Genomic DNA, 112,836 nt, shown 5'->3' with positions numbered 1-112,836 from the left:
GGGTCTTAATGTGGCTATGTGGGGTAAGGCTGGTAGGGTAATGGGGTCATAAGTGTTCAACCGTCCCTGAAGGAAACCTGAATTTCCCCTAAGCTTTCTGGCTCAGGGGGTGTGGTTTCCTAGGGGTAGATGAGTTTCCACCTCCGTGTGTGAACGCGAAACCCTCCCTAGATTTTGCGTTCGGCAGCGGTAGGCCAGGAGGATTTTGTAGTGTCCGCCATTGTCCAGGCTTTCAAGGATGCCGACCTACGTAAGAAGATCATCTTCACCATCGTGATGATCATCGCGTACCGCGTCGGTGCACAGATCCCGTCTCCGGGTGTTGACTATGCGTCTATTGCTGGCCGTTTGCGCCAGTTGACCGAGCAGTCCGGAGACCTTTACTCCGTCATCAACCTCTTCTCGGGTGGTGCGCTGCTGCAGCTGTCGATCTTCGCTATCGGCATCATGCCGTACATTACGGCGTCCATTATTGTGCAGCTGCTGACCGTGGTCATTCCTCGCTTTGAGGAATTGAAGAAGGAAGGCCAGTCCGGTCAGGCCAAGATGACCCAGTACACCCGCTACCTGACCCTCGCGTTGGCGTTGCTGCAATCCTCCGGCATCGTCGCGCTGGCAGACCGCGAGCAGCTGCTGGGCCAGGGCGTACCGGTCTTGGCAGATGACCGAAACTTCTTCACTCTCATCGTCTTGGTCATCACCATGACCTCCGGCGCTGTACTGGTGATGTGGATGGGTGAGCTCATCACCGAAAAGGGCATCGGTAACGGCATGTCCCTGCTCATCTTCGCTGGTATCGCAACCCGCCTGCCCACCGATGGTGCAAGCATCCTGCAGAACAATGGTGGACTCGTCTTCGCCATGGTGGTAGCCGGCTTGGTCGTCCTAGTTGTTGGCATTACCTTCATCGAGCAGGGCCAGCGCCGCATTCCGGTGCAGTACGCAAAGCGCATGGTCGGCCGCCGCCAGTACGGTGGTTCCTCTACCTACCTGCCGCTGAAGGTCAACCAGGCCGGCGTTATCCCGGTCATCTTCGCTTCCTCCCTTATCTACATGCCGGTCCTCATTACCCAGATTGTGAACTCTGGCTCCCCCGGCACCCCGGATAACTGGTGGCAGCGCAATGTCATCGCGCACCTGCAGGCACCTTCCTCCTGGCAGTACATCGTGCTGTACTTCGTCCTGACCATCTTCTTCGCTTACTTCTATGTCTCGGTCCAGTACGATCCGGCTGAGCAGGCGGATAATATGAAGAAGTACGGCGGCTTTATCCCGGGTATTCGCCCGGGCCGTCCGACCGCGGAGTACCTTGGTTATGTGATGAACCGTCTGCTGTGCGTGGGTGCCCTGTACCTGGCACTTATCGCCATCCTGCCGAATATCCTCTTGGACCTCGGCGTAGGCAGCTCCTCCGCCAGCGGCACCTCCGCCTTTGGTGGTACGGCCATCCTGATTATGGTCTCCGTCGCCTTGACTACGGTCAAGCAGATCGAGTCCCAGCTACTGCAATCCAACTACGAAGGACTACTTAAGTAATGCGTCTTGTACTTCTAGGACCTCCCGGTGCCGGCAAGGGCACCCAGGCAGCTATCCTCAGCGAGAAGCTGAACGTTCCGCACATCTCCACCGGCGACCTGTTCCGCGCCAATATTGGCGAAGGCACTCCGCTGGGTGTAGAGGCAAAGTCCTACATCGATGCAGGCAAGCTGGTACCTACCGACGTCACCGCCCGTATGGTCGAGGACCGCCTTAATCAGGATGACGCCAAGAATGGCTTCCTGCTGGATGGCTTCCCACGTACCACCGAGCAAGCAGACATCTTGGAGGAGCTGCTTGCTAAGAAGGGCGAGAAGCTCGACGGAGTTCTCAACTTCGAGGTCTCTGAGGATGTTGTTGTTGAGCGCATGATGGCCCGTGGCCGCGCCGACGATAATGAGGAGACTATCCGCACCCGCCTCGGTGTCTACCGCGAGGAAACCTTCCCGCTTATCGAGCACTACGGCGATGCCATCATCTCCATCAAGGCCGAAGGCGCCGTGGAGGAAATCAACGCCCGTGCGATGGAAGCACTGGGTAAGTAAGCATGGCTTTTCGACGCCGCAGTAAGCGCATCCCCGCCCGCACCCCGGGCGAGCTAGACGCCATGCAGGCCGCCGGCGAGATTGTTGGCAAGGCACTGCAGGAAGTCCGCGCTGCTGCGGCGTCTGGCGTATCTACCCTCGAGCTGGATGCGGTGGCTGAGCAGACCATTCGCGATGCCGGCGCCTATCCCACCTTCAAGGGGTACGAAGGATTTCCGGGCTCCATCTGTGCTTCCGTTAATGACGTCATCGTGCACGGCATTCCGGATGAGGAAACCATCCTGGCAGAAGGCGACTTGGTGTCCATCGATTGCGGTGCCACGCTCGATGGTTGGGTAGGCGATAGCGCTTGGTCCTTTGCAGTGGGTGAGCTCGATGCTGATGTCGCGGCCCTCAATAGGGCCACCGAGTATGTCCTTATGGAGGGCATGCAGGCTATGGTTCCGGGCAATCTGCTTACCGACGTCTCCCATGCCCTAGAGCAAGCCACCCGCCGGGCCGAGCAGAAGTTCGGCGTGGATCTTTTCATCGTGGATGGCTATGGCGGTCACGGCATCGGACGCACCATGCACGAGGATCCTTACCTGGCCAACGAGGGCCGCCCGGGCCGCGGCCCGCTGATCCAAGAAGGTTCCGTCCTAGCTATTGAACCCATGCTAACTTTGGGCACAGAGGATTCTGCCGTGCTAGAGGATGACTGGACGGTCGTTACCCTCGATGGCTCCTTTGCCGCTCACTGGGAGCATACGGTGGCCGCGACCGCCGATGGGCCCCGTATTCTTACCCGCCGCTACTGACATTTATTCCCCGATATGCCTGTTGCACTAGGCATATGCCCCTGAAAGGTTTATACTCACAGCCATGTCTAAATTTAGCTTCCGCAAGATCCGTGCCACGGTTGCAGCGCCCGCAGTCGCTGGCGTGGTGGCCTTGAGCACCACCATTGCGGCTCCTGCCGCTACCGCCCAGGAGATGCCGAACCTGGATCAGCTCAGCTCCAAGGCAAACTCCGACCTCGCTCAGTTCTCTTCCCAGTCCGGCCTGGATCAGCTCACCGCTGAGGCAAAGAAGCAGCTGGATAACTTCTACGGCCAGAGCCGCGAGCAGGCCTGGAATACCCGCAACCAGATCCTGGACCAAGCAGAGAAGTTCTCCCCGGAACTGGCACCTAGCGTCCAGACCGCTGTGGACGGCGCCGTAGAATTCCTCTTCCCAGGCTTGATTGCACAGAAGAATGAGGAAGCGCGCAAGGCCCGCGAGGCCGCTGCTCGCGCCAACGCTGAGCGCGTCGCTGCCGAGAAGGCTCGCTCTGAGGCTGCGGCACGCAAGGCGGAAGCACAGCGCCGCGCCAACCAGTTCGACCGTGGCCCGTGCCCGGCCGATGCGAAGGTTTGTGTCGACCTGAATGGTCGACGCACCTGGCTGCAGGATGGCGGCAAGGTGTCCTACGTGTCCCCGGCAATGTCCGCCGGCATGCGCGGTCAGGAAACCCCACGTGGCACTTTCCACGTGACCCGCAAGGTAGAGCATGAGATTTCCCGCGAGTTCAATAACGCGCCGATGCCGTACTCCATCTACTTCACCAATAACGGTCACGCCTTCCACCTGGATGACCCGGCCGTAGACTCCAATGGTTGCGTTCACCTGCCACCAGACGCTGCAAAGCGCTACTGGGATAATGTGCAGGTTGGCGATAAGGTCTTTATCTACTAAGGCCCGCGCTTAAGCGAAAGCCTCATCCCCCGAACCAGCTCCCGAGAAGGAGAATCGGTTCGGGGGATTTTGCTGGCTTAAGGTGAGGGACGGGCGAGTGAGCGGGGCGTCGGAAAGCGCAGCGGTTTGGAAAACGTGTCGCTGCAGCGTATGCTGTTAAGTCGGTGTATAGCGTCAGCGAGCCTGGCGCGGATACGCCACCGCAGTAGACAACAAACATGCAGGTGACGGCACACTTGTCCGTCGCCAGAAAAGTAGAGGTTATGGCTAAGGAAGGCGCAATCGAGGTAGAAGGCCGCATTATCGAGCCTTTGCCCAACGCAATGTTCCGTGTCGAGCTCGACAATGGACACAAGGTTCTTGCACATATTTCTGGCAAGATGCGTCAGCACTACATTCGCATCCTCCCAGAGGACCGTGTGGTTGTAGAGCTGTCTCCTTATGACCTGACCCGCGGACGCATCGTCTACCGCTACAAGTAAAGACAGTAAGCCTCCTCACCCAAGGGTGAACCCGTAGGTTCACTCTGTCCACCTCAGGCTACGGTGGCCTGAGCCCGCACTGGTAAGCAACCCAAGGATTCCCGGCACGGTCCGGGCGAAGCGTTGCATGGAGCGGGACGGATGGGGAGAAAACCGCCGTAACAACCCGAAAGGACACGCCATATGGCACGTCTAGCTGGTGTTGACCTCCCCCGCAATAAGCGCATGGAGGTCGCTCTCACCTACATCTACGGCATCGGTCCAACCCGTGCCAAGGAACTGCTAGAAAAGACTGGCATTTCTCCTGACCTGCGCACTGACAACCTGGATGATGACCAGCTGTCGGCGCTCCGTGACGCAATTGAGGCTACCTGGAAGGTTGAGGGTGACCTCCGCCGTCAGGTTCAGGCTGATATCCGCCGCAAGATTGAAATCGGAAGCTACAAGGGTCTGCGCCACCGCCGTGGCCTGCCTGTACGTGGCCAGCGCACCAAGACCAATGCGCGCACTCGTAAGGGTCCGAAGAAGACGATCGCAGGAAAGAAGAAGTAATTCATGCCTCCAAAGACTCGTTCCGGCGCGCGCCGTTCCGGCCGTCGCGTCGTAAAGAAGAATGTGGCCCTCGGCCACGCATACATCAAGTCCACCTTCAATAACACCATCGTCTCGATCACCGATCAGACCGGTGCTGTTATCTCTTGGGCATCCTCCGGCCACGTTGGCTTCAAGGGTTCCCGTAAGTCCACTCCGTTCGCCGCTCAGATGGCAGCCGAGAATGCTGCACGCAAGGCAATGGATCATGGCATGAAGAAGGTTGACGTATTCGTCAAGGGTCCGGGCTCCGGCCGCGAGACCGCCATCCGTTCCCTGCAGGCTGCAGGCCTCGAGGTTTCCTCGATCACGGATGCAACCCCACAGCCGCACAACGGCTGCCGTCCGACCAAGCGTCGCAAGGTTTAAGGGAAAGGAAGAGGTAAGAAAATGGCTCGTTACACTGGCCCCGCTACCCGCGTATCCCGCCGTCTTCGCGTCGACTTGGTCGGCGGCGATATGGCATTCGAGCGCCGCCCGTACCCACCGGGACAGGCTGGCCGCAACCGCATCAAGGAATCTGAGTACCTGCTGCAGCTGCAGGAGAAGCAGAAGGCAAAGTACACCTACGGTGTGCTGGAGCGTCAGTTCCGTCGCTACTACGCAGAGGCCAACCGCCTCCCGGGCAAGACCGGCGATAACCTGGTTATCCTGCTCGAGTCCCGCCTGGACAACGTAGTTTACCGTGCAGGTCTGGCACGCACCCGCCGCCAGGCTCGCCAGCTTGTCTCCCACGGTCACTTCACCGTGAACGGCAAGAACATCAACGTTCCTTCCTACAAGGTCACCCAGTACGACATCATCGATGTCCGTGACCGCTCCAAGAAGATGGAATGGTTCGAAGATGCTCAGGACGCCCTCATCGATGCCAACGTACCGGCATGGCTGCAGGTTGTTCCTGATACCCTGCGCATCCTCGTGCACCAGCTGCCCGAGCGCGCTCAGATCGACATTCCGCTGCAGGAGCAGCTCATCGTCGAGCTTTACTCGAAGTAAACTGTTATACCGCACGGCCTGTAATGGCCTGGCGGATAACCAGGAATCTTCAATCCCGAAGATTTTTACCCCTCTACCGGCGTCAAATAGCGGTCGCCGAAAAGGAGAATTTCAATGCTCATTTCCCAGCGTCCTCAGCTCACCGAGGAATTCATCGACTCGTCTCGTTCCAAGTTCGTTATCGAACCGCTCGAGCCGGGCTTTGGTTACACCCTCGGTAACTCGCTGCGTCGCACCCTGCTGTCCTCCATTCCGGGTGCAGCGGTAACCTCCATCAAGATCGATGGTGTTCTCCACGAGTTCACCACCATCAACGGTGTGAAGGAAGACGTTTCCGAGATCATCTTGAACATCAAGAGCATGGTGCTTTCTTCCGACTCCGATGAGCCGGTTGTTATGTACCTGAGCAAGGAAGGCCCAGGCGATGTCACCGCGGGCGATATCCAGCCGCCGGCTGGCGTGGAGATCCACAACCCGGATCTGCACATCGCTTCCCTGAATGACACCGCCAAGCTGGACATTGAGCTCGTCGTCGAGCGCGGCCGTGGCTATGTCCCAGCCGCTCCTACCTCCGGTGAGATCGGCCGCATCCCGGTCGACCAGATTTACTCCCCGGTCCTCAAGGTCTCCTACAAGGTCGAGGCAACTCGTGTTGAGCAGCGCACCGACTTTGACAAGCTGACCATCGACGTCGAAACCAAGAACTCGATTTCTGCACGCGATGCCCTGGCTTCCGCCGGCGGCACCCTGGTCGAGCTCTTCGGCCTGGCCCGCGAGCTGAACAACGCTGCCGAAGGCATCGAGATCGGACCCTCCCCGCAGGAGACCGAGTACATCGCTGCTTATGGCATGCCGATCGAGGACCTGAACTTCTCCGTCCGCTCTTATAACTGCCTGAAGCGTCAGGAGATCCACACCGTGGGCGAGCTCGCTGAATGCACCGAGTCCGACCTGCTGGATATCCGCAACTTCGGCCAGAAGTCGATCAATGAGGTAAAGATCAAGCTGGCTAACCTGGGCCTGGCTCTCAAGGACACCCCTGAGGACTTCGACCCGACCCAGCTCGAGGGCTACGACGCAGAAACCGGTGATTTCAAGGATCCGGCTGCTGAGGATTCCGAGTAAAGAACCCCGCTGACTTGCGGCAATGACCTAATTGCCGCGCGCTCAACTTTTACCGCATACGAGGAGTACACAATGCCAACCCCTAAGAAGGGTGCCCGTCTCGGCGGCTCCGCCAAGCAGCAGGCTCACATGCTGAGCAACTTGGCAGCCAGCCTGATCGAGCACGGCGCTATCAAGACCACCGATGCCAAGGCGAAGGTCCTTCGCCCGTACATCGAAAAGATCATCACCAAGGCTAAGTCCGGCACCGTTGCTGACCGCCGCGCAGTTCTGAAGCTCATCCCGCGCAAGGATGTTGTTTCTTACCTGTTCGACGAGGTTGCCCCGAAGTTTGAGAACCGTGAGGGTGGCTACACCCGCACCATCAAGCTGGATAACCGCACCGGCGACAACGCCCCGATGTCCCAGATCTCCCTCGTTCTCGAGGAGACCGTGACTTCTGAGGCTAATCGCGCTACCCGCGCTGCCGCATCCAAGGCCGCTGAGGCTGAGGAAGCTAAGGCAGACGAGGCTGCTGAGACCGAGGCACCTGCCGAGGAGACCGCAGCTGAGGAGTCCGAGGAGAAGTAATTTCCCTTCGGCCCTAGCGCGTGGCCGCCGCCTTTCCCACCCGTGGGAGGGCGGCGGCTTTTTCATGTCCGCACCCAACCAGGGCTCAGCGCACGAACGACCCAGACCCAGCGCCGGCGGGCAGTCAACACTCCGGTAGCATGAAGCCCACTATGACAGATGCAGCATCGACCTCCCCCGAAGGGCCGGCGGACGGGTTCGTTCGCCTGCGCCTGGACTTGGCTTATGACGGCACGGACTTTCATGGCTGGGCCAAGCAGAAGGGTGGCCTGCGCACGGTGCAAGGCGTGCTCGAAGAGAAGCTCGCGATGATTGCGCGCACGGAGGTGCCGCTTACCGTAGCTGGGCGCACGGATGCCGGCGTCCACGCTCGTGGCCAGGTGGCGCACGTGGACGTCCCCACGGAGCTGCTGGATCAGCGCTCAGTGGCGGGGGAGCCGGCGAAGCTGGTGCGTCGGCTAGCAAAGCTTCTGCCAGAAGATGTTCGAGTACACGGGTGCGAGTTCGCACCCGCGGGTTTTGACGCGCGGTTTTCGGCGCTGCGTCGGCACTATATTTATCGGATTACTACCAATCCGCGCGGCGCGCTGCCGACGCGGGCGCGGGATACGGCCGAATGGATTAAGCCGGTGGATATCGATGCCATGCAGGACGCCGCTACCGCCCTGGTAGGCCTGCACGATTTTGCGGCCTTTTGTAAGGCCAAGCCGAATGCCACAACAATCCGTGAATTGCAGGAATTTTCCTGGCGCGACGTTTCTACGCCCGAAGAACCGGAGCTTTTTGAGGCCCGCGTGAGTGCCGATGCGTTCTGCTGGTCGATGGTGCGCTCGCTGGTGGGCTGTTGCCTGCGCGTGGGGGAGGGGCGCCGCGATGCCGACTTCGCCGCGGCACTGCTGCAGGAGACGAAGCGCTCGTCGAGCATCCCCGTGGCCCCGGCAAAGGGGCTATCGCTGGTCGCCGTTGATTATCCGGCGGCTGACCAGCTGGCCGCTCGCGCTGAGGTCACCCGCGAAAGGCGCAGCGCTGACTAGCGCCCAAGTGGCAGCCAGTGCTTACCTGGGATAGCCTGTGTGCTGGGTGTACACAGACTTTTCGGGGGAAATCATGGCACGTCCGCTGCCTACTACCAAGGCCCAGGTATCGGGCCATAAATTCTTGCGCCGCCGCGTCGAGCATGGGCTTGTCTTAGGCGATATCCGCATGATTCACGATCCATTGGCTAGGCGCCGCAAAGCGCTCCTTTTCGGCGGGGTCGGCGTCGCCTTCCTTGCGGTGGGGTCCGGTATGTTGGCATGGCTGCAGCCGAGCCCGCAGCCGGGTGATGCGCCGATTGTGCGCTCGGAGCAGGGCCAGCTCTTTGTGGATGTCAACGACACCTACCACCCAGTCTTCAACTTGGCGTCGGCGCGCATAATCGCCGGGCAGGCGGTCGAGGCGCAGACCATTGGGGATGAGCACCTGCAAGAAGCGCTACTGGGCTCACCGGTGGGTATCTCGGATGCTCCTGGGTACCTCGCGGCGGCAGGCGAGAATCCCCAGCAGCGATGGGTAGCGTGTTTGGCCGGCAAGGATGAGGCGCCGTCTACAGAAAACCCGACCAGCATCGGCGGCCACCAAGTAGCGTCGCAGGAGGTTATTGTCCTTGCTGAGCCCGAGCAGAAAAGCCTCGGTGAGGAGCGCGCCGCACTGGTGGAATCCGAGGGCACGCAGTGGCTTATCACAGAGGAAGGCCGCGTGGCGTTGCCAGATTCCTCCAGCACCGAAGGGCGCGTCGTGCGCCGGGCGATGGGCGTGGACGATGACACCCACACCTGGCCCGTGCCGCCTGAGCTGCTCAATGCCTTTGCGGAGCTGCCACCGCTGAACTTTCCGTCCGATCCGCCCGAGGTTGTCGATACTGGGCAGAGCCTGTGGGCGCGTACGGCCGAGGGCGTAGCGGAGCTCACGCCTCCGCAGGCGGAGATGCTCGCAGGCGTAGGCGCCAAGGAGACGACAGCCACGCCGCAGGAGATGGCCGCGCTTGCCGACGCCCCCTTAAACCTCAACCTTCCTTCCACGTCCTTCCGCTTCTTAAGCCCGGACGATGGCTGGATGTGCGCTGCTAACGAGGGCGGCGGGGTAGTGGTACCTGCCCAAGCAGGCACCGTCGCCTTGGCAGGTGAGTCGGTGGCCCATCGCTTTGGTGGGCTCAACGCCGGTGGCGTAGGCGTAGACAGCGGCCATGGCTATCACGTGGTCTCACCCACGGGGCAGCGGCACGAGGTCAAGGACAAAGAGACCTTGGAAGCCCTTGGTACCGGCGTGGGCGCGCAGGTGCCGTGGGAGATCCTGCGCTTGCTGCCGGAAGGCTCCGCGCTCAACCGTGAGCAGGCTCTGCAGGTTAGTTCTTAGGCCGCAGCCCGCGCCACACCGCCCACGCGGCAAGCGCCAGCGTCAACCCACCCAGCACCCAGGCACTGCGTGTGGGGGCGCGCGAGTCGCCTTCGTTAGCGGGGCGGATGGTCATAGCTCGGGTATCGACGTCCGCGCCCGCTTCCACGTGAGTGAGCACGGTGAGTGGGTCGATGAAGCCGTGGCCTGGCTCCGCGGCGTCCTCCAAGCGTTTACGGAGGGCGGCCGGGCTATCATCGGGAAATCGCTGCGCCAAGAGGGCAGCGGTGCCGCTGACCACCGGCGCGGCAAAGGAGGTGCCATGGAACTGCGCCGTTCCGTCCGTGCCTTCCTTACCATCGGCCCATCCACCCGCGGGGTTGAGCGCTAGCGGAATGAACCCTTGCGCAGCGAGCTGGGGGCCATCGGCCGAGTTCAGAGAGTAGTCAGCGAGTTCGTGTGAATCCGCGAGGGCGCTTACTGAGAGCACCGTGGGCGAATCCGCCGGAAAGACGCGGTCACCCATCTCACAGCTGCCAGAGGACGCATTGCCGGAGGCCGCGATCACCACAGCGCCGGAGTCTTCCGCATGTGCCAAAGCACGGTCCAATCGGGAAGTATCGACCTGCGCGGCCACATCCGGCGGGACACAGGAGACAACGGAGATGTTGATGACGCGGGCACCGGCAGCGGCGGCGTCATCAATGGCGCGGGCCAAGGTGTCCAGCGAGCCGGTGGTACTGTCTTCCGCTTCCTGGCGGTAGTGCGCGCTGGTCTGGCGCACAGCGTAAATCTCTGCTCGCGGGGCGATACCGATATCGTGTCCGGCAATGACACCGGCCACGACGGTACCGTGCAGGTCGCAATCGCGATGCGGCTCTGGGGCCTCTGGCGCGACAAGGTCCGCGCCACTGCTGAGATGTCGCAGTTGATCGTGACGGGCCACGCCAGTATCGATAACGGCTACTTTGATGCCTTCCCCGGTAGCAAAGGAATGTAGACGGGCCCGGTAGTCTAGCTGCTCCTCGCTTGGTTGGGGCGAAAGCGGTGAGGAATGCGCGGCGGCGCATTCGCGGTCCGGTTCGCGCGCGGCCGCGTAGGGAGCAGCAGTCAGTCCCGCAGCGAATGCAACTACTAAAGCGGTAGGTAGCACGCGCATTATCCAAGCCCCCTAATGAGCACGAAGACACCGGCTAGGTGCGCGGCCAGTGGCAAACTAGCGGCAATGGCCAGGGATTCTATGCGCTCAAACCACGCGATGGTGGTGGGCTCGAGCCCAGCCACCTTGGGTGCCCACACCGGGGCGCTCAGCATGGCGAGGAGAACCAGGCAGGCAACAAGGATGGGTGCCCAGGCATCGGCAAGGCCGGAATTCGCCACCGCGTGGGTAGCGCATAAGCACGTAGCGAGACAGGCGGTCATCGCCAGCAGCATCAGGGCCCAGCTAGCCAACGCACGACCGTGCCGGGCAGCATGCATGACGACGGCACCCGCGGTGGTCACGCAGAGTGCTTGGACGAAACCCACGCCGGTGTGCTCAGCGCCAAAGAGCACCGCAACGTACTCGGCGAGAGCATCAGGCGCGCCGCTCGTCGGTGCCAAGGCCGGACCACTGCCCGTCAGCGAGAGGGCGATCAGGGCCGGAATGAGACAGAGCGACAGTCCGCAGCACATTCCCTCATAGGCGCTGCCGGCGCGCCGGGCACGGATATCGACATCCGGCTGGACGGCATCCGAAACCGCGAGGTCTTGTCCGGCCGTGGGCAGCTGCGGGACTTTGAGCCCAGCGGTGGCAACGGTCAGCGCAGGAGCTGCGGCCAGCAGGATAATGCCGGCGATTACCACGCAGGCGGCTGCCGCCGTACCGTGGCTGCCTTGGAGACCCGTCCCTGGTCCGGGCAGCAGGTAGCCCAAAGCCGCGACCAACAACAGTACCGAGACGGTGAGTGCCACGGCGGTAGTGCGAACCGTGCTCAACCCGGTGACGTGGCAGGCAAGCAGTACGATGAGGAGGGCGACGCAGGCGGTGAGTGCGGCAAAGGGGGCTTCGCCAAGCGAGGGCGAAATCACCTCCCAGCCACACGCCATGCCGGCTACCAGGCTAAGGTGCACCAGTGATAGGGCACGGGTCCACAAGGCGAGCAACAGGGCTCCAGCGCTCAACGCCGCCCACGCCGCTAGGGGAAGGGTGCTAACCCACACTAGGGCGAAGGCGGCAAGCAGCCCTGCCCATGCCCAGATGGTGGGAAGGGCGGCGGTAGTATCCTCCTCAGCCGCGGCGGCGAGCGATTCCGCCGCATCCCGAATCACCGGTGCAGGCCGGCGCTCGCGCGGACTAATAACAAGAATTGAGCCTTCCGTGAGCGCAGTGGCAGCCAGAGGGGCGGTGAGATCGATGGCGCGGCCGGAGGCTGTACTGGCGCGCCAGGGTTCAGAAATGGTGGGCGCATCCACCAAGTCAGTGATCTCCGCCAAAAGCTCTCCCACGCTGGAGCTTAGCGGTAGCGCCACGTCCGCCTCCTTGTGGAAGGCGCCGGCATGAATGCGAACGGTAAGGCGCAGATGATGCGCCGTTGCAGTAGTCATGATGTCCCCCGAAAAATGTATGGATTGTGGGCGTCCCCCTTGCCCAATGTCACATATTGTGGCTTACTAGTGGCGACGTGTCCACCGCAGCGCGGGGAATCTTGGCAGGGGGCCAAGGGCGCTTGGCGCGTGGCTCGGGGGAGGTTATTTAGGCATGCTTGGGATCGGGGATACCCGCGTCATTGAGCCGTTGACCATGCCATTGCGGGATGCTGCGCCGCCACTGCCCACCGGCAGCATCGAGGCGGAGGAAGTCCCGGAGGCGGTGCGCCCGCAACCGGTGCCGCTGGTGCGGCTGTTGCTTCCGGTGGTGATGATTGCGGCGATGCTCGGAATGGTCGCCCTCATGGTGTTAGGCGCTGGGGAATCCCGGCAGATTAGCCCGATGGCCTTGATGTTTCCATTGATGATGCTGGCGAGCATGGCCATGATGTTCGGGCCCAATAACAGCGGGCAGGATCCGGATGAAACCCGGCGCACCTACCTGCGCCACATCAAAGCCTTGCGGGAAAAGGCGCTGCGCAATGCCTCGGCGCAGCGTGCACATGAAAGCTATCGCCACCCGGCACCGGTGGAACTTAGCACTCTAGTCGGCTCGCGCCGCATGTGGGAGCGTGGCCCGGATGACTCGGACGCCCTCGAGGTACGCGTGGGAACTGGACCAACGACGTTGTGCACCCCCATCAACGTGCCGGATTCCGGCGCCACTGAAGACCTGGACCCGGTGTGTGCGGTAAGCATGCGCCAGACAATTAAGGCGGTGGGCACTGTGCCCGATATGCCGGTGGTTATCCAACTGCAGGCCTTTCGCTTCTTGTCCGTGTCCGGTATGGCGTCGACTCGGGGCGAAGAGCCCGCAGATCCCTCCCGCGATTTGGTGCGCGCAATGGTGATGCAGATAGCGTTGGCGCATGGCCCGGAAACCTGCGGTATCGAGGCCATCGGCGGCCAGTGGGAGTGGCTGAAGTGGCTGCCCCATGCGCGCACACCGGAAAAGGCGCGCTTTCGTATCCTCATAGTCGATGGCGTGCTGACCACGGGCACCGAAGACTTTTTCCACGATGATTCCTATACCACCATCATTGAGGTTGGTGGGGCGCCGTCTTCGGCGCTGGGGGTACGCGCTGAGCACGAAGGCCTAAGCCTCGTGGCAGGGGAGCAGCTGCAGGTGGTCACCGCGGCAGGGGTGGAAGACCTTGGTTCTCCCGACGGAATGAGTGCGGCCGGCGCGACATTGCTTGCGCGCAGTATGGCCTCCTACCGCCGCCCCGATAGCACTTCTGGCCGGCGCGGCAGTGACCTTATGGGCCTTCTGGGCTATCGCGATGTGGAAGAGTTAGCGGCCAGTGGCATGTGGCATGGCCGGGAGGGGTCGGCGCGTCTCATGGTGCCTATCGGCATCGATACGGTGGGCCAGCCCGTCACGGTAGATCTCAAGGAATCGGCCCACGGCGGTATGGGCCCGCACGGACTGTGCATTGGTGCGACCGGCAGCGGCAAATCCGAGCTGCTGCGCACCCTTGTCACCGCGCTGGCGGCTACCCATAGTCCGGACGAACTTAACCTCGTGCTCGTGGATTTCAAGGGCGGCGCGACATTCTTAGGCTGCGACCGCCTGCCGCATACTTCCGCGGTGATCACCAACCTGGAGGAGGAATCTACTCTGGTAGAGCGCATGTACGATGCCATCTCTGGCGAGATGAACCGGCGCCAAGAGCTGCTGCGCACCGCCGGAAACTTTGCCAATGTCAGTGAGTACAACGCTTCTGCCACCGCCGTGCGTGAGCACGGGCCGCTGCCGGCCTTGGTTATCGTCGTCGATGAGTTCTCGGAGCTTTTGGGCCAGCACCCGGATTTCGCGGAACTCTTCGTCGCCGTCGGCCGCTTGGGGCGCAGTCTCCACGTACACCTGCTTTTGGCCTCCCAAAGGCTCGAAGAAGGCCGCTTGCGGGGGCTAGATTCCCACTTGTCCTACCGAATCGGCCTGAAAACCTTCTCCTCAGCGGAATCCCGCCAGGTGTTGGGCGTGACCGATGCCTACCACCTGCCCGGCCAGCCCGGCGCGGGCTACCTAAAATCCGATGCCGAGGCCTTGACCCGCTTCCAAGCTTCTTACGTGTCAGGGCCCCTGCCGCGCCGGGCGCTTGCCGACGCCTCCATGGACCACCCAGCCCCAACCCGAGGCCGGGTGCAGCTCTTTCAAGGCTGGTCCCAGGAAGAGGACAATACTAGCGCTGCGGTGGTTCTTGATGACTCCACCACTGTGCTTACTGAGGTCGTGCGCGCCGCAGCAGAAGAGGCCCACATGCGCGATCAATCGGCGCACCGCATCTGGCTGCCGCCGCTACCGCCGGTCATTGAGCTATCAGCGTTGCCGGGGCTTTCCGGTGCAGATGACGCGGGTGCAGTCTCGCCCACAGCGGACCAAGGGCCGCTGCGTGCGCCCATCGGCATTATCGATAGGCCGTATTACCAACGCCAGGATGAGTTGATTATTGATTTCACCCAGCACGGTGGACACATGGCCCTGTGTGGTGGCCCGCAGTCCGGTAAATCGAGTGCGCTGCGCACCATCGTCTCTGCGCTAGCTCTACGGCATGACCCCCAGGCGGCACGCTTTTACGTCATCGATCTTGGCGGTGGTCAGCTAGCATCCCTGGAGCGCCTGCCCCACGTCGCCGGAGTTGCCGGGCGCGAGGAGGGCGAAAAGGTACGGCGCATCGTCGACGAAGTAGCTGGCTTTATCCGCCGCCCCGAAGAGTGCGCAACCTTCCTTGTCATTGATGGCTGGCACCACATTGGTACCTCGAATGCGGAGTTTGAAGACATAGCGGAGAAGGTCACCGAGATCGTCGCCGATGGCGCCTCCGCACACGTGCATGTCGTCATTGCCACTTCGCGGTGGACCACGATGCGCCCCGCTATCCGCGATCTCATTGCCAACCGCCTCGAGCTGCGCCTGGGTGAGGCCTTGGATTCGCTCATCGACCGCAAACTACAGCAAAAGCTCCCCAGCGCGCCGGGCCGCGGGCTCACCTTGGCGGGTGAGAATATGCTCTTAGCTCGCACCTCCAACCAGGACATCGCCCACATCTGCCGCGTGCATGCTGCGGCTGATCCAGTTCCACCGCTCAAGATGCTGCCTGCCGTGCTTACCCCGTCCGCACTCGCAGCTCAAGGGGGCGTGCCCACCGGCGAGATCGCCTGGGGCATCGGCGGGCGCGACCTCGATACGCTGACCTGGAATCCGTCTCGTGAGCCGCACCTTGTGGCAATCGGGGCGCAGGGGTGTGGCAAGTCCACCTTCCTGGCGCAGATAATGCGTGGGATCAGCAATTTTGCGCGGGAAGACGCCCGCCTTGTGGTCATCGACCAGCGGCGAGCCCACCTGGGAACCTTGGACCAGAACATGGTTGCTGCCTACGCCGCGACGCAGTCGAGTGCGCAAGAGGCCATTGTCGATACAGTCCGGACCCTGGAATCTCGCCTGCCTGGCCCGGATATTACCCCGGCGCAGCTCGCCGCACGAGATTGGTGGCAGGGCCCAGACATTTACCTAGTTATCGATGATGCGGACCTGCTGAGCGATATTGCCCTCTCGCCACTGCTGGACTTGCTTCCCCATGCCCGCGACATTGGCCTGCACCTTGTTATCGCTCGCAAATCCGGCGGCATCGGCCGTGCACTCTTTGGTCAATTCTTTTCCGCGGTGCGCGATCTGCAGCCGGCGCTGCTGCTTTTCGACGCCGACCGCGACGAAGGAACCATCTTCGGACTCAAGCCCTGCCACCAACCACCCGGCCGCGGTCAGTGGAGCATCCGCGGTGAAAACCTCGGCGTCGCCCAAGCGGTGTACCTAGAAGGAGAGAAGTAAATGAGCACCAATCTCAGTCCGCATACGCCAACCGAGACCCCTATCCCTACTGGTGGGGAGACCACCGCCGGCCCCATTACCGTCACCATCCTGGATGCGGCCACCATCTTTGAAGGGCCCGAAACGGTCTACCGCTATGACCTGCCGGGAACCGGCATTGTGGAAGGCTGGGCTTTAGGCCAAGTCATGGATCAAATATCCAAGATGGCGGGACCGTCCTGGCCCGACGTGGAAGCCTGCGTGGTGGCAGACTCTTCCGGCACGGACATTACGCAAGAAGCCACCGCCATCATTTGCCGGCAATTGGAAGTCACCGGTGTGCGCCTCATCGACCCAGAACCAACCGTCTCCCCGCTAGCGGCTCCGGACCCACTCGGTTCGCCTCCTCACCCGGTTCCTGAAGCCACGGATTCAGCGCCTCCCACTACGGTGATGGAGGCACCTGCCTACGACGAGCCAGTAACGCCACGCTGGACCGACCGCCTGCACGGTTGGCTCGGAGTCATCGATATCTTTCATGTGGCAATTGCCGTGGTCATCATCGCCGTGGCCGGAGCTTCTTGGTGGGCCATTGGTGCCCAAGCTTCAGGCGATGACGACGCCGCTTCGGAGGCATCGCACCCGCAACCCCGCGCCGCCGAGCCAAGCCGCGAGCGCGCAACGGAGTCCGCGCCAGCTTCGCCACAAACAGGAATGCCAGGCGCGTCAGATTCCGGCAGTGACGAATTGAACCCAGGTGAAAAGCGCTTAGACGTGGAGGGAATGTCAGTAGTCGTCCCCAGTGGGTTCCACACCAAGGTGGAAGATGGTCTGGTCACCGCCACCGGCGAAGACCCGAACCTACGCATCCTGCTGGCGGCGGATGAGATGTTTAACGTGCCGGCAGATGCCCTGTTTAAAGAAATTCACGCGCAGGTCGACGAAGATCCGGCGCTTCGCGATGCCACCGATGAGGCCGGGCGACTGACCTATACCGAAGACCCTGGGGACGGCTCCTTGGTGGAATGGACTACCTGGGAAGACCGTGGGCACCAGATGTCCGTGGGGTGCCATACCCGGCATAACTCCAACGCCGTTCAAAAAGCGGCTTGCCGTATGGCCACGGAAAGCCTAGTCAAAAAATAGTCTTAAAAACTTTGCCTAGCCGGGAACCGTTTGGCGGAAAGTTCAGTCCAATAAAGGTGAGAAAGCACAGATGCGAAGCACAGCTGCTTTTTCGGGGGAAATACACACAATCTCATCCGCCCTAAGGAGGGGCGCACTCTTATGTCTCAGACTTTCAAGACACAAGCCGATGTCATGATTGCCACCGCCGGCAAAGTCGATAACACCAACGATGAAGTCCAGGGTGAGCTCACCCGCCTGCAGGGCGTCGTCGACTCCGTCCGCGGCAGCTGGGCCGGCCAGGCGCAGGTCTCCTTCGATGACCTGATGCAGCGCTACAACACCTCTGCGCAGCAGCTGCGCGAGGCCTTGGCTTCTATCTCTGACAATATCCGCAGCAATGCCCACAATTTCGACAACGTGGAAGCAGAAAACACCCAGGCCTTCTCCAACGTGGGCGGCGGGCTCGCCCTCTAAACCGCACCGCACACTTCACTACTCCGCAGCCCAAAAGCTATAGATTCACAGAAGGGAATCCATCACCACATGTCCGAGATCAAGTACGAATTCGGTGCCATTTCTTCCGCCGCAGCCGATATCAACGCCACCTCTGGTCGCATCAACAGCACCCTGGCAGACCTGAAGGCGCGCCTTCAGCCCATGGTGAGCACCTGGGAAGGCGAGTCCGCCGTGGCTTATAACCAAGCGCAGGCCAAGTGGGACAACGCGTCCCAGGAACTCAACACCGTGCTCGCCACCATCTCCAAGACCGTCTCGCAGGGCAATGATGCAATGAGCGACGTCAACCGTCGCGCCGCCGCAAGCTGGGGTTAAATCCACACTCTATTTGCACGGTTCCACGCTGTCCCCGTGGGGGCTGCGGTGCCACTGACCACACCCGCGTGGCAGGAGGCGGACGCAGCCGCAGCCCTGGCCAAGAAACCAGCGTGAGTACTCCTTTTCTAGTTCATTTCTCTTGCTATCTCTTCCACTCTTTGAAGTCGTACCTTTCTAATCCGTACCCACGAGCCGGCACCTCCCGTTTGAGCCGCGGAAGGTGCCGGTTTCGGTGTTTTGGTCTTTGGGCAGGTGAGCAAGTAGGGTAGGAGACCTATGTGTTCGCTCGTCGGCAAGCAGCTGGCGAAGCGCTCCCTGCAGGTCTCCACCGGCCGCTGTACGGGAGTGAATGGATGCTTAGCGCTGGCCGGCAGTTCCGAGACAGACTTTCAAGGAGTCAAATTGTCTACTTTCCACCCAAAGAGCGGTGACATCACCCGCAAGTGGTACGTCATCGACGCTACTGATGTGGTGCTGGGCAAGCTCGCTTCCACCGTTGCAGACCTGCTGCGCGGCAAGCACAAGCCACAGTTCGCACCGAACGTTGACGCTGGTGACCACGTCATCATCATCAACGCTGACAAGATCCACGTTTCTTCCACCAAGCGCGGCCGCGAGATGCGCTACCGCCACTCCGGTTACCCGGGCGGCCTGAAGTCCATGACCCTGGGTCAGTCTTTGGACGCCAACCCGGTTCGCGTTATCGAAGAATCCGTTGCCGGCATGATGCCGCACAACAAGCTCTCCCGCGCTTCCATCAAGAAGCTGCACGTCTTCGCAGGCGAAGAGCACCCGTACGCCGGCCAGAAGCCGGAAACCTTCGAGTTTAAGCAGGTGGCACAGTAATGTCTGAGCAGAACATCGACAACAACGTAGCCGACGCTGCTGACATCGCTGCAGCAAGCGCCGCTACCGAAGAGTTCACCAACACCATCGGTGATTCCATCGCACCGGCCGAGACCGAAGAGGTCGAGGCTGCCGCTCCGGTACACGAGGGCCCGATCCAGACCGTCGGTCGCCGTAAGCGCGCCGTCGCCCGTGTTCGCCTCGTTGCTGGCTCCGGCCAGATTGTGGTTAACGGCCGCGAGTTCGGCGAGTACTTCCCGAACAAGCTGCACCAGCAGGATATCCTCACTCCGCTGACCCTGCTGGAGCGCGAGAACCAGTTCGACCTCAAGGTCACCGTTAACGGCGGCGGCCCAACCGGTCAGGCTGGCGCCCTGCGTCTGGCTATCGCTCGTGCACTGAACATCTACAACCCGGCTGACCGCACCGCCCTCAAGAAGGCTGGTCTGCTCACCCGAGATGCTCGTGCAGTTGAGCGTAAGAAGGCTGGTCTGCACAAGGCACGTCGCGCACCGCAGTACTCCAAGCGTTAATCTCGCTTCTACTGCGCGCGCAAGCGCTACGCAAAGCCGCTGCTTCCTTTGGGAGGCGGCGGCTTTCGTCGTTTTGAGCTTCGGCAGAGGAGAATGACACCTCTGCACGGTAGTACTATATGTGGTACTGATTAATTGTGGGTAGCAGCGTAGAAGAAATCTTGGCCAAAATGAAAAGAAGCCCAGTGAACATAGCTTTTTCGGATCTAGTAAGTGTGTGTGACTATTTTTTTGAGCGAAGAAGCAGCAAAGGCACGTCGCACAGAACGTATAAGACGCCATGGCGTGGAGATCCCCGAGTGAATATTCAGAGCGCGAAAGGAAAAGCGAAAGCTTACCAAGTTCGCCAAGTTCTTAAAGCGGTACAAAAACTACAAACCGAGCAAGAAAGAAGATGAAAATGGACGTCAGCAAATACACCTATCAAGTCTTCTGGTCTGAAGAGGATAATGAGTTTGTGGCGACGGTTGCCGAGTTTCCTTCACTATCGTGGCTGGATTCTGACCGTAGCTGTGCAGAGCAGGAACTTCTGAAGTTGGTTGCGGAAGTAGTAGAAGATATGCAGGTGTCAGGAGAAACCATCCCTCAGCCGTTGGGGGCTCGGTCATATTCGGGAAAATTCAACGTTCGAACCTCTCCGTCGCTGCATCGCAAGCTGGTCATGGAAGCAAGGACGGAAGGAATTTCACTCAACGCATTGATAAACCAGAAGCTTGCCTCCGCCTAAACCGCCCCAACATGTAATCGATGGGCACAGGAGTGCATAATTGACTGCATGACTCGACTTTTTGGAACCGATGGCGTTCGCGGCCTCGCGAACAAGAAGCTGACCCCAATTCTGGCCTTGCAACTAGGCCAGGCCGCTGCGGAGGTATTTACCGCCAAGCGTGAATCCTACGAGCGCCAGCCGCTGGCCATTATTGGCCGCGACCCGCGTGTATCTGGCGAGATGCTGGATGCAGCGATTGCGTCCGGTCTGGCTTCCCGCGGCGTGGACGTGGTGCGCGTGGGCGTGCTGCCGACGCCGGCGATTGCCTACCTGACGGATGACTATGGTGCGGATCTCGGCGTGATGATTTCCGCCTCCCACAACCCGATGCCAGACAACGGCATCAAGTTCTTCTCCGCAGGCGGTAAGAAGCTGCCGGACGAGGTAGAAGATCAGATTCAAGCCACCATGGAAAACCTCACCGAGGATGGCCCGACCGGCACCAAGCTGGGCCGTATCATCTCGGAGGCCCCGGACGGACGCGAGCGCTACCTCAACCACTTGAAGGAAGTGGTCTCCACCGACCTCAGCGGCATCAAGGTGGTCGTAGACACCGCCAATGGTGCGGCCTCCAAGGTTGCTCCGATCGCCTACGAGGCGGCTGGCGCAGAGGTAATTGCTATCCACAACAAGCCGAATGCCTTCAATATCAATGAGGACTGCGGTTCGACGCACATTGAAAAGGCACAGGCGGCCGTCGTCGAGCATGGCGCCGATCTGGGCCTGGCCCACGATGGCGACGCCGACCGTTGCCTGGCTGTGGATGCCGAGGGCAATGTTGTGGACGGTGACCAGATTATGGCGCTGCTGGCCGTAGGCATGAAGGAGGACAATGACCTGCGCTACAACACTCTGGTAGCAACCGTCATGTCTAACCTGGGCCTGAAGCTAGCCATGCAGGAACAAGGCATCGAGGTGCGCCACACCGCAGTAGGCGACCGCTACGTGCTGGAAGAGCTCAACCGCGGCGATTTCTCCTTGGGCGGCGAGCAGTCTGGCCACGTCGTGTTGCCAGATGATTGCACGACTGGCGACGGCACGCTTACTGGTCTGTCCATCATGGCGCGCATGGCCAAGTCCGGGAAGTCCCTAAAGGAATTGGCATCGGTGATGACCGTGCTGCCGCAGGTGCTCATTAACGTGCCGGTTTCTGATAAGGGTGTCATCATGGACGCCCCCGAAGTACAAGAAGCCATTGCCCAGGCTGAGGAAGAACTCGGCGAAACCGGCCGCGTCCTGTTGCGCCCCTCCGGCACTGAGGAGGTTTTCCGCGTCATGGTGGAGGCCGCCGATAAGGAGCAGGCACGCAAAGTTGCCGGGAGGCTTTCCGCCATCGTTTCCTCGGTCTAGCGCAACCGCCGGGTGCGGAAGAATTTTGGCATCCTAGGGAACCATTTGGCGCAATCCCCAGTCCAATGAAGGTGAGAACTTTTACCGCATATGGATTTGGGGGAATACACCAGTGTCTGAGGTTTTTCTTCGCCCCTCGGAGGCGATGTCCGCACTACGGCAGGTCGTAGCCGATAACGACGAACAACGCGATGCCCACCGGGCCGAGGTACCGGATTTTCCGGTGGCCGCGGCTGGACGCAACTTTGGCGGCCACGGTGAGCGCATTCGCAATGTCTTGGCGCGCATCCATGAGCGCGGCGGGCAGAGGTTGGATAATTTATCTGCCACCGCCCATGCCGCCCATGAACAGGTGCGCGCCTTTGCCGATTTTGATGAGTCCTTCGGCAGCTCCTTTGCGCGCGGCGGGGAGGCGGACAGCAAGTGAGTACGCTGACAAAATCCCTGCTGGGGGACTATTCCAACGCGATTTCCCAATTCCAATTCGCATGCTTGGGAAACTACCAGGGCCCCAGCATGCCGATGAACCTACTGGGGGAGCTAGTCGGTGCGGTGGACGGCATCGCGCCCGAAAACCTGGTGAAAAACACCGTTGCGGCCGTGGGCGGAAACCGCCCGAAGGGAGGCGGTGCTGGACTAGCGGGCTATTTGCAGCAAGATGATTCCGAGGTTGCTCAGGGCGCCATGCGCGAGCACCTGTGCGGCGTGCAGGAAGACTTTGACATTGACCGCCAGGATGCTGCCCATCTCACCAGTTCGGCGCAGCAGTGCTCGGGCGCTATTGCCGACGTCGTCGATGTCTCCGACACCGCCCTAACCGAGCTCATCTCTGCGGTCATCCCACTGTTGAATATCTTGTCCATGGTGGCTACCAAGCACCCGCTGGCCAGGTTTATCATCCCGATTCTTTCCACCATTGGCGGGCGCGTTATCGAAGAGACGAATCACAATATCGCTAGCACCTGCCGTGACCGCGATGATGCGATTGAGTCCTGCTATAACGAGTTTGAATCGCGTTGCGAATGCGTCTGCGAGCGCCCAATGCCGGAAGAATGCCCGACGCCGGCTAAACCTACAGATGATGCCTGCCCTGCACCGGTAGAGCAATGCCCGGAGACTCCTACTCCCACTAAGCCGATGCCGAAGGAAGAATGCCCGCCTCCGCCGTCGCAGCCCACCGAGCCGGCCCAGGTGGAGTGCCCACCAGAGCCCACGCCCATGCCGGAGCCTGACTCAAAGCAAGAATCGAGCCAGACGACTTCCACGCCGCCACAGCCGACGCCTCCTTCGCCACCACCCGTCCCGCCAAGGGAATGCCCCGAGCCCGAGCCTGCAGCCAAGACGGAAGTGCACACGGAGACCACTGCCGAACACGGTCTCGGCTGCCGTTGCCAAGAGTGCACCGAACAATCATTAACTGAGCGTCCATCGCAGTCCCAGCGCGAAGTAGAGATCACCAGGCCGGCACAGGCGGAGATCATTCCGCCGCAGGAGCCGCCAGAACAGCCACAGCAAGTAGAAGAACCGTGCCCGGAACCTGAACCTCAGCCTGAGCCGAAACCTAAACCAGACATGGATACAGAACCCGCTTCTGACTCGGGCGCAGGGGAGGAAACACTCTGCCCTGAAAATACCGCGGGAAATACCGAAGAATGTGTGGAAACGACCCAAACCAGCTCAGAAGGCTGTGGAATTGAATCCTCCTGCAGTGGCAGTCTCGGCCTGGTAGGGGCCGGAATCGCTTTAGTAGGCGTGGGCCTCATTGTGGAAGGCGCCGCGCAGTGCCTGGAGAACATGTCCGACGCGGATTGCCCGGTGCAAGAGCCTGAACCGGACCCCGTCCCTGAGCCTCAGCCAGAGCCAGAACCAGATCCCTGCCCGGAACCTGAGCCCGAACCCGAACCCGAACCCGAGCCGGAGCCGGAGCCATGCCCCGAACCCGAGCCAGCTAGTGATGATGGCGTTATGGCGCCGCCTCCTGAGCTGTCTCAGGTAGAGGAGCCAACGCCGCCACCAGAAAAGGTGGCACACCTCCAGGCGGCCGGTCCAGCAGAGGCACCGTCACCAGCCCCAGCTCCGGCTCCTGAACCAGCACCGGCACCGGAACCGCAGCCGGCTCCAGAAGAAGCACCGGCACCGGCACCAGCGCCGCAGCAGGAGGCGGCACCCGCGCCAGAAGAACCAACCATTAAGGCACGAAAGGCAGGTCAGTGGTAATGAATAACGACTTCGCAGAATTTGCGCAGGGCTTTCGGGAAAGGACGGCTAAACGCCTGCTGGAATTTGAAAAAACGCTGGCGAAAGCGCAAGACGAGCTAGAAAAGTCCGCGGATAAGGCCATGCAGGAGGCGCGAAGGGAGAAGGGGCAGGTGGGGCGTCGGCAAGCGGCGGCGATGTCAAGGCCCAGATATGGCGCTGCCCCGGCGCGCTCAAGGAACGCGTCGGGGCAGGTGCAATCTGTGCTGCGGCGGGGTTAATACCTTAGGCGTCGCGGGTGACGCCGGCGCGCTCGGCCAAGTCTTCGCCTACGAGGCTTTGGACCTTCTTGGCGCTTGCCTCTGGATCCGCAAAGGCGTCATAGGTGGAATCGCCGTTTAGGGTGGCCAGCAGGAAGCCGGTGACCAAGCCGCGGGCGATTTCGGTGGGGCCGGATTGGAATGCGGCGGTGCCGATGGCCAGCTTGCGCAGGCGATCTTCGGTAAAGCCGGCGTGGCTGCCCTTGTCGATGGCGCGGAAGCAGACTGGGCCATTCCAGTTATGCGCCAGCTTGGCGGGGTTGCCGGCGTTGAAAATGTCTTCCTGGCCGGCGCCAATGACCAAGCCTGGGGTAGTAATGCGGCGGGCTGCCTGCACCGCAGACGGCGCGGTGACGGAAGGGTAAATGGCGGCGACGGCGGCGACCTTCTGGTTATCCAAGGCGCCAAGCACGGCCGTGCCACCGCCCATGCCGTGGCCAATCATGCCGAGCTTGCCCGGGGAGACCGTAATATTGCCAGCGCCAAGCTTCACCCCAGCGGCAATCTGCAGCGCAGATTCCATATCCGCGGCCAAGTTGCGGTGGTTGGGGAAGGGGCCGGTCTCGGAATCGGGGGCTACCACGACGATGCCCCAGCTAGCCAAGTGGCGCAGGGTGGCGTGGTAATCCTTAATCTTGTGCATCCAGTCATGGCCAAAGGCCACGGCGGGCAGGCTTTGGCCCTCCGCGGGGGTATAAACCTTGCCGGTGATTCCGGCATAGTCAAGGTCGCCAACCAAAACTCGGTTGCGACCGCGCTTCGACAACGTTGCTAGATGTTTATTCAAATTCGCAGACACGCATTCCAGGATAGATGAAGATCACCCGCCAGGCGGGAAAGGGTGCGGGTTTATCTGAGAAATGTCTGCGCAGTATTCAGCCGAGCCACGGGTGTGGTGGAAAGGCTTTGCTAAGCCCCTCCTAACTTGCGCGCCTGTGCGCAGGGGAGTGCAATGTGTGGGCAACTACATACTCTTTTTATTTCTGGGAAGGCGGGCTGCGGTACATGACTACCGGCGTCGTTGATGTGGAAGAACTTTCTACTCGTTATGGGATGGAGGTAAAGACCGAGGTCATTGACCGCGTGGCACATGCCTCCGACGCCTCGCACTACCTGTACACCCCCAAGGCAGTCATTGAGGCCCGCTCGGCTGAACACGTGGCCGCCATCTTCCGCGCGGGCCGGCAGCAGAATGTTCCGGTCACCCTGCGCTCCGGCGGTACCTCCCTTGCCGGCCAGGCTTCCGGCGATGGCTACCTGGTGGACGTACGCAAGCACTTCCGCGGCATCGAGGTATTGGATGAGGGCAAGCGCGTGCGCGTCCAGCCCGGCGCGACGGTGCGCCAAGTCAACGCCCGCCTGGGTCTGCGCAATCGCAAGCTTGGCCCGGATCCGGCCAGTGAATCTGCCTGCACCATCGGTGGCGTGGTGGCCAATAACTCTTCCGGTATGGCCTGCGGTACCGAGCTCAATACGTATAACACTCTGGAATCGCTAACGTTTGTGCTGCCTACCGGCACGGTGATTAATACCGCCGATGCGGATGCTGACCGGCAGTTCCAACAGCAGGAACCAGAGCTGGTGGACACGCTGATCCGCCTGCAGCGCCGCGTGCGCGATAACCAGGAGTCCGTGGACATTATCCGCCGCCATTTCCAGCTGAAAAACACGATGGGCTATGGCCTCAATTCCTTCCTGGATTTTGATAGCCCGGTCAAGCTCTTTGAGCACCTGCTCATCGGCTCGGAGGGAACCCTGGCCTTCATCGCTGAGGCGGTATTCCGCACCGTGCCCATTTCCAAGCTGACCACCACCACGGTGGCTGTCTTTGATGATCTCACCGCCGCCACCAAGTCTCTGCCGGCCCTGCTAGATACCGGGGCGGCCACCCTGGAGCTAATGGACTCTGCCTCCATTCGCGTGGGCCAAGGCTTTGACAAGGTCCCGCAGGCCATCACCGGTTTTGATGTGGACAAGCAGGCCGCACTGCTCATTGAGTACCACGCCGACGCGGAAGAAGAACTGCGAGAGAAGGAAGGAAAGGGCTCGCAGCTTCTGCGCGAGCTGCCGCTGCAATCGCCAGCCGCCTTCTCGGCCGATACCGCTTCGCGCAATACGGCATGGAGCTTCCGCAAGGGCCTGTATGCCCAGGTCGCTGAGGCACGCCCGTCCGGTACAACCGCGCTCTTGGAAGATATCGTCGTGCCCGTGGGGGACCTGGCTGATACCTGTTCTTCCCTGCAGGAACTCTTTGCTCAGTATGGCTATGACGATGCCGTCATTTTCGGCCACGCCAAGGACGGCAATATCCACTTCCTGCTTACGGACCGCTTTGAAGGCGATGACGCCATTGGTCGGTATAACGATTTCAACGAGGGCATGGTGGACTTGGTTCTCTCGGCCGAGGGCAACCTCAAGGCCGAGCACGGCACCGGCCGCGCCATGGCGCCGTATGTGCGCCGCCAGTACGGCGACGAACTCTACGCGGTCATGCAAGAACTCAAGCGGGCCTGCGATCCCACCAACACGATGAACCCAGGCGTCATCTTGGATGATGACCCAGACGCGCACATCAAAAACATCAAGCTCAACCCCACCGTGGAAGAGGAAGTGGACCGCTGCGTGGAGTGCGGCTACTGCGAGCCGGTTTGCCCGTCGCGCGATCTCACGCTGACTCCACGCCAACGCATTGTGGTGCGCCGCGCCCGCAAGCGCGCGGAAGAAGCCGGCGATAGCCAGCTCGTAGCCGAGCTGGATGAGGCCTATGAATACATGGGCATCGAGACCTGCGCGGTGGATTCCATGTGCCGCACCGCCTGCCCAGTGGGCATCGATACCGGTAAGTTCATCAAGCGCCTGCGCCGCGAGGAGGCCCAGCCGGCGCAGCAAAAGCTGTGGGGCGCTGCCGCCAAGAACTGGCAGGTGGTTAGCCAAGGCGCTGGGCTGGCGCTGACCGGCGCGCACCTGCTGCCTACCGAGCTGGTCAAGAAGGTCACCGACGTGGGCCGCAGCCTCATCGGCACCGATAACCTGCCGCAGTACCAGCCGGAGCTGGGCAAGGGTGGCAAGTCCCGTGGCCGCTTGGCCGGGCGCGTGGGTGATCGCTACGCGCAGACCACCGGTATTTATCTTCCTGCCTGCGTGAACACCATGTTTGGCCCGCAGGGCGGCGGCAAGGGCACGACCGATTCCTTCGTGGCTCTCTTGGAGCGCGCCGGGGTAGCGCTGGAGGTTCCGGAGGGCATCGACAAGCTCTGCTGTGGCACCCCATGGGCTTCTAAGGGCATGCAGGCCGGCCACGATGCAATGGAACAGCGCGTGCGCGATATCGTCATGGAGGCTACCGATGGTGCGCGCCTGCCGGTCATCGTGGACGCCAGCAGCTGCACTGCCGGTTTTAAGGACATGCTGGAGTCGGTGGGCATTACCGTCATCGACGCCATTAGCTTTACAGCCGATACCCTCCTGCCGCAGCTGGCGGTCAAGAATCCGGCGGCCTCCGTGACCGTGCACCCCACCTGCTCTGCCTTCCAGCTGGGCATGATGGAAGACGTGGAGAAGGTAGCCCGCGCCGCCGCGGCCGAGGTACACATTCCTACTGACTGGAATTGCTGTGGCTATGCCGGCGACCGCGGCATGTTGCATCCGGAGCTAACCGACGCCGCAACGCGCGCCGAAGCAGCGCAAGTCAAGGAGATCGGGGCGCAGTATCATGCCTCGACCAACCGCACCTGCGAGCTCGGACTGACCCGCGCTACCGGCGAGGATTATCACCACATTCTGGAGCTTTTGGAGCAAGCGACGCGCTAGTTTTCCCAGCGCACTAGCGGGTGGGGCACTATGCCCCGCTTGCCGACGCCCCGCCCGCCTAGAGGTTTCTTCCACGTGCTGTAAAATCAGCAACCATGTGTGGAATTGTTGGATATATTGGTCACGCTGGTGGTGACCGTGATTACTTCGCCCTCGACGTAGTTCTGGAAGGGCTGCGCCGTTTGGAATACCGCGGCTATGACTCCGCTGGCGTAGCAATGTACGCCGATGGGGACATCAGCTGGCGCAAGAAGGCCGGTAAGGTCGCTGCGCTGGATGCTGAGATTGAGGCCCGCCCATTGCCAGACTCCGTGCTGGGCATTGGCCATACCCGTTGGGCTACCCATGGTGGCCCCACCGACCTGAATGCGCACCCGCACGTGGTCGATGGCGGCAAGCTGGCCGTGGTGCACAACGGCATCATTGAGAACTTTGCCGAGCTCAAGTCCGAGCTTTTGGACAAGGGCTACAACTTCGTTTCCGAGACCGACACTGAAGTTGCCGCTACGTTGCTGGGCGATGTCTTCCACAACGAGGCCGCTGGTGACCTCACCAAGGCAATGCAGCTGACCTGCTCCCGCCTGGAGGGCGCATTCACCCTGCTGGCCATCCACGCCGAGCAGGCCGATCGCATCGTTGCTGCTCGCCGTGACTCGCCGCTTGTTATCGGCCTGGGCGAGGGCGAGAACTTCCTCGGCTCCGACGTATCCGGCTTCATCGATTACACCAAGTCCGCCGTGGAGATGGACAACGACCAGGTCGTGACCATCACCGCTGACGAGGTAGAAATCACCGATTATGCGGGCAACCCTGCACAGGGCAAGCCTTTTGAAATCAAGTGGGATGCTGCCGCTGCCGAAAAGGGTGGCTTCGATTCCTTCATGGAAAAGGAAATCCACGACCAGCCCGCCGCTGTGCGCGATACCCTGCTCGGCCGCTTCGACGAACAGGGCCAGCTGACCCTCGATGATCTGCGCATCGATGAGACCGTTTTGAAGTCCATCGACAAGATCATCGTCATCGCTTGCGGTACCGCCGCCTATGCCGGCCACGTGGCACGCTATGCCATCGAGCACTGGTGCCGCATTCCTACCGAGGTCGAGCTCGCCCACGAGTTCCGCTACCGCGATCCAATCGTGAACGAAAAGACCTTGGTTGTCGCACTGTCCCAGTCCGGCGAGACCATGGATACCCTGATGGCCGTGCGCCACGCCCGCCAGCAGGGCGCCAAGGTTATCGCCATCTGCAATACCCAGGGCTCGTCCATTCCGCGCGAATCCGATGCCGCGCTCTACACCCACGCCGGTCCGGAAATCGCCGTGGCCTCCACCAAGGCTTTCCTGGCGCAGATTACCGCCACCTACCTGCTCGGCCTCTACCTGGCCCAGCTGCGCGGCAACATGTTCGCCGATGAAATCCAGAGCGTTCTTGCTGAGCTGCGCCACATGCCGGACAAGGTTCAAAACGTCATCGACGAAGAGGACCAGGTGGCCAACCTGGCCAACTCCATGAAGGATGCGGAATCCGTGCTCTTCTTGGGCCGCCACGTCGGCTTCCCTGTAGCTCTTGAGGGCGCGCTGAAGCTCAAGGAGATCGCCTACCTGCACGCCGAGGGCTTTGCCGCCGGCGAGCTCAAGCACGGCCCGATTGCACTGATTGAGGAAGGCCAGCCGGTCTTCGTCATCGTGCCGTCTCCGCGCGGCCGCGACTCCCTGCATTCCAAGGTTGTCTCCAATATCCAGGAGATCCGCGCCCGCGGTGCCATCACCATCGTGATTGCGGAAGAAGGCGATACCGCCGTGGAGGATTACGCTAACCACGTTATCCGCATCCCGAAGGCGCCGACCCTCATGCAGCCGCTGCTGGCCACCGTGCCGCTGCAGATCTTTGCCGCCCATGTAGCAAAGTCCAAGGGCTACGACGTGGACCAGCCGCGTAACCTAGCCAAGTCCGTGACTGTGGAGTAATCCACGCCGAACGGTACCTACTAAGCCCCCTTACTTGCCGCGTTTCTTGCGTGGGAGGTAAGGGGGCTTTGGCATTTCTTTGAAGCTTGAATCTGTTATGCTACTGGGAGCAATTGTTGTCGGTGAAAGGAGTAGGCAGTGCTCATCCGTCGTGTTTTTGCGTAAAACACTAAAGGAAGAACGGATTTAAGCATGCCTATTTTATTGAACGACCTTTCCCTAGTATGGCCCGATGGCACCACCTGCTTCAGTGGCCTAAACGGTGCCTTTTCTGGCCCTTTAACTGCGCTCATTGGGGATAATGGTGCAGGAAAGACAACTCTGTTAAACGTCATCCTTGGCAAAATCTTGCCTACTGCTGGAACGGTGGAAAAGCCGGAATCGATAGCGTACCTGCCACAAGACCTTGCTTGGAATGAAAATGATGTAGTAGCAGACATCTTCGGTGTCACCCAAGTGCTCACGGCGATTTCCGCAGTCGAAGCCGGTGAGTATGAACCAGAATTTTATGAGTTAATTGGGGAGCAATGGGACGTCGGTGAGCGCATTGCCGCTGCCCTTTCCGCCGCCGGATTGGATATCCCGTTGGACCGCCCTATCAAAAGCCTCTCTGGAGGCGAAGCGGTCCGCGTCGCTTTGGTGGCGGTGTTCTTGTCTGAGCCAGATTTCATTATCCTCGATGAACCGACCAATAACCTCGACGGAACTGCAAAGAAGCATCTGAAAGATATGTTGGTAAATGCCACGGCGCCGGTGTTAGTGGTAAGCCATGACAAAGACCTGTTGGATGTAGTTGCCGAGGTAGCGGAATTAAGGGATGGAAACCTACGCTTCTTTCAAGGCAACTATTCCGACTACCTAGCCACGATTAATGCAGAGCAGGAAGTAGCTCAAAAAGCAGTATCTACCGCCAAGGCGACTTATAAGCAGCAACTCCGCGAACGACAAGCAATGCAAACACGGATTGCGCGTGATGCGCGCCGTGGAAAGAAGTTCGCGGAGTCGAAGCGCAAACCAGGCATGACGATGAAGCTTGATAAGCAGCGATCCGAAAAGACGGCATCGCGCAGAGCGCAGATCCATTCAGGCGCAGTTGAAGAGGCCCAACGCTCTTTAGCTCGAGCTGAGCGAAACATACGAGATGATGATTCGGTCTATATCGAGCTGCCACAAACTGAGCTGCCGGAAGGAAAGCGGGTTATTTCGATTCCTGGGCTGACGATTGTCGGCCCAGAACGGGTGCGCTTGTCAGGACCAAATGGAAGTGGCAAGACCACGCTCTTAAACCGAATTAACTCCGGTGAGGCGGGCTACGTGATCGGCAATTCGGGGTATTTGCGTCAACGAATTGGATTAGATCCTTCTCTAAGCGTATGGGACGTGGTTACTAACGCGAATCCACGAGAGGATCCGCAGTTCATCCGTGATCAGCTTGCTCAGTTGTTGTTTCAATCTGACTCGGTTCATGCATTGACTGGGACCCTCTCGGGAGGCGAAAGATTTAGGGCGGAATTCGCCAGAGTGCTCTTAGCGGATCCGGCGCCGCAATTGCTAATGCTCGATGAGCCGACTAACAACATTGATATTTCAACTGTTGATTGGTTGGTCTCGGTCTTGAAAAACTATCGGGGCGCATTGCTAGTGGTGAGCCATGATGAAGATTTCTGTTCGCGGATAGAACTTACGAGGCAAGTTTCGATAGAAGACATTGGATGAGCCGACTCCAAGGTGGAGGTATCGCGAGTCAGTGCACCACACCCTGCCCGAATTCTGCACAAGGGTGAGCAGTGGCACAATGGTGGGCATGCTGAAAACCACGATTGATCTCTCCGCTATTGCGCACAACGTCCGCCTCATCAAGGAAAAGGTGGGGCCTGAGGTCAAGCTCATGTGCGTGGTCAAGGCCGATGCCTACGGGCACGGCGCGGCCAAGGTTGTGCCGGTGATGGCGCGCGCCGGTGCGGATTGCTTTGGCGTGGCCACCCTGCGGGAGGCGGTGGACCTGCGCCGCGCGGGCGTGGATGCGCCCATCGTGGCGTGGATTTGGCAAACAGATGAAATTCTCGAAGAAGCCTTGGCCAATGGAATCGAGGTAGCGGTCAACTCCCTTGAGCAGGCGCATAAGCTGGTCAAGGCCGATTTTCCTGCTGAGGTATACGTTAAGGTGGAAACCGGCATGCACCGCTCCGGTGTGGATGAAGAGGATTGGGCAGAGACCTTTAAGGTGTTGCGCGATGCCCCGCACATCAAGGTGCTTGGGCTCATGTCCCACTTTGCGTGTGCCGATGAGCCGGATAATCCGCACAATGACGCCCAAGAGGAGGCGTTCCGCACGGCCTTGCAGCTCGCGCGTGAGATTGGTTTGGAATGCCCAGTCAATCACCTGGCCAATTCACCTGCCGTACTGACGCGTCCTTCCTCTTATTTCGAGCAGGTGCGCGTAGGCGCCGCTTGCTATGGCTTGGAGCCCATCGAAGGACGCGAACACGGCTTGCGCCCGGCCATGACCTGGTCCGGGCAGATTTTTAACGTCAAGCCTATTAAACCGGGGGAGGGCACGTGCTACGGATTGACCTGGAAAGCGGATAAGCCGGGATTTTTGGCCACAGTGGACTGTGGTTATGCCGATGGTCTGCCGCGCGGCTATCAGGGCGACCTGCACGTGGGCATTGGTGGGCACCTCTACCCGCAGGTAGGAAGAATCTGCATGGATCAGATTGTGGTGGACTTAGGTGAGAACCCGCATGGCGTGGACACAGGGCAAGACGCCGTGATCTTTGGCAACGGGGGAGTATCGGCCACGGATCTCGCCGCGGCAGCAGGCACCATCAACTATGAGGTGGTGTGCCTGCCCGATGGCCGCACCGAACGCGAATATATAGGAGAAGAAGATGCGCAGTAGCTTTCCGGAATCCGGCAGCCGCGACCTATCCACGGTGGAAGAAACCTATGCCTTTGGTGAAGAGCTGGGTGCGGCGCTTGAAGCCGGCGATGTAGTGATCTTGGATGGGCCATTGGGGGCTGGAAAGACGACGTTGACGCAGGGCGTCGCCAAGGGCATGCAAGTTAAAGGTCGCGTTACCTCGCCGACCTTTGTTATCGCCCGCGTGCACCGCTCAACGGTGGGCGGGCCGGACCTTGTGCACGTGGATGCCTACCGCCTGCTCGATGAAGGCGGTGCTAATTCCGGGGATCCGCTAGGAGAGCTCGACGCGCTGGATCTGGACACGGAGCTAGAGGACGCCGTGGTTATTGCCGAATGGGGCGGGGGACTAGTAGAGCAGATTGCGGAGCGCTACCTATTTATCAGCATTGACCGCGAGCCGGCGGACTATGCCGGCGCAGAAGAGGATGTTCGCCGCTTCACATGGTCCTGGCAAGGTGTTGCATAGCACACCCCTTTACCTTAAGGGGCTTTAAGTGATGATTATCACCGGGTAGCTAACTTGATCCGGGTATAACCACTACGTAATTCTATTAAGGTGTTGAATTTTCTCGCCTCAAGTCCTTTGCTTTCTCTCTTCGTCATCATGGCGGTGGGTCTAGCGATTGGCAAGATCAAGATCTTCGGCATCTCTCTCGGTGCCGCGGCTGCGATGTTTGTGGCACTGGGTCTATCTACTGCCAATCCGGATATCCAAATTCCACCGCTGGTCTATCAATTTGGTCTGGCGATCTTCGTTTATGCCATTGGCCTCAGCTTCGGGCCTTCCTTTGTCCGCGAGTTTAAAACCCGCGGCTGGAAGCTCACCGTCTTCATGCTGGGTATGTTGGTTGTCTTGGTTGCGGTGGGCTATGGCCTCATCCGTGGCTTTGGCCTGAGCGTGCCAGAGGCCGTCGGCATGTTCGCCGGTTCGCTTTCCTCCACGCCGGGCATGGCCGCTGTGGTGGAAATGGTGGGCGATTCCACTCCGGTCGTCGGTTACTCCTTGGCCTACCCAGGCGCGGTGATTGGCGCGATCCTTGTCGCCGCCATCGGCGCCAAGGTTGTCAAGGTGAACCATGAGGAAGATGCCCGCGCAGAGGGCATGATTCCCGCCGAGCTTGTGGCCAAGGGCGTGCGTTTGACCAAGAACTTTAATGACACCGCTGGCCATATCTACCGCGTTACCGGCCAGACCGTTGTGGCTACTCGTATCATCTCCAATGATGAGCGCCACCGCCTCGCCGTCCCGGAAATGCCGCTGTGTGAGGGTGAAGCATACCTGCTCAACGGCTCCGAAGAGGCCGTCGATAAGGCCATTGAGATCCTGGGTGAAGAACATCCGGTGGAGCTGACCGAGGAAGCCGGTCTCAAGTACAGCCGCGTTACCGTGTCCAACCCAGAGATTGCCGGTAAGTCCGTCCGCGAGATCAAGGCCCTCGACCACGGCTTTATCATCGCTCGTATCCGTAAGGGCGATAAGGACCTCGTCCCGCACCCGGACACCGTGCTCAACTACTCGGATCGCGTTCGCGTGGTCACCAGCCCGAGCCGCCTGCCGTACGTGCGCAAATACCTCGGCGACTCTGAGGCCGCGTTGGGTAATGCGGACCTGTTGTCCATGGCCATCGGCCTGTCCTTGGGTATGCTGCTCGGCCTCATTCCGATTCCGATGCCGGGCGGTTCTACCCTGCAGCTGGGCTTTGGTGGCGGCCCCGTCGTCGTCGGCCTGCTCTTGGGCTACCTCAACCGTACCGGGCCGTTGAACTGGCAGATGCCATTCCACACTCGTGAGACCTTGTCCAATATGGGACTTACCTTGTTCCTCGCCGGCGTGGGCACTTCGGCCGGCGCCTCCTTCCGCGATGCCCTGACGGATCCATCCTCCCTGACCATCATGGGCGTGGGCCTTATCATCACGTTGGTCTCCGCCATCCTGATCGGCGTCATCGGCATGCTGGTGCTGAAGCTCAAGTGGGACGAAGCCATGGGCTGTGCGGCCGGCATGACCACCAACCCCGCAGTCTTTGCCTATATTCGTGATCAAACCGGCACCGAGCTGGCCGGCCGCGGATGGGCCACGGTCTATCCCACCACAATTATCGGCAAGATTATTGCCTCGCAGGTATTGCTCTTGCTGTTGCTATAGCGGCAATATCGCGCGTTAATTACTCACCCACAGGGTCGCCCGCCTACACTGGCAGGCACTACCCTGTGGGTTTTGTGTTGCGGTTAACCAGGTAGCATCGGTTGCCAGAACTACCGCCGCCCGCCTGATACTTAAACATTTTTCAAGGAGCCATACTCACCCCATGACTAATTTCGCTCGCAACCTCACCGCCGCCATCATCGCCATCTTTATCGTTGTCATGATGGTTCTTCTTGCTTCCTCCACACTGCGCGAGGAAAACCACTTAGAGGGAAACCTCTCCTCCACGCTGGCCAAGGCGCCAAATAACTTGGAGGTCATGACCGTCATGCCCACCGACGTCTATGGCGAGGAATACCCTGCCATTGGTTTCATCTGCCCGGGCATGCGCGAAGACAAGGTTAAAGAGGCACAGATCGATACCGAGAACATCACCTTTGAAGACGGTGCGGTGCCGGAAGGCAAGAGCTACGCGGTAGCCATTTCCCAGAGCACTAAGCCCTTCATCGAAGAGCTGGATCCGGAAAAGGTCGAGGTGTGCGAGATGATTGACATGCAGGTCAAGGCCATGGAGCAGCAGGGCCAGAGCCTTGATGGCGGCGTACCCATGATCCAGGGCACCCAGCCGCTGGGCTTCCAGCGCGAGGATGGCACCTGGAAGATGGTTGCCTAATGCGCGTCCTCGCGATCGATACGGCTACCACCGCCCTCGTTACCGGGGTAGTGGATACCGCCACCGGGCAGACCACCGAGCGTGTGTTGGAGGATACCCGCGCGCATAATGAGCTGCTCATTCCTACCATCACCGAGGTCCTCGCAGAAGCGGGTATGGAGTATTCCGATCTCGATGCGGTGGTCACCGGCGTGGGCCCGGGTCCATTTACCGGGTTGCGCGTGGGTATGGCGACGGCCTCCGCGCTTGCCGACGCCCTCTCTATCCCCCTCCACGGCATCTGCACCCACGATGCCATCGCGGCCGCCGCCGAGCTTCACGTAGATCCTGCCGCCGCGGCCGACGAAGCCACCGCCTTGGTAGCTACCGATGCTCGCCGCAAGGAGATCTACTGGGCCACTTATCGCGCTACCGACTCCGGTGTGCAGCGCATTTCTGGCCCCGCGGTCACGAAACCGGCCGAACTCGAGGTGGAACTTACCTCCACCGCCGAGGTCATCATCCCGGATCGCCTTGCTGAGCAACTCCCCGAGCTGCTCGCCGCCCTGCCGCACCGCGCGGCCCAGCCAACCGCGGCAGCCCTTGTTGCCGTGGCCGACCTAGAGGCAGAACCCGCTCCTGTCGTGCCGCTGTACCTACGCCGCCCGGACGCGGTCCCGCCGAAGCAGCAGCAGCTTTCTGCCGCCATTCCGAAGGTCGAGCTGTGAAGCTGCGCGAGCTGACCCCGGCCGATGCGCCCCGGTGCGCCGAGCTGGAAGAGGTCCTATTTCCCGGAGAAACCCCGTGGTCCAGCCGGATTTTCCGGGAAGAAATGGCCCAGCCCTTCAACTTCTATCTCGGGGTGGAAGGCGCGATCGAAGAACCGGCGCCGGTAAAGCTTTTGGGCTATGCGGGCATCGGCATGATGGGCCCAGCCGCGGACCCGGAGTTTGAAATCCACACCATCGGCGTCGACCCCGCCGCGCAGCGCCGCGGCATCGCGCGGATGATGATGGACAATATCTGCCATATCGCGGATCTCAAGGACGCCCCGGTCTTCCTCGAAGTTCGCGTGGGCAATGATCCCGCTATTGGCCTGTATGAGCGCTACGGCTTTGCCAAGCAGGGGATCCGCAAGAACTATTACCAACCTTCCGGGGCGGATGCGCACGTGATGGTGCGCCCGCGCCAGTCCGAGCGCCCAGAAGATTAAGGAGCAGTCATGAAGATCATGGGCATCGAGTCCTCCTGCGATGAAACCGGAGTGGGTATCGTCGAGCTTCGCGAGGACGGCCGCATGGACATCATCGCTAACGCCGTTGCTTCCTCCATGGAGCAGCATGCGCGTTTCGGTGGCGTCGTCCCGGAAATCGCCTCCCGCGCACACCTTGAGGCCATGCCGCAGGTCATGCAGGCGGCGTTGAATGAGGCGGGCATCGAAAAGCCGGATGCCATCGCCGCTACCGTGGGGCCGGGCCTGGCCGGTGCCTTGCTGGTGGGAGCCTCGGCCGCCAAGGCCTATGCCGCGGCTTGGGGCGTGCCCTTCTACGGCGTTAACCACCTGGGCGGCCATGTTGCCGTGGCCAACCTGGAAGGCGAAGAGCTGCCGCACTCGGTGGCCCTTCTGGTCTCGGGCGGGCATACGCAGCTGTTGGAAGTAGAGGCCGTCGGCAAGCCCATGCGCGAGTTGGGCTCTACGCTTGATGACGCCGCCGGTGAAGCCTACGACAAAGTTTCCCGTCTCCTTGGTTTGGGCTACCCCGGTGGCCCAGTGATTGATAAGCTCGCCGCCCGCGGCGAAGCCACCATCGATTTCCCGCGCGGCATGTCCCGCGCCGAGGACCTGCGCGGCCCGCACCGCCACGACTTCTCCTTCTCCGGACTCAAGACTTCCGTGGCCCGCTATGTGGAGCGCGCTGAAAAGGCAGGGGAGACCATCAGCGTGGAAAATGTCTGCGCCAGCTTTCAAGAAGCCGTGGCAGATGTCCTGACTGCCAAGGCCGTGCGTGCCTGCGAGGACACCGGCGCCCGGGTGTTACTACTGGGAGGCGGCGTGGCCGCTAATTCCCGCCTGCGCGAGCTGGCCGCCGAGCGCTGCGCCGCCGCCGGGGTGGAACTGCGCGTGCCGCGCTTTTCGCTGTGCACCGATAACGGCGTGATGATCGCGGCCATCGGCGCGCAACTCATCCACGAAGGCGCCCAGCCCTCTGGCCTCGGCGTAGGCACCGATACCCAGCTGGATGTGGAAGAGCCGCAGTTAACCTAAAGTTCTTCTCGCTCGCGCTGCAGGCGGGGCAGGGGGCCGGTACGCTAAGGAGCGTTCATGCCCTCTTGGCTTTCTGAAGGAGCTTTCTCTCATGACCGTCGGTTTCCTTGTCAACCCTGATCTCACCCGCCGCAAGCTTGAATTTGAGCTGGAGCACGCCAACCAGTTCCTGGGCGGCACCACCGAGGACCGCGTATCCGTTGTATTCCAAGAAGATGGCACCACCTACGCCGCGCTCTACAATCCCGAAGCCAAGGCCGAAGGTGCCGAGCCGAATCCGGTAGCCTCCCTGGCGCGCAACGCGGCTGCCACCGGCAACGCCGCCTTCCTGCAGGACCCCATCCGCTCCATCTGCGGTCCCGTCATTTTCGTTGACGCCGAGGGCGAAGACACCACCATCGATGCCGTTATCGAGTCCGTGGAGCAGGGCATTCGTGCAGTGAAGAACTACCGCGAAGATAACCCGGAGGAATACACCCTCTGGCGCGCGGCCGTTATCAACTCCGATAAGAGCCTTTAAGTCCCAGCCCCTCACAGGTAGGGTTCAAGCGCTTTTCGCGCGCTCGTAATACAGTGTTCACATTCTTATGGTGTTCTAGGGAGCCGAACCGCTTCTTCTAAGACTCCAAAGGTGAAAACTGTATGCTCCGTTCATCGCGCTTCGTCGCCTCCTTCGCCACCGCCCTCGCCGTGGGTGGTGCCCTCGCCCTCGTGCCTGCCAGCCCGGCGCTGGCAGCTGATGCGCCCATATACCGCACCATCTTGCAGCCGGGCGAGGATGAATCCCAGGTCATGGTCACCTGGCGCACCAAGTCCAAGGCAGACGAGGTCCTCGAGGTTACCGGCCCAGAAGGCACCACCACCTTCCACGCCGACGAGCGCGACTTTGGCGCCTTGCTGTACAAGTCCCAGTTCGCCACCGCCACCGACCTGCAGCCGGATACCGAGTACTCCTACCGCGTTGGCTCCGAGGAAGGCGGCTGGTCCGAGCCAGAGACTTTTAACACCGGCTCCAACGGCGATGACTGGTCCTTCCTTACCGTCGCCGACCCGCAGATCGGCGTGGACCTCAAGGTAGATGACCAAGCCGAACAGTGGCGCAAGACCATCGGCCACGCGGCCTCCCACGTGCCGAATGCCAGCATGATCTGGTCCCTGGGTGACCAGGTGGAGGGCTGGGGTGCGCAGGTACCGCAGTATGATGCGTACTTCTCCGCCCCGGAGATCCGCCATATCCCCACCAACACGGTCCCGGGCAACCACGAGACCTATAACCTCACCATGAAGCATCATGATGAGCACTTCTCCAACCCGCACCAAGCAGACGATATCCGTGACCACTACTTCGAACGCAATAACGTGCTCTTCATCGGCCTAGACTCCAATGCTTCTTCCGACGCCGATATCGCCCGCCACGAGCACTTCCTGCGCGAGGCCATCGAATCCCGCGGCGCGGATAATGACTGGATCGTCGTTGGTATGCACCACGGCCCATACTCCCAGGGCTCGCATCACTTTGATAAGGACGTCACCAACCTGCGCGAGAAGCTCACCCCGGTGCTTTCTGAACTCAATGTCGATGCCGTGCTCTCCGGCCATGATCACATCTACACCCGCAGCCACCTGATGAAGAACAATAAGCCGGTCCTGCCGGAAGAAAAGCCGCAGCGCGGCGATGTTCTCGAGCCCAAGGAGGGCGAGGCGCTGTACCTGACCACCACCACCGCGGGCGGCGGCAAGTACTACGACTTCACCGACGTCAACAATAAGAAGCACAAGGGCGCGCGCATGGAGACCATCGATCCAAAGCTTGCCCACGAGTCCACCGCCATGTGGCGCCAGGACTACACCGAGGACTACATGCGAGTGGACGTCTCCGATGACATGCTCACCTTCACCACCTTCAACGAAGGCGATAACACGGTGGTGGACAAGGTTTCCCTCAAGAAGAAGGATCGCGGCGCTGCGCCTGCCGACGACGCTACCGACCCCACAGACTCCACCGACCCAAACACCCCAGCGGTGCCTAAGGATCCGGAGGGCGGCAGCTCCCTGAGCTCCAGCGATATTTTCGGTGGGCTCAGCTCGAAGAAGTAACTAGCGTCGCCCACTGGCTAGCGCTCTGTATGGCGCAGCCACGCTAATACGGCCTTGACCCGCCGGTTGGAATCCTCGGGCCGAAACCCGAGCTTCATAAACACATTGGATACATGCTTGCTTACTGCTCCTGCGGTAAGAACGAGCGTGTCTTCAATTTCTTTATTGCTCAATCCTTGGGCCATAAGCCCCAGCACCTCCCGCTCGCGGGCGGTGAGCTGGGCTAAACCAGTACGCCGCGCCGACAGCAGCGCAGTTACGACCTCTGGGTCCACCACGGTGCCGCCGCGCGCGACCTCGTCTAGCGTGCGCACGAATTCTTCCACATCAGAAACCCGTTCCTTAAGCAGGTACCCGAATCCGCCGTGCTCTAAGAGACGGTCGAGGTAGCTTGCCGCTACGTATTGGCTCAACACCACCACCGGCTGGGTGGGATTTGCGGCACGCAGGTCATGCACGGCGCGCAGGCCATCGTCGGTCAAGGTCGGTGGCATGCGCACATCGCTGATAATCAGGTCAAAATCTTCCTGCCCGGCAATAGCTCGCAGTTCTTCGGCATCCGTGGTCACCGTAACGCTATGCCCCAGAGCGCTCAGTAGCTGCTCGAGCCCCGCGCGCAGCAGCGCGGAATCTTCCGCCAGTAGTAGTTTCATTCGGCCTCCTTCAGTGGCAATTCGACCTGCAGCCGGCCACCGCGCTCACCCGCAGCAGCGTCATGAGCCGCGGTAAAGCTCACCGTGCCGCCCAGTGCGGCGGCGCGCTCGCGCAGCCCGGCGAGACCGGTGCCCGTCTCAGCTGGCTCCTTGGCCGTGTGGCCGAGGTCAGCTCCGAGTCCGGGCCCGGTGCCACTATCAACGATGTCTAGGCGCAGCATCTGCCCGAAAGCAACCGTTACCGTCGCCTGGGTGGCCGCGCCATGCTTGGAAGCATTGGTAAGCGCCTCGGCCACCGCGTGGTAAGCCAGCAGGGCAGTGGTTTCATCCACGGAGCGCTCGGCGCCTTCGACGTGTAGTTCGGTCTCCAACCCGGAGTGGGCGAGGAGTTCGTCGAGGGCGGGGATTAATCCGGCGTCGAAAAGCACCTGCGGGGCAATGCCACGCACCGTCGCCCGCAGGGAGGCGAGGGCCAAAGAGGCATTATGTTCCGCATCGGCCAAGGCCGGTTGCGCCTCGGGAGGGGCCTGCAATTTCGCCGCGGCCAAATTGAGCTTGAGTGCAGTGAGGTACTGTTGCGGACCATCGTGCAGCTCGCGCTCGATGCGGCGGCGCTCGCCGGAAAAGGCATCGATAAGCGTGGCACGCGAGGCCGCCAACTCCTCGGCCGAAGGACTCAATGCCAGCCGAGTCAGCGAGGTCGATGCCAAGACCAAGAGGCGGTTAAGTCCCACCAATAAAGCCACCAGCAGCGCCGCGGTGAGCCAGCAGGTGAAGAAAATGAGCGGCCGGTTGGTGGTGGACCACTCGCCAAAGGAGAATTCGGCATTTGGCACGAACGGCGCAATTGCCAGCACGCCCGCCGTAAAACCCACGGCAGTCCACGCGGCAAAGCAGGCAGCCGAAAGCAATAGCTGCACAATAAGGTGATAAAACTGCTGCCAATCAAACCAACGGCCCGCACGCCGGGGTGGGATCTGTACACCCATCCACTGCGCACCCAACCGGCCGACAAATTCCGCGGCGCGTCCCACCAGCGGAATCCACGGCAGCATCAGTACCGAAACCACCAACGCCGGGATAAATAGCGCGCCGAGGACGAGGCTCCACGCGCAGGCTTTGAGGGTTCGCATAACCCATGAGCCTAGCCGCCCTGCCGCGGTGGGGGCAGTAGAGCTAGCTCTACCATTTTCTGGGCGGCCCACTCCATGTCTTTCTTCTGCGCGGCCGAGTGGAATCAAAGGCATGTTAAAAGCAGATAACCTCAGCAAGCGCTACGGCCGCCACACCGTGCTCAATCGCGTCAATGTGTCCATCGCCCCAGGCGAATTCGTCGCCATCATGGGACCTTCAGGAAGCGGCAAAACCACGCTGCTGAACCTGTTATCCGGGCTAGATAAGCCCACTTCCGGCCGAGTCAATGCGCCGGGGCGCAAGCAGCGAGCCTTTGTGTTCCAGGACTATAACCTGCTGGAATCCCTCAACGCGCAGCGCAATGCCACCTTGACCGCGCGCTTTTCCGGCCGGCGCCCTACACGCGGCACGGTGGCGGAGGTCTTTGACTCGCTTGGCCTTAGCGGGTTGGAGCGCCGCCTGCCCGCGCAGCTTTCCGGCGGGCAGCAGCAACGCGTAGCCGTCGCCCGGGCACTGCTGGCCCAGGCGCCCTATATCTTCGCCGACGAGCCCACGGGCGCGCTTGACGACGCCACCGCATCCACCGTCCTTTCCCACCTGCGCGCCGCCGCCCGCGATGGCGCCAGCGTGGTCATGGTGACCCACTCGCACCTCGCCGCTGAGGCGGCCGACCGGATCATCTCCTTAGAGGAGGTGGCCCATGTTGGTGTGGCTTAAGGACCTACAGTCCAATTGGCTATCGTGGCTGGCCGTGGCGCTGACCTTGGTAGTGTCTTCCACCTCGTGCACTCTGGCGCTGGCCATGCTGGTGGCTTCCTCCGGGGCCAAAGAGAACCCCGCCGGCCCGCTGGGTGGCACGGTGCTCGGCATGGCCCTGTGCGTGGTGGTGTTGGTGACGCTATCGCAGATGCGCCTTATCATCTCCGAGCGCGAGCCGGTCTACCGCTCCTGGCGCATGGTGGGCATGCCCGGCTGGATGATTCTCTCTTTCATCCTGGGCCACGTCGCAGCGGTCAGCGCGGCTGCCGGATTTCTCGGCGTACTGCCGGCCCGACCTCTGCTTGACCCGTGCGTGCGTGCCCTGCGCAGCGACGGCATCCCCATGCCGGATATCGCCATTACCGGCCAGGTCACCGCCATTGCGGTAGCCGTCTGCACGTCCGCGGCCCTGGTTGGTGCGCTGCCTCCACTGCGCCGCGTTTTCCGGCCGCGTACTCCCGCACACCCGATGTGGCTTCTGGTGAAATTCCTGCTTGCGGCCGCGGCTATCGGCGGCACGGTCTACGGGTGCCTGCACATCGATGACCCGGGTGACCTCTTGTCGGCCGAGATGGGGCTTGTCATCCTCGTCGCCCTCTTCTTACCTTGGCTCATGCCCGGTATCGACCAATGGACCCGCGCGGCCGGCATCGCTGGGGCCAACGTGCGCGTACGCCGGCACTTTTCCACCCCACACATCGTGCCGTGGGTGCTCCTCGGCGGCTTTATCGTCGCCGTCGGCTCGGGCCTGCGCTTTGGGAACGACGCAGGCGCCGGCGGCACCTTGTCCTCGTGGCAGGTCTTTGTCGCCCTTTTAGGGCCGGTCTTTGCACCTAGCATCGTGGGCGCCGTGCTTACCTCACTGCTGATGCGCGGGCGCATCGCCTCCGATATCCGCGGCCTCACGCTAGCCGGCGCCACCCCCTCGGCCTGGGCGCGCGTGCAAGTGGGGGAGGCGGCCTGCCTTACCCTTACTGCGGCCAGCGTGGTGTGGGCGCTGTGCTTGGCGACGCTCCTGCCTCTCCACCACCTGCTCACCCCGCAGGCTTCCTTCGTCCGAACGCTGGTAGAGGAGCTGTGGTGGTCGGCCTTTGCCGTGATTTTTGGTGCCATGTTTATTGCCCTGGGCGTCGTCAAGCTGGCACTGGCCGGCTTCGTGCGCGCCGGGCAACGAGAGCGCTGTAGGGATCGCTGAGGGCGTAGGAATGTGGGCCGGGTCATTGTTGAGGGTTAGCAGTCACGAGGGTAGAGTGCTAATCAGGTTGTTTGACCCACAGTTGTTCACCCGCGACGACGGCTGTGCTGGACATCCACAACCGGCACGCGCGCGCCATACCGGCGCGCATACGAACACTACGGAGGAAACATCATGGCAAACATTAAGCCTCTCGAGGACCGCGTCCTCGTACAGATCGTAGAAGCTGAAACCACCACCGCTTCCGGCCTGGTTATCCCAGATTCCGCCAAGGAAAAGCCGCAGGAAGCTACCGTCGTTGCCGTAGGCCCAGGCCGCACCAACGACAAGGGTGAGGTCACCCCGGTAGGCGTCAACGAGGGCGATACCGTTGTCTTTTCCAAGTACGGCGGCACCGAGCTGAAGTACAACGGCGAGGAGTACCTGCTGCTGTCCTCCCGTGACCTGCTCGCCGTCATCGAGAAGTAGGCCCAAAAATGGCAAAGCTCATTGCATTCGACCAAGAAGCCCGCGAGGGAATCCAGCGCGGCGTCGATACGCTGGCTGATGCCGTCAAGGTCACCCTCGGCCCGCGCGGCCGCAACGTCGTGCTGTCCAAGGCCTTCGGTGGCCCCACCGTCACCAATGACGGCGTGACCATCGCCCGCGATATTGACATCGAGGAGCCCTTCGAGAACCTCGGCGCGCAGCTGGTCAAGTCCGTTGCGGTCAAGACCAATGACACCGCGGGTGACGGCACCACCACCGCTACCTTGCTGGCCCAGGCGCTGATCTTCGAGGGCCTGCGCAACGTAGCGGCCGGCGCCAACCCCATCGAGCTCAACCGCGGCATCGCGGCGGCGGCCGAAAAGGCCGTCGAGGAGCTCAAGGCCCGCGCCACCGCGGTCAACTCCTCCTCTGAAATCGCCCAGGTAGCCACCGTCTCCTCCCGTGACCCGGAGGTCGGCGAGATGGTTGCCGGCGCCATGGACAAGGTGGGCAAGGACGGCGTTGTCACCGTCGAGGAATCCCAGACCATCGACTCCGCCGTCGATGTCACTGAGGGCATTTCCTTTGATAAGGGCTACCTTTCCCCGTACTTCGCTACGGAGGAAGAGACCTACCACGCCGTGCTGGATGACGCCGCAGTATTGCTCGTCCGCAACAAGATCTCCTCCCTGCCGGACTTCCTGCCGTTGCTGGAAAAGATTGCCGAGACCAACCGCCCGACCCTCATCATTGCGGAGGACGTCGAGGGCGAGCCGCTGCAGGCGCTCGTCGTCAACTCCATCCGCAAGGTGCTCAAGGTAGCGGCCGTGAAGGCTCCGTACTTCGGCGAGCGCCGCAAGGGATTCATGGATGACCTGGCCGTCGTTACCGGCGCCACCGTCATCGACCCAGAGGTGGGCGTCAACCTCAACGAGGCTGGCCTCGACGTGCTCGGTTCTGCCCGCCGCGTGACCATCACCAAGGATGACACCGTCATCGTCGATGGCGGCGGCACCGCTGAAGCAGTAGAGGAGCGCCGCGAGCACATTCGCCGCGACATCGAGCGCACCGATTCCACCTGGGATAAGGAAAAGCTCGAGGAGCGTCTAGCTAAGCTCTCCGGCGGCGTGGCCGTCATCCGCGTTGGTGCGGCTACCGAGACCGAGGTCAACGAGCGCAAGCTGCGCGTCGAAGACGCCATCAACGCGGCCCGCGCGGCCGTCGAAGAGGGCGTTATCGCTGGCGGCGGCTCCGTGCTGGTCCAGATTTCCAAGGAACTCGAGTCCTTCGCCGAGGGCTTCGAGGGCGAGGCTAAGGTCGGCGTTCTCGCCGTCGCCCGCGCCCTGACCCGCCCGGCTTACTGGATCGCCGAAAACGCTGGCCTCGACGGCGCCGTCGTCGTCTCCCGCGTTGCCGAGATGTCTAACGGTGAGGGCTTCAACGCCAATACCCTGGAGTACGGCAACCTCATCGATAACGGCATTATCGACCCAGTCAAGGTCACCCACTCGGCCGTGGTCAATGCCACCTCCGTGGCCCGTATGGTTCTAACCACCGAGGCCTCCGTGGTGGAAAAGCCACAGGAAGAGCAACCTGCTGACGCCGGTCACGGCCACCAGCACTAAACCTTCCCAACAACGCCCGCCCGCTTCCCGCGCGGCGGGTTTTGTTGTGCCTAGACTAGGGCCGTGGAATACATCAAGGTCACCGGCGCGCGCGAAAACAACCTGCGCGATATCGCCCTGTCCATCCCCTAGCGCCAGCTCACCGTCTTTACCGGTGTATCCGGCTCCGGCAAGTCCTCCCTGTTCTTCGACACCATCGCAGCCGAGTCCCAACGGCTTATCAACGAGACCTACCCCGGATTCGTGCAGGGGTTTATGCCGTCGTTGGCCCGGCCGGACGTCGATAAGCTAGTGCATCTCACGGCCGCCATCGTGGTGGGCTAAGAGCCCATGGCCGCCTCCTCTCGCTCCACCTTTGGCACCGCCACCGGTATCACTGCCATGCTGCGCGTGCTGTACTCGCGCATGGCCACCCCGCGCGCCGGCGGCCCGGCGGCCTACTCCTTTAATGTGCCCTCCGCCTCCGGCCAGGGCGCCATCGAGGTCAACGGCACCAAGGAGGTGCGCCGTTTCGAGCGCACCGGCGGCATGTGTCCCGAATGCGAAGGCACCGGCCGCGGCGAAAATCTGCGATACTCTGTGCACCGTCGGCCTGGGGTATGTCACCCTAGGCCAGCCGCTATCTACTTTGTCCGGCGGCGAGCGTCAGCGCCTCAAACTTGCGGCGCACCTGAGCGATAAGAAATCTACCGCTGATGTGCTGGTCCTCGATGAGCCCACCACCGGCCTGCACCCAGCGGATACCGCGCGGATTCTGGCGCTGCTGGATGAGCTGGTGGACTCCGGACATACCGTCGTCTGCATCGACCACAATCTGGCCGTTCTCGCGCATGCGGATCACGCCATCGACTTGGGGCCCGGCGCCGGTTCGGCCGGCGGCCAGCTTGTCTTTAGCGGCACCCCGGCCGATTTAGCCGAGCAGCAAGACTCAGTGACGGGGCGCTTTCTTGCCGACGCCCTCGTCTCCTCCTAACCTTCTGCCTTAAGCGTTGACCGGCGCGGCGGCGCGGCGGCGTTGGCGCAGTGCAACGACGCGCTCGGATTCGCTCATTCCGCCCCAGACGCCGTAAGGCTCGGCGGATTGCAGGGCATGCTCGCGGCACAGATCAATGACCGGGCAGGAATTGCAGATGGCCTTGGCACGGTTCTCGCGCTGGGCGCGGGCGCGGCCGCGCTCGCCATCTGGGTGATAAAACACGTCCGAGTTTTCTCCGCGGCAGGCGCCTTGTAGCTGCCAATCCCACAGGTCAGCGGTGGGACCGGGAAGCAAATGAGGCTGAGACACGTTACTTAGCTCCTTTGTAAGGGCGAGAATTCTAGTGTGGCTTCCGCAGCGTTACGGGAAGCAACCTCACGTAGTGTTTCGTGCGTGGGTAAACGGTGGGTTACCGATTTTTGACTTTTAGGTATTCTTCCCATGCTCACCCCGCCTGCACCACGGTCTACCAGCGGAAACGGCAAAGGTTAACGGTTTATGAATTTTCTGCCGCTCGGGTTGTGCAGGCGCTGGGGTCGCGCGTCGCCTTTGCATAAACTTCCCGTGTGCCAATATGGTTAGTTACCGGTTTAAAACATGTCAGAGGGTGCATACGTGAGTGATAAGGAACAGGAGCTAGCGGATCTCGTCCCGCATGCCGTCGACGGCAGCCGTCGAGCGCTGCAAAAAGTCCTGCGGATCATTCACCCGCAGGTGCTGCGCTACTGCCGCGCCCGCATCGGCGGCGGCCGCCAACCCACCGCGGAGGATGTAGCCCAAGAGATCTGTCTGGCAGTGGCCACCTCTATTGGCTCCTACGAGGACAAGGGCCGCCCGTTTATGGCCTATGTCTACGGCATTGCGTTCAACAAGGTCACCGATGCCCACCGCGCCATGGGGCGCGATAAGTCCACCCCTACCGAAGAAATTCCGGAAGACTCCGCGCGTGACGCAACCCCTGAAGAGTGGGCATTGGAGGCCGACGGTAGTAACAGAATGCGCGCCTTGCTCGATACGTTAAGTGACAAGGCGAAAAACATCGTTATTCTGCGCGTGTTCAACGGTTTGTCGGCAGAAGAGACCGCGGAAATTGTGGGTTCCACCCCAGGTGCGGTTCGTGTCGCGCAACACCGAGCACTCGCTCAATTGCGAAAGGCCCTCCAAGCCGCCCAGGAAACTGCGCGCTAAGGGCTTAGAGGCCGACTCTTACAGCAGATATCTCTTAATAGAAAGGAAGGGGGAGAGACACCATCATGGCACCGAAGCACCACGGCGATAATGCCGGCCTAGCAGACCAGCTCCAGCCCTTGGTAGATGATGATGCATTCCTCACCGAGCTTTCGAAGGGAACTAACCCTTCCGACGGCCAGGATGACCTGGCGGAGCTGCTGCTGGAGTTAAAGGGGGACGTCGACAAGCAGATGCCTCCAGCCCCGCTGGTAGAAGGCGCCGATGCTGAGCCTGAGGTCATCGACCTAGGCCAGGCCCGCAAGCGCCGCCGTGGCGGCCCGTTCGTACATGGGCTTATCGGTGCGGCGGCCGCAACTCTAGTCATCGCTGGCGCCGGTGGAGCCATGCTGCACGCCGGAACCTTTGATAAGGGCGATAAGACCCGCAATGTAGAGCTGGCCGGCACGCTGGAAGAGATGGAATCTCGCGCGGCCGAAGGCGATATTGAAGGCGCTCGCGAATTGATGAAGGACGCCCGCGCCAAGCTGGATGAGGCCGAAGGCAAAGAAGAAAAGGCCATCGCCGCCAACCGCGAGGCGGATCGAAAGCGCTCTGCGCACCCGAAGCCCACCCCGCACACCGTGACGGAGACTGCCACCGAAACCGTGGCGGAAGAAGCTTCGCAACCGGAACAGCAGCCGGAGCAGGCCACCGTGACCGAAACTCAGTACGCCACCGAAACCGTGGTGGTCACGGAACAGGGGCAGCCAAACCCGCAGCCCAATCCCAACGTTGAGGATGAGCCGACGACCACCATCGAGTTGGGCCAGCAGCAGTAGAAGCTAGCGGCCCTCTAGGCCATCCAAATAACCCAAGGCGTAGTCCCAAGGCACGTAGCGGGAGGGATCGGGCTCGGCGCCGGGCTCATGCACCGGCGCTAGCTCGCCTTCGAGGGTGGCGCGCATATTAGCGGCCATAATATCCCACTCATAGAAGTGGTTCTCCTGGCAATCCTCGCACAAGAAGAAGATGCCATCGATGCCACGCGGGCCGAGGATGGACGCGAATTTCTGCACCAGCGCGAGGTCGTGGATGATGGCGATCCGGTCGTCGTCGGTAAGCGGCATGACCTGCTCGTCCTCCTCCAGGAAGGAGGCGGGGTCATTCGGATCATCGGCGAAAGGATCGCGGGGCATATTGGCGAAGAAGTTCACGCCTGCGAGCCTATTGAACTTACCCTCCCGAGGCAATTTACCCCCTGCCCAAATGGTGTCGTCGGCCGGCAACGCACTACAGTTAGGTTAGCCGCTAAACCTGTTAAGGAGAGACCTCGATGAGCGAGAACCGTATTCATACTGGTGGAGATGACCCGAACAAGGTAGCCCTGCGCGGCCTGACCTTTGATGATGTGCTCCTTTTGCCCGCCGAATCCAATATCGTGCCCTCCGAGGTCGATACCGGCGCGCAATTTACCCGCAATATCCGCCTCGGCGTTCCGCTTGCCTCGGCCGCCATGGATACCGTGACCGAGGCCCGCATGGCCATTGCCATGGCCCGCCAGGGTGGCATCGGCGTGCTGCACCGCAACCTTTCTACCGAGGACCAGGCCGAGCAGGTAGAGATTGTGAAGCGCTCTGAGTCCGGCATGGTCACCGACCCCATCACTGCGCGCCCGGATATGACCATCGGGGAAGTAGACGCGCTGTGCGCCCGCTTCCGTATCTCCGGCCTGCCGGTGGTAGACGAGGACGGCATCCTGTTGGGCATTTGCACCAATCGCGATATGCGCTTCGAGCCTGACTTTGACCGCAAGGTCAGCGAGGTCATGACGGCCATGCCGCTCGTCGTTGCGCGCGAGGGTGTATCTAAGAAGGAAGCCCTCGAACTGCTTTCGGCCAATAAGGTGGAAAAGCTGCCCATCGTCGATGCGGATAATAAGCTCACCGGCCTGATTACCGTCAAGGACTTTGTCAAGACCGAGCAGTACCCCAACGCGTCCAAGGACTCGGCCGGCCGCCTGTTGGTTGCGGCCGGCATCGGTACCGGGGAAGAGTCCTACCAGCGCGCCGCCGCGCTTGTCGACGCCGGCGTGGACGCCCTCGTCGTCGACTCCGCCCACGCCCACAACAACCGCGTGCTGGAAATGGTCTCCCGCGTGCAAAAGGATTTCGGTTCCAAGGTCGATGTCATCGGCGGTAACCTCGCCACCCGCGAGGCCGCACAGGCAATGATCGATGCCGGTGCCGACGCCATCAAGGTCGGCATCGGCCCGGGCTCCATTTGCACCACCCGCGTCGTCGCCGGCGTGGGCGCGCCGCAGATTACGGCTCTGATGGAGGCCGCCGCAGTAGCTGGACCGGCCGGTGTGCCGGTTATCGGCGATGGTGGCATGCAGTACTCCGGCGACGTCGCCAAGGCCCTGGCGGCCGGCGCCGATACCGTCATGCTGGGCTCCATGTTTGCCGGTACCACCGAAGCCCCCGGCGACATCGTGGTCTACCAGGGCAAGCAGTACAAGCGCTACCGTGGCATGGGCTCCATGGGCGCCATGCAGGGCCGCGGACTCTCCGGCGAGAAGCGCTCCTACTCCAAGGACCGCTACTTCCAGGCCGATGTGCGCAGCGAGGACAAGCTGGTTCCGGAAGGCGTCGAGGGCCGCGTGCCCTTCCGCGGCGATATCGATGCCATCGTGCACCAGATTATCGGCGGCCTGCGCGCTTCCATGGGCTATACCGGCTCCGCCACCCTGGCCGAGCTGAAGACCAAGCGCTTCGTCCAAATCACCGCCGCGGGCCTAAAGGAATCCCACCCGCACCACCTGCAGCAAATCGCAGAAGCACCAAACTACCGCTAGGAATATCATGCGTGAATACGCCGAAATCGGCATCGGCCGCGAGGCCCGCCGCACCTTCGATCTAGAGCAACTATCCATCGTGCCGCAGCGCCGCACCCGTTCCTCCAAGGACGTGGACACCACCTGGCACATCGACGCCTATACCTTCGACATCCCCTTCGTGTCCCACCCCACCGATGCGCTCGCCACCCCCGAGTTCATCATCGAGATGGGCAAGCAAGGCGGCCTGGGCGTCATCAATGCCGAGGGCCTGTGGGGTCGCCACAAGGACCTCGAGGGCGCCCTGGCCCGCATTTACTCGCAGCCGGGCGATAACTCCATCATCCAGGAGCTGCACGCCGCCCCGCTTGACGACGCCCTCCTTACCGAGCGCATCTCCCAAGTCCGCGACTCCGGAGTTACCGTTGCTGTGCGCGTTTCTCCGCAAAATGCTCGCGAGATGGCCCCGAAGGTCATCGCGGCCGGTGCCGAGTTGCTGTTTATCCAGGGCACCCTGGTCTCGGCCGAGCACGTGGCTACCGGTGGTGAGCCGCTGAACCTCAAGGAGTTCATTGGCTCCCTTGACGTTCCCGTCATTGCCGGCGGAGTCACCGACTACACCACCGCGCTACACCTGATGCGCACCGGCGCGGCCGGCGTCATTGTAGGCGCGGGCGTGACCACCAACGCCGAGACCGTCGGCATTGACTCGGCCATGGGCACCGCGATTGCCGACGCCGCCGCAGCCCGCCGCGACTACCTCGACGAGACCGGCGGCCGCTACGTGCACATCATCGCCGATACCGAGTTTGAAAACTCCGGCAATATTGCCAAGGCTTTCGCCTGCGGCGCTGACGGCGTTGCTCTCGGCCCACTGCTTGCCCAGGCCCGCGAGGCCGGCGGCAAGGGCTGGTACTGGCCCGCCACGGCCGGCCACCCGCGTTTCCCACGCGGTTTCGTCCAGTTCTCCGGGGCCGATACCGACTTGGACGTCGATTTCCTCACCACCGGTACCCCGGCCGAGGCTGCAGAAGAGTCTGCCGCCCCGTCGCTGGAAACCGTGCTGCATGGCCCCTCCAGTGAGCCTTTCGGCCGCACCAATATCGTCGGCGCGCTGCGCCGCTCCATGGCCAAGTGCGGCTATACCGACCTGAAGTCCTTCCAGAAGGTCGAACTCGCCGTTCGCTACTAATCCGCGCGAGAGTCCCCGACGCGGCTGTGCCTTCTTGGCGCAGCCGCGTTTCTTTTGCCCTATTGCTTCCTTCGCCGCTGAACAGATGCTAGGTGGCGAGGTAGGAGAGTGGTTAGGAAACCAATTGCCAGCCGCCTTCGCGCTTCCACGTAGTCTTGCCCGTCATTGGCCGCCATTGCCCTGAGTTGTGGACTGGGCACACGCGTACTCCCGAGGGATTGAGCTCTACAACCTTTTCTTCGCCGCTCGCGCGTAGAACCACCGAATTTTGCGCTACTTCTGGATGCCCCACGCGCTCTGCCTGCTGCGTGCCGCACAATGGAACCCACTCATCCCACTCGCTTCCAAAGACTTCCGCGGCCGGAAGCGTCACCTGTTGCGGGCCTTGTTCATCCAGCGCAGACGCCACCTCGGCCGTAGTTGGGGTGGCGTCACAACCGCACAACAACAGCCCCGCGGCGAGCACAATAGTCAAGCGCTTCATAAGCTATCAGTTTAGTGGGTTAGACTATGGGGCGTGACTAAGCCAAATACTACCCCGCGCCCCGTCCTCGTTGTGGACTTTGGCGCTCAGTACGCGCAGCTTATTGCCCGTCGCGTGCGCGAGGCCAAGATTTACTCCGAGGTTGTCCCCAACTCCGCTTCTGTAGAGGAAATTAAAGCAAAGGATCCAGCCGCTCTCATTTTGTCGGGTGGACCTTCTTCCGTATATGCCGATGGCGCCCCGGCCCTCAAGCCGGAGCTACTTGAGCTCGGCATTCCGGTTTTCGGCATTTGCTACGGCTTCCAGGCCATGAACCATGCGCTTGGTGGCACTGTCTCTTCCACCGGCGAGCGTGAGTACGGCCGTACCGATATGAATGTTAAGGGCGGTGTACTTCACGAAGGCCTGGAGGCTACCCACAAAGTGTGGATGTCCCACGGCGATGCCGTATCTGCCGCTCCCGAAGGCTTTGAGGTTACTGCTACTTCGGCCGGTGCTCCCGTTGCCGCTATGGAGTGCCCAGCCAAGCAGATGGCCGGCGTGCAGTACCACCCTGAGGTGCTCCACTCGCCGCACGGCCAAGAGGTGCTTACCCGTTTCCTTACCGAGATCGCTGGCCTAGAGCAGAATTGGACGGCCGATAATATCGCCGAGCAGCTCATCGCGGATGTCCGCGCACAGGTGGGCGAGGAAGGCCGCGCTATTTGTGGCCTGTCCGGCGGTGTGGACTCCGCTGTGGCGGCCGCACTGGTGCAGCGCGCCATTGGAGATCGCCTCACCTGTGTCTTCGTTGACCACGGCTTGCTGCGTGCCGGCGAGCGCGAGCAGGTGGAGAAGGACTTTGTCGCCTCCACTGGCGCGAAGCTGGTGACTGCGGATGAGCGCGCTGCCTTCCTGGAAAAGCTGGCAGGCGTTAGCGACCCAGAAGCCAAGCGTAAGGCCATCGGTGCGGAGTTTATCCGTTCCTTTGAGCGCGCGGTTGCAGGCGTGCTTGACGACGCCCCCGCAGGCTCCACCATCGACTACCTCGTTCAGGGCACCCTGTACCCGGACGTTGTCGAGTCTGGCGGCGGCGATGGCACGGCGAATATTAAGTCTCACCACAATGTCGGCGGTTTGCCAGATGACGTGGAGTTCGAACTGGTTGAGCCGCTGCGCCTGCTGTTTAAGGACGAGGTACGTGCCGTCGGCCGCGAGCTAGGCTTGCCAGAAGAGATCGTTAGCCGCCAGCCATTCCCAGGCCCGGGATTGGGTATCCGCATCATCGGTGAGGTAACCGAGGAGCGCTTGGAAACCCTGCGCGAGGCAGACCTCATTGCCCGCACCGAGCTGACCAATGCCGGCCTGGATGACCAGATTTGGCAGTGCCCGGTAGTACTGCTGGCCGATGTCCGCTCCGTTGGCGTGCAGGGCGACGGCCGCACTTACGGCCACCCGATCGTGCTGCGCCCAGTGTCCTCGGAGGACGCCATGACCGCGGACTGGACTCGCTTGCCGTACGAGGTGCTGGAGAAGATTTCTACCCGCATCACCAACGAGGTGAAGGACGTCAACCGCGTGGTCTTGGACTGCACCTCCAAGCCACCGGGAACCATCGAGTGGGAGTAAAACGGCATGCGTAGAAGGCGCTCAGTCTAGTGCTGAGCGCCTTTCGCTCGTTTTGGCGCCGGCGTTTACTCACGCGGGGTAAACGGTGGCCGCCACACAATGCGCCCGCCCACCCGCTCGAGGCGGCCGCGCCGAGGTGGGGCGTTGGGGTCATCGTCGTTGACGCCATTATGATAAGCGCAGCACATGACCAGGTTTTTCATATTCGTTTCCCCGCCATTGCTCCACGCCTTGAGGTGGTGGACTTGGGAGAGGTCGGCCGGCTGGTTGCAGCCCGGCCAGGCGCAGCGTGGATTTTCTGCAGCGGCCATAATGCGCTGCTTGTCATTGGCCACGCGCGCCGTGCGGTAGAGATTGACTGGACCTTCTTCGGGGTGCACGAGCGTGACGTAGCCGGTTTCTTTGTCGCCAGCAAAGCCGACGTCGTTGAGCACGCGGCGTAGATATTCGGTGCCGGTGATGGTGGCGCCATTGGTCAGATCGAGCTCGATATCATCGCCGCGGCCGTCGCGGATGCGGATGAATTTGTCTAACGGCACGATGGCATTGGTCACCACTTCTGCCCGCGCGGCCGCAGCTTGGTCAAAGAAGATCTTTTCTACCGCCTCGAGCGATTGCTTTCCGGTCGCGGCCAGCGCTGCGTTGAGATCCGCGATGAAACTAGAGGTTCCGGTGATGGCAAGCGTCCAGTAATCATTGGGGCGTCGGTAAGTGCGCACGCCTGGGCTTACGGTGTCGTCTTTCATCTCGCGCAGGCGCCGTCGGGCGTGTTTAAGGATGTGGCTCATCGAGCCGGTCATCGCGCAGCATTCCGCGCGCAGCTGCCAGGCCTGCTTCTTGCTTGGCGCGCGGTTAACAATGCGTTCTAGGGCGGCAAGGGTGGCGATGGAGTGGGTGTTGCGGCGGGCGTCGGCAATAGCGCGGTGCTGCAGGCGCGTAAATTTGGTGCGGCCGAAGTAGCTTTCGCACAAAAGAAGCAGATCGGCGGCGATGGCATCGGGTGCGCCGCGGTCCATGAGCTCGGACCCGGACATGCCTTGGCATCCGGCGATGATGTCCATGCCAGGGCCCAAGGCGGTGAGGTAGGTCTCGAGTGCGTTCATGCCTGCAACGCTACGGCGCGCACCTACACCGGCGCAGGGCCGGCGCAACCGCTACGGCCGATTCTGTGGATAACCCGGCCCGCATACTCGCCGTGGGCCGGAAAAGCTGTGGATAACCCCGAAAAGTGTCGTATAGATTAGGCAAACGCGAGCCGGCGCGTGCCATCCACGTGGGGGAAGACGAAAAAGCTCAGCCCAAAGACCACTAGCCACACCAGCCCGGCGCCCCATGCGGGCAGGGCCACGATGGGCGCGAGCATCACCATAAGCCACAGAATCATCAGTGGCACGAGCTGTGCGATGGTGGGAACCAGAGTGACGTTGCGCTTGTCGGCATAAGCGCGCATCGCGCGGCGGTAGGGGTGGGCAAAGACGAGAACGAAGGCCGCCACGAGGCATACGAGTGCCCCGACCAGTGCGGCAAAGATATGCGCGCGGCTAGCCAAGAGTGCCACGGCCGCACCGATGAGGATGGACGAGCCCAAGCGCACCCATGGCGGAGTAGGGATGGGGGTGGTGTGCTCGCGCATCGCGCTGTAGGCAGCGTTGAAGTTCATGCCGCTAAGGCTACCATTCGAACATACACTTGCATGTGTCCGGGTGGGGGTTCATACTATTCGGGTGAGTCAAACGAGCGTTCGCCTAGAAAAAGCAGTGGCCGGCCTGGGCAGGTTGGACCGTGTGGCGATGCTGCGTACTCGCATGCGCACTATGGAGCGTGGTCCGGAAGAAGAGCTGGTAGATACGCTCCCCGGGCTGGCGCGCTTGCTTCCTGCAGGTGGGTTGGCGCGCCGGCGGGTGGTGCACTGTGCAAATTGTCCAGCGCTTATTGTGGAGCTTATCTGTCACCTCACTGCCCGTGGTGGGCATGTGGGAGTGGTGGGGTGGCCGGATTTACTACTCGCACAAGTGGCCGAGGAGGGGGCTATCGAACGCGTGGTAACCGTGCCGGATCCGGGCCTGGAATCCTGGATGGTAACGGGAGTATTGGCGGAAGGATTGGACCTTGTCATCCACCATGGGCCGCCCGGCGAGGTGAGCCCCACCAAGGCCCGGCCGGTGCTGGCGAAGGTGCGCAGCGGGCGCGCGGCGGTGCTTACGGTCGGCACCCGGCTGCCGGGCACGGCGGTGGGGATAGGGGCGCGGGTGAGTGCCTATCGGGGCGTCGGCAAGGGCAGCGGGCGCATTCGCGGCGTGGACATGGACGTGGAGGTGACCTCGAAGCTGGGTGCCTCGCGCGGGGTGCTCACGGTGGGGCAGCGCCGCCGGTTGGAGGCCGTATGAGGGTAGCGGCCGTCTGGTTTCCGGATTGGCCCATCCAGGCCGCCGGCGGGCAGGGGCCGATGGTTATTGCGCGCAACCACGCGGTGGCGGTGTGCGATAGGGAGGCGCGCCGGGCGGGCGTGCGGCGGGGGATGCGCCTGCGCCAGGCCCAAGCGCTGTGCCCCGAGGCGGCAGTGGTGGAGGCCAATCCGGACCGGGATGGCGCGGCGTTTGCGGAGGTCGCGGCCGGCTTAGATGCGGTGGCGACCTCGGTGGAGGTGCTGCGCCCGGGCCTGGCGATTGTGGATGCGGGCGCGGCGCTGCGCTACCACGGAGAGAAGGCACTAGAGATGCTTGTCGACGCCTCTTCGTACGCCGGCTTCGACTCCACCCTCGGCGTCGCCGATGAGATTGCCACGGCCGTCATCGCGGCCCGGCACCGTGGCGTGGGCGCAGTGGTGCCGGAGGGCGGCTCGCGGGAGTTTTTGGCCGCCCAGCCTATAGGTGTACTGGCGGCCGATGAGGCCTTGGGCTTTGAGGCTGGGTTTATCGCGCAGCTGGATAAGCTGGGTGTGCGGCGGCTGGGTGACTTGGCTGCGCTGCCGTTTAAGCAGGTAGCCACCCGGTTTGGTGAGCCTGGCCGGCGTGCGCACGAACTGGCCCAAGCCCGTGCGGATAGGCGCGTGGCCCCAGAGCTGGCGCGCCCGGATCTGGCGGTGGAGATGGAAGAGCGCATCGAGCGCGTGGACGCGGCGGCCTTCGCAGCCCGCCAACTCGCGGCCCGGCTGCATGCCCGCTTGGAGGAGGCCGGCAAGGTATGCCTGCGGCTGCGCGTGGTGGCGGAGTTTGGCACCGGTGAGGAGCTGGCGCGGGTATGGCGCACGCAGGAGGCGCTGACGGAGCAGGCCACCGCGGACCGGGTGCGCTGGCAGCTCGATGGCTGGCTCACGCGCGCTACTGGTGAGGGCGCGGCCATTCACCGCCTAGCGCTGGAGCCGGTGGAGGTTGCCGCCCCGTCCGCCACCGGCCTCTGGGGTGGGGAAGGCTCGCAGGAGCAGGTCAAACGCGTGATCACCCGTGTGCAATCGCAGCTGGGGGTGGATCGTGTGCTGCAGCCGCGGGCGGTGGGCGGCCGTGGGGTGGCCGAGCGCATCGAGTACGTGCCCTATGGCGAGCAGCGTGACGCACCGCCGGACGGCGAGTGGCCCGGCCGCATTCCCGCGCCCCTGCCCGCGCGGCTGGGCGGTGGGCCGAACCACCCAGCCGCGCGCATTCGGCTTATCGACGCCGCCGAGCGCCCCGTCTTCGTTACCGCCGAAGCCCTCCTGTCCGGGGTGCCCGTGGCCTTGAGCTGGGGCGCGCATCGCTTCCGCGTGCTGGGCTGGGCCGGCCCCTGGCCGGTGGATACGCAGTGGTGGACCGATGCTCCGCAACACGTAGCGCGCCTGCAGGTGGTGGGCCAAGCCGAGCACGAAGAGCATCAGCGGGCCTGGCTCTTGGTATGGTCCGGCGGCCGCTGGCGGGTTGAGGCGACCTATTAATCGCGAATATCGACCACGAGACGGGTGGGGTTATCGAGCACCTGCACGGAATAAGGCTTGCGAGAGGTCATGCCGATGACAAATTGGCAGCGGCCCTCGTAGGTGCCGCCATTGACCACTTGGGTGACAATTCCTTCCGTAGGGGCATCCACCACGCCGATGCGGGGATCATCTTTGCCGGCTTCGAAGGGGTAGACCACGCCGTCGATATTGACATTGAGTGCGGTCTCTCCGGAGTGGTCAATGGTCTTGCCGGAACCCTGCTGTGTGGGTGTATCGGCGTAATCCACGAACCAGCCGGGAGCGCCGCCGCCGTCGAGCTCGAAGACGACGCGCTCAAAACCCTCGTGCCGGCCGATGCGCACGTCGGTCACCGTGAGCTCGGAGGGCGCCTGCGGCCGGAGGGTTTTCATCTCCATATTGGCCTGGCCCAGCGGATTGAGCTGGGAGTTATCCGCAGACGCAGCCATGGTGGTGCGGTCCGTCTCGTGGGCGGCGCAGCCGCTGAGAAAAGCAGCGACGAGAAGCGTTGCGGCGAGACGGACTTTCAACATGTCCCCTAGGTTATATTTTCGGCCGTGAACTGTATAGCTGAGGGGGTACTTCGTGGCCGAATTGTTGCCAAGGGTGTGAGCTGAAAAGCAGAAAGGTTAGGCTTAGGTATATGACCGAGTTCTGTTCAGATATCCAGGTAGAGCCGCTGCCAGGCACGGCGAAGAAGGAATCCGTCTATGTGCTTTTCGAGTGGCCGGGCGGATGGTCGCGAGACGTGCTCGACGGCGATACCTTTGGGCCGGAGCTCACAGCGCAGCTCAAGACCAAGCTGAAGGGCATGGCGGGGCTGCAGCTTATTCGCCGGCCGGGCCGCGATGGCCGCCAGGTGGGCAAGATGCACCGCTGCTACCTGGTGTGGGCCGAGCAGGGCGTGATGGAACTCGTGCTGCTGACGGGCCCGGAGAAGATCCTCGATCTGGACCTGACCGGGCCTGGCCGCAATGGGGGCGGCGCTTTGGATACGCCGCTGGTGCTGGTGTGCACGCATGCGAAGCGCGATACGTGCTGTGCGGTCAAGGGGCGGCCGCTGGCCGCGGAGCTGGTGGCGGATTACCCAGATATGGTGTGGGAGACCTCGCACACGAAGGGGCACCGGTTCGCGCCGTCGGTCATGCTCATGCCGTGGGGCTATTCCTTTGGCCGTATGAATAAAGAAGCCGCCGCGCAGATGATTGCGGCGGCGGCGAAGGGGAAGTATTTCTACCCGGTAAATCGCGGGCGCGGTATTTTCGGCCCGCGCGGCCAGGTGGCGGAGTTGGCGGTGGCCCGCTCGCTTATCGACGCCGGCGAGAACCTCTCCTATGGCCAGCTCACCGCCACCGACGGCGGCGAGGTCAGCCACGCTGACGGCCGGCGCTGGCGCGTGGCGCTCGAGGAGCGCGAGGTAGAAGGCGTGGTCTCCTCGTGCGGCGATGCGCCGAAGAAAGGCCAAGCCATCGTGGCGACCGGCGTGGAGCCGGTCGCGGGGTAGGCTGCGCGGGGCGGGGCGGCGTCGGCAAGCGGGGGCTAGCGGCGCATGACCTTGGAGGAGAGCCAGTTGCCAAAGAACTGGGCGGCCTGCACCAGAACGATGATGATGAGCGTGGCCACGACGGTGACTTCCCACTCGAAGGCGCGGTAGCCGTAGACGATGGCAAAGTCGCCCAAGCCGCCGCCGCCGACGTAGCCGGCCATGGCGGACATATCCACAATGGCGATGAACAGGAAGGTGTAGCCCAGAATCAGCGGGCCGAGGGCCTCCGGAACGATCACGGAGGTAATGATCTTCCACGGCGAGGCACCCATGGAGCGGGCGGCCTCGATAACACCGGGATCGATGGCCACGAGGTTTTGCTCCACCACGCGGGCTACGGAGAAGGTCGCGGCGATGACCATGACGAAAGTCGCCGGTCCGCGGCCGATGGAACCGCCCATTACGGCGACGGTCAACGGCTGGGCAAAGGCCAGCAAGATGATGAACGGAATGGGGCGGACGAAGTTCACCAGCAGGTTAACAATGACGTAGACAAACCGGTTTTGCAGGATGCCGCCCGCGCGGGTGGTGTAGAGCAGCATGCCTAGGCCAAGGCCAAGGATGCCGGAGACGATGAGGGTGGTCGAGACCATGATGAGGGTGTCGACGATGGCGTCGGCGAGCGAGGGGCCAAGACGATCCCAGTTGGCTTGGGCGAGGTTGGTGACGGTCATCGTGCAATCTCCTCAATCTGGGTGGTGGTAGAAAGCGTGCGGTAGAACTCTTCGATGGCGTTATTGTCGCCGCTGAGTCGCACGGTCAGCTTGCCAAAGGAATGCTGCTGCAGCGTGGTGATACCGCCGTGGACGACGGCGATGGACACGCCGGCTTCCTTGAGCCGAGCGGCGGCGGTGAAGAAGCCAGATTCCTCGGTGAGGTTGATGGTAAACAGGCGGCCTTCGTGTGCAAGCAGGTCGTCGGTTTCGACAACGTCGGGTTCGTTGCGCAGCGAGGTGGCCACGAACTTGGCGGCCACGGAGGTCTGCGGGTTGGAGAAGACCTCATAGACGCTGCCTTGTTCCACTACGCGGCCGTTTTCCATCACGGCGACCTTATCGGCGATGGAGCGTACGACTTCCATCTCGTGGGTAATGACCACGATGGTAATGCCAAATTCCTTGTTCACCCGCCGCAGTAGGTCGAGGACTTCCTGCGTGGTGGTGGGGTCGAGGGCGGAAGTGGCTTCGTCGGCAAGCAGCAGCGAAGGGTTGGTGGCCAGCGCACGGGCAATGCCGACGCGCTGCTTCTGGCCGCCGGAAAGCTGCTCCGGGTAGCTCTTGCCCTTGTCTCCCAGGCCGACGAACTCTAACAGCTCTTGCACGCGCTGGGCGCGCTCCTGCTTGCCGACGCCCTGCAGCTGCAGCGGGTATTCAATATTGCCGGCCGCGGTGCGCGAGCTCATTAGGTTGAACTGCTGGAAGATCATGCCAATATTGCGGCGAATGCCGCGCAGTTTCCTCTCGGACATTCCAACGATATTGGTCTCGTCGAGCAACAGCTCGCCGGAGGACGGGGTGTCCAGGCCGTTGATCATCCGCACGAGGGTGGACTTGCCGGCGCCGGAATAACCAATGATGCCGACGATTTCGCCAGGCTCGATGGTCATAGAGACATGGTCGAGCGCCTTAATTCGCGCCTTTTTCTGCTTAAAGATCTTGGTGATCTCGCGGAACTCAATGCGGGTGCCGCGGTAGGTGGAATCTGCCACGTGTTTGCGTCCTTAGCTAGGAAAGTGCCAAACCCCGCCGGGGGCTCCGGCGGGGTAAAAGCAAGGGTGATTAGTCCAGATCTGCTTCGAGCTTATCTAGGATCTTCTGCAGATCCTCCTGGCTGCGCTCCACCTCGACGGAGGTACCGGCGGAGTCTTCGTCGACGCCCTCCTGGACGGCGTCGCTGTGCCATAGCTCGGCCAGCTTCTTGATGTCCTCGTTATCGGCGTCTTCCTCGCGGACGGCGAAGACATTGATGTACGGCTCTGCCTCTTCAGAGTTCGGGTCGTCCTGGAAGATGGCGGTGGCTGGGTCGATGCCGGCGCGCTCCAGGAAGGAGTTATTGATAATCGCCGGGGTGCCCTCGCCGTGTGCGGACGTGGTCTGTGCCGCATCTACCGGGGTGACCTTGACCTTGGACTTCCCTTCATCAATGTCTAGCGGGGTGGGCTCCAGATTGTCCTTGTCCTTCAGGGTGAGAAGGCCGGCCTGGACCAGCACGTTGATGGCGCGAGCCTGGTTGGTGGAGTCATTCGGGATGGCGACCTTTTCGCCCTCGATGCCGTCGAGGGAGTCGTGGTCCTTCCAGAACAGTGCCAGCGGCACGATCTCGGTAGCCACGATAGGCACCAGGTTGGTGCCGTTGCCGTGGTTATACTCCGCCAAGAACTTCAGGTGCTGGAAGTTATTGGTATCCAGCTCGCCCTGGTCCAGAGCCTGGTTCGGGGTGTTGTAATCCGCGAAAGGCTGGATATCGATGTCATAGCCTGCGTTCTTTGCTTCCTGCTCGAACGCTACCCAGGCCTTCTTTGCATCATCGGTGGTGCCGACTTTGATGGTCTTGGAGTCATCGGAGTCGGAAGAGCATGCCACCAGGCTGGTGGCAGCGATGGTTACGGCGGCGGTAGCAGCCACTACGCGACGGATCTGCATGGGGAATCCCCTTCTTGTAGGAGTTGAAATAATTTGTCTGTTTAGCAACTTAGCAATCAACGAACCGCTTTGTCTATTGCGAGCATCACGTCCCACCGGCTTGTCTAGAACAATGATTCGATATTACGCTGTGTGGAGTGAAATTTAATGGCGGAAAGGCGCTGTCGTGGTCGCGGGTGGAGCGCATCCTCTCCGGCCGTGAATCTGCTGCGCCCGTGCCGGTGGATCACCTTCACGGACCAACGGTTCCTGCCCAGCGCGGTCACTCCGCCGTGCCCTTTGCGGAGCTGCATGCGGTAAGTTCCTATAGTTTTCTTGATGGCGCCGCCGAGCCGGAGGAACTGGTGGCCCGGGCTGTGGAGCTGGGGCTTGAGGGGCTGGCCATCGTGGACCGCGATGGTTTTTATGGACTCATGAAATTTGCTGAAGCCGCAGCTAAAGCGGACCTTCCGGCTGTATATGGTGCGGAGCTATCGCTCGCGGAGGGTTCGGTGACCGTCCTAGCGCGCACTCCGGAGGGGTATCGCCGTCTGTCGCGCCTCATTGCGCGCGCCCGGATGGAAGCCGGGGAGAAGGATCGCGTGGCTTATCCGTCCTTGGATGAAGTGGCGCGCGAACTGGAAGGGGAGTGCTTCTTTCTGGTGGGGCCGGAGGCGCTAGCAGAAATCGATAACTTGCTCGAAAGAATAAAAATAGACAGCATAGTTCTCGAATATTCGTGCAGCATGTCCCCCGAGGATGCGGATCAGCATCGTTTCCTCGATAAATACAATAACCTGCGGGCCATCGCAACCGCACGGCCCGCGGCCGCGACCCGCGGCCAAACTCGGCTCGCCGCCGCCAAGCGTGCCCTGGCCCGGCGCGAATCCCTCGCGGCCGCCGCGCCGCACGCCCACCCCATGGGTGCAGGCTGGCTGCGATCCGGCGAGCAGATGGCGCAACTCTTGCCGGATCGGCCGGAGCTCATCGCCGCAACCGTGGCGCTCGCCCGCGAGTGCTCCTTTACCTGGGGTGCCCTCGCGCCCAACCTGCCGCATTTTCCGGTGCCGGAGGGGTACACCGAAATGAGCTGGCTGGAGCACGAGGTCTGGCGCCGCGCCAAGGACCGCTATGTTTCGCGCCCGGCCGAGATTAGGCAGGCGGCAAGGAAACAGATTCGGCATGAGCTGGGCGTCATCAAGCAGCTGGGCTTCCCCGGCTACTTCCTGATCGTGTGCGACCTGGTGGATTTTTGCCGCCGCGAGAATATTCTGTGCCAAGGTCGCGGCTCGGCCGCCAACTCTGCGGTGTGCTTCGCGCTGGGCATTACCAATGCCGAGCCCATCTCCGCGCAGCTGCTTTTCGAGCGTTTTCTCTCCCCAGACCGTGATGGCCCTCCCGATATTGATATCGACATCGAGTCCGGCCGCCGCGAAGAGGTTATCCAGTACGTGTATCGCACCCACGGCCGGGAACGCGCGGCGCAAGTGGCTAATGTCATTACCTATCGCCGCAAGGGGGCGACCCGCGATGCCGCCCGCGCGTTGGGCTACCCGCAGGGATCGGCCGATGCGTGGTCGAAAGGTACCTCTGAGCCGCCTGCCGACGTCTCCTCTTTGGCTGAGCAATTCCTCGGCCAGCCACGCCACCTGGGCATCCACTCCGGCGGCATGGTGCTATGTGACCGGCCCATTGCGGACGTCGTGCCCATGGAATGGGCGCGCATGGAAAATCGTTCCGTATTGCAGTGGGATAAGGACGATTGCGCGGCCGCCGGCCTGGTGAAATTCGATCTCTTGGGCCTGGGCATGTTGGAGGCGCTGCACCACATGATCGATGCCGTGCGCGCCACCACCGGCCGCGAGGTGCACCTGTGGGAGCTCGACCTTGCCGAGCCGGAGGTCTATGACATGCTCTGCCGCGCCGATGCGGTGGGCGTCTTCCAGGTGGAATCCCGTGCGCAGCTAGCCACGCTGCCGCGTCTGAAGCCGCGCCGCTTCTTTGACTTGGTGGTCGAGGTCGCGCTTATTCGGCCCGGCCCCATCCAAGGCGGGTCCGTGCATCCCTACCTGCGCCGCCGCGATGGCTTGGAGGAGGTCACCTATGACCATCCCGTGTTGGAGAAATCCCTGGGCAAAACCCTGGGCATCCCGCTCTTCCAAGAACAGCTGATGCAGATCGCTGTCGACGCCGCCGGCTTCTCCGGTGCCGAGGCCGATGACCTGCGCCGCGCCATGGGCTCGAAGCGCTCCCCGGAAAAGATGGCCGCGCTGCGCAGCCGCTTCTTTGCCGGCCTGCGCGAGACCAACGGTATTGAGGGTGAGGTAGCGGATAAGCTTTGGGCAAAAATCGTGGCCTTCGCCGCCTATGGTTTTCCGGAATCGCACTCGCAGTCCTTTGCCTCGCTGGTGTATTTTTCCGCGTGGTTTAAGTACCACTACCCGGCGGAATTCTGCGTGGGGTTGCTGCGCGCGCAGCCGATGGGGTTCTATTCCCCGCAGTCGCTCATCCAGGATGCTCGGCGCCACGGCGTGCGGGTGCTGCCGGTAAGCATTAATGACTCCGGCGCCCAGGCCCGCGCGACGGGCTCGGCCGAGATTCGCTTGGGCCTTAACCTCATCAAGGGTCTAGGGGAGTCCGCTGCCGAGCGCGTGGAGGCGGCCGCGCCTTTTACTAGCGTGTCTGATCTTTCGCGCCGGGCGGATCTCAGCGTGGAGCAGGTGGAGGCGCTGGCTACGGCCGGGGCATTGGAGTGCCTGGGGCTGGATCGTCGCCAAGCGCTGTGGCAGGCTGGCGTCGCCGCCACCGAGCGTGAGGGCATGCTGCCCGGTACGTCCGCCCTGGCCTCGCCGCACCTGCCCGGTATGTCCGCGTTTGAGCTCATGGCTACCGACGTCGCCGCCACCGGCGTGACCCATAACCAGCAGCCGATGGAGCTGGTGCGTGCTTCGCTTGCCGACGTCCTCCCCGCCTCCCAGCTCCCTCATGTCCCCGATGGCACCCGCGTGCGCATCGCCGGCATTATTACTCACCGCCAGCGCCCACGTACTGCTTCTGGCCTGACCTTTTTGGGCGTCGAGGATGAAACCGGCCTGATGAACGTGATGGTCTCACCCGGATTGTGGTCGCGGCACAAAGTTCTGGCCCGCACCGCCCGGGCAATGATCATCCGCGGCATCGTACAAAATGCCACCGGCGCGGTCAGCGTGGTCGCAGATAAGCTCGAGCCGCTGGACTTTGGGGAATTCCTCTCCCGCGGCTCCCGCGACTTCCGCTAGTTGCCGCCGCTGCGCAGCTCGTCCGCGTTGAGCTTATTGGCCAATTCCTTGGCTACCGCAAACGGAATCCACAGCAGCTGGATATAGATGAGCTTGGCAAAGAAGATGGCGATATTAGCCCCCGAGGTCGCTTCCTCCACCGCAACCTGCTCCGCGCCGGAGAAGCGCAGCCCAAATGCCGTGGCGCCGGCGACGAGGAAGAGCACTATGGCCGTGGCCAATGCGGTTTTCAGGCCTTTGTCGCGGGCGTCGGTATGCAGGCGCAGCTCGTACTCATCCATTTCCGTAGTGGGAACGTCGAGGTGCCGAATGGACTGGCGCAGCCACGTGGTGCACGTGGTCGCCGCAATGCCGGCTATCGGCCACAGCAGATTAGACAAGCCAAGCGCGAAGAAGTGCAGGGCCGCCGCCACGATGGCCAGGCCGAGGAAAATATCGCCGGCTAGGATCAAGTGCTTGCGGCGGGAAACAGAGGCGGGAATTGTGGTAGCCATTAGGAATTCTTCCTATAGATTTCAGTGGACATAGGGGCAAATTCCTGGCGGGAAAAAATAGCCTCCACGGGGAGGTCAAAGACCTCACAGACGCGGAAGGCTAAGTCCAGGCTGGGCGAGTGGTCGCCGCGCTCAAGCGCGCCGACGGTCTGAGGGTTGACGTCGATGGCCTCAGCCAGCTGCGCGCGCGACATGTCCCGCTCGGCGCGCAGCACGCGTACCCGGTTATAAATGGGTGCGGAGGGCTTCTTCTTTGGGGACATGAGTCAAAGTATTGCATAAACCCAACACCCTGGCAAGGGTTGTTATTCGACGCCGAAAATGTCGCCCGGCTGGCAGTCCAGTGCCGCACACAGTGCTGCGAGGGTGCTAAAGCGTACGGCTTTGGCACGATTGTTCTTCAATACGGAGAGGTTAACTGGCGTGATGCCTACTTCTTTGGCGAGGGCTGCACCGGTGATGCCGCGCTCTTTCATGATTTGGTCGAGATGGCAGATCACTTGGGGTTCTGGTGTCTCAGACAAGGCCGTCCACCTCTTCTTCCAGCTTGCAGCCGCGCTGGATGGCGACTGAGAAGAGCTGCAAGGTGCAGACGAAAAGGTAGGGGAGGGCAAGGTCGCCGAATGTCGTTCCGTCCTGGCTGGCCCACCAGTCGATGCCGAGTTGCGAGGAAGCCCAGTTATTGCCCAGGCCTTCGAGTACGAAGCGCCCGATGAACCACACGAAGATGCCAATGGTCATTCCGTTCAGGGGGCGGATATTTTTCGTATTAAACACCTGCCCGCGAAGCATCGGCTTGACTAAGCGATAGGCACAGAACGCAATAATTAAAATGGCCGCAATCTTGACGGCGAGCGCCGCGCTAAGTAGCCAGAACGGTCCGCCGTCGAGGTTATGCTTGCTCAAGCCTTCCGGAACGGCCGCGCTCAGTGCGGTGGAAAAATGTCCGGTGGCAAGGTCGCGCAGGTAGGTGGGTCCGAGGATGATGATGGCAACGAGGGTGATGCTGGCCGCCGCGTTAATTTCACGACGCTCGGCTTTGGGGGTGGGTTGTGGGGCGGTCATGACAATCCTTTCCGTCGATTCCTTATCGACTTTCGATGTTGTCGTAATTCGATAATATCGAGTAACGATAAGTAGCGCAAGGGGTGGGCTCGATTGATACTGTCAATAGCTATGAGCGAAGAAATGAATCCCGTCTCGCCGCGCCTTGTGACCTCGCGCTATATCCACCACCTGAGCTGGATGTTTCTGCTCGCGGCGGCTGCCGCTGCGGCGGGCTTTTGGTGGACCCCGTGGTTCTACTGGGCGGCCGGGCTTTTCGTCGCCCTATTCTTCTGGCTGCTCTGGCTCATCCCCGCCCAGGTGCGCAACATGGGCTGGCTCGAGACCGACGATGAGCTGCTTATCACTCGCGGCAAGCTTTGGCATTCCTTCACCGTGGTGCCCTACGGCCGCATCCAATTCGTCGACGTGACCTCCGGGCCCATCGACCGCGCCCTCGGGCTGAAAAAGCTGCAGCTCCACACGGCCTCAGCCAGCACGGACGCCACCATCAAGGGCCTGGAAGCCCCGCTTGCCGACGCCCTCCGCACCCGCCTTGCCCACCAAGCCCGCGAACGGATGAGCGGCCTATGAGCGCCCAGTCCAACACCCAACCGCAGTATCAACGCGTCCACCGCCTCACCCCGCTGCTGCGCCTGTGGTCAGTGATCCTGGCTCTCATCGCGGCCTTCGCCCTCAACGTCAACCTGGAGGCCTTGCGCGATATCTTCGCCTTCATCACTGGCGAGCACCGCGGCGAGGCCCTGCGCGATACCGCCCTTGCGCTCGCCGGGTTCGTTGCGGTCTGCGCGGTCGTGTGGCTCGCCTCCGGCCTATGGTGGCGCCGCATGGGCTATCAGCTCGGCGGGGACGAGCTCTCCCTGCGCCGTGGACTCTTTTCCACCCAATTACGCACCGCGCGCTATGACCGCACCCAGGCCGTCGACGTCGTCGAACCCGTCATCGCACGCCTTTTCCGGCTAGCGGCCGTGCGCGTAGAAACCGCCGGCGGCCAATCATCCGTCATCGAAATCGCCTACCTCAAAAAGGCCGACGCCGAAGCCCTGCGAGGGGACATCCTCGCCCGCGTTCACGGCGCTCCCGCACCGGCCGCGGACACTGACATCGACGCAACCGCCGTCGACGCGACCGGCGCCCACACACCCGCCGAACCGGCCGAAGAACCAGCCCTCGTGCCCGAAATCCCCATCGCGCGCTCCCTTATGGCGGCCGCGCTGCGCGCCTCCACGCTTTTCCTCGTCGGTTTCCTCATCGTCGTCGTGGTCACCCGGCTACCGCTGTCGACCGCGCTGCCCATCCTCGTCGGCGCGATACCCAACGTCTGGAACGTGCTCGATTCTTCCTGGCGCTACACCGCCCGCACCGACGGCGAGGTCCTCAACATCACCTACGGCCTGGCCGATCGCCGCCGCCAAAGCATCCGCCTTGACCGCATCCACGCCGTGCAAATTACCCAGCCGTTCCTCTGGCGGCCGTTGGGCTGGTACGAGGTGAGGGTGTCGGTGGCGGGATATGGGGCGTCGGCAAGCGGCAAGGCTTCTGGCTCCACCCGCATCCTGCCGGTGGGCACCCTCGCCCAAGCTCGGCAATTCCTCCCGGCCGACGCCGCCCCCACCTACGCCTCGCCGGCCCGCGCCAAGTGGGTCTCCCCGCTGGACTACCGCCAGCAAACCGTCGCGCTCACCGGCGACTACGTCATCGTGCGCAACGGCCGGCTCAACCGCCGCGTCAAGGCCATCCATACCTCCCATATCCAGGAGCTAACCTACCGCCGCGGGCCGATTTCCCAGGCGCTCGGCCTAGCCACCGTCGATCTCGACCTAGTCCAGGGGCCCGTGCGCATGGCCGCGCGCAACCTCACGCTTGCCGACGCCACCGCACTCCTTGCGCGCCTGCGCTCCCGCCAGCTGCCAGGGCTTAAACCGCCCCGTTAAATCCCAGCTGGCGCCACGCTTCGAATACGGCCGTCGACGCCGAATTCGACAGGTTCATCGAGCGCCTAGCCGGCACCATCGGAATGCGCACGCGGTCCGTCACGCGCGGATGGTTAATATGCTCCTCCGGCAGGCCGGTCGGCTCCGTGCCGAAAAGCAAGACATCGCCCTCCTGGTATTCGATATCCGTAAACCACTTATCCGTATGCGTGGTAAACGCGAAGACGCGCGCGCCCGGCAGCGCATCCATGCAGGCCTGAAAATCCTTGTGAATCTGCACATCGGCCAGATCGTGATAATCCAGTCCAGCGCGCTTTAAGTGCTTATCGTCGAAATTAAAGCCCAGCGGCTCAATCAGGTGCAGGCTCGCGCCCGTCACCGCGGCCGTGCGGATGGCGTTGCCCGTATTAGTAGGAATGACCGGGTTATCAAAGACAATGTGCAGCTGGCTCATGCCTTCAGTCTAGGATGGTGGCTATGAGCGCTACCAAACTAGATGGCACACTGTACCGCGACGAGATTTTCGCCGACCTCGCCCAGCGCGTGGCCGCGCTGAAGGACAAGGGGATTACGCCCGGCCTCGCCACCGTCCTGGTCGGCGAGGACCCCGGCTCCCAGTCCTACGTGAAGATGAAGCACCGCGACTGCGAAAAGCTCGGCATCAACTCCATCCGCAAGGACTTGCCTGCCGATATCACGCAGGAAGAACTCGAGGCTGTTATCGATGAGCTCAACGCCGATGACGCCTGCACCGGCTACATCGTCCAGCTCCCGTTGCCCAAGCACCTGGATGAAAACGCCATCCTCGAGCGCATCGACCCCGAAAAGGACGCCGATGGCCTGCACCCGGTCAACCTGGGCAAGCTCGTGCTCAACGAGGACGCGCCGCTGCCCTGCACCCCGAACGGCTGCCTGCACCTGCTGCGCCGTTTCGGTGTTGAGCTTGACGGCGCCAAGACCGTGGTCATCGGCCGCGGCGTGACCGTGGGTCGCCCCATTGGCCTGATGCTTACCCGCCGCAGCGAGAACTCCACCGTCACCCTCTGCCACACCGGTACCAAGGACCTGGCCGCCGAGACCCGCGAGGCCGATATCGTCATCGCCGCCGCCGGCCAGCCCCACATGCTCACTGCGGACATGATTAAGGAAGGCGCCGCGCTTCTCGACGTCGGAGTCTCCCGCGTCGACGGCAAGCTCACCGGCGACATCCACCCAGACTGCTGGGACAAGGCCGGATTCGTCTCGCCGAACCCGGGCGGCGTCGGCCCGCTGACCCGTGCCTTCTTGGTGCGCAATATCGTCGAGCGCGCGGAAAAGTTGGCGTGAATCTAGACAACCCGCACGACGCCGGCCTCGCGCCCTCCCCGCTGCCGCCCGCCGCGCAGTGGGCGGCTATCGGCATCTTCGTGGCCGGCGTGGTCGTCTCCGGCGGTTACGCAGTTTTCGAGTACTGGCGCCGGGCCACGTTCCTCCTCGGCCTCTCCCTGCTGTGGCTCACCGTGGTCCGGCTTACCTGCGATTCCAGCCGCGTCGGCGTGCTGGCGGTGCGCTCGCGCCGCTTCGACGCCTGCTTTACCGGCCTGCTCGGCGCCGTGATGGCTTTTCTGGCCTTCTCCGTGGACTCGCTCGGCAGCTAGTTATCCACAGGCTTTTTGTAGAACCATCACCCATCTGGGCCCCACAAGGTGTAGTTCCGGCGGTTATCCACAGGCCAGCGCCCGCCACCGCGCGCCGGGTTGCGCGGCCCACTTAGGCTCGGGGCCATGATTTCGACCTACCTGACAGCCGTGAACTCCCCGATGGTGCTCATCGAGGAGTGTGCTGGGCTGTCGGTAGAAGAGCTCGTCGATAAGGGCTTTAGCGACCGCGAAGCCGCCGAGTTCGCCCGCCTTGCCGATACCTACTTCGGCCGCACCTCCTTTCGCGCCAAGCAGCGCACCGCCCGCCGCACCACGCTGCCGCTCGACGCGCTAAAAATCATCGAGCACTACGCCCAGAAGATGAAAACCCAGCGTGGGGCCTGGGCACTGCGCGAGGAACTCTGCGCCCTGCGCGTTGCTAGCAGCGAGATTGAAAAGCGCGCCCGCCGCCTAGTGCGCGAGGAGCGTACTACTAAGCGCTCTGAGGGCGTGCGCCTGACCCGCCGCCGCGACGACCTGTGGACGCTGACCATTACCGCCGAGTCCGAACTGGTGGCAGAGATTAATAACCATGTCTCCACCGTCGCCGATGCTCGCCGCGTCTTTGCTCAGGGTGCCGCCGCCTCCACAATCACCACCAACGTGGTCCTCACCCTCAATGAGATGGTCAAAGTTACCCACGGCGAGGACGTCACCCTGCAGCTGACCAATGGCGCGCAAATCTCCGGTGCGGACCTTGCCCGTCGCGAGCTTGCCGACGTCGGCCTTATCACCCTCATCCACCCCGTCACCGGCCCCGTAAACCTCTATCAATCGCGGCGCCGGGCTACATGGAAGCAACGCCAGATGGCGATGGCGGAAAATCCTGTGTGCCCGTGGCCCGACTGCCATACGCCAGCGGATGAATGCCAAGTCCACCACCTCACCCCGTGGTTGCTCGGTGGGGGCACAAATCCCGAAAACCTCACCATGGCCTGCAAGTATCACAACGGGGTCAATGATGATGACCCCAATGCGCCGCCGCGCCGCGGCCGGCTTGAGCGCCGCCCCGGCGAAGGTATCGTCTGGCGCCCGCCCTGGGCCTCACCGCCCGAAGACGGCTGAGCCCCGTCCCGTCTCTGCTCGCCACGACTGGCCATAGGACCAGCGCAGCGTGCCGCACCGCTTATAGCTAGTGCGCGCTGCGCGGTTTTGGCGATCGCAGATGCAGCTAGCCTTTAAATCGAGTACTCGGTGGGATCGCCTGTCGCAGAATCGATGCTCGGGTCCGGTTGGGAAAGCGTGAGGAAGTTTCGGAGGATGCGATCCATCTGGCGTGACTCGGTGAGGAAGGCGTCGTGTCCTACCGGGGAGACAACCTTCGCCATTGCCAGCAGGTTGCCGAGGTTGCGCGAGATGTGTTCTTGCTGGTGATACGGGTACAAGATATCCGTGTCCACGCCGACGACCATGGTCGGCACCTCCGATGAGCCCAGCGCGCGGTTGAGGCCGCCGCGGCCGCGGCCGATATCGTGGCGGTTGAGCGCCTCGGTGAGGGTGACGTAGGAGCCGGCGTCAAAGCGATCGGCCAGCTTGATGCCCTGATAGTCGAGGTAGGAGTTGACGGCAAAGCGCTCATTGCGGCGCCGGTAGGGCCCGAGCGGATTCTCGCCGGTCTGGGCCTGGACGCCGAAGCGCTCGTCGATTTCCTGCTCGCCGCGATACGTCAGGTGTGCAATGCGACGCGCGGCCGCCAGCCCCTCGCGCGGGCGCTGCGCGGAGGCGTAGTAGTCTCCGCCATGCCAGAAGGAATCCTGCTCGATGGCCGCGATTTGCGCCGACTGGATGCCAATCTGCCAGGCGGAAGCGCGGGCCGATACGGCAATGATGCAGGCCGCATCAACGGCCTCGGGGTACATCAGCGTCCACTCCAGCGTGCGCGCGCCGCCCATCGAACCGCCAATGATGGCGTGGACGTGGGTGATGCCGAGCTCGCGGAGCGCGGCGCGCTCGGCCGCAACGAGGTCGCGCACCGACAGCGCGGGGAAGCGCGAGCCCCAGGCGCGGCCGTCGTCTGGGTGCGGGGAGGCAGGGCCGGTGGAGCCGCCGCAGCCGCCCAGTGCGTTGGTGGCGATAACGCACCACTTCGTCGTATCTAGCGCCTTGCCGGGGCCGACCAGATCGGCCCACCACTCGGCCACATTCGAATCACCGGTCAAGGCGTGTTCAACCACAATGACGTTATTGCGGCCGTGGGGATCGCCGAGGAGGTGGCCGAAGCGGTGGTAGGCAATGTGGGCGTCGGCAAGCGTGGCGCCGGCTTCGGTGTGGAAGTCGCCGATGCTAACTAGCTTCATGCCAGCGCGCTAAAGCCCAGCTCGAGGTCCGCGATGATGTCATCGATGTGCTCGATGCCAACGGACAGACGGATGGTGGACTGGGTGATGCCGGCCGCGGCAAGCGCAGGCTCGTCGGACTGGGAGTGCGTAGTGGTTGCCGGGTGCACGGCCAGGGAGCGGGTATCGCCGATATTGGCGAGGTTGGAGTGGAGCTTGAGGGCGTCGATAAACGCCCAGGCTTCCTCGCGGCCGCCGTCGATGTCGAAGGAGAGCACGGAGCCGGTGTAGGCGTAGCCGAGCTTTTCCTTGGTGGCCTTATACGGCGAAGAATCCAGGCCGGCGTAGTTGACCTTGGTGACCTTGGCGTGGCCTTCCAGGTACTCGGCAACGGCCTGGGCATTGGCATTGTGCTTTTCGACGCGCAGCCCCACCGTCTCGATTCCATTCAGCGTCAGCCAGGCGTTGAAGGGGGAGATGGCGGCGCCGGTATCGCGCAGCAGGCCGGCGCGGGCCTTGAGCGCGAAGGCTGGGGCTCCGAGATCGGCGTACTTCAGGCCGTGGTAGGCCTCATCCGGGGTGACGAAGTAGGGGAATACGGGCTCGCCGTTGCGGGTGACGGTCCAGTCGAAGGAGCCGCCGTCGATAATCGCGCCGCCGATGGCCGAGCCATTTCCGGTGTAGAACTTGGTGGTGGACACCACGACGATGTCCGCGCCGAGGTCCAGCGGCCGGGCGAGGGCGGCGGTGGCGATGGTGTTATCCACGATGAGCGGGACCTGGTTGTTGTGGGCGACCTCGGCTATGGCCGGGATATCGAGGACATCGGCCACGGGGTTGCCAAAGGTCTCGCCGTAGAAGGCCTTGGTATTTGGCTGGACGGCGTCCTGCCAGGACTGCGGGTCGTCCGGGTCCTCGACGAGGGTGACGTCGATGCCTAGGCGCTTGAGCGTGACGGTAAAGAGGGTGGAGGTGCCGCCGTAGAGGCGCGGGGAGGTCACGATGTGGTCGCCGGCCGAGGCGAGGTTCAAAATGGCCGCGGTCTCGGCGGCTTGGCCCGAAGCGAAGGCGACGGCCGCGACGCCGCCCTCGAGGGAGGCGAGGCGTTCTTCCAGCGCGTCCTGGGTGGGGTTGGTCAGGCGGGTGTAGATGGGGCCGGCGTCAGAAAGATTGAAGCGGTTGGCCGCATGCTCGGCGTCGTTAAAGACGTAGGAAGTGGTCTGGTAAATCGGCACGTTGCGGGCGTTGTGGTGCCCGTCGAGGTTTTGGCCCGCGTGTACGGAGCGGGTAGCGAAGGACCAGTTGGAATTGGAGTTATCGTATTTCGTCGTCATGCTTGGCAAGACTAGACCAAGCGGTATGTCTTGCGAACAGGTTTAGTGAAACCCGCTGGCAGGAGCGAGAATAAAAATAGACCAAGCGGTCAGTTGGGCTAGGAGTGGCGGTCGTGATTTTGGGGATTATCGGCGGCGTGGTGGCTCTTGTCGTTGCCACGGGAGATTCGTGTAATGAGCGCAACGACCCCGGCGGCCACGACGATGAAAAGAAGAATGAGTGCGAGTTCCCAGATGCCGATAGACATGTATTACCTTTCTTTTATGGTCTTTGGGGTTACGGTATCACTCTCCTAATGCAGCCGCGACCGCGGTGAGGCTCGTGCGCAGCTCGGTGTCGCTAAGGTGGCCGAAGCCGAGGACGACGCCATCTTCGGCGTCGGCGCCGCCCCAATAATCGCGCAGCGGGGTGAGCTTGATGCCGCGGGCGGCGGCGCGGGGGACCACGGCCGGGGCACACAGCAATACCGCGTGAAGGCCGCCGTGAATGGGGAGGAGTTGCGCGCCTTCGATGGTGCCGAGCGTTTCGGCCACTAGGTTGCGGCGGCGTTTATAGGTGCGGCGCATGCGGCCGGTGTGGCGTCGTAAAGCGCCGCTGGCAAGGTAGTGGGCGAGTGCGGCCTGAGGGATGGCGCCGACGGGTTGGCCGAAGACTTCGCGCACGCGGTCCACGGCCGGGCGCAGGCGCGGTGGGACGACGAGGTAGCCGCAGGCAATGGAGGGGGAGATGACCGAGGAGAAGGTACCCAGCAGCACGGTGCGTTCCGGGGCGAGTGCGGCCAGGGCGGGCAGCGGCTGGCCGACGTAGCGCAGTTCGGAGTCGAAGTCGTCCTCGATGAGGAGGGCGTCGTGTGTGCGGGCCCATTCGACGAGTTCGGCGCGCCGGGCTGCGGGCAGCGAGCCGCCGTAGGGGTATTGGTGGCTGGGGGTGACAATGAGGGCGTCGAGATCGGCCGCGGGGACGGTGACGCCATCGGGGCCGGTGGGGATTTCCACCAACGTATGGCCGAGCGCGTGGGGCACGCGGCGCAGGCTGGGGTAGCCGGGGGATTCCACGCCTACGCGCAACTGGCGGCCGAGGGCGCGCAGGAGCACGGAGAGGCCGTCGCGGGCGCCGGCGGTGATGAGCACGCAGGCCGGGTCCACAGTGAGCCCGCGCATGTGGCGCAGGTGGGCCGCGACCTCGCGGGGCAGATCGCCGGAGGGGTCGACGGCCGCCGTACGCCAAGCGGCCCTCCATTCAGGGGTGAGGATGCCGGCGGTGTCGGGCAGGCCTGGTGTCAGCGACACCAGTTCGGGCTCAGCGGCCGGTTCGGGGGCTGGCTCCGGCCGTGGGGCACGCGCGTGGGGGAGCAGTGGGTTGATGATGGTGCCGGAGCCAACCTCGGCGGTGAGGTAGCCCTCGGCCGTGAGTTGGTCGTAGGCGGTGACCACGCTGCCTCGGGAAATGCCGAGCTGCGAAGCCAAGTGGCGGGTCGAGGGAACGCGCTCGCCGGGCAGGAGGACGCCGGCGGCAACCTGGGCGCGCAGGGCTGCGGCGATTTGCACGGGCAGCGGCCGCGTATCAGAGGGATCGAGGCGAAGGGGCACGGGCCCATCATAAGTGGTCTAATCCAACACGCTGAAAATGGCTCTTGTCTTGTACCACTTGTGTGGGTCACTATGGCACCTATGACTGAACAGGTAAATGAACAAGGACGCGCTACCACACGCGTGAAGCGAGGACTGGCCGATATGTTGAAGGGCGGCGTCATCATGGACGTCGTCACGCCGGAGCAGGCGCGCATTGCGGAGGACGCGGGCGCGTCGGCCGTGATGGCGCTGGAGCGCGTGCCGGCCGATATCCGCGCGCAAGGCGGCGTGGCCCGCATGTCTGATCCGGAGCTTATCGAGGGCATCGTCGAGGCCGTGAATATCCCGGTCATGGCCAAGGCCCGTATCGGCCACTTTGTAGAGGCGCAGATCCTGGGCGAGCTGGGTGTGGACTTCATTGATGAGTCCGAGGTGCTCAGCCCGGCCGATTACGTCAACCACATCAATAAGTGGGATTTCGACGTGCCGTTCGTGTGCGGCGCCACCAACCTGGGTGAGGCGCTGCGCCGCATCACCGAGGGCGCGGCCATGATTCGTTCCAAGGGCGAGGCCGGCACCGGCGACGTCTCCGAGGCCGTGAAGCACCTGCGCACGATTAAGGCCGAGATTGCGCGCCTGCGCCACCTGGACCGAGACGAGCTTTATGTCGCGGCCAAGGAGCTGCAGGCCCCGTATGACCTGGTCGCCGAGGTTGCGGAGACCGGCAAGCTCCCAGTCGTGCTCTTCGTTGCCGGTGGTGTGGCCACGCCTGCCGACGCCGCCCTTGTCCGCCAGATGGGCGCCGAAGGCGTCTTCGTCGGCTCCGGCATCTTCAAGTCCGGCAACCCGGCGGCCCGCGCGGAGGCTATCGTGAAGGCCGCCACGCTTTACGACGACCCTGCTGAGCTCGCTAAGCTTTCCCGCGGCCTGGGCGAGGCGATGGTGGGCATCAACGTCAACGACGTGCCTGCACCGCACCGTCTGGCCGAGCGCGGATGGTAGCCACCGTCGGGGTGCTGGCGCTGCAGGGCGGCGTCGAGGAGCACCTGCGCATTCTGGACGTGCTCGGTGTGGCGACGCGCCGGGTGCGGGTGCCGCGCGACTTGGACGGGCTCGACGGGTTGGTGATTCCGGGCGGCGAGTCGAGTGTCATCGACAAGCTGGCGCGCAGCTTCGGGCTGGCCGAGCCGCTGCGCGATGCCGCGGCCGCAGGATTGCCGGTGCTCGCGACCTGCGCGGGGCTCATTTATTGCGCCCGCGAGCTGGAAAACCCCGCGCCGGGGCAGCAAACCCTGGGGCTGTTGGACGTGACCGTGCGGCGCAATGCCTTTGGCAACCAGCGCTTTTCCGAAGAGCGCACGGTTCCTGTGACGGCGGGCGAGGAAACGCTCGACATTGCGGCGAGTTTCATTCGCGCGCCGCTGGTCACCCGCGTGGGCGAGGGCGTCGAGGTCATCGCGACGGTGCCGGGTGAAAACGGCGACGCGGTGGTCGGCGTGCGCCAAGGCCGCGTGACGGCGCTGAGCTTCCACCCAGAAGAAAATGGCGACGCCCGCGTGCACGCCGCCTGGCTCGAAAGCTTCTAAGTACGCAGATACACCAAAGCCGCCCCGCGGCGAAGCAATGAACGCTGCGGGGCGGCATTCGCCTGTGAAGACTTACTTCTTCAGGCCGTCGATGATCTCGTTGAACTGAGCAACTGGGCGCATGACGGCAGAGGTCTTCTCGTCATTCGGCCAGTAGTAGCCGCCGAGGTCGGCGGGGTTGCCTTGGGCGTCGACAAGCGCCTGGGCAATCTCGTCTGCCTGGGAGGACAGCTGGGAAGCCACGTCCTTGAACGCAGCGGCGAGATCGGCGTCATCGGTCTGGTTAGCCAGCTCCTCGGCCCAGAAGGTGGCCAGGAAGAAGTGGGAACCGCGGTTGTCGATTTCGCCGGCCTTGCGGGACGGGGACTTGCCCTCATTGAGCAGACGCTCGGTGGCCTTGTCCAGGGTGGCGGCCAGGACGCCGGCCTTCTCGTTGCCGTTGGTCTGCTTCTCGTGGCGGAAGGACTCAGCCAGGGCCAGGAACTCGCCGAGGGAATCCCAGCGCAGGTGGTTTTCTTCCTCTACCTGCTGGACGTGCTTCGGGGCGGAGCCGCCCGCGCCGGTCTCGAAGAGGCCGCCGCCTGCCATGAGCGGAACCACAGACAGCATCTTGGCGGAGGTGCCCAGCTCGAGGATGGGGAAGAGGTCCGTGTTGTAGTCACGCAGCACGTTGCCGGTCACGGAGATGGTGTCCTCGCCGCGGCGGATGCGCTCGATGGAGGTCTTGGTAGCGGTGACCGGATCCTCGATGGAGATGTCCAGGCCCTCGGTGTCGTGATCCTTAAGGTACTTCTCCACCAGGGACTGGATGTTGCGGTCGTGGCCGCGCTCTGGGTCGAGCCAGAAGATGGTCTTCATGCCGGATAGGCGAGCGCGGTTGACGGCGAGCTTGACCCAGTCCTGGATCGGAGCGTCCTTGGTCTGGCAGGCGCGCCAGATATCGCCTTCCTCCACGTCGTGGGAGATGAGGACCTCGCCCTGGGAGTTGCGAACCTCAACGGTGCCCGCAGCCGGGATCTTGAAGGTCTTGTTGTGGGAGCCATACTCCTCGGCCTTCTGCGCCATGAGGCCAACGTTCGGCACGGTCCCCATGGTGGTCGGGTCGAAGGCGCCGTTTTCCTTGCAATCCTCGATAACGGCCTGGTAGACGCCGGCGTAGGAGGAGTCCGGGATGACGGCGAGGGTGTCTTGCTCCTCGTCGTTCTTATTCCACATGTGGCCAGAGGTGCGGATCATGGCAGGCATGGAGGCGTCAATAATGACGTCGGAAGGCACGTGCAGGTTGGTAATGCCCTTGTGGGAATTGACCATGGCGAGGTCGGGGCCGTCGGAAAGCGCAGCATCGAAAGCAGCCTTGATTTCTTCGCCGTTGTCCAGGTTCTTCAGGCCCTCGTAGATAGCGCCCAGGCCGTTCTCGCCGTTGAGGCCGGCAGCCAGCAGCTCCTCGCCGTACTTGTCATATACATCGGCGAAGAAGGCGCGGACGACGTGGCCGAAGAGGATGGGGTCAGAGACCTTCATCATGGTGGCCTTCAGGTGGGTGGAGAAGAGAACGCCCTCTTCCTGAGCGCGCTTGACTTGTGCGAGGAGGAACTCATCTAGGGCCTTGGCGGACATGAAGGTGCCGTCGATGACCTCACCCTTGAGAACCGGCAGCTCCGGCAGCAGGGTCTGCTCGCCGTCGGCGGTCTTGAGGACGATGGACAGGGTGTCCTCGTTTTCCAGGATGACGGACTTCTCATTGTGGCGGAAGTCGTTGTCCGCCATGGTGGCAACGTTGGTCTTGGAGTCCTTGGACCACTCGCCCATGCGGTGCGGGTGCTTCTTTACAAAGTTCTTCACGGCCTCCGGCGCGCGGCGGTCGGAGTTGCCCTCACGCAGCACCGGGTTAACAGCGGAGCCCTTGACGGAGTCATAGCGGGCGGCGATGTCCTTTTCTTCCTCGGTGGAAGGGTTATCCGGGTAATCAGGCAGATCGTAGCCCGCCGCCTGCAGCTCGGCGATGGCCTTCTTCAGCTGCACCAGGGAAGCGGAAATATTCGGCAGCTTGATGATATTTGCTTCCGGGGTCTTGGCCATCTTGCCCAGCTCGGCCAGGGCGTCTTCGACCTTCTGCTCCTCGGTCAGGCGCTCTGGGAACTGCGCGGCGATGCGGGCGGCCAGCGAGATATCGCGGGTTTCCACGTCGATGCCAGCGGTGGAAGCGAAGGCCTCCACGATGGGCTTGAGGGAGTAGGTCGCCAGCAGCGGCGCCTCATCGGTACGGGTCCACGTAATCTTTGCCATGATTCTCCTATATAACGTTGGAAAATTGTTCAAGTGCCCAGATTACCGATTTTGTGGGCGGCATGTGGGCCAGTTTGCTGAAAGTGATCCCCCATGTGCCGCCCCTTGAAAAGGGTTGCGTGGTAATCATCACCCGTGCATGGGTGGGGTGGAGATATTCACGACCACCCGCTGTAGTCATGCTGCCAGCACACCCGGGGTGTACGCTCACTCTCCATGAAAATCATCGATGAGCTAAGCCCGCGCAGCGCACACGAACACCGCATTCGCCGCCGTCCGCTGCCGTTGCAAACGGAGATCACCGCCCGCCGCCGCGCCATCGTCATGGTGGCCATGGCCCTGGGCGCGTTTGCCATCGGCACCACGGAGTTTGTGTCCATGGGCCTGCTGCCGCTTATTGCAGATGATTTTGGCGTTTCGGAAGAAAACGCCTCCACGCTCATCACCATTTATGCGATGGGCGTGGTGGTCGGTGCCCCTTTGATTGCGGCTTTTACCGGCAAGCTGCCGCGCCGCCGCCTGATCTTGCTGCTCATCGGCTTTCTCGTGGTGGGTAACCTCCTCTCGGTCTTGGCACCGAATTACGCCATCCTCATGATTGCGCGCTTCATCGCGGGCATGCCGCACGGTGCTTATTTCTCCGTGGCTAACCTTTCTGCCGCATCCATGGCGCCCCCAGGCGGCCGCGGCAAGGCCATGGCTTATGTGGGCATGGGCCTAGCCATCGCCACGGTTATTGGTGTGCCGGCCGCCCAAGCCCTCGGCTCCGCGCTGGGCTGGCAGGCGGCCTACCTGGTGGTCGTGGCCTTGGGTATTGTCACCGCCATTGCGTTGTTCTTCCTGATGCCGCACATGACAGAGATGAAGCAGACCGATATTCGCACCGAATTCGGTGCGTTCAAAAACAGCCAGGTGTGGTTCACCGTCATCATGGGCGTGGTCGGCTTTGGCGGCATGTTCTCCGTCTATACCTATATTTCGTGGACCATGACCGAGGTCGCCGGCATGGACCAGAGCCTCATCTGGGTGGTGCTCATGGCCTATGGCATCGGCATGACCATCGGCAATGCCTTCGGCGGTTGGCTGGCTGACCGCAACCTGGAGTTTGGCATCATCTTTGCCTTGGCCTGTCTCATCGTTATCCTGACGGCCTTCTACTTCCTCTCCGGCCATGCCATCCCCGCTACCTTGTGCTTTGGCTGCGTGGCGTTTATGGGCTCTACCCTGGTGCCTTCGCTGCAGCTGCGCTTGGTGCATGTGGCTGGCGACGCCCAGACTTTGGCCGCAGCCCTTAACCAGTCCGCGCTGAACATCGCAAACGCGGCCGGTGCGACCATTGGCGGCGCCGTGGTGGGTGCCGGCTTGGGCTACTCCGCCCCGGCGCTGGCGGGTGCCGGCCTGGCGGCGGCGGGGTGCCTGGTATGGGCTGCGACGATGTGGGATAAAAAGCGCCTTGCTCGCCGCGCCTAGGCATACCGATATGCTGTTGGCATGACCCTTACCATCGCGAGCGTAAACGTCAATGGAATCCGTGCTGCGTGCAAGCAGCGCAATGAAAATAACCCCGGTATGAACGCCTGGCTAGAGGAGACTCCGGCCGATATCGTGCTCATGCAAGAAGTGCGCGCAACCCCGGAGCAAGCCGAAAAGGCCCTGGCCCCAGCCCTCGAGGCGGGCTGGCACTTAGCTCTTGCCGACGCCGCCGCAAAGGGCCGCGCCGGCGTCGGCATCTTGTCCCGCACCCCGCTTGCCGACGTCGAAGTGGGCTTCGGCTCCTTTACCGACGCCGGCCGATGGATCGCCGCTACCACCCGCGACATTCGCGTCGCCTCCCTATACCTGCCTTCCGGCGATGCCGGTTCGCCGAAGTTGGATGAAAAGTACCGCTTCTTGGATGAGTTCCAGGAGGTGCTGGCGGAGAACGCGGCGCGCAAGAATTCTGATGGCAGCCCGGCCGATATGGTCATCGGCGGCGACTGGAATATCTGCCACCGCGCCCAGGACCTGAAAAATAATAAGGCCAACGAAAAGAAGGCTGGCCACCTGCCGGAAGAGCGCGCCTTCATGGACCACGTCTTTGGTTCGTTCCCGGATGATGAGCCGCAGGAAAAGAAGAACCTGGGACAGTGGCAGGGTGTTGTCGAGTACGCGGGCGGCGAGCCGTGGTCCCCGGCCGCGGATCCGCAGTGGTTCGATGTCGCCCGCCGCCTGCACCCAGAAGAAGATGGTCCTTATACCTGGTGGACCTACCGTGGCCAGGCATTTAATAACAACGCTGGGTGGCGCATCGATTACCAGGCGGCCACCCGCCCGATGCTGGAGCGCGCGCAGCGCACCTGGGTGGATAAGGCCCCTACCGTGGAGCAGCGCTGGTCAGACCATTCCCCACTGCTGGTGGAGTACCGCTGATGACGCCACTATTTAGCGTCCTGTATGTAGTTGGTATTACGGCTGAGTCCATGACCGCCGCATTGTCCGCCGGCCGCCAAAAGCTCGACCTTTTTGGCGTCACCATGATCGCCTCCATGACGGCGCTGGGCGGCGGCACGGTGCGCGATATGATCCTCGATGATCCTCCCTTTACCTGGGTTGAGCACCCCATCTATTTGGTGATCGTCATCGTGGCGGCCGTAGTGACGGTGGGCATGTCCTTCCTCATGCACTATTTCCGCCACCTCTTCCTCATCTTGGATGCCCTGGGGCTTGCGGTCTTTTCGGTGCTCGGCACCCAAATTGCGGTCCATTTAGGTCACGGGTTCATTATTGCCTCGGTTTCCGCGGTGATTTCTGGCGTCTTTGGCGGCGTGCTGCGTGACCTGCTTTCGGATCGCATCCCGCTGGTCTTTTCCGGCGAGTTTTACGCCGCGATTTCGGTGCTCGCCGCGGCGCTATTTATGGCGCTGTACCACAGTGGCCTGGCCGAGGAACCGACCGCGATTATCACCGTCTCCGTGTGCTTTATTGCCCGCTTGGCCGCGATCTACTTCAAAATGGGCCTGCCCGTCTTCGAATACCGCGACGCTGAGCAGCAGATGGACCCGCGCCTGCGATTGTCCGCGCGCATCGTGCGCGATGGCGCCCGCAAGGCCAAGCGCAAGGCGGGCGCGGCCACGCGCTATGCCAGCCCCATTACGCGCCCGCTGACTCGGCCGCTAAGCCGCCCCTTGAGCCGGACGTTTAGGAAAAAGTCTCGAGCGTTTGCTACGGCAGCTGAAGGAACGGACTACAGCGATATATCGAGCAACCGCATCGCGCGCCGGCCGAAGCAGCAGTCGATTACGCGGCCGAGCGGCCGGCACTCGCCAGGGGCACGGGGAGTAAACGTGGAGCAGCAGTGGAGCTTTAATAAGGGGGACGTCGGCAAGCGCAAGGCACCCAAACACAAGCAGTAGTGCTAGTATAGGTAAGTCAAAAAATTCAGTAATCTGCAACGGAGAAAGTTCATGGCTCGCGCAATTATTTCTTTCGTCCTCGGCGCTGTAATCCTCGGCCTGAGCATCTGGTGGTGGACCGTTGTTGGTCCGTCCTTCGCTTTCCTCGGCCCCATCGTGCTGATGGGCGTGGGCGGCGCGCTGATGGTTGCGGGCTTTGCCATCTTTATGGATGTTGTTAGCCCCACCTCCCGCAAGATTTAAGTTCTTGCGCCGCTTCCCCTGCCCTACGGGTAGGGGATTTTTTCGATCCCTCGCTCAGGCGGCGCCGGGGAAGGATGTGAACCGCGCGGCGAGGCTAGGGGGGTAGGATAAGGCACCATGACTGCAGACAATTCCACCGTTTCCCGCGTCCTGTCCGGTATCCAACCCACCGCTGATTCCTATCACCTGGGTAATTACCTAGGAGCGCTCAAGCAGTGGATTGACCTGCAGGACGGCTATGACGCCTTCTACTTCATCCCTGACCTGCACGCGATCACCGTGGAGCAAAATCCGGAGGAGCTGCGCAACCGCACCATCGCGGGTGCCGCACAGCTCATTGCCTTGGGCATTGATCCGGAAAAGTCCACGCTCTTCGTGCAGTCGCACGTGCCCGCCCACGCGGAGCTGACCTGGGTACTGCAGTGCCTCACCGGTTTTGGCGAGGCCTCCCGCATGACCCAGTTCAAGGATAAGTCCGCCAAGCAGGGCTCGGATCGCACCTCGGTGGGCCTATTTACCTACCCGATCCTCATGGCCTCCGATATCTTGCTCTACTCGCCGGATTATGTGCCGGTGGGCGAGGATCAGCGCCAGCACCTGGAGCTGACCCGCAACCTGGCCGAGCGCTTCAACAATAAGTACGGCGAGACCTTCAAGGTACCGGAGCCATTCATCCCGGAGGGTGCGGCAAAGATTTATGACCTGCAGGAGCCGACGTCCAAGATGTCCAAGTCTGGCGCTAACCCGAAGGGACTGGTCAACCTGCTCGATGCGCCGAAGACCTCGGCTAAGCGCATCAAGTCCGCCGTGACGGATGACTTGGGCTCGGTGGCCTTCGACCGCGATAACCAGCCGGGTGTGTCCAACCTGCTGGTCATCCAGTCTGCGCTCACCGGTGAATCCATCGATTCCTTGGTGGAAAAGTACGCCGGCCAGGGCTACGGCCACCTCAAGGTCGATACCGCCGACGCGCTGCAGGAATTTACCACTCCGCTCAAGGCGCGCTATGACGAGTTGATGGCGGACCGCGGCGAGCTCGAGCGCATCCTGGCGCAGGGCGCGGAGACGGCGCAAGAGATTGCGCAGCCGCTTGTCGACGCCGTTTATGAAAAGGTCGGCTTCCTTCCCCGCCTGCGCAAGTAGCAAGCGGCCGCTTCCCCCGTGCCCCACCCCACAAAGGGACAAGTGGGGGTTTGCCAGTTACTCTAGGTGGGATAAAAACTGTGCGAGCAAGAAGGGAAGCACGTGCCTACCACCACGCAATCCTCCTCGAAGAAGACGGACCACTACGGCATCGAACGCGCCAATGCCGACGATCCCGGTGCGGTAGATAAGATTCGCTCCAAGTCCGGATTCGTTGACCACCTCATGCGCATGAACGAGCGCTACGGTGCCGAAGGCGGCAACCAGTTTGCCGCCGGCATCACCTATTATTCGGTGCTCTCCATCTTCCCGCTTGCCATGCTGATCGTGGCCACCGTCGCCGCCGTCTTGGCTAACCGCGAGGACCTGCTCAATGATCTGCAATCCCATATCACCAGTTCTATCGATGGCGATATGGGCGATACGGTTAACAAAATCCTCGATACCGCCATTGACCAACGCGGCGCCATGTTCGGTATCGGTGGTTTGACCACCCTGTGGTCCGGCCTGGGATGGATGAATAACCTGCGCATCGGTATCTCGGCGATGTGGGGTATCGATGCCAACGAGGGCGGTTCCTTCTTGAAGAAGAAGTTGTCTGACCTGGTGGGCCTCATTGGCCTTATCGTGGCGTTCCTCATCGCCTTTGGCGTGACCGCTGCCGGGTCCTCCGGCCTTACCCAGAAGATCTTTGAGCGCGTAGGAATCGAGTCCTTCTCGGGCATGGACCTGGTGATTTTCTTTGTCGGCTTGGCTGTGGGCCTTCTGGCCAACTTCATTGTCATGTGGTGGCTGATTATGATCCTGCCGCGCACCAAGGTTCCGAAGAAGTCCGGCCTTATCGGCGCAGCCATCGGTGCCGTCGCTTTCGAGCTGCTTAAGCAGCTGTCTACGGTCATCATGTCCTCTGCTACCGGCAGCCCTGCCGGCGCGGTCTTCGGACCGGTCATCGTGCTCATGGTGGTCATGTACCTAATCTGGCGCGTGGTGCTGTACGTCTCCGCGTGGACCGCCACCACCGCCGAGTCCCTGAAGTACGCTCACCCGCCGGTCCCAGAGCCGGCCGTTATTCGCGTCCGCAACGAGGTCAAGGAAGGCGCGCCTGCAGGTGCGACCTTCGGCGTTGGCGCCGCTGTAGGCGCCGCGGCCGTGGGCGCATGGAGCTTGTTGCGCCGTAAGTAAAATCTCCTCCTTAGGGGTGAGGCCGCCGCTGCCAGTGGGCTTTAAGATGGAGCATTATGAACGCCAATGACATCGCACCGAATCTTTATGAGGAATGGGGACTAGATCGCCGCGATGGCGAGCACGAGCTTTTAGTCTTGTTGGAGTCCAAGGATGTGCTGCTGCAGCAGCAAGGCCAAGACATTGAAGATCCGCGGCGCGCGCAGCTGCGCATCGCTGCCAGCGTCTTAGGCTCTGCTGCAAAGCGGTCCGAATACGATAAGGCGTGCGCGGCGGGAGTGCGCCCCACCTGGGGAGACCTAGGACAGCTGGGTGCGGTAGGGCAGTGGAACCCGCGGCCACAGCAAGCCCAGCAGCAAGCTCAGTCATTCCAGCCCGGTCAGGCGGCCGGGCCGGGGCGTCACGCTCAGCAGGAACCGCGATTTGCGCAGACCGCGAGCCCCTATGGGTCGCCATATTCGCGCAATCCCTTTGCCCCGCAGCACAATCCATTCCCGCCGGCAACGGCGAACGCTGCCGTCCCCGCACCGCTGGTACAGCACCCAGCGCCTGAAATTAGCCAGCGTGCCGGTCAAGATGCGCGCATCGGCATGGCCATTTTGGACCTCATCTTCTTTTCGCTCATTAGCGGCAGCTTCGGCGGCGCGCTGCTCTCCGGCGGCGTGGATGAGCTTTCGACGTTCATTGGCGGCGCTATCATCTTGCTGCTCTACACCTTGGGCACTGAGTGTTGGCTCGGCGCCAGCCCGGCTAAGCTGCTGATGGGCTACACGGTGCGCGATGTCGACACCAAAGAGCGGCTCACCCTCACCCAGTCCGCTAAGCGTCAGTGGTGGCGCCTAGTCAATATCGTGCCGGGCCCCGGTACGTTCGCCAGCTGGGTGGGCGCCGGCGTGCATACCTTCACCATTTCGGAGAAGAATAACCGCCGCGGCACCCACGATGAGTGGGCTAACGCCGAAGTAGTGAAAAAGCACCCACGCACATAGCCAGCAACACTACGGCGCCGGCGATAACCCAGCCGAGCCAGCCCTGCACCCCGTCCAAGGAAGAGTTCGCGGATTGCGCCTGGGCATCGGGCGCCGGCGTTGCCGCAGGGGACGCAGGGGAGTTGGCGTCGGAATGGGCGTCGGCAAGCAAATGCCCTACACCATCCCCGGGATGCACCTTATAGGCCTCGTGCAGCAGTTTCTGAGCCTGCTCCCACGCGCGCGGGCCGTGCTCCACGGTGGTATCGAGCAGCACCGCCTGCAGCCGCCGGCCATGGCGGTCAAGCGCGCCGACGAAGGTATGGTGTGCATCATCGGTAAAGCCCGTCTTGCCACCAATACCATCCGGATCATTGAGGAAGAGCCCGTTATCGTTGCCTAATTGGTAACCATCAAGGTCGCCCCAGCCGGGGAACTCCACGGACTCTGTATCCACAATCCGCGCGAAGGTCGGGTTATGGAAGGCCGCGCGGTAAATGCGGGAAATGTCCTCTGCCGAGGTAGACATGCCCGGGGCATCGAGCCCGGAGTAGCTGGCCGCATAAGTGGAATTCGTGCCGATCTCGGCCGCCTTGTCATTGACCTTGCGCAGCGTGGCCTCGTCCCCGCCCAGTTCCTGGGCCAGGGCGTGCGCGGCATCGTTGCCAGAGGCCATGAGCAAGCCCTGCAAAAGCTGTTCCACCGTGTACGTGCCGCCCGGGCCGATGCCTACCGCTGAGCCATCAATCTGTGCCGATTCTTCGCCCACCTCGACCTTTTGGTGCAGGTCCAGTTCGTCGATGACCACCAGCGCCAGCAGCGCCTTGATGATGGAGGCCGGCCGGTAGCGGCCGTTAGGGTCCTTCATCGCGATGATTTCGCCGGTGTCGATATCGGAGACCATCCACGCCGCGGCCACCACATCTTTATCCACCTTGAACCCTTCGGGCAGGGTGGTGCCACAGGGCTCATCGCTGTCCACCGGTGGCAGCGGGGTGGGTGAGGCTTGCCCAGGAGCGAGGCGCTCCGAGGTGGTGGTGGCCTTTTCCGGGCGCTCGGCGTGCGGGCACTTATCGGTATCCGGGGCGGTGGTGCGCGTGGTGGTAGTAGTTTCCGGCTCTTCCGCCAGCGCGAGCGGTGCGCCGCTGAGCAGGACGGCAACGAGAGAACTAGCGATAATTCTTTTCATGACATGACACATCTTAGGCCCGTGCCTACGATGGGACGCATGCATGACGCGCCTTTGATTAGCCCTGAAAACAAGGACTCCGCCGCCGACGTGGTGGCCAAGCTTCCTAAGGTCTCCCTCTTTGAGACTATTTCCTCCACGGCCACCGCGCCGGAGGAACTTACCGCGACCATCCGCGAGCGCTACGAAGCCTTGGCCGCCGATGGTGTGGTCTACGCGGAACTGCACCTGGATCCAGCAGAGATCGGCCTAGACGCTGCCGCGGTTGTCGAAGCCGCCGGTGCAGCCCGCATTCCTTCCCTCGACTCCCGCCTCGTCCTCGCCGGCACGGCCCCTGAGGCAGTAGTGCCTGACGACGCCCCCGTGGTGGGCTACAACCTGCCTCAGGACCAAGCGGGCGCGGCCGCAGACTTCCGCGCCGCATACCTGCCCACCCAGATCCTGGTGGGAGAGGACTTCGCAGAGGTGGAGCGCGCCGCCCAGGCCGGCGTGAACCGCCTTATCCACCCGGTGAATATGATCGATGACTTCACTGCGAATATTGAAGGCATCGTGCCGGGTAAGGCCTCTGGCTACATCCGCGACCGTCATATTCCCCTGGTCTTTACCCCACTGGAGGAGGCCGAGGAGCTGACCGACCACCCACTGCCACTGCTGCAACAGCTGGGTTTTACCTGCACCATTTCCTCGGGCGAGTCTACCTTGACCAAGCAGTTCCTCGCGCTGAGTGAGACCTTTGGCTACGGGCTGGAGGAATTTTTCGATCTTACCGTCAAAGCGGTGGAGAATTCCTTCGCTGACCAGGAATTACGGCAGCATCTGCTAGAAACGGTTATCTTGCCAGCATACGAGGAACTATCTGATCCGGAGCTTGCTGGCCCGGACACGGAAGAGTCCCTCGCAGATGCGGCAGACGCCGCTGAAGAATAGAAACGATTAAAGGAGAATTACATGCCTTCCGTACTTTTTGTTGTTACCGCTGCTGAGGAATGGACACTGGCCGATGGCACCAAGCGCCCGACCGGCTATTGGGCCGAGGAGCTTATTGCCCCGCACCGCGTCTTCCAGGGCGCAGGCTGGGATATCCACTTCGCCACCCCGGGGGCGAAGGCTCCCGTCGTAGATGAGTACAGCCTGGAGGTACTGCCCGATAACGTGCGCATGGCGCAGGAAAATTACTTGGCAGAGTTGGGCGTGGCGCTAGAGAACCCGCTGAACCTGGCGGATGTCAATGAGGAAGACTATGACCTCATTTTCTACCCAGGAGGCCACGGGCCGATGGAGGATCTTGCCTACGATCAGGATTCTGCCCAGCTTATTCAGGCGCGTATGGATTCCGGCCGCGCGCTCGGCCTCGTTTGCCACGCCCCGGCCGCGCTATTGGCAGTGGATAATGAGAATTGGCTGTTCAAGGGCTACAAGATGACCGCCTTTAGCAATGCCGAGGAAGGCGAGGAGATGGTCGCTGCCGCTAAGTGGGCATTGGAGACTCGCCTGCGCGAGCTGGGCGCGGACTATCAAGAAACCGATGCCATGTCCCCGAATGTCATCGTGGATCGCAACCTCTACACCGGCCAGAATCCCGCCTCTTCTGAGCCGCTGGCACAGCGCATTCTGCGCGATTTCTAGATGCGCATCGCGCGAGTCCTCAAGGCCGGGGCTGCCCTGACAGGAGTGGCCGGTGCAGCGGGCATGGCGGCGTATGCGCTCAGCCGCCGGCCGTACCTGCGCGAGGTGGCACCGGGGCTGCGCAGCCCGGTTCTGTACCTGCCGATGCATTTGCTTGCCGACGCCACCTTTGCCCGCGCCAGCCGCTTCTTTGCCAGCATCGATTTCTCCCGTCCGGTGCGGCACGCGGTGGATATTACGGAGTTCTCCGCTTCCTTCGATGGCCACGCCTTTAGCGCCCGCGTGCTTACCCCACGCGGCGATTCCCAGGGCACAGCCACCGCTGGGCCGCGCCCCGTGGTGGTGTGGACGCATGGCGGCGGCCATCTCATCGGTGGGCCTGCCATGTACGATCCGCAAAATGCTCGCATGGCGGCTGAGCTCGGCGCCATCGTGGTGGCCCCGCGCTACCATAAATCCACCCAGGAGCCGTTCCCAGCGGACCATGATGAGTGCTACGCCGCGCTGCGTTGGGTGCAAGAACACGGCGATAAGCTGGGCGGGGATACCTCGCGCATCGCGGTTGCCGGCGATAGCGCCGGCGGCGGCCTCGCCGCGGGTCTGGTGCAGCGTGCCTTTGATGAGGGCCATCCGGTTCGCGCGCTCGGCTTGGTCTATCCCATGTTGGATCACCGCACGACGGATAAGTCCGGTGCGGTGGGCCAATTCATCTGGACGGCGGGCCCGAACCGCGGCGCGTGGTCCATGTACCTGGGAGATGATCACCTGGATGTTGACCTGCCGCCCTATGCTTCGCCGGCCACGCGCAGTGATCTTTCCGGCTTGCCGCCCACGTGGATCGGGGTAGGTGGCATCGACCTTTTCTGCGATGAATCCGTGGCTTTTGCCCAAGCCCTCGATGCGGCTGGTGTGGATACGACCCTCGATGTGTGGGCCGGCGCCTATCACGGCTTCGACCAGATTAAACCCAAGGCGCCGCAATCGCGCGAGCTTATCGACGCCCTCATTGACCACCTCCGCCGCCACCTCTAAAGTCACGTACTAAGGGAGGACGAGCGATGAACTACAACACGCACGTGTCGTGGGTCGTAACTTTCGCCAGTCTGATTGTTCTCGGTCTGGTTCTGGGCGGGGTCTTTGGGATAGGAACCCTGGGCCGCTCCATTGTTGGACTCAGTGTCTTTGTTGTGTGGCTGATTTTCGATAAATACATGCGCGACCGGACCCGGACCCGACGCCAAGAGGAAGAAGCGTCGGGCGACTAGATGCAAAAGCCGCCCCCTCACCGTCCAGCTGCTGTGCAGTGGGACAAAGGCGGGGGCGGCTGATGTGCTACGCGCGGCCGGGGCCGTGCGAACCGTGTGGGTTTAGAATTTAGAGAAGCGCTTGATGAGCATATCCTCCAAGCCCTTCCAAGACTCGGCGTGCTCGTTATATGGCTTGGACGGTACGTAGCCGGCGTGCTCGGTGGAGCCGAGCATGTAGCCCAAGTAGTCCTGCAGGCGCGGGTTGGCCAGCATATAGGAGTTAATGGAATCGTCGCCGGCCCAGTCGGCGGCATCGGCGCATACCTCGTAGCAGCGCGCCATCTGATCGGAATCGACGGCCTCCGGGCCCTTTTCGATATCGCGCACGATGCCGTTGAAGGAATACTGGTTATCCGGGTGGACCTGAACTTCTAGCTCGCCGGCATTAGCAGCGGCGACAACCTCTTCCCAGGTGGATACGCGTGCCAGGTCGTGGTCATCGTTGTCCATGATCCAGCGCACCAGGGTCTTCGGGGAATCGAAGGTGAAGATTTCGCCCCACTTGCCCAAGAAGATGGGCTTGCCGTCCAGGTAGGTGCGCAGGGTGTAGACAGACTTGGACTGCGCGGTGATCTTGATGGGATCGATGCCCGCGGCGGCCCACGGGGAGTTATCGTACGGGTCAGCGGCCTCGGCGGCGGCCTTGCGCTTTTCCTCGGCTTCCTTGGCCGCTGCAGCGGAGGCGGCAGCAGCAGAAGAGATGCGTTCCTTGGCATCGGAAACCTTGGCCGCATCAAAGTCATCGCTGGAGACCACGCGGACGTGCTCATCCAGGTCTTCGATGACCTTCTTCCAGTTGCCGGCGATGACGTGGCCCACACCGGACCACTCGCTCATGCCCTGTTCGCCGGAGTAGTGGTCGGCGCCGCGGGAGACATTGCGCAGGATGGAGTGGGAGGCGAAGAAGATGGTGGTGTGCTCTGCCCCGGCGACGTCGGCAAGCGCGGAGGCTATCTCCAGGTTGCGGGCCACCGTGGATACGTTCCGGTGGCTCGGGCGACCAGCCAGTGCCTCCGGCATGCCGATGAGGTCATACTCATCGCGCTCGGCCGAGGTAACGCGGTCCGCATCACGGCCGGCAAACTGATCCCACTGCGGGTGGTCCAGCAAATCGTGCTTGGTGCCAGACTCCACGAAGCACAGCAGCTCGGCGGGTGAGTTAAAGGCGAGGACGGCCTCGTCGTCGCCCAAAAAGGCCTGCCACTCGGAGCCGTTTTGGCGCCACTTGGGTGCCCAGAGGGTATAAAAATCGCCCTCGGTCAGCGAGAGCTTTACAGGTACAATTGCGCGGGTGCTCATGGCGTTTTAGTCTACCCAACGCCCTAAGCAGCGCGCGAGAGCGCACCGGCCTTAGGCCGTGGGACGCCAAAAGCCTTTGAATTGCATGCCCATATTTGTGGTGCGCAGCGGGTTGGTTTGCACCGGATCACCGGCCTCCACGATTTCGCCATTGCCGGAATACATTGCCACGTGCCCGTCCCATACCACCAGGTCACCGGGCTGCAATTGATCCGCACTGACCTGCTGACCAATGGCCTGTTGGTCTGCTGTGCGCGGCAAGTCCACCCCGGCTTGCGAATACGCCCATTGGGTAAGGCCCGAGCAATCGAAGCCGCCGTTTCCGGTGCCGCCCCACACGTAGGGCTGGCCCACTTGGCTCTTCGCCGCGGCGACCGCGGCCTGCCCGGCGGCCGAACCACCCTCGGCAGAAGGCTCTGGCGGGGGAGAAGGCGCGTCGTGTGGGGCAGCATCGGCGCCGGCCTCATCGCCCGCCGCAGATTGTGCTGGAAGAGCGGCGGAGTGCTGGGCACCGGTGGGGCTTACGGGGGCGTCGGCAAGCGCGGAGTGCACCGGACGCTGCGCTACCGGCTGCAAGGACTGAGCGGCCGCGCTGAGATCGCCCATCAGGCGCTGCACGCGGGCAGTGGCCATGCCCAGGTGCTGGGAGATAAGCGCGCGAAGCTGAGCCAGAGCGGCGGCACGCGCCGACGGATCCAGCGACAGGAAACCCAGCGCGGTGGGCAGGGCCTGGCGCACCAGCTGCGTGGCGATGCCCACCAGATCCCGGATGGTGCCCGCTACCAAGGTGCGGGCCTGGCCGAGCGCGGCAGAAATGGTTGCATTATCGAGATCGATATTTTTCGCCGATTCGAGTAGGGGAGCGGGATTGCCATGGGCGATGGCGGCCAAAGGTTCGGCGGCGGAAAGATCCGGCACGCGAGGAAGCTCAACCTCCGGAAGTTGTGCCGGTTGCATGGTGGCAATCTGCTTGAGCGCGGTATCGAGCATCTACATCGCCGCCCCAAGGTGCTGGCCTAGCGAGGCATCGGTGTCTTCTGCCTCGCGCGACATCTGGAAACCGGAGTGGGCAACCTGCCCCATATCGTTGCGCAGCACGCTCATGCGCGCGCCTACATTATCGAGCGCGGCATGCACGGCCTCATTGAAAGCTGTGAATGCGGAATCTTCAGGCAAAATTGGATGGGGCGGATTCTCCCCTTGGGACTGGGCGTGCAGGTCGCGGGCGAGGTGGCGGGCATAGTCAGTATCGATCGTGAAAGGTCTCATGCCCTATTGGACTGCCCGATGGCCCATTTGGTTCCCAAAAAGTTTAAAGTGGTGGTCATGGACATCCACGTAGTAGACCACCCGCTTGCCGCCTCCCGCCTTACCCTCATGCGCGATGCGCGCAGCGATAACTCCGCTTTCCGCGCCGCCCTGAAAGACTTGGGCGCCATGCTTGTCTATGAAGCATCCCGCGACCTTGCCGTGGAGAACTTCGACTGCGCCACCCCGGTTTCTACCGCACAGGGAACCCGCCTGCAGGACCCGCCCATCATCGTGCCGATCATCCGCGCCGGGCTGGGCATGGTGGACCCGGCCCTGTCTATGATTCCGGATGCGCAGGTCGGCTTCATTGGCATGGCCCGCAACGAAGAGACGCACGAGCCAGTGCCCTACCTGGAGGCACTGCCGGAGGACCTGACCGGCCGTACGGTGTTCGTGGTGGATCCAATGCTGGCCACCGGTGGTTCCCTGCTGCACGCATTGCGCCTGCTCGCTGGCCGCGGCGCCACCGATATCACCGCCATCTGCATGGTCTCGGCGCAGCCGGGTGTGGATGCGCTGGCTGAATCCGATCTGCCGGTGCGCCTAGTCACCGCCGCTATCGATCCTTCGCTCAACGAGGATGCTTATATCGTGCCGGGCTTGGGCGATGCTGGTGACCGCCTCTACGGTCCGCGCAATATCGACCTTTAAGGTAATCTTCTCCCTGGAAAGGCGACCGCACTTTCCAGGGGGAGAATATGAGTTTCATTCATCTAATGTGGTCGAGCTACGGCCACGGATTTTCGCAACAATTGCGGCGGGTGCGACAGCGTCGGGGGATTTCGCAACAGGCGCTGGCGGAGATTTCTGGGGTATCGCGCAGCCAAATTTCCAATCTGGAGCGCAACGAAAATGGCATGCACGCCATGGCCGATCCGCAGCTGTCTACGGTATATAAGCTGGCCTTGGCTCTAGAAATCCCGCCGGCGGTGCTGCTGCCGGCCGGTGGGGACGTGGTGGAAGGACATTTGACCGATTCCGCGGTGGCCGTCGCCGAGGACGTCGCGCCTTTCCCGCAAGGCTATGTGGACCGGCGTCGGTTTGCCGCCACGTGGAACGGCGCCCTGAACTAGCGCACCCCGCATCACCACCTGAGTTACTGAACCGCATGGTCTAGTTGTAGACTTTGCACCCAGACGTATTTCAACGACAGGGAAGGCACGCGGATGATCTCGGAATTCATCAACGAGTGGTTCAATGCCCACCGTGCGGAGGTCATCGCGTGGCGGCGCCATATCCACCGCCACCCGGAAACCGCGAACCAAGAGGTGGAAACCACCAACTTCCTAGCCTCTATCCTGCAGGACTATGGCTTGGAGCCACAGCGCTTCCCACAGACCGGCCTCATGGTAGACATAGGCCCCGATACGGAGCTAGGCCGGCTGGCCTTCCGCGCCGATATCGACGCCCTGCCGGTCACCGAGGTCACCGGGCTGGAATATACCTCCGAAGTTCCCGGAAAGATGCATGCCTGCGGCCACGACGTGCACACCACCGTGGCGCTCGGTCTGGCCTGTGCATTGGCGGATTTCCAGCGCGTCCACGACCTGCCGCTGGGCATTCGCGTCATCTTCCAGCCGGCCGAAGAGGTATGGGTCGGCGGTGCGACCGACGTCATTGAATGGGGCGCGCTGGAGGGCGTGCATTCCATTTTTGCCATCCACGCCGAGCCCAAGCTGCGCGTGGGGCGCATCGGTATCCGCGCCGGGGCGATCACTTCTGCTACCGACGTGGTGGAGCTCAATATCAAGGGCCCAGGCGGGCATACCTCCCGGCCACATCTTTCCGCCGATGTCGTCTATGCCCTGGGCAAGGTCATCACTGAACTGCCCGCGCTGCTTTCGCGCCGCGTTGACCCACGCACCGGCACCGTTTTGGTTTTTGGCCAGGTCAATTCCGGCTATGCGCCCAATGCCATTCCGGAGACCGGCAGCTTGACCGGCACCATGCGCACGGCCGATATTGGCATCTGGCGCGATATGCAAAGCCTCTTTACCGAGCTGGTGGAGCAGGTCCTCGCGCCGGTAGGCGTAGAACACGAGCTGACCTACAACCGCGGCGTTCCTCCAGTGCTTAACGACGACGTCGCAACCGCCCTGCTTGCCTCCGCCGCCCAATCCATCGACCCGCAGGCCGTCGTGCAAGCCCCGCAATCCTCCGGCGGCGAGGACTTTTCCTGGTACCTAGAAAAGGTCCCCGGTTCCATGGCGCGGCTTGGCTGCTGGTCCGGCGAGGGCGAGCAGCATGACCTGCATATGGGCGATCTCATCGTGGATGAGCGGGCCATAGGTGTGGGCATCAAGCTCTTCGGCGCCGTGGTTGAGCAGTTCATAGGGGAGAATGCGGAGACAGACTAACGCGCTAAAAGGTCCTACACGTTAGACTCGTAAGCGACTTTTAAAGTGGAGCTGATAAAGGAGCAAGTGCGTGTTGAACCAGACCAAGCGAATTGTCATCATCGGCGGTGGCCCGGCAGGCTATGAAGCCGCGTTGGCAGGCGCCAAGTATGGTGCAGAAATCACCATTATTGAAGACCAAGGCATGGGCGGTAACAGCGTTATCTTGGACTGCGTTCCTTCCAAGTCCTTCATCGCTGGTGCCAATATTAAAACCGACCTGCGCCGTGCTGAGGATATGGAACTTAACCAGGGCATTGGCCAGGCCCATCTTTCCTTGACCGCACTGAATAAGCGCGTGCAGGATCTGGCAAGCAAGCAGTCCTCCGATATCCGTGCCACCGTGGAATCCCTGGGCGCACGCGTTATCGACGGCCGCGGCTACTTCCCAGAGGATCAGGAAGCCGATGCCTTTGGCGGCCACAAGGTCACCGCGGTATTCAACGAGGATGGTCACGAAGAAACCCTTAACGCAGACCTTGTCTTGGTAGCCACCGGCGCCACGCCGCGCGTGCTGCCCGGCGCCCAGCCGGACGGCGAGCGCATCCTCACCTGGCAGCAGGTATACAACCTCACCGAGCTGCCGGAGCACCTCATCGTCGTCGGCTCCGGCGTGACCGGCGCCGAGTTCGTCTCCGCCTTCGCTGAGCTGGGTGTGAAGGTCACCATGGTTGCCTCCCGCGACCGTATTTTGCCGCATGACGACGCCGACGCTGCCGACGTCCTCGAGACCGTACTGAGCGAGCGCGGTGTGGAACTGGAAAAGAACTGCCGCGTGGAAACCGTCAACCGCACCGAGGATGGCAACGTCCTGGTCACCACCCAGGACGGCCGTGAAATCACCGGCTCCCACGTCATCATGTCCATCGGCTCTATCCCGAATACCCAGGACCTCAAGCTGGAGAATGTCGGCGTGGAAACCGCCAAGTCCGGCCACATTCAGGTCGACCGCGTCTCCCGCACCAATATTGCCGGCATCTACGCCGCTGGCGACTGCTCTGACCTCTTCCCATTGGCGTCCGTCGCCGCAATGCAGGGCCGCGTAGCCATGTACCACGCACTGGGTGAGGGCGTTTCCCCGCTGCGCCTGAAGACCGTGGCCAACGCCGTCTTCACCCGTCCGGAAATCGCCGCCGTCGGTTTCACCCAGGCAGAGATTGAGGCCGGCGAAGTCGCCGCCCGCACCATCACCATGCCGCTCAATACCAACCCGCGAGCCAAGATGCGTTCCCTGCAGCACGGCTTTGTCAAGCTCTTCTGCCGCGCCACCTCTGGCCGCGTTATCGGTGGCGTCATCGTTGCGCCGACCGCCTCCGAGCTCATTCTGCCCATTGCCATGGCCGTGACGAACCAGCTCACCGTGAACCAGCTGGCCGATTCCTTCGCCGTATACCCGTCCTTGTCCGGCACCATCACCGAGGCTGCACGACGCCTCGTTGCCCACGACGATCTGGAGTAAGCGACCTTTTCCTTTCTTTTGCGCCCGCCTTTGGTAACCAGCTTAGGATGGGCGCTTTTGCATGCGTTGCTAAAAGGTGGAGTAGGAATGCTCGGCGGTGCGATTGAGTGAAACCTGGATGGGGCGATCTGCTTGTGGAAGGGCACGCTGGGGACAATGCTCGCGCGGGCAAGCGGTACAACCAGGGCCGATAGGGGTCGCGGCGGATATGTCTAGATTAAGAGCATCGGCGTAGACAATGCGGTCGGCCTCAGAGATATCGCAGCCTAAGCCTACGGCGAATTCCTTGCGAGGGGTTCCCCAAGATTTTGCGGTTCCTTGCACAAAGCGACCTATCCACAGGTAGGCATGGCCATCCGGCATGGCGGCTACCTGGCGGGTGATGCGGTTGGGCGTCTCAAACGCGCGATGGACTACCCATAATGGGCATGACCCGCCCGAGCGGGCGAAGTGGAAGGCAGTGGAGGACTGGCGTTTGGAGATATTCCCAGCGCGGTCGGTGCGGATGAAGGAAAAGGGCACGCCGATAAGGCCTGGGCGCTGGAGGGTGGCCAGGCGTTGTGCGGTGGTTTCGAAACCGGTGCCAAAGTAGTTGCACAAAAGGTCGATATCGTAGCGGGTCTTCTCAGCCATCGACAGGAACGGTTGATAGGGCATGGTGACCGCGGCCGCGAAGTACTGTGCAAGCCCTAAGGTAGCTAGTTCTTGCGCCTCGCCGGCAGGAAGCTCGGAGACGAGGTTATCGCAGACATCGCGGTAGGCGAGCAGGCAGTATTGGAGCGCCATTTCAAAGACCAATTGGGCTTCAGAAAGGCCATCACGAAGCGCAAGCTCCCGGGTGTCTGGATCGAAGTCGCGGCGTGGTCCCGGCCGGGAAAAGCGGACGGTAACGCCGAGATCCTCGTGCATGCGGGACGCTAAACGGCCGCGGCGTAGCACCCGGTCACCGAGCTGGCCGGCGAGCTCTTCAGCTAGGACATCGAGCTCGTGGATGTAGTTATGAGCGTCGTAGAAAAAATCACGGACGAGCTCAAAAGGGAGCGCTCCCGCGCTGGGGCGCGGGTGGCGACGTCGACGAAGCGGGGCATGAGCTCCGGAAAGCGCGAGGCTAGGTCGGCCAAGGACTCTTCGGCAGCGTCGGGAAAGATGCGGCGCAGGTCGGTGATGGTGCGCGTATCGCGGTCGTCGGCGAAATATCCGGGATCCACGTCGAAGCGTTGGGACAGCTGCATGAGCACGGTGACGGTGAGCGGGCGTTGATCGTTTTCGAGCTGGTTGAGGTAGCTGGTTGATAGTCCCAATTGTTTGGCCATCGCTACCTGTGTGAGTCTCCGCTGCTTGCGCAGTGCATGGATTCGTGCCCCCGCATAGTGCTTGGTCATCGGTTGCTGTGCCGCCTTTCGCCGCTATGAGCAGTAGAAACCACAAACTTTGCAGATTTCACTGACTCATTCCGCTAGATTACACACACCATACTTATAGCGCGGGACACATTCAAGCATTTAGTGTGAGCTACAACGCATTGCAGAGTGAAGGAGGATCACCTAGTGAAAAACCACGAGGTAAGAACCCATAAATCCGCCGAGGATTTCCCTTATGAGGAGCACTTGGCGTACAAGGTGGCAGAAGTAGCCGCGGATCCCGTAGAGGTTCCCGCCGAGACCACCGACATGATTATCAACCGCATTATTGATAATGCGGCCGTGGCGATGGCTTCCGTGGCACGCGGTCCCGTAACCTCCGCCCGAGTCATGGCCCAGTCACACCCGGTAAGTAAGGGCGGGGCCACGGTATTTGGCGTGGATGGTACCTACTCGGCCGAATGGGCCGCGCTTGCCAACGGTACCGCAGTCCGCGAGCTGGATTATCACGACACTTTCCTGGCTGCTGAATACTCGCACCCCGGGGATAATATCCCGCCGCTGCTTGCTACCGCCCAGCATAAGGGGCTGAGCGGCCGAGACCTTATCCGGGGCGTCGCTACCGGCTATGAAATCCAGGTCAACCTCGTGAAAGGCATGTGCCTGCACGAGCACAAGATTGACCACGTGGCACATCTTGGCCCCTCCGTGGCCGCCGGCATCGGCACCATGCTTGGACTAGATAGGGACACCATCTACCAGGCGGTGGGCCAAGCGCTGCACACCACTACCGCCACCCGGCAATCCCGTAAGGGCCTGATTTCCTCTTGGAAAGCCTACGCACCAGCCTTCGCGGGCAAGATGGCCATTGAAGCCGTCGACCGCACGATGCGCGGTGAAGGTGCGCCGGCGCCCATCTGGGAAGGCGAGGATGGATTCATCGCGTGGATGCTGCATTCGCCGGAGCGCACCTACTCCGTCCCGCTGCCGGAGGACGGCGAGCCAAAACGAGCCATCTTGGATACCTACACCAAGGAACACTCGGCCGAATACCAGGCCCAAGCGCCCATCGATATGGCCTTTGCGCTAAAGAAAACTCTGGCGGAAAAGGGCCTGAAGACTGCGGACATCGAGTCCATTGTTCTGCACACCTCGCACCATACGCATTATGTCATCGGTACCGGTGCCAACGATCCACAAAAGATGGATCCCTCTGCTTCTCGCGAGACGCTGGATCACTCCATCATGTACATCTTTGCCGTAGCCCTCGAGGATGGCGAGTGGGACCACGAGGCTTCCTACGCGCCCGAGCGCGCCAACCGCCCGGAGACTATCGAGCTGTGGCACAAGATTTCCACTGTCGAAGACCCCGAGTGGACCCGCCGCTATCACTCCAACGATCTGTCTGAAAAGGCCTTTGGCGGCAAGGCGGTTATCACCTTCAAAGATGGCACCGTGGTAGAAGATGAGCGCGCAGTTGCTGATGCCCACCCGCTGGGGGCGCGTCCTTTTGCCCGCGAGCAGTACGTAGAGAAATTCACCAAGCTGGCGGCCGGCATCGTGGAGGAGGCCGAACAAGAACGTTTCCTGAATGCCGTACAGAACTTGGAAAACCTCACTGACCTGACCGAACTCAACGTTCGGGTGACTGATGCTCATGTGGCCAGCGCGCCTAAGAAACCGGAAGGAATCTTCTAATGGCTGGACTATTTGGCTCTTTGAAAACTCCCGCGGAAAAGCGCCAGCAATTCCGCGCCAACCTTGAATCCGGCACCATTACCCGATTGCCGGGCGCGTTCAATCCCCTGACCGCGCGCTTAATTCAGGATATCGGTGGTTTCGGCGGAGTTTATGTCTCCGGCGCGGTGCTGGCCAATGATTTGGGCCTTCCCGATATTGGCCTGACCACCTTGACTGAGGTGGCGCAGCGTTCGGGCCAGATTGCCCGCGCGACGGATCTGCCCGTGTTTGTCGACGCCGACACTGGCTTCGGTGAACCCATGTCCGCCGCCCGCACCATAGCCGCGCTCGAAGACGCGGGCCTGGCCGGATGCCACCTTGAAGACCAGGTCAACCCGAAGCGCTGTGGCCACCTCGACGGCAAAGAAGTCGTGGACACAGATATTATGCTCCGCCGTATTAGCGCCGCGGTCAACGAGCGGCGCGACCCTAACTTCATTATCTGTGCCCGCACCGATGCCGCAGGAGTCAACGGCATCGATGACGCCATCGATCGTGCAAAGGCTTACGCCGATGCCGGTGCGGACCTTATTTTCACTGAGGCGTTGTACCAGCCAGCAGACTTTGAAAAATTCCGCGCCGCTGTCGACACCCCGTTGCTGGCAAATATGACCGAATTCGGCAAAACCGAGTTGCTTTCGGCGCAACAGCTAGAAGACCTCGGCTATAACGCAGTCATCTGGCCCGTCTCCACCTTCCGCGTGGCTATGGGCGCTACCGAAGATTTCCTGCGGGATATGCATGAAACCGGTTTGCAAACCGACTGGCTCGAGCGCATGCAACACCGTTCCCGCCTTTATGAGCTGGTGCGTTACGAGGAATACAACGACTTCGACCAATCCGTATTCACCTATTCCAAAGACACCTACCGACCCACTTTCGAAAGCTAAGGAGAATTCCCACCATGTCCGATAAGAACCAGACCCCTGAAATCCGCAAGGGCCTGTATGGCGTCGTCGTCGATGAGACCGCCGTGTCCAAGGTCGTCCCTGAGACCAACTCGCTGACCTACCGCGGCTATCCCGTCCAAGAGCTTGCCCGCTATTGCTCCTTCGAGGAAGTGGCCTATCTGCTGTGGAACGGCAAGCTACCGGGGCAGGAATCCCTCATCCGTTTCTCTGCCCGCGAGAAAGCCCTGCGCCACCTGGAGCGCCATGTCATTGACCTCATCATGTCCATGCCGCTGTCGTGCCACCCAATGGACGTTCTGCGTACCGCCATTTCCTATATCGGTTCCCAAGACCCAGAGGAATATACCAAGGACTCTGAACATATCCGCCGTACCGCGCTTGAGCTAATGGCCAAGATCCCGACCATCATTGCTCTTGATATCCGACGCCGCCGCGGCGAGGGCTACATCCAGCCTTCTCGCAAGAAGGGCTTTGCGGAGAACTTCCTGTGGATGGTCTTCGGTGATGAGGAAGGCTCCCCAGCTACCAACCGCGCCGATATCGAGGCCTTTGATAAGTCCCTCATTCTCTACGCCGAGCACTCATTTAACGCCTCCACCTTCGCTGCCCGCGTGGTGACCTCCACTATGTCCGATACGTATTCCGCTATCGTCGCGGCTATCGGCGCTCTCAAGGGGCCATTGCATGGCGGTGCCAACGAGGCAGTTATGAAGAACTTCCTGGAGGTTGGCGATCCTGCCAAGGCCGAAGAGTGGACCAAGAAGAAGCTGGCCAACAAGGAACTGGTCATGGGCTTTGGCCACCGCGTTTACAAAAACGGCGACTCCCGAGTTCCCACCATGGAGGCCGCCTTTAAGGAGCTGGCCGAACAACATGACCAGACCCAATGGATTGAGATGTACGACATCATGGCCAAGACGATGGAGGAAAATACCTCGATCAAGATCAAGCCTAACCTCGATTTTCCCGCTGGCCCTGCCTATCACATCTTGGGTTTCGACATTGAATTCTTCACGCCAATCTTTGTCATGGCCCGCATCACCGGTTGGACCGCGCACATTGTGGAGCAGAACGAGAATAACTCGCTTATTCGTCCGCTATCCGCATATAACGGCGAGGAGCAGCGTTCGGTCCCGCCAAAGTCCTTCTAAAACGTGTCAGCTCCCTCACATTCCGGCACCGTCACGTTGGCCGGAGTGGGGGAGCTGACATACTTGTCGGGGCTTTTCTGCGGTCGGGTTATGGCTGGATACGCCGCGCCAGGAGGTGAATTGCTGCGGTGCAGATAAGGACCGCTAAACCAGCGAAGAAAAACATGCCGGGCCATGGGGCGCCGATTTCTACAGCTCCAAATGATTCAGCGAGAGTAATCACGATGCCATCCGCTAGGAATAGGCCGACGATGATGCCGGCGATTAGTAGGAGCCGAACGAATAGGGAGCTTTGGTTTGCGCTACTTACTACCACGCCGATGAGTGCGCCAATGTATCCGGTTATGAGGTGGCCACAGGCGAAGCTACCGAAGGTGGCCGCGTAGCAAAACGGAAGGCTGGCTTCTACAGCGCCGGGGGTGATTGCCCACGAAGAATTCGCGTACGCACCCGATTGCAGAGCGATGTAGTAAGCGGTCCAGGCGACGGCTCCAAAAATGAGCGCGGCTAGCCACAGCGTCGCGTGCATGCTGGTAAGCCATTGCCGGGGTCGCATCCCTAGGCCGCGCAAGGAACGGTATTCGGTTGCGGCGAAGGCACAGTAGAGTCCCCACATAAAGACTGCGAAGATTCCCCAGCCGGTTGGATTGGCGCCGATGGCAGAGGGATCGCTGGGGACGGCATACGGGAGACCCCACAGCAAAACGACGATGATGCTTATGACGATGAGCGCTTTGGCGGCATTGAGGTTGAAGGTCTTCAGTAGCTTCATGACTAGAACTCCTCTTGTGAGGTGCGGGCGGATTCATGGGCGCGGGAGACAAGGAAATCGATGAGCTGGCCGTCGTCAAGGTAGGAGACGGTGATTTGGGCGGCGGCTGCGGTATCGGCCGGGAACGGGGCCGGGCACCACGCGTGCACCTTGGAGGTGGAGCCAAGGGAGGAGTGGTGGAGGGGGAGGGCGTCGGCAAGCGCGAGTGCTTGCTCCACGTCCTTGGTGCTGCCGCTAATGACGGGGTAGTGCGGCCGTTGGGATTCCAGGTCGGTGGGTTTATTGACCGTGCCGTCGTGCACGGTAATGACTTGGTCAACTAGGCCGACGAGGTCTTCGGCGCGGTGAGAAGAAAGCACCAGCAGCCAGTCCGGGGTGCCGGAGGCGTGGGCGATAATGAGCTCGCGCAGGCGCGTGCGCGTCGGTGCATCCAAGCCATTGAAAGGCTCATCGAGGAGGGTGACCGGCGTGCGCGCTGCCAGGGCAGTGGCACAGGCAACCAGTTGGCGCTGGCCGGTGCTTAAAGAGCGGTTCTTGCTGCGCTTGTCGACGCCCACCTTATCCAACAGCTCCTCCGCATACCCCACGTCGAAACCCTCGCGCACATGCTGTGCGGCGCGCAGGTGCTGGGCCACGGTGGAACCGGAGAGCGAAATATCGGCGCCGGTGCGCGCAATCGCTACCTGTGGGGTATCGATGCTGCCCTTAGTAGGGAGGAATCCCGCTATCGCGCGCAGGAGCGTGGTCTTGCCGGCGCCATTGGGGCCGATAAGCCCATACATGCCGGCGGTAAGCTCCAGGTGTGGCACGTGCAGGCGGCGCTTGCAGCTGACATTGTGCATCTTAAGGTGCGTCATGATGGTCTCCTTCGGCTTCGATGAGGTCGGCGATATCGCTGGCGTTTAAGCCCAGCGCGGCTCCTTCCTTGAGGAGAGGCACGATGAAGTCTTCCCTGAGCGCCTCTTGGCGTTGGTGGCGTACCTTGTCGCGCGCGCCTTCGCGCACAAACATGCCCAGGCCGCGTCGCTTTTCCAGCAGGCCTTCCTCGAAGAGGACGGTTAGTGCCTTTGCGGAGGTAGTGGGGTTGACGGAATGGAAAGCTGAAAGCTCATTGGTACTGGGGGCGCGTTCTTCCTCGGGGAGTTCGCCGGAAATAATCATGTCTCTGATTCCTCCTGCCAGCTGCTGATAAATTGGCCGAGTATCGCTCATGGTGCGGCCTCTCGTGCATGCGACATGTGATTCCTTCCCTGGTGTATGGGTTTACCACCTATGTGGGTAACCATATAACGAAGGGAGGCCCACGGTCAATGAGACTTGTGACCGCGGGCCGAGTGGAGAGGTGATTAGTGTCGGTGAAGGCGTCTTTGTTGGATGAATGTTCCGAATAGGGTGCCCGCTAGGACTGAAATGATGGTGAAACCCATTGCTGTCCAATCGACTGCGAACAGGAAGCCATCCCCGAGCAAGAAGCTATATGCTGCTAACGGGGCGAGACCACTGAAGACTCCGATGATTAGGGAACTCAGGCAGATAATCGCTATGGCCCAAGAAAGCGATTTGAGGCTCCAATCACGGCGAAGACCCAAGTGGAAAAAGGTGGTGTGCAGTGTGCTCATACTGGTATTTAGGCCGCGCGCAATCGCAAAAGATATGGCGATTGCAGAAAGCAGAGCTGCTGTAAGGCTGATATAGAACGATAAGGGGGTCTCGGTTTCGTAGCCTTTGGAAAGCTGGATATCCTCAGGTGGTATACCAAGATGGTTAGCGATTTCTGGCACTCGTTCTGCCTTTTGGGCGGATAATCCGTCGAATATCCATTGGGTTGAAATGCTAGGAATTTCAAGACTTTGTGCGGTGCTGTTTAGCACCACACCGCCGACTTGTTTCTCCCAATAGTTTCCAAAAGAACCCTCTTGGGCCTTGAGCGTGTGCGATTTTTCGTTTGAATCGGTGATCTGTGCGTGAGAGGCATCCATAAGTTTCTTGTCGCGGACAAGAACACCACCGCTTTCCAGGGTTTGCCTTTCGTCGGAAGTAAGCTTTTCGTCCGTGAGTTTCTCCCAACTTTTGGCATCCTGGACGGAAAGAATGCCAAAAGTTCCCGATACATCAGGAGTCATCGGCAATCCTGCGGAAAGCTGCTGTGCAGAAATGGGTTCGGGCAAGTCACCTTGGGATACTAATGAATTCTGTGCAGATTCTCTCGCAGAATCCATTTCATCTGGCAGGGTCAAGATTGCTTGGTCGGGTGCGACAATTGGTGCGTAGGATTCAGCTTCTGAGGCGGTCATACTAGCGGCCAGGTTACTGCTGAAGATTGCTATCCCTGCTGTACTGGACAATAGGACTACTCCAATTAGCGGAAGAAAACGGTGCGAACTTAAAAAGCGACGGGCCAGGTGACTCGGTGACGTTGGGGAATCGCTTTTAATAGAAATAGTTACAGCGAGCGTCAACGCTATCGCGAGCGCTAACGTAGGGATTGGAGCAAGAGTTGTGAAAATTTCCGGGCCGACTACCCCAGCGAACAATACGGTTGCTAGTGCTATGGCACACAGTGCCGGGATAGCCCCGGCTGAAGCCCGCTTCCATTTAGCAGAAAGTTGATGTTCCGCAGTTTGGGCTTTTTGGAACCGGATTGGTAATGCAGTTGTCAGTGCGCTGATGATCGGGGGAAGTAAGGCGGACGCTAAAAGCAACCCGCACCATTTCCAGGGGAGGACGAAATCCCGCCCAGGCACGGACCCCAACTCTGCTAGATGAGCTCTAAAGAGGTGAGGAAAAAGCGTACCGGTGACAATAGCGCACACTGAAATTGAAAGGACTAGAAAAAGGAGCTGTACGTGAAAGATAGCCCACAACTTCTTCCTGGATATTCCGAGTTGGTGTAGAGCGGTGGCTGGGGCTTCGAGCGCGCGCCTTTGCATGGCAGTTAGGAAGGCTGAGAAAAATAGAGGTAAGAGAAACGCAAAAATTCCGAAGAAAAATGAGTATTCATCAAGAAGGCTTTTGGGAGGCTGATTCTCCAGCGATTGCCTTGAGAGGTAGGACAGTTTCACTGCTTCTCTGGCGCTGAACTCGGCATTGTCTACGTGAGCAATGCGATCCATTGTCTTTTCTAGTTCTTCTTGGTCCGAAGACTGGTTATCTAAAAGCATTGGGCGCGCCCCAGCACTAGATGGGGATGAAGGGGTGGTGCTGAGATCCCATGTGCCGGGCGCTGCATACACGGCGGTTGCGGTCGGCACAAATTTACTGGCAACGGTACCGACCACGTTAATCTCCAGGTTGCTACTAAAGGCACTGACCCCTGATTCTTCGGAAAGACCGCTAGCTGTGGTTGCGACAATTTCCCCCGGAGAGGTTGGCCACCGACCTGATTCCAAAGTTAAACCGTAGCTGGGCCCCTGGCTTTCCCAATCGCCCTCCGAATATGTCATTCGGCGATCGGGGTCAGTATCCACGTAGAAGTCTTGCGATACAAGTTCACGGGAGAACCGCTTGGGATCTGACGGTGCAGATAGGCAATCGTCGATATTGTCGCCTAAGGAAAGCGAACAGGGTGCGTCTGCTCGCTGTTGGTTATCTCCTAGGTTCGATGCAACGTGTTGTTCGGCGGACATTGTCATAAGCATCGCACTCGTGGCCGTAGCGGCAAGGAGGAGAATGCTGAGAGCTGCTAGTGCGTACATAAGACGCACTTTGGGCTGTCCTTTAATGATTTTGGATAGAAGTTGGCTAACCAAGTTACTCCTCCGTCTCCTCTGCATTGTGCAGAAGACCATCGATCAGGGTGAAGGATCGTGTGCAATAGTCCAGAACGATCGGATCATGGGAAGCAGTAATGATTGTCGTTCCTTGGCTGGCCAACTTTCGGAACAGCTTAAATACGCTTCGCGAGTTTTGTTGATCCAAGGCGGCAGAAGGCTCGTCTGCAAGTAGGATCGACCGGTTTCCGCTTAACGCACGGGCAATACCAACCCGCTGGCATTGGCCACGGGACAATTCGTCGGGATATCGGGTCTCTAGCCCCTCGAGACCTACTTGTTTTAAGAGGGATTCGGCCGCCGTTCGAGATTCTGCAGCCTTGTATCCGGCTGCTGATAGGACGAGTTGCACGTTTTCGGCGGCGGTCAGCTCGGGAATGATGAGATCCGATTGGTGGACAATGCCAATAATCTCCCTGCGCAGACGAAGCAAGTCTTTTTCGGAAGCGGTATCTACTTTGACCCCGCTAACCGTGACCGAGCCCGAGTCGATGGAGATTAAGCCAGAAAGCATGTCCAAAAAAGTGGTTTTCCCTGAACCGCTTTTGCCGGAGATGGCAATGAAGTCTCCCTGTGCGGCTTTTAATGACACTCCCTTGAGTGCGTGAGTCGCCTTGGGGCCAACGCCGAGTGTTTTATGAACTTGGTGAATGTGAATTTGGGTCATTTAGTTCTGAAATATTGAAGCTGGGAAGAAAGATGATTGTCATCCTTCTTCCCAGCTAACGGATGTCTACTTAGCAGCCCCTATTAGTGCGCCACGAGGTAAGGGTGTCGTTGCTCCACCAGCCCACATAATTGTTATTGGAAAATGGCGTCATGGTGTGGCACTTGCCGCCACCATTGGCGTGCTGGTACCAAGCAGCATGGCCTCCAGTGTTATTGATCCACGATGACATCTTGTCATTGGCGTTGCGCGAAACATTCATGATTCCGATTCCAGGGCCACGGGAACCTAGGAAACCGCCGAAGTTCGCTTCGTTGAAAATGCACACTAGACCTCCACCGCATTCACCTGCGGAGGCACTGGCTACTGGTACAGCGATTCCGCTCAGTGCTGCGATAGCTATGCTAGCTGTAGCGAGTTTTTACTCTCATTTTCTCTCCTTGTTAGAGATTGGCGGGACGTGCGCTGGGTGCGCAAAACGAAAGTAACACCTTGCATATAAATATGCATTAATTAAAGAAAAATTAGTATGAAGTGGAAATGAACACTTAGTAAATCCAAGGGTGTCCCCGCTGCATATTTTGTTGAGGTAAAAATTTGCAAGATTTACAGAATAACTAACCCTGTTATTACTGGTCGGACTGCAGAAACCACCCATTCAACGGTTTAAGCGCTGGATAGTGTGGCAAACTCCGCTTGAAAATGGGCAGACAAGGAAGGTTTCGATCTCTAAACTGAGATACGGATCACCCAAGAGGAGGTGCTGTATCGCAGTACCTTCCGAGTTGAAAGGAACACAGAAGTGGCTAATCCCGCGCTTCCATCGTTCAAAAAGATTCTGGTAGCCAACCGTGGCGAAATCGCCGTGCGTGCATTCCGCGCTGCCTTTGAGACCGGGGCAAAGACCGTCGCGGTCTATCCTCGCGAAGACCGAAATTCTTTCCACCGCGCCTTCGCGGATGAGGCCGTCCGCATCGGCGCCGAGGGGCAGCCGGTCAAGGCATATCTGGACATTGATGAGATTATCCGCGCCGCCAAGAAAGCCGAAGCGGATGCCATTTACCCCGGCTACGGATTCCTTTCGGAGCGCGCGGATCTTGCTCGTGCGTGTGAGGACAATGGCATTAAGTTCATTGGTCCGACCCCAAGCACGTTGGACCTCACCGGTGATAAGGCTGCTGCGGTTAGTGCGGCGAAGGAAGCTGGGCTGCCGACGTTGCAGGACTCGGAGCCATCGACGGACGTCGATAAGCTGGTCGAATATTCCAAGGACTTTAACTTCCCTGTCTTCGTTAAGGCTGTCGCCGGTGGCGGCGGGCGCGGCATGCGCTTCGTGGAATCTGAGGATCAGCTGCGCGAAAAGGCGGCCGAGGCTTCGCGCGAGGCGGAGGCGGCGTTCGGTGACGGCAGCGTGTACCTAGAGACCGCGGTCATCAAACCACAGCACATCGAGGTGCAGATTCTGGCCGATAGCCAGGGCAATGTGGTGCACCTCTTCGAGCGTGACTGCTCGGTGCAGCGCCGCCACCAGAAGGTGGTCGAGATTGCGCCGGCGCCGTCGCTGGATTCCGAGCTGCGTGACCGCATCTGCCAGGATGCGGTGAAGTTCTGTGAGCACATTAATTACGAGGGCGCGGGCACCGTGGAATTCCTCGTCGATGAGCGCGGCAATCACGTCTTCATTGAGATGAACCCGCGTGTGCAGGTGGAGCACACCGTGACCGAGGAAATTACCGGCGTAGATATCGTCAAGGCCCAGATGAATATCGCGGCCGGCGCTTCGCTGGAAGATATTCACCTCGCTCAGGACAAGATTTCCATCACCGGGTCTGCTCTGCAGTGCCGCATTACCACCGAGGACCCTAATAACGGTTTCCGTCCGGATACCGGCACGCTGACTGCGTATCGTTCGCCGGGCGGCGCTGGCGTGCGCTTGGATGGTGCAACCTCCGTGGGCGCAGAAGTATCGCCGAACTTCGACTCCCTGCTGGTGAAGATGACCTGCCGCGGCGTCACTTTCGAGCAGGCCGTGCAGCGCGCCCAGCGTGCGCTCAACGAGTTCACCGTCTCCGGCGTGGCCACCAATATCGGCTTCCTGCGCGCCCTGCTGCGCGAGCCAGACTTCACCCAGACCCGCGTGGACACCGGATTCATCAATGCACACCCGCATCTGCTCAAGGCTCCGCCGGCAGTCGATGAGTCTGGTCGAATCCTCGAGTACATCGCGGAAACCACCGTTAATAAGCCCAACGGTGTTCGCCCTACGGCACTGCGCCCCTTTGATAAGCTCCCCGAGCTGGACCTTTCCGAGCCGCTCCCGCGCGGTTCCCGAGATGACCTGCTCGAGTTTGGTCCGCAAAAGTGGGCGGAGAAGATCCGTCAGCAGAATGCGCTGATGGTTACGGATACCACCTTCCGCGACGCCCACCAGTCCCTGCTGGCTACCCGCGTGCGTAGTACCGCCCTGGTTTCTGCAGCCGAAGCCGTAGCCCGCATGACCCCGAACCTGTTCTCGGTCGAGGCATGGGGTGGTGCAACTTATGACGTCGCCATGCGCTTCCTTCACGAGGACCCATGGGTCCGCTTGGACATGCTGCGCGAGGCTATGCCGAACCAGAACATCCAGATGCTCCTGCGCGGACGCAATACTGTGGGCTATACCCCGTACCCAGACTCGGTCTGCCGCGGCTTTGTCCAGGAAGCAGCCAAGTCCGGCGTGGACGTCTTCCGCATCTTTGATGCTCTTAACGACGTCTCCCAGATGCGCCCCGCCATCGATGCCGTACTCGAGACCAATACCACCGTGGCTGAGGTGGCCATGGCGTACTCCGGTGACCTTTCCTCGCCGAAGGAGAACCTGTACACGCTGGATTACTACCTCAAGCTGGCCGAGCAGATTGTAGAGTCCGGAGCCCATATCCTTGCCATCAAGGATATGGCCGGTCTGCTCCGCCCTGAGGCCGCTTCCAAGCTGGTTATGGCGCTGCGCAAGGAATTCGACCTGCCGGTGCACGTCCACACGCACGATACCGCGGGCGGCCAGATGGCAACCTACTATGCGGCCGCCTTGTCCGGTGCCGACATCGTCGACGGCGCCTCCGCGCCGCTGGCTGGTACCACCTCGCAGCCGTCGCTGTCCGCCCTTATTGCAGCGTTCTCCCAGTCCAAGCGCGATACCGGCATCGACCTGCAGGCCGTATCGGATCTCGAGCCCTATTGGGAAGCCGTCCGCCAGCTCTACGCGCCGTTTGAGAACGGTATCCCTGGCCCGACCGGTCGCGTGTACAAGCACGAGATTCCGGGCGGCCAGCTGTCCAACCTGCGTGCCCAAGCTGTTGCCCTCGGTTTGGCGGACCGCTTCGAGGTCATCGAGGACACCTATGCAGCAGTCAATGAGATGCTGGGCCGTCCGACCAAGGTCACCCCATCCTCCAAGGTTGTGGGCGACCTCGCCCTACACCTTGTCGGTGCCGGCGTAGACCCTGCGGACTTCGCTGCTAACCCCACCAAGTTCGATATTCCGGACTCGGTCAACCAATTCCTCCGCGGCCAGCTCGGTACCCCTCCAGGCGGTTGGCCGGAGCTGCGCGATAAGGTGCTCGATGGCCGCGAGGAAACCGGCGCCAAGGTGAGCGAGGTTCCTGCGGAAGAGCAACCGCATCTGGAATCCGATAACTCGGATGAGCGCCGCGCCAGCCTGAACCGCCTGCTATTCCCGAAGCAGTTCGAGGAATTCAACGAGTTCCGCCGCAAGTACGGCAACACCGAGGCACTGACGGATACCACCTTCTTCTATGGTCTTACCGAAGGCGAAGAAAAGGTCGTCCACTACTTCCCAGAGGACTCCACCGATCGCGCCGACCTCAAGCAGGTCGTGGTGCGCCTCGACGCCGTGGGTGAGCCGGACGAAAAGGGCATGCGTAACGTGGTTCTCAACGTCAACGGCCAGATCCGCCCGATGAAGGTGCGCGACGAGAACGCCGAATCCACGGTCGCTACCGTAGAAAAGGCCGACCCCTCCAACGAGGGCCACGTCGCCGCACCATTTGCTGGTGTGGTCAACCCCACCGCCAAGCCTGGCGACGAGGTGAAGGCCGGCGATCAAATTGCCGTCATCGAGGCGATGAAGATGGAAGCCTCCATCTCTGCCACCAAGGATGGTGTGGTCGAGCGCGTGGCCATCGGCCAGGCCACCAAGGTGGAAGGCGGCGACCTCATCGCCGTCATCAACTAACTGACGCACGCCAGCGCCCCGCTTCCTTCGCGCAATCCTTTAGGAAGCGGGGCGCTGTGCTGTCTGCGGGTGGCTTTTCGCGATTTTCGTCCATATAAATGACCAAAACCGTCGACGAAATCGGTGGTTTGTATGGACGAAAATCGTGATTTAGCCTGAATGCCAAAATTTTTAGCTGAGTATTAAAGGCAGCGCTATTGAGCCGACTAGAACCAGAAGTGTGATGGCGAAAAATGCCTTGGCCTGCCAGCGGGCGAAGTTAAACGACACGCCTGTGCCGAAGCGCTTATCCACTAGTACCGCCGGATCCTCTGGGTTGTAGTACATCACGCCCCATTTATAGAGATGGTCATTGTCCGGTGATTCTTTGTCTTCATCGGGAAAGCGGATTCCACGCAGTTGTTCAGATAATTGAGATTGTTTGTAGAGAAGAAACGCAACCAGTCCGATGCTGCCACCGATGGTAAGAACCAACATCGTGATAATGGCGGCGCCGTTGAACCGCTGAAATTGCGGTACAGGGCCGGTTACTTGCAGGAAGGCCATGCCGGCACACATGAGCAGGGTGAGAACTCCCATTCCGGTATTCGTGAAGGCGAGGTTGGCCTCGTTGCGCAGTCGAGCTTTAATGCTGCGTTCTGAACGTGGGGATACCTCACTATGCGCGATAAAAGAGCAGATGATGGCGAAAAGTAAGAGCGTTCCTAAGGCGATGAAGGAGAGAGAAAATGGTCAAGTCCTGGGTAGTGGTGTATCTGTTTTCGAATCTGGGGTTAGTTTCATGGCGGTGGTTTAGGGGCCATCTC

Annotated in this window: 110 protein-coding genes and 2 pseudogenes; 76 read left to right on the top strand and 36 right to left on the bottom strand. The window is 61.6% G+C overall.

The features are described from left to right. Positions 1-210: 210 nt before the first annotated feature. The 12 genes from secY (at position 211) to eccB (ending at position 9,952) form a co-directional block, all read left to right on the top strand. On the top strand, positions 211-1,536 hold the full coding sequence (gene secY / locus QP909_RS02365) for a preprotein translocase subunit SecY (protein ID WP_284766004.1): 1,326 nt from the start codon (positions 211-213) through the stop codon (positions 1,534-1,536). Continuing rightward, a complete protein-coding gene (locus QP909_RS02360; RefSeq protein WP_239278104.1) occupies positions 1,536-2,081 on the top strand; it encodes an adenylate kinase in 546 nt (181 codons plus the stop codon). Before secY ends, QP909_RS02360 begins: the two co-directional genes overlap by 1 nt. A gap of 2 nt (positions 2,082-2,083) precedes the next feature. After that, entirely contained in the window at positions 2,084-2,878 is a 795-nt protein-coding gene (gene map / locus QP909_RS02355) for a type I methionyl aminopeptidase (protein WP_284766003.1), read from the top strand. A gap of 64 nt (positions 2,879-2,942) precedes the next feature. Further along, the gene (locus QP909_RS02350) at positions 2,943-3,794 is read left to right on the top strand and encodes a L,D-transpeptidase (RefSeq protein ID WP_284766002.1); all 852 of its coding nucleotides are present in this window, start codon (positions 2,943-2,945) and stop codon (positions 3,792-3,794) included. 263 nt (positions 3,795-4,057) lie between these two features. Continuing rightward, on the top strand, positions 4,058-4,276 hold the full coding sequence (gene infA, locus QP909_RS02345) for a translation initiation factor IF-1 (protein WP_004566852.1): 219 nt from the start codon (positions 4,058-4,060) through the stop codon (positions 4,274-4,276). Positions 4,277-4,459: 183 nt separating this feature from the next. Next, positions 4,460-4,828: a 30S ribosomal protein S13 gene (rpsM, locus tag QP909_RS02340; protein WP_005322765.1), complete on the top strand. Its 369-nt coding sequence runs from the start codon at positions 4,460-4,462 to the stop codon at positions 4,826-4,828. A 3-nt stretch (positions 4,829-4,831) separates the two neighbouring features. Next, complete coding sequence (rpsK, locus tag QP909_RS02335) at positions 4,832-5,236, top strand: 30S ribosomal protein S11 (protein WP_005322764.1); 405 nt, start codon at positions 4,832-4,834, stop codon at positions 5,234-5,236. A 21-nt stretch (positions 5,237-5,257) separates the two neighbouring features. Then, complete coding sequence (gene rpsD, locus QP909_RS02330) at positions 5,258-5,863, top strand: 30S ribosomal protein S4 (RefSeq protein WP_005322762.1); 606 nt, start codon at positions 5,258-5,260, stop codon at positions 5,861-5,863. Between the two features lie 114 nt (positions 5,864-5,977). Then, the gene (locus QP909_RS02325; RefSeq protein ID WP_005322760.1) at positions 5,978-6,988 is read left to right on the top strand and encodes a DNA-directed RNA polymerase subunit alpha; all 1,011 of its coding nucleotides are present in this window, start codon (positions 5,978-5,980) and stop codon (positions 6,986-6,988) included. Between the two features lie 72 nt (positions 6,989-7,060). After that, positions 7,061-7,558 carry a 50S ribosomal protein L17 gene (rplQ, locus tag QP909_RS02320; protein WP_023020595.1) on the top strand — a complete coding sequence of 166 codons (498 nt, stop codon included), beginning with the start codon at positions 7,061-7,063 and terminating at the stop codon, positions 7,556-7,558. 152 nt (positions 7,559-7,710) lie between these two features. After that, entirely contained in the window at positions 7,711-8,592 is an 882-nt protein-coding gene (truA, locus tag QP909_RS02315; protein WP_284766001.1) for a tRNA pseudouridine(38-40) synthase TruA, read from the top strand. A 73-nt stretch (positions 8,593-8,665) separates the two neighbouring features. Continuing rightward, the gene (eccB, locus tag QP909_RS02310) at positions 8,666-9,952 is read left to right on the top strand and encodes a type VII secretion protein EccB (RefSeq protein WP_284766000.1); all 1,287 of its coding nucleotides are present in this window, start codon (positions 8,666-8,668) and stop codon (positions 9,950-9,952) included. Here eccB and QP909_RS02305 read toward each other — a convergent pair. Continuing rightward, complete coding sequence (locus tag QP909_RS02305; protein ID WP_284765999.1) at positions 9,942-11,090, bottom strand: S8 family serine peptidase; 1,149 nt, start codon at positions 11,088-11,090, stop codon at positions 9,942-9,944. The genes eccB and QP909_RS02305 overlap by 11 nt on opposite strands. After that, positions 11,090-12,517: a type VII secretion integral membrane protein EccD gene (gene eccD, locus QP909_RS02300; RefSeq protein WP_284765998.1), complete on the bottom strand. Its 1,428-nt coding sequence runs from the start codon at positions 12,515-12,517 to the stop codon at positions 11,090-11,092. Before eccD ends, QP909_RS02305 begins: the two co-directional genes overlap by 1 nt. 154 nt (positions 12,518-12,671) lie before the next feature. Here eccD and eccCa point away from each other — a divergent pair, with 154 nt between their 5' ends. The 11 genes from eccCa (at position 12,672) to QP909_RS02240 (ending at position 24,307) form a co-directional block, all read left to right on the top strand. Continuing rightward, positions 12,672-16,391, top strand: a complete 3,720-nt coding sequence (gene eccCa, locus QP909_RS02295) for a type VII secretion protein EccCa (RefSeq protein ID WP_284765997.1) — start codon at positions 12,672-12,674, stop codon at positions 16,389-16,391. Further along, positions 16,392-17,516 (top strand): type VII secretion-associated protein, encoded by a 1,125-nt coding sequence (locus tag QP909_RS02290; protein WP_284765996.1) that lies wholly within the window; start codon positions 16,392-16,394, stop codon positions 17,514-17,516. A gap of 141 nt (positions 17,517-17,657) precedes the next feature. Next, the gene (locus tag QP909_RS02285) at positions 17,658-17,972 is read left to right on the top strand and encodes a WXG100 family type VII secretion target (protein WP_225745954.1); all 315 of its coding nucleotides are present in this window, start codon (positions 17,658-17,660) and stop codon (positions 17,970-17,972) included. Positions 17,973-18,041: 69 nt separating this feature from the next. Then, a complete protein-coding gene (locus tag QP909_RS02280) occupies positions 18,042-18,329 on the top strand; it encodes a WXG100 family type VII secretion target (protein WP_284765995.1) in 288 nt (95 codons plus the stop codon). Between the two features lie 405 nt (positions 18,330-18,734). Next, entirely contained in the window at positions 18,735-19,178 is a 444-nt protein-coding gene (gene rplM / locus QP909_RS02275) for a 50S ribosomal protein L13 (protein WP_034668278.1), read from the top strand. After that, entirely contained in the window at positions 19,178-19,711 is a 534-nt protein-coding gene (gene rpsI, locus QP909_RS02270) for a 30S ribosomal protein S9 (protein ID WP_204610198.1), read from the top strand. The genes rplM and rpsI overlap by 1 nt, the downstream gene beginning before the upstream one ends. Before the next feature lie 400 nt (positions 19,712-20,111). Then, the gene (locus QP909_RS02260) at positions 20,112-20,438 is read left to right on the top strand and encodes a type II toxin-antitoxin system HicB family antitoxin (RefSeq protein WP_005328036.1); all 327 of its coding nucleotides are present in this window, start codon (positions 20,112-20,114) and stop codon (positions 20,436-20,438) included. Between the two features lie 48 nt (positions 20,439-20,486). Continuing rightward, positions 20,487-21,830: a phosphoglucosamine mutase gene (gene glmM, locus QP909_RS02255; protein WP_225745952.1), complete on the top strand. Its 1,344-nt coding sequence runs from the start codon at positions 20,487-20,489 to the stop codon at positions 21,828-21,830. Between the two features lie 112 nt (positions 21,831-21,942). Then, positions 21,943-22,257: a hypothetical protein gene (locus QP909_RS02250; RefSeq protein WP_225745951.1), complete on the top strand. Its 315-nt coding sequence runs from the start codon at positions 21,943-21,945 to the stop codon at positions 22,255-22,257. Beyond that, positions 22,254-24,047 (top strand): hypothetical protein, encoded by a 1,794-nt coding sequence (locus QP909_RS02245; protein ID WP_284765994.1) that lies wholly within the window; start codon positions 22,254-22,256, stop codon positions 24,045-24,047. The genes QP909_RS02250 and QP909_RS02245 overlap by 4 nt, the downstream gene beginning before the upstream one ends. Then, positions 24,047-24,307 (top strand): hypothetical protein, encoded by a 261-nt coding sequence (locus tag QP909_RS02240; protein ID WP_284765993.1) that lies wholly within the window; start codon positions 24,047-24,049, stop codon positions 24,305-24,307. The genes QP909_RS02245 and QP909_RS02240 overlap by 1 nt, the downstream gene beginning before the upstream one ends. 4 nt (positions 24,308-24,311) lie before the next feature. Here the strand turns inward: QP909_RS02240 and QP909_RS02235 are convergent, their stop codons facing one another. Then, the gene (locus tag QP909_RS02235; RefSeq protein WP_284765992.1) at positions 24,312-25,145 is read right to left on the bottom strand and encodes a dienelactone hydrolase family protein; all 834 of its coding nucleotides are present in this window, start codon (positions 25,143-25,145) and stop codon (positions 24,312-24,314) included. A gap of 206 nt (positions 25,146-25,351) precedes the next feature. Between QP909_RS02235 and QP909_RS02230 the strand changes: the two genes are divergently transcribed. The 12 genes from QP909_RS02230 (at position 25,352) to QP909_RS02175 (ending at position 40,210) form a co-directional block, all read left to right on the top strand. Continuing rightward, positions 25,352-28,156, top strand: a complete 2,805-nt coding sequence (locus tag QP909_RS02230) for an FAD-binding and (Fe-S)-binding domain-containing protein (protein ID WP_284765991.1) — start codon at positions 25,352-25,354, stop codon at positions 28,154-28,156. A gap of 95 nt (positions 28,157-28,251) precedes the next feature. Beyond that, positions 28,252-30,123: a glutamine--fructose-6-phosphate transaminase (isomerizing) gene (glmS, locus tag QP909_RS02225; protein ID WP_284765990.1), complete on the top strand. Its 1,872-nt coding sequence runs from the start codon at positions 28,252-28,254 to the stop codon at positions 30,121-30,123. 192 nt (positions 30,124-30,315) lie between these two features. Continuing rightward, on the top strand, positions 30,316-31,839 hold the full coding sequence (locus tag QP909_RS02220) for an ABC-F family ATP-binding cassette domain-containing protein (protein WP_284765989.1): 1,524 nt from the start codon (positions 30,316-30,318) through the stop codon (positions 31,837-31,839). A gap of 82 nt (positions 31,840-31,921) precedes the next feature. Beyond that, positions 31,922-33,025, top strand: a complete 1,104-nt coding sequence (alr, locus tag QP909_RS02215) for an alanine racemase (protein WP_284766166.1) — start codon at positions 31,922-31,924, stop codon at positions 33,023-33,025. Beyond that, complete coding sequence (gene tsaE, locus QP909_RS02210) at positions 33,015-33,515, top strand: tRNA (adenosine(37)-N6)-threonylcarbamoyltransferase complex ATPase subunit type 1 TsaE (protein WP_284765988.1); 501 nt, start codon at positions 33,015-33,017, stop codon at positions 33,513-33,515. The genes alr and tsaE overlap by 11 nt, the downstream gene beginning before the upstream one ends. Positions 33,516-33,605: 90 nt before the next feature. Continuing rightward, on the top strand, positions 33,606-35,195 hold the full coding sequence (locus QP909_RS02205) for an aspartate:alanine exchanger family transporter (RefSeq protein ID WP_284765987.1): 1,590 nt from the start codon (positions 33,606-33,608) through the stop codon (positions 35,193-35,195). Positions 35,196-35,358: 163 nt separating this feature from the next. Then, positions 35,359-35,868, top strand: a complete 510-nt coding sequence (locus tag QP909_RS02200) for a hypothetical protein (RefSeq protein WP_284765986.1) — start codon at positions 35,359-35,361, stop codon at positions 35,866-35,868. After that, positions 35,868-36,575 carry a tRNA (adenosine(37)-N6)-threonylcarbamoyltransferase complex dimerization subunit type 1 TsaB gene (gene tsaB, locus QP909_RS02195; protein WP_284765985.1) on the top strand — a complete coding sequence of 236 codons (708 nt, stop codon included), beginning with the start codon at positions 35,868-35,870 and terminating at the stop codon, positions 36,573-36,575. Before QP909_RS02200 ends, tsaB begins: the two co-directional genes overlap by 1 nt. Then, positions 36,572-37,060 (top strand): ribosomal protein S18-alanine N-acetyltransferase, encoded by a 489-nt coding sequence (rimI, locus tag QP909_RS02190; protein ID WP_239235107.1) that lies wholly within the window; start codon positions 36,572-36,574, stop codon positions 37,058-37,060. Before tsaB ends, rimI begins: the two co-directional genes overlap by 4 nt. A 9-nt stretch (positions 37,061-37,069) precedes the next feature. Then, the gene (tsaD, locus tag QP909_RS02185; protein WP_239278084.1) at positions 37,070-38,113 is read left to right on the top strand and encodes a tRNA (adenosine(37)-N6)-threonylcarbamoyltransferase complex transferase subunit TsaD; all 1,044 of its coding nucleotides are present in this window, start codon (positions 37,070-37,072) and stop codon (positions 38,111-38,113) included. A 91-nt stretch (positions 38,114-38,204) separates the two neighbouring features. Next, the gene (locus QP909_RS02180; protein ID WP_005322709.1) at positions 38,205-38,633 is read left to right on the top strand and encodes a hypothetical protein; all 429 of its coding nucleotides are present in this window, start codon (positions 38,205-38,207) and stop codon (positions 38,631-38,633) included. Positions 38,634-38,755: 122 nt separating this feature from the next. After that, positions 38,756-40,210, top strand: a complete 1,455-nt coding sequence (locus tag QP909_RS02175) for a purple acid phosphatase family protein (protein WP_284765984.1) — start codon at positions 38,756-38,758, stop codon at positions 40,208-40,210. A 17-nt stretch (positions 40,211-40,227) separates the two neighbouring features. On the opposite strand, the gene QP909_RS02170 is transcribed toward QP909_RS02175, so the two are convergent. Continuing rightward, a complete protein-coding gene (locus QP909_RS02170) occupies positions 40,228-40,863 on the bottom strand; it encodes a response regulator (protein WP_284765983.1) in 636 nt (211 codons plus the stop codon). Beyond that, positions 40,860-41,996 (bottom strand): sensor histidine kinase, encoded by a 1,137-nt coding sequence (locus QP909_RS02165; protein WP_284765982.1) that lies wholly within the window; start codon positions 41,994-41,996, stop codon positions 40,860-40,862. Before QP909_RS02165 ends, QP909_RS02170 begins: the two co-directional genes overlap by 4 nt. Positions 41,997-42,108: 112 nt before the next feature. On the opposite strand from QP909_RS02165, the gene QP909_RS02160 reads away from it, so the two are divergent. The 6 genes and pseudogenes from QP909_RS02160 (at position 42,109) to QP909_RS11875 (ending at position 47,017) form a co-directional block, all read left to right on the top strand. Then, positions 42,109-42,714: an ABC transporter ATP-binding protein gene (locus QP909_RS02160; RefSeq protein WP_284765981.1), complete on the top strand. Its 606-nt coding sequence runs from the start codon at positions 42,109-42,111 to the stop codon at positions 42,712-42,714. Beyond that, on the top strand, positions 42,698-43,951 hold the full coding sequence (locus tag QP909_RS02155; RefSeq protein WP_284765980.1) for an FtsX-like permease family protein: 1,254 nt from the start codon (positions 42,698-42,700) through the stop codon (positions 43,949-43,951). Before QP909_RS02160 ends, QP909_RS02155 begins: the two co-directional genes overlap by 17 nt. A gap of 174 nt (positions 43,952-44,125) precedes the next feature. Continuing rightward, positions 44,126-44,419 carry a co-chaperone GroES gene (gene groES, locus QP909_RS02150; protein ID WP_005322702.1) on the top strand — a complete coding sequence of 98 codons (294 nt, stop codon included), beginning with the start codon at positions 44,126-44,128 and terminating at the stop codon, positions 44,417-44,419. An 8-nt stretch (positions 44,420-44,427) separates the two neighbouring features. After that, positions 44,428-46,044 carry a chaperonin GroEL gene (groL, locus tag QP909_RS02145; protein WP_284765979.1) on the top strand — a complete coding sequence of 539 codons (1,617 nt, stop codon included), beginning with the start codon at positions 44,428-44,430 and terminating at the stop codon, positions 46,042-46,044. 63 nt (positions 46,045-46,107) lie between these two features. Continuing rightward, positions 46,108-46,614, top strand: a pseudogene (locus QP909_RS11910) (P-loop NTPase family protein); the annotation flags it as partial. Beyond that, positions 46,610-47,017: an AAA family ATPase gene (locus tag QP909_RS11875; protein ID WP_350309214.1), complete on the top strand. Its 408-nt coding sequence runs from the start codon at positions 46,610-46,612 to the stop codon at positions 47,015-47,017. The pseudogene QP909_RS11910 and the gene QP909_RS11875, both read left to right, overlap by 5 nt. 9 nt (positions 47,018-47,026) lie before the next feature. Here the strand turns inward: QP909_RS11875 and QP909_RS02135 are convergent, their stop codons facing one another. Next, entirely contained in the window at positions 47,027-47,329 is a 303-nt protein-coding gene (locus tag QP909_RS02135; protein WP_005326832.1) for a WhiB family transcriptional regulator, read from the bottom strand. Between the two features lie 306 nt (positions 47,330-47,635). Between QP909_RS02135 and QP909_RS02130 the strand changes: the two genes are divergently transcribed. Together QP909_RS02130 and QP909_RS02125 are read left to right on the top strand one after the other, a co-directional pair. Next, the gene (locus QP909_RS02130) at positions 47,636-48,208 is read left to right on the top strand and encodes a sigma-70 family RNA polymerase sigma factor (RefSeq protein WP_239278076.1); all 573 of its coding nucleotides are present in this window, start codon (positions 47,636-47,638) and stop codon (positions 48,206-48,208) included. 65 nt (positions 48,209-48,273) lie between these two features. After that, positions 48,274-49,029, top strand: coding sequence for a hypothetical protein (locus tag QP909_RS02125; RefSeq protein ID WP_284765978.1), 756 nt, complete (start codon positions 48,274-48,276; stop codon positions 49,027-49,029). A 3-nt stretch (positions 49,030-49,032) separates the two neighbouring features. Here the strand turns inward: QP909_RS02125 and QP909_RS02120 are convergent, their stop codons facing one another. Next, on the bottom strand, positions 49,033-49,404 hold the full coding sequence (locus QP909_RS02120) for a DUF5319 domain-containing protein (RefSeq protein ID WP_005326826.1): 372 nt from the start codon (positions 49,402-49,404) through the stop codon (positions 49,033-49,035). A 119-nt stretch (positions 49,405-49,523) separates the two neighbouring features. On the opposite strand from QP909_RS02120, the gene guaB reads away from it, so the two are divergent. Continuing rightward, positions 49,524-51,044 carry an IMP dehydrogenase gene (guaB, locus tag QP909_RS02115; protein WP_284765977.1) on the top strand — a complete coding sequence of 507 codons (1,521 nt, stop codon included), beginning with the start codon at positions 49,524-49,526 and terminating at the stop codon, positions 51,042-51,044. A gap of 7 nt (positions 51,045-51,051) precedes the next feature. Beyond that, positions 51,052-52,215, top strand: a complete 1,164-nt coding sequence (locus QP909_RS02110; protein WP_284765976.1) for a GuaB3 family IMP dehydrogenase-related protein — start codon at positions 51,052-51,054, stop codon at positions 52,213-52,215. 112 nt (positions 52,216-52,327) lie between these two features. Here QP909_RS02110 and QP909_RS02105 read toward each other — a convergent pair whose 3' ends face one another. Continuing rightward, positions 52,328-52,699 carry a hypothetical protein gene (locus QP909_RS02105; protein ID WP_284765975.1) on the bottom strand — a complete coding sequence of 124 codons (372 nt, stop codon included), beginning with the start codon at positions 52,697-52,699 and terminating at the stop codon, positions 52,328-52,330. A gap of 33 nt (positions 52,700-52,732) precedes the next feature. Between QP909_RS02105 and guaA the strand changes: the two genes are divergently transcribed. Continuing rightward, a complete protein-coding gene (gene guaA / locus QP909_RS02100) occupies positions 52,733-54,307 on the top strand; it encodes a glutamine-hydrolyzing GMP synthase (protein ID WP_284765974.1) in 1,575 nt (524 codons plus the stop codon). 65 nt (positions 54,308-54,372) lie between these two features. On the opposite strand, the gene QP909_RS02095 is transcribed toward guaA, so the two are convergent. Continuing rightward, positions 54,373-55,410, bottom strand: coding sequence for an HNH endonuclease signature motif containing protein (locus QP909_RS02095; protein ID WP_284765973.1), 1,038 nt, complete (start codon positions 55,408-55,410; stop codon positions 54,373-54,375). A 137-nt stretch (positions 55,411-55,547) separates the two neighbouring features. Further along, on the bottom strand, positions 55,548-55,967 hold the full coding sequence (locus QP909_RS02090; protein WP_284765972.1) for a hypothetical protein: 420 nt from the start codon (positions 55,965-55,967) through the stop codon (positions 55,548-55,550). 64 nt (positions 55,968-56,031) lie between these two features. Here QP909_RS02090 and imuA' point away from each other — a divergent pair, with 64 nt between their 5' ends. Beyond that, the gene (gene imuA', locus QP909_RS02085) at positions 56,032-56,694 is read left to right on the top strand and encodes a DnaE2-dependent mutagenesis accessory factor ImuA' (protein ID WP_502868555.1); all 663 of its coding nucleotides are present in this window, start codon (positions 56,032-56,034) and stop codon (positions 56,692-56,694) included. Then, entirely contained in the window at positions 56,691-58,214 is a 1,524-nt protein-coding gene (locus tag QP909_RS02080) for a Y-family DNA polymerase (protein WP_284765971.1), read from the top strand. Before imuA' ends, QP909_RS02080 begins: the two co-directional genes overlap by 4 nt. Here the strand turns inward: QP909_RS02080 and QP909_RS02075 are convergent. After that, a complete protein-coding gene (locus QP909_RS02075; RefSeq protein ID WP_284765970.1) occupies positions 58,211-58,768 on the bottom strand; it encodes an AMIN-like domain-containing (lipo)protein in 558 nt (185 codons plus the stop codon). The genes QP909_RS02080 and QP909_RS02075 overlap by 4 nt on opposite strands. 110 nt (positions 58,769-58,878) lie before the next feature. Here QP909_RS02075 and QP909_RS02070 point away from each other — a divergent pair, with 110 nt between their 5' ends. Next, positions 58,879-59,739 carry a sucrase ferredoxin gene (locus tag QP909_RS02070; RefSeq protein ID WP_284765969.1) on the top strand — a complete coding sequence of 287 codons (861 nt, stop codon included), beginning with the start codon at positions 58,879-58,881 and terminating at the stop codon, positions 59,737-59,739. A 35-nt stretch (positions 59,740-59,774) separates the two neighbouring features. Here the strand turns inward: QP909_RS02070 and QP909_RS02065 are convergent, their stop codons facing one another. The 3 genes from QP909_RS02065 to QP909_RS02055 all read right to left on the bottom strand — a co-directional run bounded on the left by QP909_RS02065 (position 59,775) and on the right by QP909_RS02055 (position 62,423). Continuing rightward, positions 59,775-60,455, bottom strand: coding sequence for a methionine ABC transporter permease (locus tag QP909_RS02065; protein WP_284765968.1), 681 nt, complete (start codon positions 60,453-60,455; stop codon positions 59,775-59,777). Next, the gene (locus QP909_RS02060; RefSeq protein WP_284765967.1) at positions 60,452-61,489 is read right to left on the bottom strand and encodes a methionine ABC transporter ATP-binding protein; all 1,038 of its coding nucleotides are present in this window, start codon (positions 61,487-61,489) and stop codon (positions 60,452-60,454) included. The genes QP909_RS02065 and QP909_RS02060 overlap by 4 nt, the downstream gene beginning before the upstream one ends. 70 nt (positions 61,490-61,559) lie before the next feature. Beyond that, positions 61,560-62,423, bottom strand: a complete 864-nt coding sequence (locus tag QP909_RS02055) for a MetQ/NlpA family ABC transporter substrate-binding protein (RefSeq protein WP_239192935.1) — start codon at positions 62,421-62,423, stop codon at positions 61,560-61,562. 137 nt (positions 62,424-62,560) lie between these two features. Between QP909_RS02055 and QP909_RS02050 the strand changes: the two genes are divergently transcribed. Then, complete coding sequence (locus QP909_RS02050; RefSeq protein WP_284765966.1) at positions 62,561-65,680, top strand: error-prone DNA polymerase; 3,120 nt, start codon at positions 62,561-62,563, stop codon at positions 65,678-65,680. On the opposite strand, the gene QP909_RS02045 is transcribed toward QP909_RS02050, so the two are convergent. The 4 genes from QP909_RS02045 to QP909_RS02030 are packed head-to-tail and all read right to left on the bottom strand — an operon-like array spanning position 65,677 to position 67,239. Continuing rightward, positions 65,677-66,174 carry a hypothetical protein gene (locus tag QP909_RS02045; RefSeq protein ID WP_284765965.1) on the bottom strand — a complete coding sequence of 166 codons (498 nt, stop codon included), beginning with the start codon at positions 66,172-66,174 and terminating at the stop codon, positions 65,677-65,679. The two genes, QP909_RS02050 and QP909_RS02045, sit on opposite strands and share 4 nt — an antisense overlap. Continuing rightward, the gene (locus QP909_RS02040) at positions 66,174-66,437 is read right to left on the bottom strand and encodes a helix-turn-helix transcriptional regulator (protein WP_005322660.1); all 264 of its coding nucleotides are present in this window, start codon (positions 66,435-66,437) and stop codon (positions 66,174-66,176) included. Before QP909_RS02040 ends, QP909_RS02045 begins: the two co-directional genes overlap by 1 nt. Before the next feature lie 42 nt (positions 66,438-66,479). Further along, a complete protein-coding gene (locus tag QP909_RS02035) occupies positions 66,480-66,698 on the bottom strand; it encodes a helix-turn-helix domain-containing protein (RefSeq protein ID WP_502868554.1) in 219 nt (72 codons plus the stop codon). Then, positions 66,691-67,239: a hypothetical protein gene (locus QP909_RS02030; protein WP_284765964.1), complete on the bottom strand. Its 549-nt coding sequence runs from the start codon at positions 67,237-67,239 to the stop codon at positions 66,691-66,693. The genes QP909_RS02035 and QP909_RS02030 overlap by 8 nt, the downstream gene beginning before the upstream one ends. A 111-nt stretch (positions 67,240-67,350) precedes the next feature. Here QP909_RS02030 and QP909_RS02025 point away from each other — a divergent pair, with 111 nt between their 5' ends. Together QP909_RS02025 and QP909_RS02020 are read left to right on the top strand one after the other, a co-directional pair. Then, the gene (locus tag QP909_RS02025; protein ID WP_284765963.1) at positions 67,351-67,812 is read left to right on the top strand and encodes a PH domain-containing protein; all 462 of its coding nucleotides are present in this window, start codon (positions 67,351-67,353) and stop codon (positions 67,810-67,812) included. Beyond that, a complete protein-coding gene (locus QP909_RS02020; protein WP_284765962.1) occupies positions 67,809-69,173 on the top strand; it encodes a PH domain-containing protein in 1,365 nt (454 codons plus the stop codon). The genes QP909_RS02025 and QP909_RS02020 overlap by 4 nt, the downstream gene beginning before the upstream one ends. Here QP909_RS02020 and QP909_RS02015 read toward each other — a convergent pair. Beyond that, positions 69,157-69,627, bottom strand: coding sequence for a tRNA (cytidine(34)-2'-O)-methyltransferase (locus tag QP909_RS02015; protein WP_005322648.1), 471 nt, complete (start codon positions 69,625-69,627; stop codon positions 69,157-69,159). The genes QP909_RS02020 and QP909_RS02015 overlap by 17 nt on opposite strands. 23 nt (positions 69,628-69,650) lie before the next feature. Between QP909_RS02015 and QP909_RS02010 the strand changes: the two genes are divergently transcribed. The 3 genes from QP909_RS02010 to QP909_RS02000 all read left to right on the top strand — a co-directional run bounded on the left by QP909_RS02010 (position 69,651) and on the right by QP909_RS02000 (position 71,917). Next, positions 69,651-70,499, top strand: coding sequence for a bifunctional methylenetetrahydrofolate dehydrogenase/methenyltetrahydrofolate cyclohydrolase (locus tag QP909_RS02010; protein WP_150850691.1), 849 nt, complete (start codon positions 69,651-69,653; stop codon positions 70,497-70,499). Continuing rightward, entirely contained in the window at positions 70,496-70,810 is a 315-nt protein-coding gene (locus QP909_RS02005; protein WP_225745922.1) for a DUF3017 domain-containing protein, read from the top strand. The genes QP909_RS02010 and QP909_RS02005 overlap by 4 nt, the downstream gene beginning before the upstream one ends. Positions 70,811-70,936: 126 nt before the next feature. Continuing rightward, positions 70,937-71,917 (top strand): HNH endonuclease signature motif containing protein, encoded by a 981-nt coding sequence (locus QP909_RS02000; RefSeq protein WP_284765961.1) that lies wholly within the window; start codon positions 70,937-70,939, stop codon positions 71,915-71,917. A gap of 113 nt (positions 71,918-72,030) precedes the next feature. Here the strand turns inward: QP909_RS02000 and metX are convergent, their stop codons facing one another. The 4 genes from metX to pdxR all read right to left on the bottom strand — a co-directional run bounded on the left by metX (position 72,031) and on the right by pdxR (position 76,052). Next, positions 72,031-73,149: a homoserine O-acetyltransferase MetX gene (gene metX, locus QP909_RS01995; protein WP_284765960.1), complete on the bottom strand. Its 1,119-nt coding sequence runs from the start codon at positions 73,147-73,149 to the stop codon at positions 72,031-72,033. Continuing rightward, positions 73,146-74,462 carry an O-acetylhomoserine/O-acetylserine sulfhydrylase gene (locus QP909_RS01990; RefSeq protein WP_284765959.1) on the bottom strand — a complete coding sequence of 439 codons (1,317 nt, stop codon included), beginning with the start codon at positions 74,460-74,462 and terminating at the stop codon, positions 73,146-73,148. The genes metX and QP909_RS01990 overlap by 4 nt, the downstream gene beginning before the upstream one ends. A 98-nt stretch (positions 74,463-74,560) precedes the next feature. Next, positions 74,561-74,710: a hypothetical protein gene (locus QP909_RS01985; protein WP_284765958.1), complete on the bottom strand. Its 150-nt coding sequence runs from the start codon at positions 74,708-74,710 to the stop codon at positions 74,561-74,563. 37 nt (positions 74,711-74,747) lie between these two features. Then, on the bottom strand, positions 74,748-76,052 hold the full coding sequence (gene pdxR / locus QP909_RS01980) for a MocR-like pyridoxine biosynthesis transcription factor PdxR (protein WP_284765957.1): 1,305 nt from the start codon (positions 76,050-76,052) through the stop codon (positions 74,748-74,750). An 81-nt stretch (positions 76,053-76,133) separates the two neighbouring features. Here pdxR and pdxS point away from each other — a divergent pair, with 81 nt between their 5' ends. After that, complete coding sequence (gene pdxS, locus QP909_RS01975) at positions 76,134-77,036, top strand: pyridoxal 5'-phosphate synthase lyase subunit PdxS (protein ID WP_284765956.1); 903 nt, start codon at positions 76,134-76,136, stop codon at positions 77,034-77,036. Beyond that, entirely contained in the window at positions 77,030-77,620 is a 591-nt protein-coding gene (pdxT, locus tag QP909_RS01970; protein WP_284765955.1) for a pyridoxal 5'-phosphate synthase glutaminase subunit PdxT, read from the top strand. Before pdxS ends, pdxT begins: the two co-directional genes overlap by 7 nt. 72 nt (positions 77,621-77,692) lie before the next feature. Here pdxT and QP909_RS01965 read toward each other — a convergent pair whose 3' ends face one another. Beyond that, positions 77,693-79,906: an NADP-dependent isocitrate dehydrogenase gene (locus QP909_RS01965; protein ID WP_284765954.1), complete on the bottom strand. Its 2,214-nt coding sequence runs from the start codon at positions 79,904-79,906 to the stop codon at positions 77,693-77,695. A 216-nt stretch (positions 79,907-80,122) separates the two neighbouring features. Here QP909_RS01965 and QP909_RS01960 point away from each other — a divergent pair, with 216 nt between their 5' ends. The 7 genes from QP909_RS01960 to QP909_RS01930 all read left to right on the top strand — a co-directional run bounded on the left by QP909_RS01960 (position 80,123) and on the right by QP909_RS01930 (position 86,855). Continuing rightward, positions 80,123-81,376, top strand: coding sequence for an MFS transporter (locus QP909_RS01960; protein WP_284765953.1), 1,254 nt, complete (start codon positions 80,123-80,125; stop codon positions 81,374-81,376). Between the two features lie 21 nt (positions 81,377-81,397). Further along, the gene (locus QP909_RS01955) at positions 81,398-82,315 is read left to right on the top strand and encodes an exodeoxyribonuclease III (RefSeq protein ID WP_284765951.1); all 918 of its coding nucleotides are present in this window, start codon (positions 81,398-81,400) and stop codon (positions 82,313-82,315) included. Continuing rightward, positions 82,315-83,298, top strand: a complete 984-nt coding sequence (locus QP909_RS01950) for a trimeric intracellular cation channel family protein (protein WP_284765950.1) — start codon at positions 82,315-82,317, stop codon at positions 83,296-83,298. Before QP909_RS01955 ends, QP909_RS01950 begins: the two co-directional genes overlap by 1 nt. A gap of 51 nt (positions 83,299-83,349) precedes the next feature. Beyond that, entirely contained in the window at positions 83,350-83,541 is a 192-nt protein-coding gene (locus QP909_RS01945; protein WP_049378073.1) for a hypothetical protein, read from the top strand. A gap of 117 nt (positions 83,542-83,658) precedes the next feature. Beyond that, positions 83,659-84,684, top strand: a complete 1,026-nt coding sequence (gene trpS / locus QP909_RS01940; protein WP_005322617.1) for a tryptophan--tRNA ligase — start codon at positions 83,659-83,661, stop codon at positions 84,682-84,684. Between the two features lie 102 nt (positions 84,685-84,786). Next, positions 84,787-85,866, top strand: coding sequence for a YhjD/YihY/BrkB family envelope integrity protein (locus QP909_RS01935; RefSeq protein WP_284765949.1), 1,080 nt, complete (start codon positions 84,787-84,789; stop codon positions 85,864-85,866). A gap of 56 nt (positions 85,867-85,922) precedes the next feature. After that, positions 85,923-86,855 (top strand): RDD family protein, encoded by a 933-nt coding sequence (locus QP909_RS01930; protein ID WP_225745909.1) that lies wholly within the window; start codon positions 85,923-85,925, stop codon positions 86,853-86,855. Here the strand turns inward: QP909_RS01930 and QP909_RS01925 are convergent. After that, positions 86,818-88,023: a D-alanyl-D-alanine carboxypeptidase family protein gene (locus tag QP909_RS01925; protein WP_284765948.1), complete on the bottom strand. Its 1,206-nt coding sequence runs from the start codon at positions 88,021-88,023 to the stop codon at positions 86,818-86,820. The two genes, QP909_RS01930 and QP909_RS01925, sit on opposite strands and share 38 nt — an antisense overlap. Before the next feature lie 39 nt (positions 88,024-88,062). On the opposite strand from QP909_RS01925, the gene QP909_RS01920 reads away from it, so the two are divergent. Genes QP909_RS01920 through QP909_RS01905 form a run of 4 tightly spaced genes read left to right on the top strand, consistent with a single transcriptional unit; the run spans position 88,063 to position 90,917 of the window. After that, positions 88,063-88,953, top strand: a complete 891-nt coding sequence (locus tag QP909_RS01920) for an amidohydrolase family protein (RefSeq protein WP_284765947.1) — start codon at positions 88,063-88,065, stop codon at positions 88,951-88,953. A 21-nt stretch (positions 88,954-88,974) separates the two neighbouring features. Continuing rightward, entirely contained in the window at positions 88,975-89,652 is a 678-nt protein-coding gene (locus QP909_RS01915) for a type 1 glutamine amidotransferase domain-containing protein (RefSeq protein WP_284765946.1), read from the top strand. Then, positions 89,653-90,684 (top strand): alpha/beta hydrolase, encoded by a 1,032-nt coding sequence (locus QP909_RS01910; RefSeq protein WP_284765945.1) that lies wholly within the window; start codon positions 89,653-89,655, stop codon positions 90,682-90,684. It abuts the gene before it with no gap. Positions 90,685-90,710: 26 nt separating this feature from the next. Further along, positions 90,711-90,917 (top strand): hypothetical protein, encoded by a 207-nt coding sequence (locus tag QP909_RS01905; protein ID WP_284765944.1) that lies wholly within the window; start codon positions 90,711-90,713, stop codon positions 90,915-90,917. 102 nt (positions 90,918-91,019) lie between these two features. Here QP909_RS01905 and QP909_RS01900 read toward each other — a convergent pair whose 3' ends face one another. Genes QP909_RS01900 through QP909_RS01890 form a run of 3 tightly spaced genes read right to left on the bottom strand, consistent with a single transcriptional unit; the run spans position 91,020 to position 93,527 of the window. Next, positions 91,020-92,258 (bottom strand): SatS C-terminal domain-containing protein, encoded by a 1,239-nt coding sequence (locus QP909_RS01900; protein WP_284765943.1) that lies wholly within the window; start codon positions 92,256-92,258, stop codon positions 91,020-91,022. Positions 92,259-92,309: 51 nt separating this feature from the next. Next, on the bottom strand, positions 92,310-93,248 hold the full coding sequence (locus QP909_RS01895) for a C40 family peptidase (RefSeq protein WP_284765942.1): 939 nt from the start codon (positions 93,246-93,248) through the stop codon (positions 92,310-92,312). Further along, a complete protein-coding gene (locus tag QP909_RS01890; RefSeq protein WP_284765941.1) occupies positions 93,249-93,527 on the bottom strand; it encodes a chemotaxis protein in 279 nt (92 codons plus the stop codon). 57 nt (positions 93,528-93,584) lie between these two features. Between QP909_RS01890 and upp the strand changes: the two genes are divergently transcribed. From upp to QP909_RS01870, 4 genes are all read left to right on the top strand, one after another. Continuing rightward, the gene (gene upp / locus QP909_RS01885) at positions 93,585-94,220 is read left to right on the top strand and encodes a uracil phosphoribosyltransferase (RefSeq protein WP_049378022.1); all 636 of its coding nucleotides are present in this window, start codon (positions 93,585-93,587) and stop codon (positions 94,218-94,220) included. Between the two features lie 47 nt (positions 94,221-94,267). Further along, the gene (locus QP909_RS01880; protein WP_225745900.1) at positions 94,268-94,642 is read left to right on the top strand and encodes a helix-turn-helix domain-containing protein; all 375 of its coding nucleotides are present in this window, start codon (positions 94,268-94,270) and stop codon (positions 94,640-94,642) included. Positions 94,643-94,735: 93 nt separating this feature from the next. Further along, complete coding sequence (locus tag QP909_RS01875; RefSeq protein ID WP_284765939.1) at positions 94,736-95,926, top strand: M20 family metallopeptidase; 1,191 nt, start codon at positions 94,736-94,738, stop codon at positions 95,924-95,926. Positions 95,927-95,996: 70 nt separating this feature from the next. Next, on the top strand, positions 95,997-97,424 hold the full coding sequence (locus QP909_RS01870) for an NAD(P)H-quinone dehydrogenase (protein ID WP_284765938.1): 1,428 nt from the start codon (positions 95,997-95,999) through the stop codon (positions 97,422-97,424). 69 nt (positions 97,425-97,493) lie between these two features. On the opposite strand, the pseudogene QP909_RS01865 reads toward QP909_RS01870, so the two are convergent. Next, positions 97,494-98,806 (bottom strand): annotated as a pseudogene (locus QP909_RS01865) (short-chain fatty acyl-CoA regulator family protein). A 165-nt stretch (positions 98,807-98,971) separates the two neighbouring features. Between QP909_RS01865 and prpD the strand changes: the two are divergent. Genes prpD through QP909_RS01850 form a run of 3 tightly spaced genes read left to right on the top strand, consistent with a single transcriptional unit; the run spans position 98,972 to position 102,587 of the window. Beyond that, positions 98,972-100,483, top strand: a complete 1,512-nt coding sequence (gene prpD, locus QP909_RS01860; protein WP_284765937.1) for a 2-methylcitrate dehydratase PrpD — start codon at positions 98,972-98,974, stop codon at positions 100,481-100,483. Then, positions 100,483-101,415, top strand: a complete 933-nt coding sequence (gene prpB, locus QP909_RS01855) for a methylisocitrate lyase (RefSeq protein WP_284765935.1) — start codon at positions 100,483-100,485, stop codon at positions 101,413-101,415. Before prpD ends, prpB begins: the two co-directional genes overlap by 1 nt. 14 nt (positions 101,416-101,429) lie before the next feature. Next, positions 101,430-102,587, top strand: a complete 1,158-nt coding sequence (locus QP909_RS01850) for a bifunctional 2-methylcitrate synthase/citrate synthase (RefSeq protein WP_225745895.1) — start codon at positions 101,430-101,432, stop codon at positions 102,585-102,587. Positions 102,588-102,675: 88 nt separating this feature from the next. Here QP909_RS01850 and QP909_RS01845 read toward each other — a convergent pair whose 3' ends face one another. The 6 genes from QP909_RS01845 to QP909_RS01820 form a co-directional block, all read right to left on the bottom strand. Continuing rightward, a complete protein-coding gene (locus QP909_RS01845) occupies positions 102,676-103,359 on the bottom strand; it encodes a transglycosylase (RefSeq protein WP_284765934.1) in 684 nt (227 codons plus the stop codon). A gap of 2 nt (positions 103,360-103,361) precedes the next feature. Further along, the gene (locus QP909_RS01840) at positions 103,362-104,216 is read right to left on the bottom strand and encodes an ATP-binding cassette domain-containing protein (protein ID WP_284765933.1); all 855 of its coding nucleotides are present in this window, start codon (positions 104,214-104,216) and stop codon (positions 103,362-103,364) included. Then, positions 104,203-104,571, bottom strand: coding sequence for a GntR family transcriptional regulator (locus QP909_RS01835; RefSeq protein ID WP_284765932.1), 369 nt, complete (start codon positions 104,569-104,571; stop codon positions 104,203-104,205). Before QP909_RS01835 ends, QP909_RS01840 begins: the two co-directional genes overlap by 14 nt. Positions 104,572-104,705: 134 nt before the next feature. Further along, positions 104,706-107,054: a hypothetical protein gene (locus QP909_RS01830; protein WP_284765931.1), complete on the bottom strand. Its 2,349-nt coding sequence runs from the start codon at positions 107,052-107,054 to the stop codon at positions 104,706-104,708. A gap of 55 nt (positions 107,055-107,109) precedes the next feature. Next, entirely contained in the window at positions 107,110-107,796 is a 687-nt protein-coding gene (locus QP909_RS01825; protein ID WP_284765930.1) for an ABC transporter ATP-binding protein, read from the bottom strand. A 70-nt stretch (positions 107,797-107,866) separates the two neighbouring features. After that, positions 107,867-108,175: a peptidase inhibitor family I36 protein gene (locus QP909_RS01820; RefSeq protein ID WP_284766163.1), complete on the bottom strand. Its 309-nt coding sequence runs from the start codon at positions 108,173-108,175 to the stop codon at positions 107,867-107,869. Positions 108,176-108,598: 423 nt separating this feature from the next. Between QP909_RS01820 and QP909_RS01815 the strand changes: the two genes are divergently transcribed. Further along, positions 108,599-112,030 carry a pyruvate carboxylase gene (locus QP909_RS01815; protein WP_284765929.1) on the top strand — a complete coding sequence of 1,144 codons (3,432 nt, stop codon included), beginning with the start codon at positions 108,599-108,601 and terminating at the stop codon, positions 112,028-112,030. A gap of 171 nt (positions 112,031-112,201) precedes the next feature. Here QP909_RS01815 and QP909_RS01810 read toward each other — a convergent pair whose 3' ends face one another. Next, positions 112,202-112,609 carry a DUF5808 domain-containing protein gene (locus QP909_RS01810; RefSeq protein WP_284765928.1) on the bottom strand — a complete coding sequence of 136 codons (408 nt, stop codon included), beginning with the start codon at positions 112,607-112,609 and terminating at the stop codon, positions 112,202-112,204. Positions 112,610-112,836: the final 227 nt, after the last annotated feature.

The organism is Corynebacterium sp. MSK195 (genome assembly GCF_030228885.1).
Lineage (GTDB): Bacteria > Actinomycetota > Actinomycetes > Mycobacteriales > Mycobacteriaceae > Corynebacterium.
The sequence above is the reverse complement of the archived record's forward strand: the minus strand, read 5'-3'. Positions and strand labels throughout refer to the sequence as shown.

Excerpts from the sequence above, each read along its gene's own strand:
- prpB (WP_284765935.1), top strand. The coding sequence starts at position 100,483 with ATGGCTGGACTATTTGGCTCTTTGAAAACTCCCGCGGAAAAGCGCCAG.
- QP909_RS01825 (WP_284765930.1), bottom strand. The coding sequence starts at position 107,796 with ATGACCCAAATTCACATTCACCAAGTTCATAAAACACTCGGCGTTGGC.
- QP909_RS01990 (WP_284765959.1), bottom strand. The coding sequence starts at position 74,462 with ATGACGACGAAATACGATAACTCCAATTCCAACTGGTCCTTCGCTACC.
- guaB (WP_284765977.1), top strand. The coding sequence starts at position 49,524 with ATGAGCGAGAACCGTATTCATACTGGTGGAGATGACCCGAACAAGGTA.
- QP909_RS02030 (WP_284765964.1), bottom strand. The coding sequence starts at position 67,239 with ATGACCGCCCCACAACCCACCCCCAAAGCCGAGCGTCGTGAAATTAAC.
- QP909_RS01920 (WP_284765947.1), top strand. The coding sequence starts at position 88,063 with ATGCATGACGCGCCTTTGATTAGCCCTGAAAACAAGGACTCCGCCGCC.
- QP909_RS01830 (WP_284765931.1), bottom strand. The coding sequence starts at position 107,054 with ATGTACGCACTAGCAGCTCTCAGCATTCTCCTCCTTGCCGCTACGGCC.
- QP909_RS01835 (WP_284765932.1), bottom strand. The coding sequence starts at position 104,571 with ATGAGCGATACTCGGCCAATTTATCAGCAGCTGGCAGGAGGAATCAGA.
- QP909_RS02090 (WP_284765972.1), bottom strand. The coding sequence starts at position 55,967 with ATGAACTTCAACGCTGCCTACAGCGCGATGCGCGAGCACACCACCCCC.
- tsaB (WP_284765985.1), top strand. The coding sequence starts at position 35,868 with ATGCGCGTCCTCGCGATCGATACGGCTACCACCGCCCTCGTTACCGGG.
- QP909_RS01950 (WP_284765950.1), top strand. The coding sequence starts at position 82,315 with ATGACGCCACTATTTAGCGTCCTGTATGTAGTTGGTATTACGGCTGAG.
- tsaE (WP_284765988.1), top strand. The coding sequence starts at position 33,015 with ATGCGCAGTAGCTTTCCGGAATCCGGCAGCCGCGACCTATCCACGGTG.
- trpS (WP_005322617.1), top strand. The coding sequence starts at position 83,659 with ATGACTGCAGACAATTCCACCGTTTCCCGCGTCCTGTCCGGTATCCAA.
- tsaD (WP_239278084.1), top strand. The coding sequence starts at position 37,070 with ATGAAGATCATGGGCATCGAGTCCTCCTGCGATGAAACCGGAGTGGGT.
- QP909_RS02020 (WP_284765962.1), top strand. The coding sequence starts at position 67,809 with ATGAGCGCCCAGTCCAACACCCAACCGCAGTATCAACGCGTCCACCGC.
- QP909_RS01955 (WP_284765951.1), top strand. The coding sequence starts at position 81,398 with ATGACCCTTACCATCGCGAGCGTAAACGTCAATGGAATCCGTGCTGCG.
- QP909_RS02065 (WP_284765968.1), bottom strand. The coding sequence starts at position 60,455 with ATGACCGTCACCAACCTCGCCCAAGCCAACTGGGATCGTCTTGGCCCC.
- QP909_RS02280 (WP_284765995.1), top strand. The coding sequence starts at position 18,042 with ATGTCCGAGATCAAGTACGAATTCGGTGCCATTTCTTCCGCCGCAGCC.
- QP909_RS02125 (WP_284765978.1), top strand. The coding sequence starts at position 48,274 with ATGGCACCGAAGCACCACGGCGATAATGCCGGCCTAGCAGACCAGCTC.
- pdxT (WP_284765955.1), top strand. The coding sequence starts at position 77,030 with ATGGTAGCCACCGTCGGGGTGCTGGCGCTGCAGGGCGGCGTCGAGGAG.
- QP909_RS02155 (WP_284765980.1), top strand. The coding sequence starts at position 42,698 with ATGTTGGTGTGGCTTAAGGACCTACAGTCCAATTGGCTATCGTGGCTG.
- rpsD (WP_005322762.1), top strand. The coding sequence starts at position 5,258 with ATGGCTCGTTACACTGGCCCCGCTACCCGCGTATCCCGCCGTCTTCGC.
- QP909_RS02010 (WP_150850691.1), top strand. The coding sequence starts at position 69,651 with ATGAGCGCTACCAAACTAGATGGCACACTGTACCGCGACGAGATTTTC.
- rpsI (WP_204610198.1), top strand. The coding sequence starts at position 19,178 with ATGTCTGAGCAGAACATCGACAACAACGTAGCCGACGCTGCTGACATC.
- rpsK (WP_005322764.1), top strand. The coding sequence starts at position 4,832 with ATGCCTCCAAAGACTCGTTCCGGCGCGCGCCGTTCCGGCCGTCGCGTC.
- QP909_RS01840 (WP_284765933.1), bottom strand. The coding sequence starts at position 104,216 with ATGACGCACCTTAAGATGCACAATGTCAGCTGCAAGCGCCGCCTGCAC.
- eccD (WP_284765998.1), bottom strand. The coding sequence starts at position 12,517 with ATGACTACTGCAACGGCGCATCATCTGCGCCTTACCGTTCGCATTCAT.
- QP909_RS02200 (WP_284765986.1), top strand. The coding sequence starts at position 35,359 with ATGACTAATTTCGCTCGCAACCTCACCGCCGCCATCATCGCCATCTTT.
- QP909_RS01965 (WP_284765954.1), bottom strand. The coding sequence starts at position 79,906 with ATGGCAAAGATTACGTGGACCCGTACCGATGAGGCGCCGCTGCTGGCG.
- QP909_RS02220 (WP_284765989.1), top strand. The coding sequence starts at position 30,316 with ATGCCTATTTTATTGAACGACCTTTCCCTAGTATGGCCCGATGGCACC.
- QP909_RS02110 (WP_284765976.1), top strand. The coding sequence starts at position 51,052 with ATGCGTGAATACGCCGAAATCGGCATCGGCCGCGAGGCCCGCCGCACC.
- QP909_RS01930 (WP_225745909.1), top strand. The coding sequence starts at position 85,923 with ATGAACGCCAATGACATCGCACCGAATCTTTATGAGGAATGGGGACTA.
- pdxS (WP_284765956.1), top strand. The coding sequence starts at position 76,134 with ATGACTGAACAGGTAAATGAACAAGGACGCGCTACCACACGCGTGAAG.
- upp (WP_049378022.1), top strand. The coding sequence starts at position 93,585 with ATGGACATCCACGTAGTAGACCACCCGCTTGCCGCCTCCCGCCTTACC.
- QP909_RS01925 (WP_284765948.1), bottom strand. The coding sequence starts at position 88,023 with ATGAAAAGAATTATCGCTAGTTCTCTCGTTGCCGTCCTGCTCAGCGGC.
- rpsM (WP_005322765.1), top strand. The coding sequence starts at position 4,460 with ATGGCACGTCTAGCTGGTGTTGACCTCCCCCGCAATAAGCGCATGGAG.
- QP909_RS02025 (WP_284765963.1), top strand. The coding sequence starts at position 67,351 with ATGAGCGAAGAAATGAATCCCGTCTCGCCGCGCCTTGTGACCTCGCGC.
- QP909_RS02070 (WP_284765969.1), top strand. The coding sequence starts at position 58,879 with ATGACCGAGTTCTGTTCAGATATCCAGGTAGAGCCGCTGCCAGGCACG.
- QP909_RS02160 (WP_284765981.1), top strand. The coding sequence starts at position 42,109 with ATGTTAAAAGCAGATAACCTCAGCAAGCGCTACGGCCGCCACACCGTG.
- QP909_RS02325 (WP_005322760.1), top strand. The coding sequence starts at position 5,978 with ATGCTCATTTCCCAGCGTCCTCAGCTCACCGAGGAATTCATCGACTCG.
- QP909_RS01985 (WP_284765958.1), bottom strand. The coding sequence starts at position 74,710 with ATGTCTATCGGCATCTGGGAACTCGCACTCATTCTTCTTTTCATCGTC.
- groES (WP_005322702.1), top strand. The coding sequence starts at position 44,126 with ATGGCAAACATTAAGCCTCTCGAGGACCGCGTCCTCGTACAGATCGTA.
- glmM (WP_225745952.1), top strand. The coding sequence starts at position 20,487 with ATGACTCGACTTTTTGGAACCGATGGCGTTCGCGGCCTCGCGAACAAG.
- QP909_RS02180 (WP_005322709.1), top strand. The coding sequence starts at position 38,205 with ATGACCGTCGGTTTCCTTGTCAACCCTGATCTCACCCGCCGCAAGCTT.
- QP909_RS02175 (WP_284765984.1), top strand. The coding sequence starts at position 38,756 with ATGCTCCGTTCATCGCGCTTCGTCGCCTCCTTCGCCACCGCCCTCGCC.
- metX (WP_284765960.1), bottom strand. The coding sequence starts at position 73,149 with ATGAAGCTAGTTAGCATCGGCGACTTCCACACCGAAGCCGGCGCCACG.
- QP909_RS02045 (WP_284765965.1), bottom strand. The coding sequence starts at position 66,174 with ATGGCTACCACAATTCCCGCCTCTGTTTCCCGCCGCAAGCACTTGATC.
- eccB (WP_284766000.1), top strand. The coding sequence starts at position 8,666 with ATGGCACGTCCGCTGCCTACTACCAAGGCCCAGGTATCGGGCCATAAA.
- QP909_RS02260 (WP_005328036.1), top strand. The coding sequence starts at position 20,112 with ATGGACGTCAGCAAATACACCTATCAAGTCTTCTGGTCTGAAGAGGAT.
- QP909_RS01810 (WP_284765928.1), bottom strand. The coding sequence starts at position 112,609 with ATGGGAGTTCTCACCCTGCTCATGTGTGCCGGCATGGCCTTCCTGCAA.
- QP909_RS02305 (WP_284765999.1), bottom strand. The coding sequence starts at position 11,090 with ATGCGCGTGCTACCTACCGCTTTAGTAGTTGCATTCGCTGCGGGACTG.
- QP909_RS01915 (WP_284765946.1), top strand. The coding sequence starts at position 88,975 with ATGCCTTCCGTACTTTTTGTTGTTACCGCTGCTGAGGAATGGACACTG.
- QP909_RS02080 (WP_284765971.1), top strand. The coding sequence starts at position 56,691 with ATGAGGGTAGCGGCCGTCTGGTTTCCGGATTGGCCCATCCAGGCCGCC.
- QP909_RS02105 (WP_284765975.1), bottom strand. The coding sequence starts at position 52,699 with ATGAAGCGCTTGACTATTGTGCTCGCCGCGGGGCTGTTGTTGTGCGGT.
- QP909_RS01960 (WP_284765953.1), top strand. The coding sequence starts at position 80,123 with ATGAAAATCATCGATGAGCTAAGCCCGCGCAGCGCACACGAACACCGC.
- QP909_RS01900 (WP_284765943.1), bottom strand. The coding sequence starts at position 92,258 with ATGAGCACCCGCGCAATTGTACCTGTAAAGCTCTCGCTGACCGAGGGC.
- QP909_RS02285 (WP_225745954.1), top strand. The coding sequence starts at position 17,658 with ATGTCTCAGACTTTCAAGACACAAGCCGATGTCATGATTGCCACCGCC.
- QP909_RS02350 (WP_284766002.1), top strand. The coding sequence starts at position 2,943 with ATGTCTAAATTTAGCTTCCGCAAGATCCGTGCCACGGTTGCAGCGCCC.
- QP909_RS02095 (WP_284765973.1), bottom strand. The coding sequence starts at position 55,410 with ATGAACGCACTCGAGACCTACCTCACCGCCTTGGGCCCTGGCATGGAC.
- rplQ (WP_023020595.1), top strand. The coding sequence starts at position 7,061 with ATGCCAACCCCTAAGAAGGGTGCCCGTCTCGGCGGCTCCGCCAAGCAG.
- QP909_RS01895 (WP_284765942.1), bottom strand. The coding sequence starts at position 93,248 with ATGCTCGATACCGCGCTCAAGCAGATTGCCACCATGCAACCGGCACAA.
- QP909_RS01880 (WP_225745900.1), top strand. The coding sequence starts at position 94,268 with ATGAGTTTCATTCATCTAATGTGGTCGAGCTACGGCCACGGATTTTCG.
- QP909_RS01905 (WP_284765944.1), top strand. The coding sequence starts at position 90,711 with ATGAACTACAACACGCACGTGTCGTGGGTCGTAACTTTCGCCAGTCTG.
- QP909_RS02055 (WP_239192935.1), bottom strand. The coding sequence starts at position 62,423 with ATGCAGATCCGTCGCGTAGTGGCTGCTACCGCCGCCGTAACCATCGCT.
- QP909_RS02000 (WP_284765961.1), top strand. The coding sequence starts at position 70,937 with ATGATTTCGACCTACCTGACAGCCGTGAACTCCCCGATGGTGCTCATC.
- infA (WP_004566852.1), top strand. The coding sequence starts at position 4,058 with ATGGCTAAGGAAGGCGCAATCGAGGTAGAAGGCCGCATTATCGAGCCT.
- glmS (WP_284765990.1), top strand. The coding sequence starts at position 28,252 with ATGTGTGGAATTGTTGGATATATTGGTCACGCTGGTGGTGACCGTGAT.
- QP909_RS02075 (WP_284765970.1), bottom strand. The coding sequence starts at position 58,768 with ATGTTGAAAGTCCGTCTCGCCGCAACGCTTCTCGTCGCTGCTTTTCTC.
- QP909_RS02015 (WP_005322648.1), bottom strand. The coding sequence starts at position 69,627 with ATGAGCCAGCTGCACATTGTCTTTGATAACCCGGTCATTCCTACTAAT.
- groL (WP_284765979.1), top strand. The coding sequence starts at position 44,428 with ATGGCAAAGCTCATTGCATTCGACCAAGAAGCCCGCGAGGGAATCCAG.
- QP909_RS02040 (WP_005322660.1), bottom strand. The coding sequence starts at position 66,437 with ATGTCCCCAAAGAAGAAGCCCTCCGCACCCATTTATAACCGGGTACGC.
- QP909_RS01945 (WP_049378073.1), top strand. The coding sequence starts at position 83,350 with ATGGCTCGCGCAATTATTTCTTTCGTCCTCGGCGCTGTAATCCTCGGC.
- QP909_RS02165 (WP_284765982.1), bottom strand. The coding sequence starts at position 41,996 with ATGCGAACCCTCAAAGCCTGCGCGTGGAGCCTCGTCCTCGGCGCGCTA.
- truA (WP_284766001.1), top strand. The coding sequence starts at position 7,711 with ATGACAGATGCAGCATCGACCTCCCCCGAAGGGCCGGCGGACGGGTTC.
- QP909_RS01875 (WP_284765939.1), top strand. The coding sequence starts at position 94,736 with ATGATCTCGGAATTCATCAACGAGTGGTTCAATGCCCACCGTGCGGAG.
- eccCa (WP_284765997.1), top strand. The coding sequence starts at position 12,672 with ATGCTTGGGATCGGGGATACCCGCGTCATTGAGCCGTTGACCATGCCA.
- QP909_RS02170 (WP_284765983.1), bottom strand. The coding sequence starts at position 40,863 with ATGAAACTACTACTGGCGGAAGATTCCGCGCTGCTGCGCGCGGGGCTC.
- QP909_RS01850 (WP_225745895.1), top strand. The coding sequence starts at position 101,430 with ATGTCCGATAAGAACCAGACCCCTGAAATCCGCAAGGGCCTGTATGGC.
- QP909_RS01910 (WP_284765945.1), top strand. The coding sequence starts at position 89,653 with ATGCGCATCGCGCGAGTCCTCAAGGCCGGGGCTGCCCTGACAGGAGTG.
- QP909_RS02240 (WP_284765993.1), top strand. The coding sequence starts at position 24,047 with ATGAATAACGACTTCGCAGAATTTGCGCAGGGCTTTCGGGAAAGGACG.
- QP909_RS01890 (WP_284765941.1), bottom strand. The coding sequence starts at position 93,527 with ATGAGACCTTTCACGATCGATACTGACTATGCCCGCCACCTCGCCCGC.
- QP909_RS01845 (WP_284765934.1), bottom strand. The coding sequence starts at position 103,359 with ATGAAGCTACTGAAGACCTTCAACCTCAATGCCGCCAAAGCGCTCATC.
- map (WP_284766003.1), top strand. The coding sequence starts at position 2,084 with ATGGCTTTTCGACGCCGCAGTAAGCGCATCCCCGCCCGCACCCCGGGC.
- QP909_RS02230 (WP_284765991.1), top strand. The coding sequence starts at position 25,352 with ATGACTACCGGCGTCGTTGATGTGGAAGAACTTTCTACTCGTTATGGG.
- QP909_RS02290 (WP_284765996.1), top strand. The coding sequence starts at position 16,392 with ATGAGCACCAATCTCAGTCCGCATACGCCAACCGAGACCCCTATCCCT.
- QP909_RS02360 (WP_239278104.1), top strand. The coding sequence starts at position 1,536 with ATGCGTCTTGTACTTCTAGGACCTCCCGGTGCCGGCAAGGGCACCCAG.